This is a genomic window from Pseudomonas sp. TWR1-1-4 (assembly GCF_049897165.1).
GTDB classification, from domain to species: Bacteria; Pseudomonadota; Gammaproteobacteria; order Pseudomonadales; family Pseudomonadaceae; genus Aquipseudomonas; species Aquipseudomonas canadensis.
Window position 1 is genome coordinate 55,877 of record NZ_JAFCVS010000007.1, and the last position, 112,789, is coordinate 168,665.

Annotated in this window: 108 protein-coding genes, 6 tRNA genes and 1 pseudogene (2 of these 115 cut by a window edge); 51 read left to right on the plus strand and 64 right to left on the minus strand. The window is 60.3% G+C overall.

The window, feature by feature from the left end; all coding sequences use genetic code 11:
* The 17 genes from sctC to ACP7C6_RS22310 all read right to left on the minus strand — a co-directional run.
* Positions 1 to 553: the beginning of a type III secretion system outer membrane ring subunit SctC gene (gene sctC / locus ACP7C6_RS22230; protein ID WP_426109343.1), read on the minus strand. Its footprint begins 1,553 nt before the window's first position; the window shows 553 of its 2,106 coding nt (coding positions 1–553); it begins with the start codon at positions 551 to 553; its stop codon lies off the left edge, out of view.
* A 42-nt stretch (positions 554 to 595) separates the two neighbouring features.
* Positions 596 to 988, minus strand: a complete 393-nt coding sequence (locus ACP7C6_RS22235; protein WP_426109253.1) for a type III secretion protein — start codon at positions 986 to 988, stop codon at positions 596 to 598.
* A 1-nt stretch (position 989) separates the two neighbouring features.
* Positions 990 to 1,208 (minus strand): hypothetical protein, encoded by a 219-nt coding sequence (locus tag ACP7C6_RS22240; protein ID WP_028618740.1) that lies wholly within the window; start codon positions 1,206 to 1,208, stop codon positions 990 to 992.
* A 45-nt stretch (positions 1,209 to 1,253) separates the two neighbouring features.
* Positions 1,254 to 1,949, minus strand: coding sequence for a type III secretion system stator protein SctL (gene sctL / locus ACP7C6_RS22245; protein ID WP_426109254.1), 696 nt, complete (start codon positions 1,947 to 1,949; stop codon positions 1,254 to 1,256).
* A complete protein-coding gene (locus ACP7C6_RS22250; RefSeq protein WP_426109255.1) occupies positions 1,871 to 2,428 on the minus strand; it encodes a type III secretion protein in 558 nt (185 codons plus the stop codon). The genes sctL and ACP7C6_RS22250 overlap by 79 nt, the downstream gene beginning before the upstream one ends.
* Positions 2,425 to 3,222, minus strand: coding sequence for a type III secretion system inner membrane ring lipoprotein SctJ (gene sctJ, locus ACP7C6_RS22255; protein ID WP_426109256.1), 798 nt, complete (start codon positions 3,220 to 3,222; stop codon positions 2,425 to 2,427). Before sctJ ends, ACP7C6_RS22250 begins: the two co-directional genes overlap by 4 nt.
* A gap of 6 nt (positions 3,223 to 3,228) precedes the next feature.
* Positions 3,229 to 3,597: a hypothetical protein gene (locus tag ACP7C6_RS22260; RefSeq protein ID WP_231980874.1), complete on the minus strand. Its 369-nt coding sequence runs from the start codon at positions 3,595 to 3,597 to the stop codon at positions 3,229 to 3,231.
* A gap of 101 nt (positions 3,598 to 3,698) precedes the next feature.
* Positions 3,699 to 3,938: a hypothetical protein gene (locus ACP7C6_RS22265; protein WP_134743006.1), complete on the minus strand. Its 240-nt coding sequence runs from the start codon at positions 3,936 to 3,938 to the stop codon at positions 3,699 to 3,701.
* Between the two features lie 105 nt (positions 3,939 to 4,043).
* Positions 4,044 to 4,967 carry a sigma-54-dependent Fis family transcriptional regulator gene (locus ACP7C6_RS22270; protein ID WP_028618745.1) on the minus strand — a complete coding sequence of 308 codons (924 nt, stop codon included), beginning with the start codon at positions 4,965 to 4,967 and terminating at the stop codon, positions 4,044 to 4,046.
* 316 nt (positions 4,968 to 5,283) lie between these two features.
* Entirely contained in the window at positions 5,284 to 6,384 is a 1,101-nt protein-coding gene (ychF, locus tag ACP7C6_RS22275; protein WP_017529916.1) for a redox-regulated ATPase YchF, read from the minus strand.
* A gap of 21 nt (positions 6,385 to 6,405) precedes the next feature.
* Positions 6,406 to 6,990: an aminoacyl-tRNA hydrolase gene (pth, locus tag ACP7C6_RS22280; RefSeq protein WP_028618746.1), complete on the minus strand. Its 585-nt coding sequence runs from the start codon at positions 6,988 to 6,990 to the stop codon at positions 6,406 to 6,408.
* Between the two features lie 167 nt (positions 6,991 to 7,157).
* Positions 7,158 to 7,754 carry a 50S ribosomal protein L25/general stress protein Ctc gene (locus ACP7C6_RS22285; RefSeq protein ID WP_311894498.1) on the minus strand — a complete coding sequence of 199 codons (597 nt, stop codon included), beginning with the start codon at positions 7,752 to 7,754 and terminating at the stop codon, positions 7,158 to 7,160.
* A gap of 137 nt (positions 7,755 to 7,891) precedes the next feature.
* Entirely contained in the window at positions 7,892 to 8,833 is a 942-nt protein-coding gene (locus ACP7C6_RS22290) for a ribose-phosphate pyrophosphokinase (protein ID WP_003171603.1), read from the minus strand.
* A gap of 45 nt (positions 8,834 to 8,878) precedes the next feature.
* A tRNA-Gln gene (locus ACP7C6_RS22295) sits at positions 8,879 to 8,953 on the minus strand.
* Positions 8,954 to 8,989: 36 nt separating this feature from the next.
* Positions 8,990 to 9,793 carry a 4-(cytidine 5'-diphospho)-2-C-methyl-D-erythritol kinase gene (gene ispE, locus ACP7C6_RS22300; protein WP_218169695.1) on the minus strand — a complete coding sequence of 268 codons (804 nt, stop codon included), beginning with the start codon at positions 9,791 to 9,793 and terminating at the stop codon, positions 8,990 to 8,992.
* Between the two features lie 49 nt (positions 9,794 to 9,842).
* Positions 9,843 to 10,460, minus strand: a complete 618-nt coding sequence (lolB, locus tag ACP7C6_RS22305; RefSeq protein ID WP_028618749.1) for a lipoprotein insertase outer membrane protein LolB — start codon at positions 10,458 to 10,460, stop codon at positions 9,843 to 9,845.
* 4 nt (positions 10,461 to 10,464) lie between these two features.
* Positions 10,465 to 12,189, minus strand: a complete 1,725-nt coding sequence (locus ACP7C6_RS22310) for a tetratricopeptide repeat protein (RefSeq protein WP_028618750.1) — start codon at positions 12,187 to 12,189, stop codon at positions 10,465 to 10,467.
* A gap of 182 nt (positions 12,190 to 12,371) precedes the next feature.
* Between ACP7C6_RS22310 and hemA the strand changes: the two genes are divergently transcribed.
* The 6 genes from hemA to ACP7C6_RS22340 all read left to right on the plus strand — a co-directional run bounded on the left by hemA (position 12,372) and on the right by ACP7C6_RS22340 (position 17,738).
* A complete protein-coding gene (hemA, locus tag ACP7C6_RS22315; protein ID WP_016977075.1) occupies positions 12,372 to 13,661 on the plus strand; it encodes a glutamyl-tRNA reductase in 1,290 nt (429 codons plus the stop codon).
* Positions 13,658 to 14,740 carry a peptide chain release factor 1 gene (gene prfA, locus ACP7C6_RS22320; protein WP_028618751.1) on the plus strand — a complete coding sequence of 361 codons (1,083 nt, stop codon included), beginning with the start codon at positions 13,658 to 13,660 and terminating at the stop codon, positions 14,738 to 14,740. Before hemA ends, prfA begins: the two co-directional genes overlap by 4 nt.
* The gene (gene prmC, locus ACP7C6_RS22325) at positions 14,741 to 15,571 is read left to right on the plus strand and encodes a peptide chain release factor N(5)-glutamine methyltransferase (protein WP_426109257.1); all 831 of its coding nucleotides are present in this window, start codon (positions 14,741 to 14,743) and stop codon (positions 15,569 to 15,571) included.
* Positions 15,565 to 16,320 (plus strand): molybdopterin-synthase adenylyltransferase MoeB, encoded by a 756-nt coding sequence (locus tag ACP7C6_RS22330; RefSeq protein ID WP_028618753.1) that lies wholly within the window; start codon positions 15,565 to 15,567, stop codon positions 16,318 to 16,320. The genes prmC and ACP7C6_RS22330 overlap by 7 nt, the downstream gene beginning before the upstream one ends.
* A complete protein-coding gene (murI, locus tag ACP7C6_RS22335; RefSeq protein ID WP_308908328.1) occupies positions 16,313 to 17,107 on the plus strand; it encodes a glutamate racemase in 795 nt (264 codons plus the stop codon). Before ACP7C6_RS22330 ends, murI begins: the two co-directional genes overlap by 8 nt.
* 112 nt (positions 17,108 to 17,219) lie before the next feature.
* On the plus strand, positions 17,220 to 17,738 hold the full coding sequence (locus ACP7C6_RS22340; RefSeq protein ID WP_028618755.1) for an acyloxyacyl hydrolase: 519 nt from the start codon (positions 17,220 to 17,222) through the stop codon (positions 17,736 to 17,738).
* A 127-nt stretch (positions 17,739 to 17,865) separates the two neighbouring features.
* On the opposite strand, the gene ACP7C6_RS22345 is transcribed toward ACP7C6_RS22340, so the two are convergent.
* The 12 genes from ACP7C6_RS22345 to ACP7C6_RS22400 form a co-directional block, all read right to left on the minus strand.
* Positions 17,866 to 18,171, minus strand: coding sequence for a YkgJ family cysteine cluster protein (locus ACP7C6_RS22345; RefSeq protein ID WP_028618756.1), 306 nt, complete (start codon positions 18,169 to 18,171; stop codon positions 17,866 to 17,868).
* 54 nt (positions 18,172 to 18,225) lie between these two features.
* The gene (locus ACP7C6_RS22350) at positions 18,226 to 18,705 is read right to left on the minus strand and encodes a DUF2878 domain-containing protein (RefSeq protein WP_426109258.1); all 480 of its coding nucleotides are present in this window, start codon (positions 18,703 to 18,705) and stop codon (positions 18,226 to 18,228) included.
* Positions 18,698 to 19,969, minus strand: coding sequence for an SAM-dependent methyltransferase (locus ACP7C6_RS22355; RefSeq protein ID WP_028618758.1), 1,272 nt, complete (start codon positions 19,967 to 19,969; stop codon positions 18,698 to 18,700). The genes ACP7C6_RS22350 and ACP7C6_RS22355 overlap by 8 nt, the downstream gene beginning before the upstream one ends.
* Positions 19,956 to 20,765 (minus strand): DUF1365 domain-containing protein, encoded by an 810-nt coding sequence (locus ACP7C6_RS22360; protein WP_426109259.1) that lies wholly within the window; start codon positions 20,763 to 20,765, stop codon positions 19,956 to 19,958. Before ACP7C6_RS22360 ends, ACP7C6_RS22355 begins: the two co-directional genes overlap by 14 nt.
* Positions 20,762 to 22,009, minus strand: a complete 1,248-nt coding sequence (locus ACP7C6_RS22365) for an NAD(P)/FAD-dependent oxidoreductase (RefSeq protein ID WP_028618760.1) — start codon at positions 22,007 to 22,009, stop codon at positions 20,762 to 20,764. Before ACP7C6_RS22365 ends, ACP7C6_RS22360 begins: the two co-directional genes overlap by 4 nt.
* Positions 22,006 to 22,788: an SDR family NAD(P)-dependent oxidoreductase gene (locus ACP7C6_RS22370; protein ID WP_028618761.1), complete on the minus strand. Its 783-nt coding sequence runs from the start codon at positions 22,786 to 22,788 to the stop codon at positions 22,006 to 22,008. Before ACP7C6_RS22370 ends, ACP7C6_RS22365 begins: the two co-directional genes overlap by 4 nt.
* On the minus strand, positions 22,785 to 23,207 hold the full coding sequence (locus tag ACP7C6_RS22375; RefSeq protein WP_426109260.1) for a nuclear transport factor 2 family protein: 423 nt from the start codon (positions 23,205 to 23,207) through the stop codon (positions 22,785 to 22,787). The genes ACP7C6_RS22370 and ACP7C6_RS22375 overlap by 4 nt, the downstream gene beginning before the upstream one ends.
* Positions 23,200 to 24,645 (minus strand): deoxyribodipyrimidine photo-lyase, encoded by a 1,446-nt coding sequence (gene phrB / locus ACP7C6_RS22380; protein WP_028618763.1) that lies wholly within the window; start codon positions 24,643 to 24,645, stop codon positions 23,200 to 23,202. The genes ACP7C6_RS22375 and phrB overlap by 8 nt, the downstream gene beginning before the upstream one ends.
* Positions 24,646 to 25,575, minus strand: coding sequence for a MerR family transcriptional regulator (locus tag ACP7C6_RS22385; RefSeq protein WP_122554838.1), 930 nt, complete (start codon positions 25,573 to 25,575; stop codon positions 24,646 to 24,648).
* A gap of 3 nt (positions 25,576 to 25,578) precedes the next feature.
* Positions 25,579 to 26,538 carry a YbgA family protein gene (locus tag ACP7C6_RS22390; RefSeq protein ID WP_426109261.1) on the minus strand — a complete coding sequence of 320 codons (960 nt, stop codon included), beginning with the start codon at positions 26,536 to 26,538 and terminating at the stop codon, positions 25,579 to 25,581.
* Positions 26,539 to 26,650: 112 nt separating this feature from the next.
* Positions 26,651 to 26,866 (minus strand): TIGR02450 family Trp-rich protein, encoded by a 216-nt coding sequence (locus ACP7C6_RS22395; protein ID WP_028618766.1) that lies wholly within the window; start codon positions 26,864 to 26,866, stop codon positions 26,651 to 26,653.
* Complete coding sequence (locus ACP7C6_RS22400; protein WP_028618767.1) at positions 26,863 to 27,849, minus strand: NAD(P)/FAD-dependent oxidoreductase; 987 nt, start codon at positions 27,847 to 27,849, stop codon at positions 26,863 to 26,865. The genes ACP7C6_RS22395 and ACP7C6_RS22400 overlap by 4 nt, the downstream gene beginning before the upstream one ends.
* Positions 27,850 to 28,059: 210 nt before the next feature.
* On the opposite strand from ACP7C6_RS22400, the gene ACP7C6_RS22405 reads away from it, so the two are divergent.
* Both ACP7C6_RS22405 and hemH read left to right on the plus strand, forming a co-directional pair.
* On the plus strand, positions 28,060 to 28,959 hold the full coding sequence (locus ACP7C6_RS22405; protein ID WP_353631841.1) for a TIGR01777 family oxidoreductase: 900 nt from the start codon (positions 28,060 to 28,062) through the stop codon (positions 28,957 to 28,959).
* A 14-nt stretch (positions 28,960 to 28,973) separates the two neighbouring features.
* Positions 28,974 to 29,999 carry a ferrochelatase gene (gene hemH / locus ACP7C6_RS22410; RefSeq protein ID WP_426109262.1) on the plus strand — a complete coding sequence of 342 codons (1,026 nt, stop codon included), beginning with the start codon at positions 28,974 to 28,976 and terminating at the stop codon, positions 29,997 to 29,999.
* 104 nt (positions 30,000 to 30,103) lie between these two features.
* Here hemH and ACP7C6_RS22415 read toward each other — a convergent pair whose 3' ends face one another.
* On the minus strand, positions 30,104 to 32,200 hold the full coding sequence (locus ACP7C6_RS22415; protein WP_028618770.1) for a TonB-dependent siderophore receptor: 2,097 nt from the start codon (positions 32,198 to 32,200) through the stop codon (positions 30,104 to 30,106).
* 112 nt (positions 32,201 to 32,312) lie between these two features.
* Positions 32,313 to 33,467 (minus strand): Do family serine endopeptidase AlgW, encoded by a 1,155-nt coding sequence (gene algW, locus ACP7C6_RS22420; protein WP_028618771.1) that lies wholly within the window; start codon positions 33,465 to 33,467, stop codon positions 32,313 to 32,315.
* Between the two features lie 101 nt (positions 33,468 to 33,568).
* On the opposite strand from algW, the gene ACP7C6_RS22425 reads away from it, so the two are divergent.
* The 3 genes from ACP7C6_RS22425 (at position 33,569) to cysN (ending at position 37,289) form a co-directional block, all read left to right on the plus strand.
* Positions 33,569 to 34,327, plus strand: coding sequence for a Nif3-like dinuclear metal center hexameric protein (locus tag ACP7C6_RS22425; protein WP_016977054.1), 759 nt, complete (start codon positions 33,569 to 33,571; stop codon positions 34,325 to 34,327).
* A 136-nt stretch (positions 34,328 to 34,463) separates the two neighbouring features.
* Positions 34,464 to 35,381, plus strand: coding sequence for a sulfate adenylyltransferase subunit CysD (cysD, locus tag ACP7C6_RS22430; RefSeq protein ID WP_005784641.1), 918 nt, complete (start codon positions 34,464 to 34,466; stop codon positions 35,379 to 35,381).
* 9 nt (positions 35,382 to 35,390) lie between these two features.
* Entirely contained in the window at positions 35,391 to 37,289 is a 1,899-nt protein-coding gene (gene cysN / locus ACP7C6_RS22435; RefSeq protein ID WP_028618773.1) for a sulfate adenylyltransferase subunit CysN, read from the plus strand.
* Between the two features lie 147 nt (positions 37,290 to 37,436).
* Here cysN and ACP7C6_RS22440 read toward each other — a convergent pair whose 3' ends face one another.
* The 3 genes from ACP7C6_RS22440 to ACP7C6_RS22450 form a co-directional block, all read right to left on the minus strand.
* The gene (locus tag ACP7C6_RS22440; protein ID WP_426109263.1) at positions 37,437 to 38,336 is read right to left on the minus strand and encodes an acyltransferase; all 900 of its coding nucleotides are present in this window, start codon (positions 38,334 to 38,336) and stop codon (positions 37,437 to 37,439) included.
* Positions 38,337 to 40,436 (minus strand): phosphate acetyltransferase, encoded by a 2,100-nt coding sequence (pta, locus tag ACP7C6_RS22445; protein ID WP_033896986.1) that lies wholly within the window; start codon positions 40,434 to 40,436, stop codon positions 38,337 to 38,339.
* Positions 40,437 to 40,515: 79 nt separating this feature from the next.
* Entirely contained in the window at positions 40,516 to 40,806 is a 291-nt protein-coding gene (locus ACP7C6_RS22450; protein ID WP_426109344.1) for a DUF3565 domain-containing protein, read from the minus strand.
* Between ACP7C6_RS22450 and ACP7C6_RS22455 the strand changes: the two genes are divergently transcribed.
* A complete protein-coding gene (locus ACP7C6_RS22455; protein ID WP_353631836.1) occupies positions 40,805 to 41,290 on the plus strand; it encodes an FKBP-type peptidyl-prolyl cis-trans isomerase in 486 nt (161 codons plus the stop codon). The genes ACP7C6_RS22450 and ACP7C6_RS22455 overlap by 2 nt on opposite strands.
* 354 nt (positions 41,291 to 41,644) lie before the next feature.
* Here ACP7C6_RS22455 and rpsT read toward each other — a convergent pair whose 3' ends face one another.
* Positions 41,645 to 41,923, minus strand: a complete 279-nt coding sequence (gene rpsT / locus ACP7C6_RS22460; RefSeq protein ID WP_016976313.1) for a 30S ribosomal protein S20 — start codon at positions 41,921 to 41,923, stop codon at positions 41,645 to 41,647.
* 253 nt (positions 41,924 to 42,176) lie between these two features.
* On the opposite strand from rpsT, the gene murJ reads away from it, so the two are divergent.
* From murJ to ispH, 6 genes are all read left to right on the plus strand, one after another.
* Complete coding sequence (gene murJ / locus ACP7C6_RS22465; protein WP_038844672.1) at positions 42,177 to 43,715, plus strand: murein biosynthesis integral membrane protein MurJ; 1,539 nt, start codon at positions 42,177 to 42,179, stop codon at positions 43,713 to 43,715.
* Positions 43,716 to 43,834: 119 nt separating this feature from the next.
* On the plus strand, positions 43,835 to 44,773 hold the full coding sequence (ribF, locus tag ACP7C6_RS22470) for a bifunctional riboflavin kinase/FAD synthetase (RefSeq protein WP_010213269.1): 939 nt from the start codon (positions 43,835 to 43,837) through the stop codon (positions 44,771 to 44,773).
* Between the two features lie 14 nt (positions 44,774 to 44,787).
* Positions 44,788 to 47,619 carry an isoleucine--tRNA ligase gene (ileS, locus tag ACP7C6_RS22475; protein ID WP_122686010.1) on the plus strand — a complete coding sequence of 944 codons (2,832 nt, stop codon included), beginning with the start codon at positions 44,788 to 44,790 and terminating at the stop codon, positions 47,617 to 47,619.
* Positions 47,612 to 48,121 carry a signal peptidase II gene (gene lspA / locus ACP7C6_RS22480; RefSeq protein WP_028618779.1) on the plus strand — a complete coding sequence of 170 codons (510 nt, stop codon included), beginning with the start codon at positions 47,612 to 47,614 and terminating at the stop codon, positions 48,119 to 48,121. The genes ileS and lspA overlap by 8 nt, the downstream gene beginning before the upstream one ends.
* Positions 48,122 to 48,128: 7 nt before the next feature.
* Positions 48,129 to 48,566, plus strand: a complete 438-nt coding sequence (gene fkpB, locus ACP7C6_RS22485) for an FKBP-type peptidyl-prolyl cis-trans isomerase (protein ID WP_173390393.1) — start codon at positions 48,129 to 48,131, stop codon at positions 48,564 to 48,566.
* 185 nt (positions 48,567 to 48,751) lie between these two features.
* Entirely contained in the window at positions 48,752 to 49,699 is a 948-nt protein-coding gene (gene ispH, locus ACP7C6_RS22490; protein WP_095014650.1) for a 4-hydroxy-3-methylbut-2-enyl diphosphate reductase, read from the plus strand.
* Here ispH and ACP7C6_RS22495 read toward each other — a convergent pair.
* On the minus strand, positions 49,653 to 50,234 hold the full coding sequence (locus tag ACP7C6_RS22495; RefSeq protein WP_028618780.1) for a GspH/FimT family pseudopilin: 582 nt from the start codon (positions 50,232 to 50,234) through the stop codon (positions 49,653 to 49,655). The genes ispH and ACP7C6_RS22495 overlap by 47 nt on opposite strands.
* A gap of 192 nt (positions 50,235 to 50,426) precedes the next feature.
* On the opposite strand from ACP7C6_RS22495, the gene pilV reads away from it, so the two are divergent.
* From pilV to thiO, 5 genes are all read left to right on the plus strand, one after another.
* The gene (pilV, locus tag ACP7C6_RS22500; protein WP_068937519.1) at positions 50,427 to 50,912 is read left to right on the plus strand and encodes a type IV pilus modification protein PilV; all 486 of its coding nucleotides are present in this window, start codon (positions 50,427 to 50,429) and stop codon (positions 50,910 to 50,912) included.
* Entirely contained in the window at positions 50,909 to 51,616 is a 708-nt protein-coding gene (locus ACP7C6_RS22505) for a PilW family protein (RefSeq protein ID WP_028618782.1), read from the plus strand. The genes pilV and ACP7C6_RS22505 overlap by 4 nt, the downstream gene beginning before the upstream one ends.
* 7 nt (positions 51,617 to 51,623) lie before the next feature.
* The gene (locus ACP7C6_RS22510; protein WP_122686021.1) at positions 51,624 to 52,154 is read left to right on the plus strand and encodes a pilus assembly PilX family protein; all 531 of its coding nucleotides are present in this window, start codon (positions 51,624 to 51,626) and stop codon (positions 52,152 to 52,154) included.
* Between the two features lie 11 nt (positions 52,155 to 52,165).
* Positions 52,166 to 52,564: a type IV pilin protein gene (locus ACP7C6_RS22515; protein WP_305383517.1), complete on the plus strand. Its 399-nt coding sequence runs from the start codon at positions 52,166 to 52,168 to the stop codon at positions 52,562 to 52,564.
* 62 nt (positions 52,565 to 52,626) lie between these two features.
* Entirely contained in the window at positions 52,627 to 53,736 is a 1,110-nt protein-coding gene (thiO, locus tag ACP7C6_RS22520; RefSeq protein ID WP_426109265.1) for a glycine oxidase ThiO, read from the plus strand.
* Here the strand turns inward: thiO and ACP7C6_RS22525 are convergent.
* The gene (locus ACP7C6_RS22525; protein WP_028618786.1) at positions 53,723 to 53,956 is read right to left on the minus strand and encodes a PP0621 family protein; all 234 of its coding nucleotides are present in this window, start codon (positions 53,954 to 53,956) and stop codon (positions 53,723 to 53,725) included. The two genes, thiO and ACP7C6_RS22525, sit on opposite strands and share 14 nt — an antisense overlap.
* A gap of 125 nt (positions 53,957 to 54,081) precedes the next feature.
* On the minus strand, positions 54,082 to 55,107 hold the full coding sequence (locus ACP7C6_RS22530) for an outer membrane protein assembly factor BamD (protein ID WP_028618787.1): 1,026 nt from the start codon (positions 55,105 to 55,107) through the stop codon (positions 54,082 to 54,084).
* Positions 55,108 to 55,256: 149 nt separating this feature from the next.
* On the opposite strand from ACP7C6_RS22530, the gene rluD reads away from it, so the two are divergent.
* From rluD to ACP7C6_RS22565, 7 genes are all read left to right on the plus strand, one after another.
* Positions 55,257 to 56,219, plus strand: coding sequence for a 23S rRNA pseudouridine(1911/1915/1917) synthase RluD (gene rluD, locus ACP7C6_RS22535; RefSeq protein ID WP_016976299.1), 963 nt, complete (start codon positions 55,257 to 55,259; stop codon positions 56,217 to 56,219).
* Entirely contained in the window at positions 56,216 to 56,941 is a 726-nt protein-coding gene (gene pgeF / locus ACP7C6_RS22540) for a peptidoglycan editing factor PgeF (RefSeq protein ID WP_353631834.1), read from the plus strand. Before rluD ends, pgeF begins: the two co-directional genes overlap by 4 nt.
* 130 nt (positions 56,942 to 57,071) lie before the next feature.
* Positions 57,072 to 59,636 (plus strand): ATP-dependent chaperone ClpB, encoded by a 2,565-nt coding sequence (gene clpB / locus ACP7C6_RS22545; RefSeq protein WP_028618789.1) that lies wholly within the window; start codon positions 57,072 to 57,074, stop codon positions 59,634 to 59,636.
* A 301-nt stretch (positions 59,637 to 59,937) separates the two neighbouring features.
* Positions 59,938 to 60,013: transfer RNA gene (locus ACP7C6_RS22550), tRNA-Asn, on the plus strand.
* Positions 60,014 to 60,023: 10 nt separating this feature from the next.
* Positions 60,024 to 60,100, plus strand: a tRNA-Pro gene (locus ACP7C6_RS22555).
* Positions 60,101 to 60,105: 5 nt separating this feature from the next.
* Positions 60,106 to 60,181, plus strand: a tRNA-Lys gene (locus tag ACP7C6_RS22560).
* 94 nt (positions 60,182 to 60,275) lie between these two features.
* Positions 60,276 to 60,352 (plus strand) — tRNA-Pro (locus ACP7C6_RS22565).
* A gap of 191 nt (positions 60,353 to 60,543) precedes the next feature.
* Here the strand turns inward: ACP7C6_RS22565 and ACP7C6_RS22570 are convergent.
* Genes ACP7C6_RS22570 through ACP7C6_RS22580 form a run of 3 tightly spaced genes read right to left on the minus strand, consistent with a single transcriptional unit; the run spans position 60,544 to position 62,760 of the window.
* Positions 60,544 to 61,842, minus strand: coding sequence for an NAD(P)/FAD-dependent oxidoreductase (locus tag ACP7C6_RS22570; protein WP_028618790.1), 1,299 nt, complete (start codon positions 61,840 to 61,842; stop codon positions 60,544 to 60,546).
* Positions 61,843 to 61,902: 60 nt separating this feature from the next.
* The gene (locus ACP7C6_RS22575; protein WP_426109266.1) at positions 61,903 to 62,076 is read right to left on the minus strand and encodes a DUF3094 family protein; all 174 of its coding nucleotides are present in this window, start codon (positions 62,074 to 62,076) and stop codon (positions 61,903 to 61,905) included.
* 54 nt (positions 62,077 to 62,130) lie between these two features.
* Positions 62,131 to 62,760, minus strand: coding sequence for a DUF1780 domain-containing protein (locus ACP7C6_RS22580; protein WP_010213242.1), 630 nt, complete (start codon positions 62,758 to 62,760; stop codon positions 62,131 to 62,133).
* A 103-nt stretch (positions 62,761 to 62,863) separates the two neighbouring features.
* Between ACP7C6_RS22580 and ACP7C6_RS22585 the strand changes: the two genes are divergently transcribed.
* Positions 62,864 to 63,553: an energy-coupling factor ABC transporter permease gene (locus ACP7C6_RS22585; RefSeq protein ID WP_426109345.1), complete on the plus strand. Its 690-nt coding sequence runs from the start codon at positions 62,864 to 62,866 to the stop codon at positions 63,551 to 63,553.
* 65 nt (positions 63,554 to 63,618) lie between these two features.
* Positions 63,619 to 63,834 carry a hypothetical protein gene (locus ACP7C6_RS22590; RefSeq protein ID WP_003171680.1) on the plus strand — a complete coding sequence of 72 codons (216 nt, stop codon included), beginning with the start codon at positions 63,619 to 63,621 and terminating at the stop codon, positions 63,832 to 63,834.
* Here ACP7C6_RS22590 and yacG read toward each other — a convergent pair.
* The 4 genes from yacG to ACP7C6_RS22610 are packed head-to-tail and all read right to left on the minus strand — an operon-like array spanning position 63,831 to position 66,719.
* Entirely contained in the window at positions 63,831 to 64,031 is a 201-nt protein-coding gene (gene yacG / locus ACP7C6_RS22595) for a DNA gyrase inhibitor YacG (RefSeq protein WP_028618792.1), read from the minus strand. The two genes, ACP7C6_RS22590 and yacG, sit on opposite strands and share 4 nt — an antisense overlap.
* Positions 64,028 to 64,651, minus strand: coding sequence for a dephospho-CoA kinase (gene coaE, locus ACP7C6_RS22600; RefSeq protein ID WP_028618793.1), 624 nt, complete (start codon positions 64,649 to 64,651; stop codon positions 64,028 to 64,030). Before coaE ends, yacG begins: the two co-directional genes overlap by 4 nt.
* The gene (locus ACP7C6_RS22605) at positions 64,648 to 65,514 is read right to left on the minus strand and encodes a prepilin peptidase (protein WP_426109267.1); all 867 of its coding nucleotides are present in this window, start codon (positions 65,512 to 65,514) and stop codon (positions 64,648 to 64,650) included. Before ACP7C6_RS22605 ends, coaE begins: the two co-directional genes overlap by 4 nt.
* Positions 65,511 to 66,719, minus strand: coding sequence for a type II secretion system F family protein (locus ACP7C6_RS22610; RefSeq protein ID WP_353631831.1), 1,209 nt, complete (start codon positions 66,717 to 66,719; stop codon positions 65,511 to 65,513). Before ACP7C6_RS22610 ends, ACP7C6_RS22605 begins: the two co-directional genes overlap by 4 nt.
* Positions 66,720 to 66,921: 202 nt before the next feature.
* Here ACP7C6_RS22610 and ACP7C6_RS22615 point away from each other — a divergent pair, with 202 nt between their 5' ends.
* The 4 genes from ACP7C6_RS22615 to ACP7C6_RS22630 all read left to right on the plus strand — a co-directional run bounded on the left by ACP7C6_RS22615 (position 66,922) and on the right by ACP7C6_RS22630 (position 69,343).
* Positions 66,922 to 67,335, plus strand: a complete 414-nt coding sequence (locus ACP7C6_RS22615; protein ID WP_353632606.1) for a pilin — start codon at positions 66,922 to 66,924, stop codon at positions 67,333 to 67,335.
* A gap of 35 nt (positions 67,336 to 67,370) precedes the next feature.
* Positions 67,371 to 68,771 carry an O-antigen ligase family protein gene (locus tag ACP7C6_RS22620; protein ID WP_426109268.1) on the plus strand — a complete coding sequence of 467 codons (1,401 nt, stop codon included), beginning with the start codon at positions 67,371 to 67,373 and terminating at the stop codon, positions 68,769 to 68,771.
* A 48-nt stretch (positions 68,772 to 68,819) separates the two neighbouring features.
* A tRNA-Thr gene (locus tag ACP7C6_RS22625) sits at positions 68,820 to 68,892 on the plus strand.
* A 145-nt stretch (positions 68,893 to 69,037) separates the two neighbouring features.
* Positions 69,038 to 69,343, plus strand: coding sequence for a DUF6388 family protein (locus ACP7C6_RS22630; RefSeq protein WP_426109269.1), 306 nt, complete (start codon positions 69,038 to 69,040; stop codon positions 69,341 to 69,343).
* Positions 69,344 to 69,493: 150 nt separating this feature from the next.
* Here ACP7C6_RS22630 and nadC read toward each other — a convergent pair whose 3' ends face one another.
* Positions 69,494 to 70,342: a carboxylating nicotinate-nucleotide diphosphorylase gene (nadC, locus tag ACP7C6_RS22635; protein WP_028618799.1), complete on the minus strand. Its 849-nt coding sequence runs from the start codon at positions 70,340 to 70,342 to the stop codon at positions 69,494 to 69,496.
* 191 nt (positions 70,343 to 70,533) lie between these two features.
* On the opposite strand from nadC, the gene ACP7C6_RS22640 reads away from it, so the two are divergent.
* The 5 genes from ACP7C6_RS22640 to ACP7C6_RS22660 all read left to right on the plus strand — a co-directional run bounded on the left by ACP7C6_RS22640 (position 70,534) and on the right by ACP7C6_RS22660 (position 76,814).
* Entirely contained in the window at positions 70,534 to 72,657 is a 2,124-nt protein-coding gene (locus ACP7C6_RS22640) for a DUF1631 domain-containing protein (protein ID WP_426109270.1), read from the plus strand.
* 61 nt (positions 72,658 to 72,718) lie between these two features.
* Positions 72,719 to 73,282 (plus strand): 1,6-anhydro-N-acetylmuramyl-L-alanine amidase AmpD, encoded by a 564-nt coding sequence (gene ampD / locus ACP7C6_RS22645; protein ID WP_068936009.1) that lies wholly within the window; start codon positions 72,719 to 72,721, stop codon positions 73,280 to 73,282.
* Entirely contained in the window at positions 73,279 to 74,115 is an 837-nt protein-coding gene (gene ampE, locus ACP7C6_RS22650) for a regulatory signaling modulator protein AmpE (RefSeq protein WP_028618802.1), read from the plus strand. The genes ampD and ampE overlap by 4 nt, the downstream gene beginning before the upstream one ends.
* A 1,439-nt stretch (positions 74,116 to 75,554) precedes the next feature.
* A complete protein-coding gene (locus ACP7C6_RS22655) occupies positions 75,555 to 76,259 on the plus strand; it encodes a methyl-accepting chemotaxis protein (protein WP_426109346.1) in 705 nt (234 codons plus the stop codon).
* 126 nt (positions 76,260 to 76,385) lie between these two features.
* Positions 76,386 to 76,814, plus strand: coding sequence for a hypothetical protein (locus ACP7C6_RS22660; protein ID WP_028618804.1), 429 nt, complete (start codon positions 76,386 to 76,388; stop codon positions 76,812 to 76,814).
* Here the strand turns inward: ACP7C6_RS22660 and ACP7C6_RS22665 are convergent.
* Together ACP7C6_RS22665 and cra are read right to left on the minus strand one after the other, a co-directional pair.
* The gene (locus ACP7C6_RS22665; protein ID WP_426109271.1) at positions 76,764 to 77,540 is read right to left on the minus strand and encodes a TatD family hydrolase; all 777 of its coding nucleotides are present in this window, start codon (positions 77,538 to 77,540) and stop codon (positions 76,764 to 76,766) included. The two genes, ACP7C6_RS22660 and ACP7C6_RS22665, sit on opposite strands and share 51 nt — an antisense overlap.
* Before the next feature lie 2 nt (positions 77,541 to 77,542).
* On the minus strand, positions 77,543 to 78,538 hold the full coding sequence (cra, locus tag ACP7C6_RS22670) for a catabolite repressor/activator (protein ID WP_068936017.1): 996 nt from the start codon (positions 78,536 to 78,538) through the stop codon (positions 77,543 to 77,545).
* Positions 78,539 to 78,831: 293 nt separating this feature from the next.
* Between cra and ptsP the strand changes: the two genes are divergently transcribed.
* The 4 genes from ptsP to ACP7C6_RS22690 are packed head-to-tail and all read left to right on the plus strand — an operon-like array spanning position 78,832 to position 85,918.
* Positions 78,832 to 81,690 carry a phosphoenolpyruvate--protein phosphotransferase gene (gene ptsP, locus ACP7C6_RS22675; protein WP_426109272.1) on the plus strand — a complete coding sequence of 953 codons (2,859 nt, stop codon included), beginning with the start codon at positions 78,832 to 78,834 and terminating at the stop codon, positions 81,688 to 81,690.
* Positions 81,691 to 82,611: a 1-phosphofructokinase gene (pfkB, locus tag ACP7C6_RS22680; RefSeq protein ID WP_426109273.1), complete on the plus strand. Its 921-nt coding sequence runs from the start codon at positions 81,691 to 81,693 to the stop codon at positions 82,609 to 82,611. It abuts the gene before it with no gap.
* 11 nt (positions 82,612 to 82,622) lie between these two features.
* Positions 82,623 to 84,332 (plus strand): PTS fructose-like transporter subunit IIB, encoded by a 1,710-nt coding sequence (locus ACP7C6_RS22685; RefSeq protein WP_426109274.1) that lies wholly within the window; start codon positions 82,623 to 82,625, stop codon positions 84,330 to 84,332.
* A gap of 44 nt (positions 84,333 to 84,376) precedes the next feature.
* Entirely contained in the window at positions 84,377 to 85,918 is a 1,542-nt protein-coding gene (locus ACP7C6_RS22690; RefSeq protein WP_426109275.1) for an alkaline phosphatase D family protein, read from the plus strand.
* Between the two features lie 53 nt (positions 85,919 to 85,971).
* Here ACP7C6_RS22690 and ACP7C6_RS22695 read toward each other — a convergent pair whose 3' ends face one another.
* Positions 85,972 to 88,497 (minus strand): sulfite reductase flavoprotein subunit alpha, encoded by a 2,526-nt coding sequence (locus ACP7C6_RS22695; RefSeq protein ID WP_305383530.1) that lies wholly within the window; start codon positions 88,495 to 88,497, stop codon positions 85,972 to 85,974.
* 136 nt (positions 88,498 to 88,633) lie between these two features.
* The gene (locus ACP7C6_RS22700; RefSeq protein ID WP_068936028.1) at positions 88,634 to 90,919 is read right to left on the minus strand and encodes a TonB-dependent receptor; all 2,286 of its coding nucleotides are present in this window, start codon (positions 90,917 to 90,919) and stop codon (positions 88,634 to 88,636) included.
* Positions 90,920 to 91,124: 205 nt separating this feature from the next.
* Here ACP7C6_RS22700 and ACP7C6_RS22705 point away from each other — a divergent pair, with 205 nt between their 5' ends.
* Positions 91,125 to 91,805 (plus strand): Fe2+-dependent dioxygenase, encoded by a 681-nt coding sequence (locus tag ACP7C6_RS22705; RefSeq protein ID WP_426109276.1) that lies wholly within the window; start codon positions 91,125 to 91,127, stop codon positions 91,803 to 91,805.
* 1 nt (position 91,806) lies between these two features.
* Positions 91,807 to 92,559: a tetratricopeptide repeat protein gene (locus ACP7C6_RS22710; RefSeq protein ID WP_068936032.1), complete on the plus strand. Its 753-nt coding sequence runs from the start codon at positions 91,807 to 91,809 to the stop codon at positions 92,557 to 92,559.
* 88 nt (positions 92,560 to 92,647) lie between these two features.
* On the opposite strand, the gene ACP7C6_RS22715 is transcribed toward ACP7C6_RS22710, so the two are convergent.
* Both ACP7C6_RS22715 and ACP7C6_RS22720 read right to left on the minus strand, forming a co-directional pair.
* Entirely contained in the window at positions 92,648 to 93,811 is a 1,164-nt protein-coding gene (locus ACP7C6_RS22715; protein ID WP_010213203.1) for a type III PLP-dependent enzyme, read from the minus strand.
* Between the two features lie 385 nt (positions 93,812 to 94,196).
* Positions 94,197 to 94,376 (minus strand): annotated as a pseudogene (locus ACP7C6_RS22720) (glycine/betaine ABC transporter ATP-binding protein); the annotation flags it as partial.
* A 170-nt stretch (positions 94,377 to 94,546) separates the two neighbouring features.
* Between ACP7C6_RS22720 and ACP7C6_RS22725 the strand changes: the two are divergent.
* On the plus strand, positions 94,547 to 95,401 hold the full coding sequence (locus ACP7C6_RS22725; RefSeq protein ID WP_426109277.1) for a hypothetical protein: 855 nt from the start codon (positions 94,547 to 94,549) through the stop codon (positions 95,399 to 95,401).
* Between the two features lie 59 nt (positions 95,402 to 95,460).
* On the opposite strand, the gene ACP7C6_RS22730 is transcribed toward ACP7C6_RS22725, so the two are convergent.
* The 4 genes from ACP7C6_RS22730 to ACP7C6_RS22745 are packed head-to-tail and all read right to left on the minus strand — an operon-like array spanning position 95,461 to position 98,910.
* Positions 95,461 to 96,615, minus strand: a complete 1,155-nt coding sequence (locus ACP7C6_RS22730) for a betaine/proline/choline family ABC transporter ATP-binding protein (RefSeq protein ID WP_426109278.1) — start codon at positions 96,613 to 96,615, stop codon at positions 95,461 to 95,463.
* The gene (locus ACP7C6_RS22735; protein WP_010213201.1) at positions 96,612 to 97,265 is read right to left on the minus strand and encodes an ABC transporter permease; all 654 of its coding nucleotides are present in this window, start codon (positions 97,263 to 97,265) and stop codon (positions 96,612 to 96,614) included. The genes ACP7C6_RS22730 and ACP7C6_RS22735 overlap by 4 nt, the downstream gene beginning before the upstream one ends.
* A 14-nt stretch (positions 97,266 to 97,279) precedes the next feature.
* Positions 97,280 to 98,173, minus strand: a complete 894-nt coding sequence (locus ACP7C6_RS22740) for a glycine betaine ABC transporter substrate-binding protein (RefSeq protein ID WP_426109279.1) — start codon at positions 98,171 to 98,173, stop codon at positions 97,280 to 97,282.
* A gap of 20 nt (positions 98,174 to 98,193) precedes the next feature.
* Positions 98,194 to 98,910: an ABC transporter permease gene (locus ACP7C6_RS22745; protein ID WP_028618817.1), complete on the minus strand. Its 717-nt coding sequence runs from the start codon at positions 98,908 to 98,910 to the stop codon at positions 98,194 to 98,196.
* A 331-nt stretch (positions 98,911 to 99,241) separates the two neighbouring features.
* On the opposite strand from ACP7C6_RS22745, the gene ACP7C6_RS22750 reads away from it, so the two are divergent.
* The 3 genes from ACP7C6_RS22750 to ACP7C6_RS22760 all read left to right on the plus strand — a co-directional run bounded on the left by ACP7C6_RS22750 (position 99,242) and on the right by ACP7C6_RS22760 (position 101,545).
* A complete protein-coding gene (locus tag ACP7C6_RS22750) occupies positions 99,242 to 100,825 on the plus strand; it encodes a peptide chain release factor 3 (RefSeq protein WP_010213196.1) in 1,584 nt (527 codons plus the stop codon).
* Between the two features lie 123 nt (positions 100,826 to 100,948).
* Positions 100,949 to 101,194 carry a hypothetical protein gene (locus ACP7C6_RS22755; RefSeq protein WP_068936036.1) on the plus strand — a complete coding sequence of 82 codons (246 nt, stop codon included), beginning with the start codon at positions 100,949 to 100,951 and terminating at the stop codon, positions 101,192 to 101,194.
* Between the two features lie 96 nt (positions 101,195 to 101,290).
* Entirely contained in the window at positions 101,291 to 101,545 is a 255-nt protein-coding gene (locus ACP7C6_RS22760; protein WP_426109280.1) for a hypothetical protein, read from the plus strand.
* Between the two features lie 66 nt (positions 101,546 to 101,611).
* Here ACP7C6_RS22760 and ACP7C6_RS22765 read toward each other — a convergent pair whose 3' ends face one another.
* The 8 genes from ACP7C6_RS22765 to ACP7C6_RS22800 all read right to left on the minus strand — a co-directional run.
* A complete protein-coding gene (locus ACP7C6_RS22765) occupies positions 101,612 to 103,870 on the minus strand; it encodes a TonB-dependent siderophore receptor (protein WP_426109281.1) in 2,259 nt (752 codons plus the stop codon).
* A 358-nt stretch (positions 103,871 to 104,228) separates the two neighbouring features.
* Complete coding sequence (locus ACP7C6_RS22770) at positions 104,229 to 105,200, minus strand: peptide ABC transporter ATP-binding protein (RefSeq protein ID WP_017138288.1); 972 nt, start codon at positions 105,198 to 105,200, stop codon at positions 104,229 to 104,231.
* Complete coding sequence (locus tag ACP7C6_RS22775; protein ID WP_028618822.1) at positions 105,200 to 106,168, minus strand: ABC transporter ATP-binding protein; 969 nt, start codon at positions 106,166 to 106,168, stop codon at positions 105,200 to 105,202. Before ACP7C6_RS22775 ends, ACP7C6_RS22770 begins: the two co-directional genes overlap by 1 nt.
* 10 nt (positions 106,169 to 106,178) lie before the next feature.
* On the minus strand, positions 106,179 to 107,090 hold the full coding sequence (locus ACP7C6_RS22780; RefSeq protein WP_426109282.1) for an ABC transporter permease subunit: 912 nt from the start codon (positions 107,088 to 107,090) through the stop codon (positions 106,179 to 106,181).
* Between the two features lie 10 nt (positions 107,091 to 107,100).
* A complete protein-coding gene (locus ACP7C6_RS22785; RefSeq protein WP_017739471.1) occupies positions 107,101 to 108,111 on the minus strand; it encodes an ABC transporter permease subunit in 1,011 nt (336 codons plus the stop codon).
* Between the two features lie 76 nt (positions 108,112 to 108,187).
* A complete protein-coding gene (locus tag ACP7C6_RS22790) occupies positions 108,188 to 109,786 on the minus strand; it encodes an ABC transporter substrate-binding protein (protein ID WP_122686078.1) in 1,599 nt (532 codons plus the stop codon).
* A gap of 80 nt (positions 109,787 to 109,866) precedes the next feature.
* A complete protein-coding gene (locus ACP7C6_RS22795; RefSeq protein ID WP_126570437.1) occupies positions 109,867 to 111,261 on the minus strand; it encodes an OprD family outer membrane porin in 1,395 nt (464 codons plus the stop codon).
* A gap of 170 nt (positions 111,262 to 111,431) precedes the next feature.
* Positions 111,432 to 112,789: the 3' portion of an ABC transporter substrate-binding protein gene (locus ACP7C6_RS22800; RefSeq protein ID WP_028618825.1), read on the minus strand. It continues 247 nt past the right edge of the window; 1,358 of the gene's 1,605 nt are visible here — the last part of the coding sequence; its start codon lies off the right edge, out of view — the gene reads right to left on this strand; its stop codon occupies positions 111,432 to 111,434.

Below are 112,789 nucleotides of genomic sequence, written 5' to 3' on the forward strand. Positions count from 1 at the left end.
CGCTCTGTTTTTCATCCGGTGAGCGGCGCTGGCTGCTGAACTGCTTGATCTGTTCGATATAGCGCTTGGGGCCGGAGACCAGTACGACCCCGTCTTCGGGCAACTCTCCCCAACCGAAACGGCTATCGAGCAGTCCGATATCGGTCAACGCCTGCTTGAGGTCGGAAATCGTCTCTGATGAGACCTCCAGGCGTGCTGACTCCTGCTGATCCAGCGTGCTGATGTAAAGCGTGTTGTTGTAGAGGTACCACTGGAAACGGTGTTCGACACCTAGTCTGTCCAGTAGTGACTGTGGGGTGTTCGCGCGGATCTTGCCGTTGACGTCCCCCTCCAGCAGGCCCTCGATGTGCAATTGCGTGCCGAAGGTCTGGGCGAAGTCTTCGAGGACTTCCCGTAGTGGTTTGTGTTCGGCCTCATAGGCGTATGCGGTGTTTTTCCATTCCGGGGGAATGGCGGCCAGGACGCTTTGCGCAGGTATCAGCAACCAGGGGAGTGTGAGCAGGCAACGCCAGGTGGCAAGCCTTGACGATGTTCCGGGCAAGGCAATAGGCATGCGGTTATAGCTCTGGGTCTTGTTGTACATAGAGTTCTCTGGTTAATACGACAGCGAACGTAACGAAGTAGGTTTGGATTGATGAGCCGGCAGGGTAAGGCGCGCGACCGTCGAGCGCCACGTGTCGCGTTGGTTGAGCAGGGCTTCGAGGCTGTTGAGCAACGATGTCTCGTGCGGGTCGGTGCGCAGGCATTGGACCAACCAGAGCGCGCCACTGTCAGGCGCTTGGGCAAGCGAGCCTTGAAAGTGATTCAGGCTGACCGCACCCAGTCGCAGCCAACAGTGCAACGGTGCGTGATCCGGCCGATAGGACGTCAGTTGAACGCAGATCAACACGGCGTCGCCGTGACGTTTCAGGATGATTTCATCGTTGTTCTCGAGGACGAGCATCTGTTCTGAGTCGCCGCCCAACCAGTCAATAAGTTGATCTTCCAACTTATGGCACACCGTCCAGTGCGGTTTTGAACAGCATGTGGTTGACCCGGCTGTGCTCGTTGAACGCCCAATCGGAGTGATGCCTTTTAAACATGCTCTCGTAAAACATCAGCATGTCCTCTGAGGTCTCCGCAGGGGACTGCTCGATGGTTTTATAACGCAGGGTGTCAGCCTTAACTTGGCCCAGAAGCTCACGTTTGAAGCCGTTATAGAAGTCCATGATTCTCTCCTGATAGACCTCACCTCTGTGGTCAGTGCTGGCTATTCAGTTCCAAGTTGATTGCGCCAGGCCAGCCAGTGGAGCCCGATCACCTTCTTTGGAAAACGGGGCAAGCATGGAGGCCCAATTGATGTGAAAGTCGCCTTCGTCGGTTTTCAGAACGAGGGTTTGAGTGCTGATGGTGTCGTCTGGCTGAACTCTCCAACGCGCGGCGTCATGGCGGCTGAGGCAATGTTTGAGTGCCTCGATTTCCCGTGGATGACACAACAGGAGCGCATTCACCTCCGGTACCTGGCTTGCCAGCAATTGCTTGAGCAGCGCTGCCAGGCGTTGTGGCTGCGGCGTCTCGTCAAGTAGGTGCCTGATCGCCTGGTTGACGACCCCTGTGATGTACCGCTCCAGGTTGTCGCACAATGCTTTTTGCTCGTTTTCCCATCGATGCAGCTGTGCGTTGGCGCGTTGCCAGAACGCCTGGCCCGCCTGCTCCAAAAGCGCCTCGCGGCTGAGTTGTGCGCGGTTGAGCAACGCGTCAGCCTGAGCCTTGGCGCGGGTTAACAGGTGTTCGGCTTGGGTGCAGTCAGCGAGCACCTCTCTGGGAATCAGCCCGTGCGACAGGCTATGGGCGTCGGGCGGCAGTGTGATTTTGCGTCGGCAGAGCATCGTCAGTTGTCCATTGCGTGGGGCGCAGGCACCATGCGAGTGCTGGTGCGTGTTGTCATGCGCCACACCACGGCTTGCCACAGGGTATCCAGGCGACTCGCATCGCCGACGTATGGGCGGTGGCTTCTTTCCAGTTCGAGCACACGCGCAAAGCAAAAGCGCAATCGGAGGCGTTGCCAGACGGGAGGCTCAACCCATGCACGCAGCAGTTGCAAAGGATCGTCTGCAGGTAACAGTGTTTGCGGGGGCAAGGCCTTGGCAATTCGCTTGCACCATAGGTGATGATCCTCCTGCAAGGCGGTGGTGGTTTGCGGCCTACAAATGCTGTCAATCAGGTCGAGCACGAAATCGAGTTCCGAGGCCGACGCCAAGGCCAGCTTGAGCAGCGTGGGGTGAGGAGCAGGGGGCAGGCCTGGGGTAATCCCTTCGACGGTACAGTTCACTGGGGCGTCGATAAGGCGCAGCGCGTTGATTACTGGGTCGCCGAGGGTATGCCAGTCATCGTGCGCCGACCTCCAAGGACGCGCCCACCATTGCGCCCAGCTCAGGTGTTCACTCACGGGTGGGTCGCTTGCGAATTATTGGAGTAGCCGGCCGCAGCTTGGATTGCCCGCTGTCGCCGGTTGCGCAGGAAGAGTAACGCGGCCGTCGTCATCACGATGGCAACCAACGTAAGGGTCATGCTGGCGCGCCAAAAACCGAGGTCATCTGCGGGTATCAAGAACGGCCCGAAATACGTCAGCTGCCGTTGCTCTTGATAGGCGATTGAAGGCACGAAGACCACCGTGAGCTTTTGCGGGTTATCCACCGCCGTGGACATTCCCGGGATGCTGCTGGCAACCATTCGGCGAACCCGAGAACGGATATTATCGGGGTCTAGCCGTGGATCATGCTTGATGAAAACCGAAGCAGAGGCCGGTTGCACCGGTTCTCCCGGCGCGATGCGCTCTGGAAGCACCACATGCACCCGGGCGACGATAACACCGTCAATGTTCGACAAGGTCGCCTCAAGTTCCTGGGACAGGGCATAGATGTACCGAGCCCGCTCCTCCAGTGGTGTTGAAATGACGCCGTCCTTGCGAAACGTATCGCCCAATGTGGTACGTGCGACCTTGGGCAATCCGACCGCCTCCAACGTACGCACGGCACGACCGATGTCGATGGCATTGACGACCACGACAACACCGTCTTTAGCAGGCACTTTTTGTGCGCGGATATGTTTGTCAGCCAATTCGGCAATGACCTCGTTGGCTTCCTGTTCGGATAATTGGCGGTGGAGTTCGACGCGCTCACTGCAACCGTTCAGCATGAAGGCGAGCCATAAAAGCAGCAGAGCGGGGAGGAGGGACTTCATGCCCATCTACTGCAAATTGCTGATTTTATCGAGGCCTTGGGCGGTTTTCCCGACACTCTTGACCAGGATGTGAGTCAGCAGCAAGGTGTTGGAAAGGTGGCTAGGGTAGTCCCGCATTGCACGCTCGTTATTTTTTTTACTGAGGGCGCGCAAACTTTTGCCCATGCGTTCTGTTGAGTGGGCGAGCGCGTCTGACGCGTCTGCCAGCAGGCTGCTCCGTTCAGCCCGATGCGTGGTGGCAGCCAGGGGGGTTGGCTGTGCCAGGGCTGAGGTGAAGAGATGGATATCGGCAGGCGGTGCGGGTGAATATTCAACTGATCTGTGTGCGCTGCCAGTGTCGTCATGCTCTGCGGAAAAAACGGTTTTGATTTGCATGCCAGACCTTTTGCATCAAGGGCTCAGGAGGGCGAAGCTGGGTCAGCGTCGCCGGTGTAGAAAACTTCCCCGACGGATTGCCTCGGGGAAGCTGGCCATTCTTAACGGTAGGTATCAGCAACACTCTTCAAGCCGGTTTGCCACCTAGCTTCTCGAGCCAACTCTGCGATCTTTTTGTTGTCTTCTTTAGACCCTTCGGTGGTTTGTTCCAAACTCGGTGCGCCTGAGCCATAACCATTGCCAACCGGATAAGGGTTATAGCCAGTGTTGGAGGGTATCGTCATTGGGTGTTCTCCAGAGATGCCTGCAATAAAGATAGTGGGTTTACCAGTTTGATTCATAATATTTGAATCGCTGCTGGCACTAACTATGTGGCCGTTGATGTGGATGGCGTTCCTGAAGTTTTTCGTGCAAATGTTTCGAATTATTAGTTGATTGCCTGGGGGTTAATCCAACGAAATATGAAGTTGTTTCATTCGGTAGTAAAGCGTGCGTTTGGCCACGCCTAACTCGACTGCCACACGGTCCACATTGTGTTCGTGCCGCTGCAGGGACTCTTCAATCAGCGTCTTTTCAATCTGTTGAAGGCGGCCCTTGAGGCCTATCTCGACCCCTTCATCCGGCATGGCCGGCCCACACAGCGGTGGCAGTCCCAGTACGCAGCGCTTGGCGGCCGAGCGCAATTCACGCACGTTACCCAGCCAGGAATAGCCAAGCAGCTGCAGCAGCAGCGTGCAGGGTGGTGAAGGTGGTGGGCGTTTGAATCGCTCGGCCTCCTGCCTGAGCATGCTCAAGAATAAAGGGATAATGCGTTCACGGCGCTCACGCAGTGGCGCGAGCTGGATGGTGACCACATTCAGGCGGAAATAAAGATCGCGCCTGAACGCTCCTCGCTCGACCATTTTATGCAGCAGCTGCTGGGCAGACGCTATAACGCGCATATCCACCGGAATGAAGCGGGTTGAACCCAAGCGCTCAACGCCACGAGCCTCCAGTACTCGCAGCAGCTTGGCCTGGAGCGAGAGCGGCAAGCTGTCGATTTCATCCAGGTACAAGGTGCCCAGGTGCGCGGCTTCGATAAAGCCTGCCCGTGATTGCACGGCGCCGGTGTACGCGCCGCTGTTGACTCCAAACAGTTGACTCTCCGCCAGGGTCTCCGGAATGGCTGCGCAATTGACCGCGACCAGGTTGCCCCGTCGCCCTGATAGCCGATGAATGCGTTGTGCCAAGGTATCTTTGCCGGTGCCGGTTTCTCCCAGCAACAGGATGTCAACGTTGAGGGGGGCAGTGCTGCTCAAGACATGTTCAATGTCAGCGTCTTCAATGAGTGAAGTGCTTGTTTCGTTTTCCATGTGGTCAAGCGCCGACATCGGATGATTACTCCATACTCGCTCTTGCTTCACTGTCGAAAAGACAACGTGCAGGCTCTGCACAATAGGGCGAATTTTATAACAGTTATCACCGGTCCTTAGGGTGATTAGTTGCCGAAGTCATGTGGGATAAGTTTGATAGTTTTCGGGCGCTGAACGTATTAAGTAGAGCGGTGCAGGGGAGAGTAGGCAGAGTCTGAAAACTGTTGATATTTAGACTAATCTGTTGTGTCAGAGTATTCGTAAAGTCGTCGCCCACAAAAAAGCCGATGCAGTGCATCGGCTTTTTATATTCGGCGTAAACCGCGAGTAGCGATTACACGTTGAAACGGAAGTGCATCACATCGCCATCTTTAACGATGTATTCCTTACCTTCCAAACGCCACTTACCTGCTTCCTTGGCACCGGCTTCACCCTTGAACTGGATGAAGTCGTTGTAGGCGATCACTTCGGCGCGGATAAAGCCTTTTTCGAAGTCAGTGTGGATCACACCGGCGGCCTGTGGTGCGGTGGCACCGACCTTGACGGTCCAGGCGCGGACTTCTTCAACACCGGCGGTGAAGTAGGTCTGCAGGTTGAGCATCTCGTAGCCGGCGCGGATTACGCGGTTCAGGCCCGGTTCTTCCAGACCCAGGGCCTCAAGGAACATGTCCTTTTCTTCGCCGTCATCGAGCTCGGCGATTTCCGCTTCGATCTTGTTGCACACCGGAACAACGATGGCGCCTTCTTCGTCAGCGATGGCCTTGACCACGTCCAGCAGTGGGTTGTTCTCGAAGCCGTCTTCAGCGACGTTGGCGATGTACATCACAGGCTTGGTGGTCAGCAGGTGGAAGCCCTTGATCACAGCCTTCTCATCGACACCCATGTTCTTCATCAGGCTGCGTGCCGGCTTGCCTTCGGTGAAGTGAGCGATCAACTGCTCCAGCAGGCCTTTCTGGACCACGGCGTCCTTGTCGCCACCCTTGGCGTTGCGCGCGACTTTCTGAAGTTGCTTCTCGCAGCTGTCGAGGTCGGCGAAGATCAGTTCCAGGTCGATGATCTCGATGTCGCGTTTCGGGTCGACACTGTTGGAGACGTGAATCACGTTCTCGTCTTCAAAGCAGCGGACCACGTGGGCGATGGCATCGGTTTCACGGATGTTGGCCAGGAACTTGTTGCCCAGGCCTTCACCTTTCGACGCGCCGGCAACCAGGCCAGCGATGTCGACGAATTCCATGGTGGTCGGCAGGATGCGTTTTGGATTGACGATGGCCGCCAGGGCGTCCAGGCGTGGATCCGGCATCGGCACGATACCGCTGTTGGGCTCGATGGTGCAGAAGGGGAAGTTCTCCGCCGCAATACCGGACTTGGTCAGGGCGTTGAACAGGGTGGATTTGCCGACGTTGGGCAGGCCGACGATGCCGCAATTGAATCCCATGGTGTTTCCCCTCGGTAAGAGTCAGGCCTTCTGGCTGTGCAGGTTTTTCATCGCGCGGTTCCATTCACCGGCGAAGATATCCGGCAGCACGCCGAGGGCAAAGTCGATGCTGGCATCGAGTTTTTCCTGTTCGGCGCGTGGCGCACGACCCAGGACGAAATTTGAAACCATACTAGCAACGCCTGGGTGGCCAATGCCGAGCCGCAGGCGGTAGAAGTTATTCTGATTGCCCAACTGCGCAATGATGTCGCGCAGGCCGTTGTGCCCGCCATGCCCGCCGCCCAGCTTGAGCTTGGCAACACCGGGTGGCAGGTCCAGTTCGTCATGGGCCACCAGGATTTCCTCGGGTTTGATCCGGAAGAAGCCCGCAAGCGCCGCGACAGCCTGGCCGCTGCGGTTCATGTAGGTGGTGGGAATCAGTAGACGAACATCCTGACCCAGGTGCGAAAAGCGCCCGGTCAGGCCAAAATATTTGCGATCAGCCACTAGGTTCACACCTTGGGCGTGGGCGATGCGCTCAACAAAAAGGGCCCCCGCGTTATGCCGGGTCTGTTCGTATTCGGCGCCTGGATTTCCCAGGCCAACGATCAGTTTAATGGCAGTCACGACAGGGGCCCTTCCTTTGGAGTTGTGGATAACATCGCCGCAACCGGTGTGCGGCGAAAGTGGACGACAGAAGCTATTTACTCAAGAGTAAACGCCGCGTTATCGCCCGCTTTCTCGCTACGTTCCGGTCCGCGATGTTTCCTCAAGCTCCGGCAATACAGAGTGAATTACTCTGCAGCGCCTTCTTCAGCTTCTGGAGCAACGCGTGGAGCGTGAACGTTGGCAACAGCTTTGTCATCACCGTGAGCCAGTGCGACAAACTCAACGCCTTTAGGGGCTTTGAGGTCGGACAGGTGAACGATAGCGCCGATTTCCAGAGCCGACAGGTCGACTTCGATGAACTCAGGCAGGTCTTTCGGCAGGCAGGTCACTTCGATTTCGTTCAGGACGTGCGAGATCTCGCCGCCTTTCTTGACCGGAGCGTCTTCACCAACAAAGTGCACAGGCACGATGGCGGTCAGTTTCTGGCCAGCTACAACGCGAACGAAGTCAGCGTGCATGATGAACTGCTTGGACGGGTGACGCTGCATCGCTTTAACGATGACGTTCTGCTTGGTGCCGTCGACGTTCAGCTCGATAACGTGGCTGTAGGCAGCTTCGTTTTCGAACAGCTTGGCGATTTCCTTGGCCAGGATGGTCACGGATTCAGCAGCTTTGTTACCACCGTATACAACGGCTGGGATGTTGGCGGCGTGACGCAGGCGGCGGCTCGCACCTTTCCCCAGGTCAGTACGCGCTTGAGCGTTCAGAATAAAGTCAGTCATTTTGTATCTCCAAAATAGCCATCATCGAGGGGCGTTTGCGACCAGCGCCGTACTCGACATGGGCAAAAAAGCCCCGCCCCAACAGAATGTCGGGGCGGGGCGCTTTTCGTCAGTGAGATGTGCCGAAGGTTTGACCCTTAGCGGAACATCGCGCTGATCGATTCTTCATTGCTGATGCGGCGGACCGCCTCGGCAACGACCGGTGCGATATCCAGTTGACGGATACGCGCACAGGCTTGAGCGGCGGCGGACAACGGGATGGTGTTTGTCACCACCAGTTCGTCCAACACGGAATTCTCGATGTTCTCGATCGCTCGGCCCGACAGCACAGGGTGTGTGCAGTAGGCGAAGACTTTAGCCGCACCATGCTCTTTCAAGGCTTTCGCCGCGTGGCACAGGGTGCCGGCAGTGTCGACCATGTCATCAACCAGAATACAGGTACGCCCTTCGACATCACCGATGATATGCATCACTTCAGAGTGATTGGCTTTCTCACGGCGTTTGTCGATGATCCCGAGGTCCACGCCCAGGGATTTGGCAACAGCCCGTGCACGCACGACGCCACCAATGTCCGGGGACACGATCATCAGGTTTTCAAAGCGCTGGTCTTCGATGTCATCCACCAATACGGGGGAGCCGTAGATGTTATCTACCGGAATATCGAAGAACCCCTGGATTTGGTCAGCGTGCAGGTCAACCGTGAGAACACGGTCGATACCTACCACGGTCAGCATGTCAGCGACGACTTTCGCGCTGATAGCCACACGTGCGGAACGCGGACGGCGATCCTGACGGGCATAACCAAAGTAAGGGATTACAGCTGTGATTCGAGTCGCTGAGGAGCGGCGGAAGGCATCAGCCATCACGACGAGTTCCATCAGGTTATCGTTGGTCGGAGCGCAAGTCGGCTGAATAATGAAGACGTCTTTACCGCGAACGTTTTCATTGATCTCGGCTGTGATTTCGCCGTCGGAGAACTTACCGACAGAGATGTCACCGAGAGGGATATGCAGCTGACGTACAACACGCCGAGCCAGATCGGGGTTAGCATTCCCCGTAAAGACCATCATCTTGGACACGCGCAGTACCTAGAGGCTGAGGGTAACCTGGATGAGTATAGAAAATGGCAGGGGCGGCTGGATTCGAACCAACGCATGGCAGGATCAAAACCTGCTGCCTTACCGCTTGGCGACGCCCCTGTATCTGTTGCAACGAGTGCCTAGCACTCGGTTCCTTTAGAGCAGACTTTGCAGCTTGCGATGCAACATCGAAACGTTGCTTCCTTTTGCTACAAACCCTGTAAGGGTCTCTGTAAGAAGGGCCGAGACTTTATCAGCTTCAGCTTTGCTTGGGAAGCCCCCAAACACACAACTTCCAGTTCCGGTTAATTTTGCTTCGGTAAATTTACCTAACAAATTCAAAGCGTTACGTACCTCTGGATAACGCCTTGCTACAACCGGTAGGCAGTCATTTCGACTGTTTCCCTTGGGAACGGGGCGCACTTTAATGGGAGAAGAGTTACGTGTCAACAACGGATCTGAAAAAATTTCTGCTGTACTTACAGATACTTGCGGCACAAGCACGACATACCAAGGCTCTTCGGGGTATTCCGGGCTGAGTTTCTCCCCCACGCCCTCGGCGAAAGCTGCGTGCCCACGCACGAAAACCGGGACGTCGGCGCCCAGTGTCAGGCCCAGCGCGGCCAGGCGATCATCGTCCCAACCCAGTTGCCACAAGTGATTGAGACCCAGCAAGGTGGTCGCGGCATTCGAGCTGCCGCCGCCGATACCACCGCCCATGGGCAAAATTTTATCGATCCAGATATCGATGCCTAGCCCGCATCCGGATTGTTCCTGAAGTTTTTTCGCCGCCTTCACGATGAGGTTGCTGTCGTGAGGCACGCCTTCGAATTCGGTATGCAGCTTGATCACGCCATCGTCGCGCACGGCGAAGGTCAGTTCATCGCCGTAGTCGAGGAATTGAAACAGCGTCTGCAGCTCGTGGTAACCGTCTTCACGGCGACCGAGGATGTGCAGCATCAGATTGAGTTTTGCCGGGGAGGGCAGGGTCAGTGTTTGTACAGTCACGTTATTGCCCCAGTTTGCGCGGTTGCCAGTCCTTGATCACCAGCGTGACGTCAAGGTCGGGACCGTGCAGCTTGATGCGTTCAGGCAGCGAATAACCGCTTTGCTCTACGTAGCTCAAATACTCCACCTGCCAGCCGTCCTGTTCCAACGTGGCCAGGCGGCTGTCACCGTTGAGGCTCAGGCGACTCTTGCTGTCAGGCGCGGGCAGGCCGCGTACCCACCAGACCAGATGAGACACCGGCAGCTTCCAGCCAATCTGTTGTTCCAGCAACGTTTCCGGCGAAGTCGCTTCATAACGGCCCTGATTGGCCACTTCAAGACTGACTTGCCCCGGGCGACCGGTCAGGCGTGCCGCGCCACGGCCCAGCGGGCCGGACAGGCGAATATCGTAGTAGTCCTGGCGTTGCAGCCAGAACAAGGTGCCGCTGCCGGAATCCTTCGGCGCGCGAACCCCCACTTTGCCTTCGATTTGCCAGCCGTCGATGCTGCTGAGCTGATCCTTGTGCTGCTTCCATTGCGCCGGGTTGCCCTGGCCTTCAACGGATTCGCGGCTGCCTATGCCCGCGCAACCGGCGAGCAGGGCGATGAAGCTGAAAATAACTACGTGGCGCAAGAACATAAGCTTAAAGGGTCTCGGATCCGGTCAGGCGCTTGATGGTGCCGCGCAGGATGGGGCTTTCGGGTTGTTCCTTGAGGAATTTTTCCCAGACTTGTCGTGCTTCACGCTGTTTGCCGTTGGCCCATAGCACTTCGCCCAGGTGAGCAGCGACTTCCTGGTCGGGGAAGCGCTCCAGCGCCTGGCGCAGCAAGCGTTCGGCTTCGTCCAGGTTGCCCAGGCGGTAATTCACCCAGCCCAGGCTGTCGAGTACGGCCGGGTCTTCCGGGTTGAGCTTGTGGGCTTGTTCGATCAACACCTTGGCTTCGGCGTAACGCGTGGTGCGGTCGGACAGCGTGTAACCCAAGGCGTTGAGGGCCATGGCGTTGTCTGGGTCGCGCTTGATGATCAGGCGCAGGTCTTTTTCCATCTGGGCCAGGTCATTGCGTTTTTCCGCCTGCATAGCACGGGTATACAGCAGGTTCAAATCGTCGGGGAATTGCAACAAGGCTTGTTGCAGCAGTTTCCAGGCACGTTCCCCCTGATTGTTGGCCGACAAGGTCTCAGCCTGGATCAGGTACAGCTGGATCGCATAGTCCGGCTCGGCATCGCGCGCCGCAGCCAGGCGTTTTTCCGCCTCATCGGTGCGACCGTTGCTCATCAGGATATCGGCCTGGCGCAACTGGGCGGGCAGGTAGTCATTGCCTGGACCGACCTGGGCGTATTCGAGCAGGGCGGCCTGCGGGTCGTTGCGCTCCTCGGCGATACGGCCAAGGTTCAGGTGCGCCGAATCCACATGGCTTTCGCGCTGGATCAGCTCTTCCAGGTAACCCTTGGCCTCGTCCCAGGCCTTGGCTTCCAGGCACACCAGCGCCAGGGAGTAGCGCAATTCGTCATCGTCCGGGTATTGCTGCACCAGGCTGGCGAACTGCACTTTGGCGTCCTCCATGCGGTCCTGCTCCACCAACATGCGCGCGTAGGTCAGACGCAGGCGCTTGTCTTCCGGATACTTCTTGATGCTTTTTTCCAGCAGCGGAATCGCTTCCTTGCCGCGATTGAGATTCTGCAGCAGGCGCGCGCGCAGCAGGATAGGCGCGATTTCGCCTTCTTCCGGCGGATTCTGCTCGAGCAGCTTCAGCGCCGCGTCGGCTTCGTCATCCTGTTGCAGCAGCAAGGCCTTGCCAAAAATCAGCTGGCTGTTCTTCGGGTGTTTTTGCAGTAGGCGGTCGAAGCTCTTCATCAAACCGTTGCGCGTGTCTTGGTCAGTGTCGGCCGCCGACAACGCGAGAAAGTCGAAATGGGTGTCGCCCTTGCCCTGCAGGACCTTCTCCATGTAGACCATGGAGTCGTCATAGCGCCCGGCGCGTGCCAGTTGAACGGCCGCCGCGCGTTGTGCTTCCAGGTCGTCCGGTGCGTTCTTCGCCCAGATCAGCGAGGTGTCCAGCGCAGCCTGGTCGGCGCCCAGGTACTCGGCGATGCGGAACGCGCGCTCGGAAATCCCCGGATCCTGGGTGTTGATGGCCTGGGTCACGTAGTTGTCCAGCGCAATGTCGAAACGATTGCGCTGGCCGGCGAGTTCCGCGGTCAGCAGGCTGTACACCGTTTCTTCACTGAACGAGGAATAAACCTTGGGCTTTTCAGGGGCGGGGGTGCTGTCTTCCACCGGCGGCGTACCGTCCGGCGACACGGGTGCCATGGCCTGGCAGCCGCTGAGGAAGACAAAAGCAAGGAGCAACGCGGAAGATCTATTCATATAGGAAGAGGACGACTAACCTGCGGTCGGATCATCATGACACAAGCCTTCGGCCAAACATAACCGAGTCTCAACGGGTGCCTTTATAGACACAAGGCATTAGGACAATAGCTTACGGTGGTTGTTCTGAATCTTTCGAAGTAGGACAATTGTCGGCTTCCCGACATCATCAGCGATATTGAATGGCCTTCCTCGCACTCGGTATTAACCACAAGACTGCCTCCGTAGACGTGCGCGAGCGCGTGGCGTTTACGCCAGAGCAGTTGGTTGAGGCCCTGCAGCAGCTCTGCCGGCTCACCGACAGTCGCGAAGCTGCGATCCTTTCGACCTGCAATCGCAGCGAGCTTTATATAGAGCAGGAACATCTTTCAGCGGATGTGGTACTGCGCTGGCTGGCCGATTACCACCATTTAAGCCTCGACGACCTGCGCGCGAGCGCTTATGTGCACGAAGAGGATGCGGCAGTTCGTCACATGATGCGTGTGGCATCCGGTCTCGATTCGCTAGTGTTGGGCGAGCCGCAGATCCTCGGCCAGATGAAATCCGCCTACGCCGTGGCGCGTGAGGCTGGTACCGTCGGCCCGCTGCTGGGCCGGCTGTTCCAGGCGACGTTCAATTCCGCCAAGCAAGTGCGCACCGATACGGCCATCGGTGAAAACCCGGTGTCCGTGGCGTTTGCTGCCGTCAGCCTAGCCAAACAGATTTTCAGTGACTTGCAGCGCAGCCAGGCCCTGCTGATCGGCGCCGGTGAGACCATCACCCTGGTCGCCCGTCACCTGCACGATCTGGGCGTGAAGCGCATTGTTGTCGCCAACCGCACCCTGGAGCGTGCGAGCATCCTTGCCGAGCAGTTCGGCGCGCATGCCGTGTTGCTGGCGGATATCCCGGCCGAACTGGTGCGCAGCGATATCGTCATCAGCTCCACCGCCAGCCAGTTGCCGATTCTTGGCAAGGGCGCGGTCGAGAGCGCGTTGAAGCTGCGCAAGCACAAACCGATCTTTATGGTGGATATCGCCGTTCCTCGGGATATCGAACCCGAAGTCGGCGAGTTGGACGACGTTTACCTCTATAGCGTCGACGATCTGCACGAAGTGGTCGCCGAAAACCTCAAGAGCCGTCAAGGCGCCGCCCAGGCGGCTGAAGAGATGGTCAGCACGGGCGCCGAAGATTTCATGGTGCGCCTGCGTGAATTGGCGGCGGTGGATGTGCTCAAGGCGTATCGTCAGCAGGGCGAACGCCTGCGCGACGAGGAGTTGATCAAGGCCCAGCGTTTGCTGGCCAACGGCAGCAGCGCCGAAGAAGTGCTGATGCAACTGGCGCGCGGTCTCACCAACAAGCTGCTCCACGCGCCCAGCGTACAATTAAAAAAGCTTACCGCCGAAGGCCGCCTCGATGCGCTGGCCATGGCCCAGGAACTCTTTGCCCTCGGTGAGGGCGCGTCAGATAGCTCTTCGGATAAAAAACCGCAATGAAAGCGTCACTGCTCAATAAACTGGACGTGCTCCAGGACCGTTTCGAAGAACTGACCGCCTTGCTCGGCGATGGCGAAGTCATCTCTGATCAGACCAAATTCCGCACGTATTCCAAGGAGTACGCGGAAGTTGAGCCGATTGTGACCACCTATGGGCAGTGGCTTAAAACCCAGGCCGACCTCGAAGGCGCCCAGGCGCTGCTCAAGGATAGCGATCCGGACATGCGTGAAATGGCCGTGGAAGAAGTCCGCGAAGCCAAGGAAAAGCTGGCTGCGCTGGAAGGCGACCTGCAACGCATGCTGCTGCCGAAGGACCCGAACGACGGGCGCAACGTATTCCTCGAAATCCGTGCCGGCACTGGCGGCGACGAAGCAGCGATCTTCTCCGGCGACCTGTTCCGTATGTATTCGCGGTATGCCGAGCGCCGCGGCTGGCGGGTAGAAATCCTGTCCGAGAACGAAGGCGAGCACGGCGGCTATAAAGAAGTCATCGCGCGGGTTGAAGGCGATAACGTCTACGGCAAGCTCAAGTTCGAGTCCGGCGCACACCGCGTACAACGCGTGCCGGCGACCGAGTCCCAGGGCCGAATCCACACGTCCGCTTGCACCGTGGCCGTGCTGCCCGAGCCGGACGAGCAGGAAGCCATCGAGATCAACCCGGCCGACTTGCGCGTCGACACCTACCGCTCGTCGGGCGCTGGCGGTCAGCACGTCAACAAGACCGACTCCGCCATCCGCATCACTCACTTGCCGTCGGGCATCGTGGTGGAGTGCCAGGAAGAGCGTTCCCAGCACAAGAACCGTGCGCGGGCCATGTCCTGGCTGTCGGCCAAGCTCAACGACCAGCAGACCAGCGCCGCCGCCAACGCGATTGCCAGCGAGCGCAAGCTGTTGGTGGGCTCGGGCGACCGCTCCGAGCGCATCCGCACCTACAACTTTGCCCAGGGCCGGGTCACCGACCACCGGGTCAACCTCACGCTTTACTCTCTGGACGAGATTCTCGCCGGTGGCGTAGACGCCGTAATCGAGCCATTGCTCGCCGAATACCAGGCGGATCAACTCGCGGCGATAGGTGAATAAATGACCATCATCGCCAGCCTTCTGCGCGCCGCTGACCTTCCGGATTCGCCCACTGCGCGTCTGGATGCCGAATTGTTGTTGGCGGCGGCTCTGGGCAAGTCGCGCAGCTACTTGCACACTTGGCCCGAGAAAATCGTCACCAGTGAAGACGCGCTGACTTTTGCCAGCTACCTGCAACGTCGTCGTGGCGGTGAGCCGGTGGCGTATATCCTCGGCCAGCAAGGTTTCTGGAAGCTGGACCTAGAGGTCGCGCCCCACACGCTGATTCCGCGTCCGGACACTGAATTGCTGGTGGAAGCTGCCCTGGAATTGTTACCGGCCACCCCCGCCAAGGTCCTCGACCTGGGCACCGGCAGCGGTGCCATCGCCTTGGCCCTGGCCAGCGAGCGCCCTGCCTGGCAAGTCACCGCCGTCGACCGAGTGTTGGAAGCGGTGGCACTGTCCGAGCGCAATCGCCAGCGCCTGCACCTTAACAACGCAATGGTGCTGAACAGCCATTGGTTCAGCGCGCTGCAAGGTCATACCTATGATCTGATCATTAGCAACCCGCCTTACATTGCCGCCAATGATCCGCACCTGGCGGCGGGCGATGTGCGTTTTGAGCCGGCTAGCGCATTGGTGGCCGGTCATGATGGTTTGGACGACTTGCGCTTGATCATCAAACAAGCCCCCGCCCACCTTAATGCCGGTGGCCGGCTGTTGCTGGAGCATGGTTACGACCAGGCGCCGGCCGTGCGCGACCTGCTGTTGAGTGAAGGCTTTGAAGAGGTTCACAGCCGCATCGACCTCGGCGGCCACGAGCGCATCACCCTGGGGCGCCGGCCGTGCTGACCGATCAGGAGCTGTTGCGCTATAGCCGACAGATTCTGTTGCAACATGTCGACATTGACGGCCAATTGCGCCTGAAAAACGGCCGTGCCTTGATCGTCGGTCTCGGTGGCCTGGGCGCGCCCGTTGCGCTGTACCTGGCGGCGGCGGGCGTGGGCGAACTGCATCTGGCGGACTTCGACACCGTCGACCTGACCAACCTGCAACGCCAGATCATCCATGACACCGACAGCGTCGGGCAGACCAAAGTCGATTCGGCCCTGCGCCGCCTGACGGCCATCAACCCCGAAATCACGTTGATTGCCCACCGCACCGCGCTGGATGCCGATTCACTGGCGGCAGCGGTCGAAGCGGTGGACGTGGTGCTCGATTGCAGCGACAACTTCTCCACCCGCGAAGCGGTCAACGCGGCTTGCGTCGCGGCGGGCAAACCCTTGATCAGCGGTGCCGCCATTCGCCTTGAAGGGCAACTGTCGGTGTTCGACCCGCGCCGCGAAGAGAGCCCGTGTTACCACTGTTTATACGGGCACGGCAGCGATATCGAACTCACCTGCAGCGAAGCTGGCGTAATCGGCCCGTTGGTGGGGATGGTCGGTAGCCTGCAAGCTTTGGAAGCCTTGAAACTGCTGGCCGGTTTCGGCGAGCCGCTGGTGGGCCGCCTGTTGCTTATCGATGCCTTGACCACGCGCTTTCGCGAGTTGCGCGTCAAGCGTGATCCCGGTTGCAGCGTGTGCGGGACGCAACATGGGTAAGGGTGCGCCGATCGGTGTGTTCGACTCCGGTATCGGCGGATTGACCGTGCTGGAGGAAATCCATCAACTGCTGCCCCACGAATCACTGCTGTACGTGGCCGATTGCGGGCACATCCCCTACGGCGAGAAAAGCCCGGCGTTTATCCTCGAGCGTTCTCGGCGGGTGGCAGCGTTTTTCCGGGAGCAGGGCGCCAAGGCGTTCGTGATTGCCTGTAATACCGCCACCGTCGCCGCTGTCGCCGACCTGCGCCTGGATTTTCCTGACTGGCCACTGGTAGGCATGGAGCCGGCAGTAAAACCTGCAGCAGCGGCCACTCGCAGTGGCGTCGTCGGGGTGCTTGCCACCACCGGCACGCTGCAAAGCGCCAAGTTCGCTGCGTTGCTCGACCGATTCGCCACCGATGTGAAGGTCATCACCCAGCCGTGCCCGGGCTTGGTCGAGCTGATTGAAAGCGGTGACCTGACCAGCCCAGCCCTGCGCCAGATGTTGCAGGGTTACGTCGAACCACTGCTCAGCGCCGGCTGCGACACCATCATCCTCGGTTGCACCCACTATCCCTTCCTCAAGCCACTCCTGGCGCAGATGCTGCCCCCCAGCATCATTCTCATCGACACCGGTGCCGCCGTGGCCCGCCAGCTCAAGCGCTTGCTGAGCGAGCGCGAGTTGCTGGCCGACGGCAATCCAGAACCTGCGCAGTTCTGGACCAGCGGCGATGTGTATCACTTAAGAAATATCCTACCGACACTATGGAAATATCCGGGCGATGTGCGAAGCTTCGCTTCGTGAAAAATTCGTGAAATATCGGCGTTATAAGCTGGAACTTCTGACTACACGCCAGCTTCTATAGCCAGATTGCCTGTAAAAAATTCTATAACTTCGTTTGGAAAGGATGTTTCTTATGAAGCGCTTGTTCTGTTTGGCCGCGATTGCGGCCGCTGTAGTGGGGCACTCTGTTTCGGCACAGGCTGCTGGCCTGGAATTTGGTGTGGGGGGCACCAGCGATTCGACCATGACCTATCGGCTGGGACTGACATCGGACTGGGACAAAAGCTGGTGGCAGAGCGATACCGGTCGACTGACCGGTTACTGGAGCGGTGCCTACACCTATTGGGATGGCGACAAGCGCGCCAGCGCCAGCAGCCTGTCGTTCTCGCCAGTTTTTGTGTATGAGTTTGCCGGCGAATCGGTGAAGCCTTACATCGAGGCTGGGATCGGGGTGGCGGTGTTCTCGCGCACCAAGCTGGAAGACAACAACATCGGCCAGGCCTTCCAGTTCGAAGACCGCCTGGGCTTTGGCCTGCGCTTCGCGGGTGGGCATGAGGTGGGCATTCGTGCCACGCATTATTCCAATGCGGGCATCAGCAGCAATAACGATGGGGTAGAGAGCTACTCGTTGCACTACACCTTGCCGCTGTAACACCGGAGAACCCTTGTGGGAGCGGGCTTGCTCGCGAAAGCGGTGTAACAGTCGCTACATGTTTGACTGACACACCGCTTTCGCGAGCAAGCCCGCTCCCACATTTAGAGCTCCACTCACCAGACGATCAGCGGTAGGCCGTTGCGATCCCTTCGCGCTCGGTCAGGCACTCCGGTGCCCCCATCTCGAACTCCCGGCAGATCAGCGGGCGTCGCTCGTAGATCGTGCACATCATCGTGTCCCGATCCAGCGCCGCGCACCAGCCGTCGTCCAGGCGCAGCATCACTTCGCCGCCCCAGTCATCAGTGTCGATATAGCGCTCCGGCACGCCGGTGTCGGTGATCAGCATGACTTCCAGCTGGCAGCAGCAAGCCGCGCAGGTCGAGCAGGTGACCGCGGATTCGGTGATTTGGGTGTGAGGGATGTTGGTCATAGGCGCGCAGTGTAAGGCAAGCGGATGACGCAGGTGTGAAACGACTGACAGACGTCAGCGCGCCAACCGATGCAACCCCACAAATACCAAGGCCCACAGCAGCGCCAGCGTCGCCATCGTGGGGGCGAGGCCATAACCAAACTGCACCCCCGCCAATTGGCTGCCGGCGTAGTAGGAAAGCGGGCCGCCGAATGCCCCTAGTACCGCCGCACGCCACCAGGGGCGGGCGCTCCAGGCCAGGCAATGGCGCAACGTCGTCGCCAGCAACGCCCACAACAGGATCAACCAGAAGGGAATCAGCGGGCCCGGCTCGGTGAACTGAAACACGCCCAACGTGCGCAACGCAGTGTCCAATAGCGTACCCACGACGGTAACAATGAGGATCAGCCTGGCGTCTGCGGCCCACGAACTTATCCACAACAGATGAACGGCCAGCACCGCCAGCCCAACGAATAACCATGCACTGTCACCGCCGAGTACGCAGGCAAACCAGCCGCACTGAAAGAGCGCGGCGTTGGCCAGGGTCTTAAGCACTGAAGCGACCGAGCAGCGGCGGGTTGATCGCCGAAGGTTTGGCCAGCAGCAATTGCGCCGTGCCGATGGTGCGCTCCATGAAGCCACCCTCGCAGTAACACAGGTAAAACTCCCACAGGCGCAGGAAATACTCGTCGTAGCCCAGTTCGGCGAGGCGACCGTGGGCGCGGCGAAAATTCTCATGCCACAGGCGCAGGGTTCGCGCGTAATGCAGGCCAAAATCCTCCATGTGCAGCAGGTTCATATCGGTATCGCGGCTGACGATGTGCAGCATGTTCTGCACGCAGGGCAGGGCGCCGCCGGGGAAGATGTAGCGCTGGATAAAATCCACGCTGCGCTTGGCCTGTTCAAAGCGTTGCTCACGAATGGTGATGGCTTGCAGCAACATCAGGCCGTCGCTCTTGAGCAAGTGCGCGCACTGTTTGAAGTAGGTCGGCAGAAAGCGATGGCCCACCGCCTCGATCATCTCAATCGACACCAACTTGTCGTACTGGCCAGTAAGGTCGCGGTAATCCTGCAACAGCAGCGTGACCTGCTCTTGCAAGCCCAGGGCTGCGATGCGTTTTTCGGTGTAGGCGAACTGTTCCTTGGACAACGTCGTGGTGGTGACCTTGCAGCCATAATGCTGCGCCGCGTACAGCGCCATGCTGCCCCAGCCGGTGCCGATCTCCAGCAGGTGGTCGCCGGGCTTGAGGGCGAGTTTCTGACAGATGCGCTCCAGCTTGTTCAATTGCGCCTGTTCCAGAGTGTCGTCGGCGGTCAGGAATTGAGCCGCCGAGTACATCATGGTCGGGTCGAGGAATTCCTCGAACAGGTCATTGCCCAGGTCGTAGTGGGCGGCGATGTTCTTCTGCGAGCCCTTGCGCGTATTGCGGTTGAGCCAGTGCAGGCCCTGAGTGAAGGGACGTGCCAGGCGTGCCAGGCCGCCTTCCATCGCGTCGAGTACGTCGAGGTTGCTGACCATCACGCGAACCACTGCGGTGAGGTCCGGGCTGCTCCAGTAACCGTGGATAAATGCCTCGCCGGCACCGATGGAACCGTTGGCCGCCACCAGGCCCCACACGGCCGAATCAAGGATCTGGATTTCGCCCAGCAGGTGCGCTTCGCGTGCGCCGAAGACTTGCCGCTCGCCGTCTTCGATCACCACCAACTGACCATGGCGCAATTGGCTGAGTTGACGCAGCACGGCTTTGCGCAGCAGCGCGGCAGTCATGCCGTTGACGTTCAGGCGATGGGTCTTGACCGATAAACTAGGGGATTTCATGGCGGCGATCCTTGGTGTACCCGACTGCAGTGCGAGAGGCGCCATCGGCGGCCCGGTGGGAAAAAATCGGTGTGCGTTTGAGCAACAGGCGCAGGGCCTGCCAATAGATCGCGAGACACGTCTTGGCGGTCATCCACGGAAAGCGCCATAGGTAGCGGTGCAGGCTGGCACGGTTGAGCGTCTCTTTTTGCAGGCTCAAGGTGGCGTCGAAGACTTTCAATTCGCCTTGCCAGTCAGCCATGTGCACGCCGAGTTTGGCGGCGGGCGGGCTGAAGCTCATGCGGTATTCCAAGTCGCGCGGCAAGAACGGCGACACATGGAAGGCCTTGGCCACGGCGAAATGCTGGTGCTCATCCGTGCCCAGGGCCAGGGCCGGCAGCACGTAGTGATATCGCTCACGCCACGGGGTGTTGGTCACTTCACACAGGATCGCGGCCAGACGTCCGTCGGCCTCGAAGCAGTAGAAGAAACTCACGGGGTTAAAAGCCAGGCCCCAACTGCGGGCCTGGGTCAGTAGGCAGATAACGCCCTGGGGTGTACGCCCCAGTGCCTTGCCGACTTCCTGGCGCACGGCATCGCTCAAGCTGATGCCGGTGCGCGTCAATTCACGCAGATAGTCCTGCTGGCGAAAACCGAAGGGCGCCAGGTGGCTACGCCCGGCCAGGGGCGAAAGGCCAAGCACTTCGTGTTCTTCGCTCAAATCCAGGTACAGCAAGCCGATGCGGTAGCGAAAGGCATGGGCCTTGGGCGCAAACCGGCGATGGGCAATCCAGCCGCTGTACAGGGCGCTGTTCACAGGGTTTCCCCAAAGGCTTGGGCCACGTGCAGCGCGCTGACCACGCCGTCTTCGTGAAAACCGTTGGCCCAGTAGGCGCCGCAATAAAAGGTATTGCGCACGCCGGATATTTCTTCCCGACGCCCTTGAGCGGCCACCGCCGCCAGGCTGTATTGCGGGTGGGCGTAGGTGTAGCGGGCAAGCACTTTCAGCGGGTTGATCATCGTCGTCTGGTTGAGGCTGACGCAAAAGGTGGTGGCGCTGTCGATGCCTTGCAGGATGTTCATGTCATAGGTCACTGCCGCCTGCTTCTGCGCAGTGCCGCTGAGCCGGTAGTTCCAGCTGGCCCAGGCCAGTTTGCGATCGGGCAGCAGGCGAGTGTCGGTGTGCAGCACCACGTCGTTGTCGGCGTAGGGCAGGGCACCCAGGATGTCTTGTTCGGCCTGGCTCGGGTCGGCCAATAACGCCAGGGCCTGGTCGCTGTGGCAGGCGAAGACCACGCGATCAAATGCCTCGCTGCCGGCCGGGCTGTGGATAACCACGCCATCGTCGGTGCGCTCGACGTTATGCACAGGGCAATTGAGGCGGATCTGTTCACGAAAGCTGCGGGTCAGCGGTTCGATGTAGCGGCTGGACCCCCCCTCGATCACGCACCATTGTGGGCGGTTGCTCACCGACAGCAAACCGTGGTTCTTGAAGAAACGCACGAAGAACTGCAGGGGGAAACCTAGCATGTCGGCCAGCGACATCGACCAGATCGCCGCGCCCATCGGTACGATGTAATGGCGGATAAACCGCTCGCCGTAACCGTTGGCGTCGAGGTAGTCGCCCAGGGTCATCTCGGCGCTGATGCGCTGTTCCTGCAGGTCGAGCGGCGCCTGGCGATTGAAGCGCAAGATGTCACGCAGCATGCCCCAGAACCTCGGCGACAAAATATTGCGGCGCTGGGCAAACAAGCTGTTGAGGTTATTACCGTTGTATTCGAACCGAGTGTGCTCGTCGCACACCGAAAAGCTCATCTCGGTAGGCTTGTACGTTACCCCGATCTGCCCCAACAGGCGGATGAAGTTGGGGTACGTCCAGTCGTTGAATACGATGAAGCCCGTGTCCACCGCATAGCTTTGGCCCTCGACGGTCACGTTGACCGTGTGGGTATGCCCGCCGATGCGGTCGCCCGCTTCGAACAGCGTGATCTCATGCCGGCGGCTGAGCAGGTAGGCGCTGGTCAGCCCTGCAATGCCGCTGCCGATGATGGCGATCTTCACAGGTCGTCCTTCTTCGGCGGCTGGCTGCGCAACATGCGCTTGCCAATGACCAATTGTGCGCGGTTGGGCAGTTTCGACAGTGGCCAGAGAGCGGCGATGAACAACGCGGGGAAGGCAATTTCCAGCGGACGCTTTTCCAATTTATTGAAGATGTGTTTGGCGGCTTTGTCCGCCGGCCAACTGAGTGGCATCGGGAAATCATTGCGTTCGGTCAACGGCGTGTCGACGAAACCCGGACTGATCACCGTGACGTCGATGTTTTCCGGCGACAGGCTGATGCGCAATGATTCGAACAGGTAGCGCAGGCCGGCCTTCGACGCGCCGTAGGCTTCGGCGCGTGGCATCGGCAGGTAGGTCACGGCGCTGGCGACACCCACCAAGTGCGGCGTTTGCCCGGCGCGTAACAGCGCAAGGGCGGCTTCGATGCAATAACTGCTGGCCAGCAGGTTGGTGCGCACGACGTGCTCGATGATGGACGAATCAAACTGCCGCGCGTCCACGTACTCACAGGTGCCGGCATTGAGGATCACGGTGTCCAGCGAACCCCAGGCCCCCCCGATATGTTCGCCGATCTCACGCACGGTCTGGCTGTTGGTCAGATCGCCCGCCACCACCAGCACCTGGCCGGGATAACGTTGCGCGAGCGCTTCCAAAGGCCCTTTGGTGCGCGAGCTGAGCGCCACGTGGGCGCCGCTGTTGAGCAACTCCACGGCCAATGCGGCCCCGATGCCACTGCTGGCGCCGGTCAGCCAATAACGGCGGGGCGATGTACTGCTCATCCCATTCTCCTTTTCAGCCAACTGATGACGCGGCCCAGTACGGGCAAGTGTTCGTACAGCAGGGCACCGGCATCGAAGTAATCGCGATGGCGGTACACCTTGTCACGCCACATCAGGTGCGAGCAGCCTTCCACGCGGATGACGTAGCCGTCCGCCAGGCGCGGGTGGCAGAAACTCATTTCCCAGCGCAGGTAACCTTCGCCTTCGGCCACCTGGTCGAAGCCGTGGAAGTGGAAGCGCAGTTGGCTGACGTTGCTGTACAGCTCTGCGAAGTAACGGTGCATGGCGGGCAGACCGTGTACTTCGTGCAGCGGGTCGGCAAAGGCGATGTCCTGGCTGTACAGGTTGTCGAGCAAATGCAGATTGTGCTTGTCCAGCGTGGCGAAGGCCTGGGCGAAGCGGCGCAGGAAGTCACTCATGTTCGCCTCCGACAGCTTGGCGCGAAGGCAGGCTGCGGAAGGCGGCCAGGGCGCGTTCGCGGGACTTTTTCAAGTCGACAATCGAACGCGGGTAGTCGGCCACGCCGAACAAGCCGCCGACGGCTTCGGGGTTGTGCACTTCTTTTTTATTCAGTGCGGCCAATTCCGGCAGCCAGTGCTTGATGAAAATGCCCTCGCTATCGAATTTCTCCGACTGGCTCAATGGGCTGAAAATCCGGAAGTACGGTGCCGAGTCGGTGCCGGTGGATGAGCTCCACTGCCAGCCGCCGTTATTGGCGGCGAGGTCGCCATCGATCAGGTGGCGCATGAAGAAACGCTCACCTTCGCGCCAGTCGATCAGCAGGTTCTTGGTCAGAAACATCGCCACCACCATGCGCAGGCGGTTGTGCATCCAGCCGGTTTCCAGCAGTTGGCGCATGGCCGCGTCGATGATTGGCAAGCCGGTGCGCGCTTCCTGCCAGGCGGCGAGGTCCTTGGGCGCATTGCGCCAGGCCACGGCTTCGGTTTCGGGGCGGAAAGCGCGGTGACGAGAAACCCGTGGGTAACCCACCAGGATGTGCTTGTAGAACTCACGCCAGAGCAACTCGTTGATCCAGGTGATGGCGCCCATGTCGCCACTTTCAAACTCGCCGCCATTAGTTTGCAGTGCGGCATGCAGGCACTGACGCGGCGAAACCACACCCGCCGCAAGGTAGGCGGACAACTGGCTGGTGCCGGGCTTGGCAGGGAAGTCGCGCTCGTCTTTGTAGTAGCTGATTTGTTGATCGGCAAAGGCGTCGAGGCGGCGCCGGGCTTCGTCTTCACCGGCCGGCCAGAGGGCGCGCAGGCTATCGCTGGGTGGTTCGAAACCTTCGACCGTCTTTGGGATCGGGTCGTTGTTCAGCTTGATCGGTGCCTGGGCCTTTGGCGCTGCGACGATACGCGGCAGGGCGCTGTGCAGACGGGTGTAGCAGACCTTGCGGAATTGGCTGAACACCTGGAAATACGTGCCGGTCTTGGTCAACACGCTGCCGGGCTGGAAGAACAGTTGGTCGAGGTAGCTGTGGAAGGTCACGCCATCAGCTTCCAAGGCCTTGGACACGGCCGCGTCTCGGCGACTTTCGTGGATGCCGTATTCCTCGTTGACGTGGACTGACTCCACCGATAGCTCGCGGCACAACCTGCTCAATACGTCGGGTGCCTGATCCCAAGTGGCCGCAGTGCGAATCAACAGGGGGATGTTCAGTGCGCCCAGCGTCTTGCTCAGGTCTTGCAAGTTGCGCAGCCAAAAGTCCACTTTGCACGGCGCATCGTCATGGTCCAGCCATTGCTGCGGCGTGATCAGGTACACGGCCGCCAGCGGGCCCCGCTGGCTCGCGGCGGCCAGGGCGGTGTTGTCGTGTAGGCGCAGGTCGGTGCGCAGCCAGATCAAATGCATTTAAACAAGTCCACGCTGGATCAGTAGCTGGTGGGCCGACAACAGGTCTTCGGCGACGAACAAATCAGGAATGTCTTGGGTTAATACGGTCAACTCGGCTTGGTGGATGCATACCGTTGGTCCGACCATCAATTTTGGGCAACTGACGCCACCCAAAAGTTTTGCGAAAGCCGACAGATGGAGCGCCTTGCTCGAATACAGCAGCACCGCGCGCGGTTGCAGGTGTTCTACCGCCAGGGCCAGCTCACCGGCAGGCAGCGGCCAGTCGAATACTTCTACCGGGCAGTCGGCACTGCTGGCGAGCCAGGCGCTGAGCCACAGGTGCGGCTCCAGGGGAACGTCGGACTGGTTCACCAACAGCAACGGCGCGCCATGCAACTGACGATTGTTGTGATAAATACGCGCGCCGAACTTGCTGCGCAGCCAGGACAAGAAAAACACCCGCTCCATCTGCGCGCCGAACTGGCCTTGCCAGCGTTTTTCCAGCTCCTGCAACAGTGGCAATAACAGCTGCTCGCACAGGGTGCGCGGCGGGTATAGCGCCATGGCTTGGTTGAAAGCGTCATCCACACGGCGTTCGGCCAATTCGCTGATGGCTTGCACAAGGCTCTGGCGCAGGGTGTGCCATTCGTTTTCAACGATATCGGGAACAGTGAACGCTGAGTCGATCAGGCCTTTGACTTGACTCACCGGCACGCCGCGATTGAGCCAGGTGAGGATGGTGTGGATGCGTTGGACATGTTCGGCGCTGAACAACCGATGACCTTTAGGCGTGCGCTGGGGCACGATCAGGCCATAGCGGCGCTCCCACGCGCGCAGGGTCACGGCGTTGACGCCGGTCTGGCGCGCCACTTCGCGGATCGGCAGCCAGCCGTCTTCGAGGGCTTGGGTGATGTCTTCGCCGGGGTCGTCTTGCAGGACAGCTTTCATGGTCTAAATCGCATTTCGCAGGCTGAGGTTTTCCGGGTGCGGCTGCAGGTAGGCCTGTTGCGCGATGTAGCGGTCCGGGTGTTGGCGAAAGTGGTGCTTGAGCAGGGTCAGTGGCACCACCAGCGGCACGATGCCTTGGCGGTACTGGCCGATGAGGGTTTGCATTTCCTGCTTGTCGTCGGTACTGATGACTTGTTTGAGGTAACCACTGATGTGTTGCAGCACGTTGGTATGGGTGCCACGGGTGGCGCATTGGCTCAGGCCGGTCATCAAGTCGCTGAAGTAACAGGTGGCCAGTTCATCGAGGTGGGTCTCTTTGGTCATGCTGCCCAGCAGGTGCCCGAGGCTTTTGTAGTGCGCCGGGCTATGGGCCATCAACAGGTATTTGTAGCGTGAATGAAAGGCCAGCAGCCGGTGGCGGGTCAGGCCTTCGGCCAGCAGCTGTTGCCAATCGGCGTAGACGAAAACGCGGGTCAGGAAGTTTTCTCGCAGCACCGGGTCATTCAATCGACCGTCTTCTTCCACTGGCAGATTGGGGTGACGCGCACAAAATGCTTGGGCGTAGATACCACGCCCGCCGCCGTCGACCGGGGTGCCGTTGTCGCGGTACACCTTGACCCGCTCCAGTCCGCACGACGGCGACTTCTGCATGAAGATGTAGCCGCACAGGTCGGTGTGCTCCGACGCCATCTGCCGGCCGTAATCGTCCAGTGGCTGAGTGACGTTCAGTTCGCGGTGTACCGTGCCGACGGCTTGCGGGTGGGCCGGGTCGCCCACCAGGCGGATCGGTTCGCGTGGAATGCCCAGGCCGATGGCGACCTCCGGGCACAGCGGCACGAAGTCGAAATAGTCGGCGAGAGTCTGGCTGCATAGCAGGGATTGTTTATGGCCGCCGTTGAAGCGCACGTTCTGGCCCAATAGGCAGGCACTGATGCCGATCTTCGGTTTGGTGGTGCTGGACATAAGCGAACCCCTGCAAGATTCCTGTACAAAATTAAAGTCTTGTACAACTAAATCTCATCATAGGTTCGATGCTGTACAAGTCAAATTATTTGTACAAGTTTTTGCAGGTCAGCTATTTCCAGCCGATTTTCCAGGCGTCATCGTTTTGCAGGGTTTGCCAGGCGCAGCGTTCGGTGCGACGGGTCATGACGGCTTGCAGTTCGATTTCCAGCACGACGCCTTCTTCATCCCGAAACAGTTCGGTGACCAAGAAGTGTTTTTCTTTGTTGCGAGGCTGAGCTGCTGTCCATTTCGACAGCAGCAGTTTTGCAGGATTGATGCGGTTCATTGCAGGTGTTCGATCAAGCGTCTCGCGGCTTCCTGGCCACTGAGCCAAGCCCCTTCGACCCGGCCCGAAAGGCACCAGTCGCCACATACATAAAGGCCCAGGTCGGCATCGGCCAGCACGCCGAATTCATGGCTATTGGACGGTCGAGCATAGAGCCAGCGGTGCGCCAAGCTGAAAGAGGGCGCGGGCATGGCGCTGTGCAGCAGTTCGGCGAAGGCGCCATGCAGATGCTCGATCACCGCTTCCTTGGGCAGGTCCAGGTGGGCCTTGCTCCATGTGCTGGTGGCGTGCAGTACCCACGTGTCGAGGTGGGTGTCACGCCCCGGTTTGCTGCGGTTGCGCGCCAGCCAATCGAGGGGGCTGTCTTGCACGAAACAGCCTTCCATCGGCGTATCCAGAGGCTTTTCGAAGGCCAGGGCGATGGCCCACGTTGGGTCCATCTTCACGCCGGCGGCGGCACTGGCCAACTTGGGCGCTGCAGCCAGCAGGGCGGTTGCCTGGGGCGCTGGGGTGGCGATGATCACGTGGCTGAACGGGCCGTGGTTTTCGCCGTCGGCGTCCAGCAGGTTCCAGTGTTGTTTGCCTTGAAACACCTCGGTGATGCGGCACCCGAACTCCACCGGCAGGTCGTCGAGCAGGGCGCGGGTGATGGCGCTCATGCGCGGCGTGCCGACCCAGCGGATCTGTTCATCGGGGGAGGGGGTGAGTTGGCCGGACTTGAAGTTGTACAGCTGGGGTTTCCATTGCTCGGCCCAGCCATTGCTTTGCCAGCGTTGCACTTCGTTGACGAAGCGCCGGTCGCGGGCGGTGAAATATTGTGCGCCCATGTCCAGGGAGCCGGCATCGCTACGCTTGCTGGACATGCGGCCACCGCTGCCACGGCTTTTATCGAAGAGTTGTACAACGTGCCCCGCGTCTCGTAACGCTCGGGCGGCGGAAAGACCGGCGATGCCGGTGCCGATGATCGCGATGGGAACAGTCATAGGGGGCCTCGTTTTACCGTTGGGTACAGACTACGCCGACACCAATAGCTGTACAATATTGTTTTTTGGTATAAGTTTTGGCTTACCTGTTCTTACGGCGTGACCTATGGTTAAAGCAGAGGCTTAATCCAATGTTACGCCCGTTCAAATTGATCCCTGCTTATAAAATAGACTAGCGATGGGCGGCGAACGTTACATGAGGAACATCCCATGCACATTTTGCTGACCGGCGGTACTGGCCTGATCGGCCGCCAACTCTGCCAGCACTGGCTCGCGCAGGGTCATAGGCTGACGGTGTGGAGCCGTCATCCGGAACAGGTTGCCATGCGATGCGGTGCTCAAGTCGCGGGCGTCGAACACCTGCAACAGGTTGTCGGTCCGGTGGATGCGGTCATTAACCTGGCGGGTGCGCCGATCGCTGACCGCCCGTGGACTCACAAGCGCAAGGCGCTGTTGTGGAGCAGCCGCATCAGCCTTACAGAAACTTTGCTGGCGTGGCTTGAAGGCCTGGAACAAAAACCAGCGGTGTTGATTTCCGGTTCGGCGGTGGGCTGGTACGGCGACGGCGGCGAACGCGAATTGACCGAAGCCAGCGGCCCGGTGCAGGACGATTTCCCCAGCCAGTTGTGCATCGCCTGGGAAGAAACCGCCCTACGCGCTGAAGCGTTAGGGATTCGCGTGGTGTTGGTGCGGACCGGTTTGGTGTTGTCAGCCGAGGGCGGCTTTTTGTCGCGGCTGTTGCTGCCTTTCAAACTGGCGCTGGGCGGGCCTATCGGCAATGGTCGGCAGTGGATGCCGTGGGTGCATATCAAGGATCAAATCGCCCTGATTGATTTTCTTCTGCACAAGCCTGATGCCAGTGGTCCTTATAATGCTTGCGCGCCACACCCGGTGCGCAATCGCGAGTTTGCGAAAACCCTCGGCCAGGTGTTGCACCGCCCGGCGTTCATGCCGATGCCGGCCTTTGCATTGAAGGTGGGCCTGGGCGAGCTGTCCGGCCTGCTGTTGGGCGGTCAGAAGGCGGTGCCCGAGCGCTTGTTGGCCGCCGGTTACACTTTCCAGTTCACTGAGTTGCGCGCGGCTCTGGATGACTTGTCCAGCCGCCTCTAGAGATAGGATGTTGCATGACGGATCACGCGTTGTTACTGGTCAACCTGGGCTCGCCAAAGTCCACTTCGGTGGCCGATGTGCGCAGCTACCTCAATCAGTTCCTGATGGACCCTTATGTGATCGACCTGCCGTGGCCGGTGCGGCGCTTGCTGGTGTCGCTGATCCTGATCAAGCGCCCCGAGCAGTCGGCCCACGCCTACGCCTCCATCTGGTGGGATGAGGGTTCGCCGTTGGTGGTGCTCAGTCGCCGCCTGCAACAGCAGATGACTGCGCAGTGGACCCAAGGCCCGGTGGAATTGGCGATGCGCTACGGCGAACCGTCCATTGAAAGCGTGCTGACGCGCCTCGCCGCCCAGGGCATCCGCAAAGTCACCCTGGCGCCGCTGTACCCGCAGTTCGCCGACAGCACTGTGACCACGGTGATTGAAGAGGCCAAGCGGGTTGTACGTGATAAGAAGCTGAGCGTGCAGTTCTCGATCTTGCCGCCGTTCTACGACCAGCCGGAATACCTCGACGCGCTCGCGGCGAGTGTCCGCTCCTATGTGGAGCAGGATTACGATCACCTGCTGCTGAGTTTCCACGGCCTGCCAGAGCGTCATCTGACCAAACTTGACCCGACAGGCCAGCATTGCTTCAAGGATGCCGACTGCTGCAAGAACGCCTCGCCTGAGGTGTTGAAAACCTGCTACCGCGCGCAATGTTTCAGCGTCGCCCGCGATTTTGCTGAACGATTGGGCTTGCCGGAAGATAAATGGTCGGTGGCGTTCCAGTCACGCCTGGGCCGCGCCAAATGGATCGAACCCTACACCGAAGCGCGCCTGGAAGCCCTGGCTCAGCAAGGCGTGAAAAAGCTGCTGGTGATGTGCCCGGCGTTTGTCGCCGACTGCATCGAGACTCTGGAGGAAATCGGCGATCGTGGGCTCGAGCAGTTCCGCGAGGCTGGGGGGGAAGAGTTGGTATTGGTGCCGTGCCTGAATGATGACCCGCAGTGGGCGAAGGCACTGACCACCCTTTGCGAACGGGCACCGCAATCATTGTAGGAGCGAGCTTGCTCGCGAAGGACGTCAACGATAACGCAGCGCTTCTGAGTTAACGTCGCGCTCTCAGGGTCTTCGCGAGCAAGCTCGCCCCTACAGGGAGGCGTTTAGAGCTTTAGGGTCAAGCTGAGGGTGAGATTGCGCGGCTCTCCGGGATTGATCCAATAACTGCTGTACGACCGCTCGTAGTACTTCTCATCAAACAGGTTGTTGAGGTTCAGTCCGACAGTGACGTTGTCAGTGGCCTTGTAATGGGCCAGCAGATCAACGGTGTGATAGGCCGGCAACTCAAAGTTCGTGCCGGCCTCCCCTGAACGATCGCCCACATACGTGAACGCCGCGCCCAGGTCCGAGCCGCGCAACGCGCCATCCTGGAACTCATACACCCCCAACAGACTGCCGCTGCGCTTGGCCACGCCAAGGATGCGGCTGCCGGCCGGAATGGCTTTATCGCCTTTGGTCACTTCAGCGTCGATGTAGGCAAATGCACCAATCACCCGTACGGCATCGGTCACTTGCCCGGTCAGTTGCAGGTCAAAACCCTGGCTGCGCGCCTTGCCCACGGCACGGTTGAGATTGGTGGCCGGGTCCAGGGTCAGTACGTTTTCCTTTTCGATATGGAAGGCGGCGAGGGTGGCGCTGAGGCGGTCGTCGAACAGCTCGCTCTTGATTCCCACTTCATAGCCCACGCCTTCTTCGGGCTTGAAGGATTTGTTGTTGGCGTCCAGGCCGCTGTTGGGCTTGAACGACGTTGAGGCATTGGCGAACACCCCGACTTGCGGTGTGAGCTGATAGAGCAGGCCGGCGCGTTGGGTAAAGGCGTCGTGGGTCTGCTTGCTCTTGGCGTGGTTGCGCGTGAAGTCGTCGATGCTCTGCTCGAAATGTTCGAAGCGCGCACCGGCCATACCGCGCAGGCGGTCGGTGAAGATGATTTGGTCTTGCAGGTTCAGCGCGTGGCTTTTGGTCTGTTCGAAGAAGTCAGTACCGGAGCGCGCGCCGTTGGGTTTGGGCTTGCCGTAGACCGGATTGTAGATGTCGATGGGGTAGCGGCTACCGCCAATCGCAGTGACGCGTTCTTTCTTGCGGTAGTCCTCGTATTCGGTGCCGATCAGCAACTCGTGCTGCCAACTGCCGATATCGAACATTCCCCGCAGTTCAAGCTGGGTGATGCTGTCGTGCCAACCCGTGGAGCGTTCGCGGTAGCGGCGGTCGATGGTGTGGCCGTCGGCATTCAGCGCGCGGTTTTCCGAGGCGTCGCCCCACAGGCTGCCTTGCTTGTAGTGGCTGGCCAGACGCAGTTTCCAGGCGTCATTGAGGTGGTGTTCGAGGGTCGCCTGAATGCGGTTGTTGTGGTTGTCGATATCGCCATCGTTGGGTTCGCCGAGGAAGGTGGAGCGGGATACGCCGGGGGCGTCGACAATGCCACGGTCGAAGGTGGAGCTGTGGCGTACGAATTCGCTTTCCACCAGCAGGCTGGTGTCCGGGTCCAGTTGCCAACTGAACGAAGGCGCGACGAATACCCGCTTGCTTTGCACGTGGTCGCGGAAGCTGTGGTTGTCTTCTACCGCCAGGTTGACCCGAGTCAGCACCTTGCCTTCGCTGTCCAGCGGGGTGTTGACGTCAATGGCCGTGCGATAACGGTCCCAACTGCCGGCGCTGGTTTGCAGGGTGGTGAAGGCTTCAGGCTGGGGCTTCTTGGTGACGATATTCACCGTGCCGCCAGGATCGCCACGGCCATACAGGCTGGCGGCGGGTCCTTTGAGCACTTCGATGCGCTCGATGTTCGCCGCGTCCGGTGTGCTCGGGTAGCCACGGTTAGCGCTGAAGCCGTCCTGATAGAACTCCGACGTGGTAAAGCCGCGCACGCTGTATTCGTAGAGTGTCAGGCCACCGAAGTTGTTCTGCTTGGACACGCCGCCGGCAAACTCCAGGGCGCGCTCCACGTTGCTGCTGCCGAGGTCTTTGAGCACCGTGGCGGGAATTACGCTGATGGACTGTGGGATGTCGCGAATGGCGGTGTCGGTCTTTGTCGCGCTGGCCGAACGGGTGGCGCGGTAGCCTTTGACGGGCCCGGTGGTGGACTCATAGGCCTCGGTGGTGACGCTGATGGCGTCGAGTTCCAGGGTGTTTTCTTCGGCGTAGGCGGGGTCGAGCAGCAAACCCAGGGCCAGGCCAGCCAAGGGGGCAATTCTTCGAGACGGCATGATAGAGCGTTCCAATAGCGATATTGAAACAATATAACATGACCGATGAGAATGAATTGCTTTGAAATATAAGCTTACAGGTGCCCGCGTACGAGCACCTGTGAGTGACGGGTTATTCCTCTTCCTTGACCGGCGCAGGCGGCGGACGCAGCCCGATTTCCGCCAGCAACTTGATCTCTTTGCCGTTGCGCATCACCTGGATCGCCACCTTGTCGGTCGGCTTGATCCGCGCCACCTGGTTCATCGACTTACGGCCATCGCCGGCCGGTTCGCCATTGATGCTGAGGATCACATCGCCCAGTTGCAGGCCGGCTTTCTGCGCCGGGCCGTCGCGGAAGATCCCAGCGACCACGATGCCTGGGCGTCCGGTCAAGCCAAACGACTCGGCCAGCTCCTTGGTCAACGGTTGCACTTCAATCCCCAGCCAGCCGCGGATTACCTGGCCGTGCTCGATGATCGACTTCATCACTTCCATCGCCAGCTTCACCGGGATCGCGAAACCGATGCCCTGTGAGCCGCCGGACTTGGAGAAAATCGCCGTGTTGATACCGGTCAGGTTGCCATTGGCATCCACCAGCGCACCGCCGGAATTACCTGGGTTGATCGCCGCGTCGGTCTGAATGAAGTCTTCGTAGCTGTTGAGGCCCAACTGATTACGCCCGGTGGCGCTGATGATGCCCATGGTCACGGTCTGGCCCACGCCGAACGGGTTGCCGATGGCCAGTGCCACATCACCGACGCGCAAACCATCGGAACGACCGAGGGTGATGGACGGCAGGCTTTTCAGGTCGATCTTCAGTACCGCGAGGTCGGTTTCCGGGTCGCTGCCCACCACGCGGGCCAGGGTTTCGCGGCCGTCACGCAGGGCCACCACAATCTGGTCGGCGCCGGTGGTCACGTGGTTGTTGGTGAGGATGTAGCCTTCGGGGCTCATGATCACGCCCGAACCCAAGCTGGATTCCATGCGCCGCTGCTTGGGCCCGTTGTCGCCGAAGTAGCGGCGGAACTGCGGGTCTTCAAACAGCGGGTGCGCCGGTTTGTTGATGACCTTGGTCGTGTACAGGTTGACCACCGCCGGGGCGGCGATGGTGACCGCGTCGGCATAAGTCACTGGGCCTTGCACCACCGCGCTGGTCTGCGGTGCCTGTTGCAGGTTCACATCCAGGCTGGGCAGGCCCACCAGCTCGGGGTAACGCTGAATAATCAGCATCGCGATCAGCACGCCAGCCAACAATGGCCATCCAAAAAAACGCAGCGCCTTGAGCATCAAGTAAGTCCTGACAGGTTGCAGGGGGCGAGAGAGCGCCCATAATGTCGCGCATTATACGAGGCTGCGACGCCTGCGAACGGGATATTTAGGAGTCTTTTATGGCCGTCCCCCTTACCACCCTCGTCGAGGAAGCGGACCGCTACCTTGGCAGCGCTAAAATTGCCGACTATTGCCCCAATGGCCTGCAGGTCGAGGGCCGCCCTCAAGTGATGCGCATCGTCAGCGGCGTGACCGCAAGCCAGGCCTTGCTGGATGCTGCCGTCGAAGCCCAGGCCGATTTGATCCTGGTGCACCACGGCTATTTCTGGAAAGGCGAAAACCCCTGCATCACAGGGATGAAGCAGCGTCGCCTCAAGACGCTGCTCAAGCACGACATCAGCCTGTTGGCCTACCATCTGCCGTTGGACTTGCATCCCGACGTCGGTAATAACGTGCAACTTGCCCGTCAGTTGGATATCACGGTCGAAGGCCCGCTGGACCCGAGCAACCCCAAGATCGTCGGACTGGTTGGCTCCCTCGCCGAGCCCCTGTCGCCCCGTGATTTCGCCCGCCGTGTGCAGGAGGTCATGGGCCGTGAACCGCTGCTGATCGAAGGCAGCGAAATGATCCGCCGTGTCGGCTGGTGCACCGGCGGTGGTCAGGGCTATATCGACGACGCGATTGCGGCCGGTGTCGACCTGTACCTGAGCGGTGAAGCCTCCGAGCAAACTTTTCACAGCGCCCGCGAAAACGACATCAGCTTCATCGCCGCCGGCCACCACGCCACCGAGCGCTACGGCGTACAGGCCCTGGGCGATTACCTGGCGCGGCGCTTTGCCCTGGAGCATCTGTTCATCGATTGCCCCAACCCGATTTGAGGGCCAAACCTGGAGGTATATTCATATACCGTTTCGATCTAGATGGCTCCCTGAATAGAAGCAGGTGCTGTGCTAGCATGCCCCGCTCGAACACGGCCCGCTGGCCGTCCATAAGATCGTTTTTCCGTGAGTAACCATGGTCGACAAACTGACGCATCTGAAACAGCTGGAGGCGGAAAGCATCCACATCATCCGCGAGGTCGCCGCCGAGTTCGACAACCCGGTGATGCTCTACTCGATCGGTAAAGACTCCGCCGTGATGCTGCACCTGGCACGCAAGGCCTTCTTCCCGGGCAAACTGCCGTTCCCGGTGATGCACGTCGACACCCGCTGGAAATTCCAGGAGATGTACAAGTTCCGCGACAAGATGGTCGAGGAGCTGGGCCTGGACTTGATCACCCACGTGAACCCGGACGGCGTGGCGCAGGGCATCAACCCCTTCACCCACGGCAGCGCCAAGCACACCGACATCATGAAGACCGAAGGCCTCAAGCAGGCCCTGGACAAGCATGGTTTCGACGCGGCCTTTGGCGGCGCCCGTCGCGATGAAGAGAAATCCCGCGCCAAAGAGCGCGTGTACTCATTCCGCGACAGCAAACACCGCTGGGACCCGAAAAACCAGCGCCCCGAGCTGTGGAACGTCTACAACGGCAACGTCAACAAGGGTGAGTCCATCCGTGTGTTCCCGCTGTCCAACTGGACCGAGCTGGACATCTGGCAGTACATCTACCTCGAAGGCATCCCGATCGTGCCGCTGTACTTCGCCGCCGAGCGTGAAGTGATCGAGAAGAACGGCACGTTGATCATGATCGACGACGACCGCATCCTCGAGCACCTGTCCGACGAAGACAAAGCCCGAATCGTCAAAAAGAAAGTACGTTTCCGTACCCTTGGCTGCTACCCGTTGACGGGCGCGGTGGAGTCCGAAGCCGAGACGCTGACGGACATCATTCAGGAAATGCTCCTGACGCGAACTTCCGAGCGCCAGGGCCGTGTCATCGACCACGATGGTGCAGGCTCGATGGAAGATAAAAAACGTCAAGGCTATTTCTAAGGGGCTGTCATGTCGCATCAATCTGATTTGATCAGCGAGGACATCCTCGCCTACCTGGGCCAGCACGAGCGCAAGGAAATGTTGCGCTTCCTGACCTGCGGCAACGTCGACGACGGCAAGAGCACCCTGATCGGGCGCCTGCTGCACGACTCCAAGATGATCTACGAAGATCACCTGGAAGCCATCACCCGCGATTCGAAGAAGTCCGGCACCACCGGCGATGATATCGACCTGGCACTGCTGGTCGACGGCCTGCAGGCCGAGCGTGAGCAAGGCATCACCATCGACGTTGCCTACCGCTACTTCTCCACCGCCAAACGCAAATTCATCATCGCCGACACCCCCGGCCATGAGCAGTACACCCGCAACATGGCCACCGGTGCCTCCACCTGTGACCTGGCGATCATCCTGATTGACGCGCGTTATGGCGTGCAGACCCAGACCCGTCGCCACAGCTTTATCGCCTCGTTGCTGGGCATCAAGCATATCGTGGTGGCCGTCAACAAGATGGACATCAATGGCTTCGACCAGAGCGTATTCGAGCAGATCAAGGCCGATTACCTGAAGTTCGCCGACGGTATCGCGTTCAAGCCGAGCACGCTGGCGTTCGTGCCGATGTCGGCGCTCAAGGGCGACAACGTGGTGAACAAGAGTGAGCGTTCGCCTTGGTACACCGGGCAGTCGCTGATGGAGATCCTCGAAACCGTCGAGATCGCCAACGACCGCAACTACACCGACCTGCGTTTCCCGGTGCAGTACGTCAACCGTCCGAACCTGAACTTCCGTGGTTTTGCCGGCACCTTGGCCAGCGGCATCGTGCACAAGGGCGACGAAGTCGTGGTGCTGCCGTCGGGCAAGAGCAGCCGCGTCAAATCCATCGTCACCTTTGAAGGTGAGCTGGAACACGCTGGCCCAGGCCAGGCCGTGACCCTGACCATGGAAGACGAGATCGACATCTCCCGTGGCGACCTGCTGGTACACGCCGACAACGTGCCGCAAGTGACCGATGCCTTCGACGCCATGCTGGTGTGGATGGCGGAAGAGCCGATGCTGCCGGGCAAAAAATACGACATCAAGCGCGCCACCAGCTACGTGCCGGGTTCCATCACCAGCATCGTGCACCGCGTGGATGTGAACACCCTGGCCGAAGGCCCGGCGAGTTCGCTGCAGTTGAACGAGATCGGCCGGGTCAAGGTCAGTCTCGACGCCGCCATCGCCCTGGACGGTTACGACAGCAACCGCACCACTGGCGCGTTCATTGTCATCGACCGTTTGACCAACGGCACCGTGGCGGCGGGCATGATCATCGCGCCGCCGGTCACCCACGGCAGCTCGGCGCATCATGGCAAGCTGGCTCACGTCGCCACCGAAGAGCGCGCACTGCGCTTTGGTCAGCAACCGGCTACCGTGCTATTCAGCGGCCTGTCGGGCGCTGGTAAGAGCACCTTGGCCTACGCGGTTGAGCGCAAGCTCTTCGACATGGGCCGTGCAGTGTTCGTGCTGGATGGCCAGAACCTGCGTCACGACCTGAACAAGGGCTTGCCGCAGGACCGGGCCGGTCGTACCGAGAACTGGCGTCGTGCCGCCCATGTGGCGCGTCAGTTCAACGAAGCGGGCCTGCTGACCCTGGCCGCGTTCGTGGCCCCGGATGCCGAAGGCCGTGAACAGGCCAAAGCACTGATCGGCGCCGACCGCCTGCTGACGGTGTACGTGCAGGCGTCTCCGCTGGTGTGCGCCGAGCGTGATCCGCAGGGGCTGTACGCTGCTGGTGGGGATAACATCCCTGGCGAGTCCTTCCCGTATGACGTGCCGTTGAATGCCGATCTGGTCATCGACACCCAGGCCTTGTCGTTGGAAGAAAGCGTCAAGCAAGTGCTGGAGCTGTTGCGTCAGCGCGGCGCGATCTAACCCTCGCGGCCACAAAAAGCCCGCCACCGAGTGATCGGTGGCGGGCTTTTGCATTGTGGGTGTTGCGTCGGACGCTATCGCCGGCAAGCCGGCTCCTACATTGGAGTGCGAGCAATTGTAGGAGCCGGCTTGCCGGCGATGGGGCCCTCAAGGCTTGCGCGGATATTCCTGATGCAGCGTGTCCAGCAGCGCATCTTTCTCTTCCCACAACCGGTTGATCCAGCCCTGGAACGCCGTCCGATACTCCCCATCCTGCTCATAATTCTTGCCAATGAACGCGGCCGGGATCTGCACTTCTTCGAACTGCACCACCACGTCCTTCACATTCCCACACAGCAAATCCCAATACCCAGGACGCCCGGCCGGGTAGTGAATGGTCACGTTTACCAGTGACTTCAACTGCTCGCCCATGGCATCCAGCACAAACGCAATGCCGCCAGCCTTGGGCTTGAGCAAGTAGCGAAACGGCGAGTTCTGCTGGGCATGTTTGCCCGGCGTAAAGCGTGTGCCCTCGGCAAAGTTGAAAATACCCACCGGGTTGTCGCGAAACTTCGCACAGGTCTTGCGGGTGGTTTCCAGGTCCTTGCCTTTCTTTTCCGGGTGTTTTGCCAGGTAGGCCTTGGTGTAGCGCTTCATGAACGGAAAGCCGAGCGCCCACCACGCCAGGCCAATCACCGGCACCCAGATCAGCTCCTGCTTGAGGAAGAATTTCAGCGGGCGAATCCGGCGGTTCAGCACGTATTGCAACACCATGATGTCGACCCAGCTCTGGTGGTTGCTGGTCACCAGGTACGAGTGCTGGTAATCAAGGCCTTCAAGTCCGGTCAGGTGCCAGCGGGTGCGGCCTACCAGGTTCATCCAGCCCTTGTTGTTGGTCACCCACGCCTCATGGGTGTGGTTCATCAGCCATTCGCTGAAACGCTTGGCAAATGGCAGCGCCTTGAACAGCGCCACGATAAACAGGAACGAACACAGTAGGATCGTGTTCAGCGCCAGCAACAGCGAAGCGATCACCCCGCGCACGGCGGCAGGTAGAAAATCCAGCATTTAGATATCCATAGGTCGGTTGGCGGCTTGGATCGCGGTGAGCGCGATGGTGTACACGATGTCGTCTACCTGGGCGCCGCGCGGCAGGTCGTTGACCGGTTTGCGCAGGCCTTGCAGCATCGGCCCCAGGCTCACGCAATCAGCGCTGCGCTGCACGGCCTTGTGGGTGGTGTTGCCGGTGTTGAGGTCGGGAAACACAAATACCGTGGCCTTGCCGGCGACCTGGCTGTTGGGCGCCAACTGCCGGGCCACGTTTTCGTTGGCAGCGGCGTCGTATTGCAACGGGCCGTCGATCAGTAGCGAACTTTGCTGCTCGTGGGCAAGCAGGGTGGCTTCGCGGACTTTTTCCACTTCTTCGCCGCTGGCCGAATCGCCACTGGAATAGCTGATCATCGCCACGCGCGGGGTGATGCCGAACGCTGCGGCCGAGTCGGCGCTTTGCAGCGCAATCTCCGCCAACTCCGCCGCGCTCGGGTGCGGGTTCATCACGCAGTCGCCGTACACCAGCACCTGCTCAGGGAACAGCATGAAGAACACCGACGACACCAGCGTGCAGCCCGGCGCCGTTTTAATCAGCTGCAGGGCAGGGCGGATGGTGTTGGCGGTGGAGTGAATCACCCCTGAAACCAGGCCGTCCACTTCGTCCAGCGCGAGCATCATGGTGGCGATCACCACCGTGTCTTCCAGTTGCTGCTCGGCCATCGGCGCGTTGAGGCTTTTGCTCTTGCGCAGTGCCACCATTGGCTCGACATAGCGTTGGCGAATCAGGTCCGGGTCGAGGATCTCCAGGCCTTCGGGCAGTTCGATGCCCTGTGCGCGGGCGACCGCTTCCACGTCCGCCGGTTTGGCCAGCAACACGCACCGGGCAATGCCTCGCGCCTGGCAGATGGCGGCGGCTTGCACGGTCAGTGGCTCGCTACCTTCGGGCAATACGATGCGTTTGTTGGCGGCCTGGGCACGCTGGATCAACTGATAGCGGAACACCGCCGGCGACAGGCGCATTTCCCGTGGTGTACCGCAACGTTGGTGCAGCCAGCGCGCATCCAGATGGCTGGCGACGAAATCGGTGATGATCTCCGCGCGTTCGCGGTCATCAATCGGGATTTCCTTGTTGAGGCTGTTGAGCTGGTTCGCCGTGTCGTAGGAACCGGTGCTCACCGACAACACCGGCAGCCCTGCCTGGAATGCGCCACGGCACAATTCCATGATGCGCGGGTCGGGCAGGGTATCGCTGGTCAGCAACAGGCCGGCCAGGGGGACGCCGTTGATCGCGGCGAGGCTGACGGCGAGGATGATGTCGTCGCGGTCGCCGGGTGTCACCACCAGTACGCCGGGCTTGAGCAGCTCCACGGTGTTGCGCATGGTACGGGCGCAGATGATGATTTTGGTCATGCGCCGGGTTTCGTAGTCGCCGGCGTTGAGGATCTGTGCGCCCATCAGGTCGGCCACGTCGCGGGTGCGCGGGGCGTTGAGTTCCGGTTGATAGGGAATGCAGCCGAGCAGGCGGAAATCGCCGCTGCGCAACAGGGGCGAATGCTCTTTGAGGCGCGCCGCAAAGGCTTCCATGCTTTCGTCGGTGCGCACCTTGTTGAGGATCACGCCGAGTACTTTCGGGTCTTTGGGGCCGCCGAACAGTTGGGCCTGCAATTCCACACGTCCGGAGAGTTCGGTGAGCACTTCGTTTTCCGGGGCCGAGACCAGGATCACTTCCGCATCCAGGCTCTTGGCCAGGTGCAGGTTGACCCGCGCCGCATAGCTGGCGCTGCGGGTTGGCACCATGCCTTCGACGATCAGCACGTCCTTGCCCACGGCGGCTTGCTGGTACAGCGTGATGATTTCTTCGAGCAGTTCGTCGAGCTGGCCGTCGCCGAGCATGCGTTCTACGTGGGCCAGGCCCAGGGGCTGTGGCGGCTTGAGGCCGTGGGTGCGCGCTACCAGCTCGGTGGAGCGCTCGGGGCCGGTATCGCCGGGGTGCGGCTGGGCAATCGGCTTGAAGAAGCCGACTTTCAGTCCGGCCCGCTCAAGGGTTCGCACCAGCCCAAGGCTGATGGAGGTCAGACCCACACCAAAATCGGTGGGCGCGATAAAAAAAGTCTGCATGCGAATTCTCTGAAGGTGCATGGCTTCGGTGAGGTTCTATGGTTGAACGTCTACCGGGAATCAGGCGCCAAGGTTATCGTTATTCGTGTGCTTGCGCACACCAGCCGCAGGCAAAGGGCTGGCCTATTTTTTCAAGGCGTTGCGCGGGGTCGAGTACCCAGGCGCGGGATTGCCAGGGTGGCTGGTGGCGCAGGTGCTGGGTGTGGCCGCAAGAGAGCTCGGCGACCCAGTGTTGATCGTCGTCCTGGCGGAACCCGATGATGAAGGATGCCGTTGATCGGTCCCGTCTGTCCGGGTTCTGTTCGCTTTCGAGCAAATCCTTGTTTAGACTTGTCCGTTCTTCATTCTTATGCAAAAGGTCTCGCCCCATGACGATCGCCGCTAACAAGGCTGTCTCCATCGACTATACCCTGACCAACGACGCTGGTGAGGTCATCGACAGCTCCGCCGGCGGCGCGCCGCTGGTCTACCTGCAAGGCGCAGGTAACATCATCCCAGGCCTGGAAAAGGCCCTGGAAGGCAAGAACGTCGGTGATGAGCTGAACGTTGCCGTAGAACCTGAAGATGCCTACGGCGAGTACTCGGCCGAACTGGTCAGCACTCTGAGCCGCAGCATGTTCGAAGGCGTTGACGAGCTGGAAGTGGGCATGCAGTTCCACGCATCCGCGCCGGACGGCCAAATGCAGATCGTCACCATCCGTGATCTGGACGGCGACGACGTGACCGTCGACGGTAACCACCCTCTGGCTGGCCAGCGCCTGAACTTCCAAGTGAAGATCGTTGCCATCCGCGACGCCTCCCAGGAAGAAGTGGCTCATGGCCACGTCCACGGTGAAGGCGGTCATCACCATTGATCGTGGTTTGATCAATAGGTAGCAAAACGCCCCGACTGGTTCGGGGCGTTTTTTTGCCTGCATTTTTTGGTTGACCGGTTTCCAGTGGTGAGCGGGCTTTTTGTGGTGAGCGGGCTTGCCCCGCGCCGGGGCGCGAAGCGGCCCTAAAACCTGAGATTGGGTTCTGTCTGGAGGAACGCGTTGAATGTATTGGGGCTGCTGCGCAGCCCAGCGCGGGGCAAGCCCGCTCACCACAAAAAAGCCGCACATCCCGCAGGGGGGATTTTCAGGCCCCAACAAAAATGCCCCGGACCTTTCGGTACGGGGCATTTCTTAACTGTTACGCAACCTGGGTTGCGATGCAGTTGTTACCACTTAGGCTGCAGCAGCGACGCTCAGAGCCTTGATGTGGCCATTCAGACGGCTCTTATGACGAGCGGCCTTGTTCTTGTGGATGATGCCTTTATCGGCCATGCGGTCGATAACTGGCACAGCCAGAACGTAAGCTGCTTGAGCTTTTTCAGCGTCTTTGGTGTCGATGGCTTTAACTACATTCTTGATGTAGGTACGAACCATGGAACGCAGGCTGGCGTTGTGGCTGCGACGCTTCTCAGCCTGTTTTGCACGTTTTTTGGCGGAAGGTGTGTTGGCCACCGTCGAGCTCCTCGAAAGACTTTTTAGGAAATAGCAAACAAAATAGGCCGCGAATCATGCCGATGACTTGATGTGTTGTCAAGGGCGGCTGATGCGAACTGCTGAGTGGTCGATCTGAAGAGGCGGGTGATTTATTTCCGGCGCTTGACCTGTAAACTCGCGAGCTTTGGCTCTGTGCTGTTGCAGGCGCGCAGTATCGCATAAGTAGGCGCTTTGTTCGCCTGCTCTTTATCTAAAGGCGCAAACTCTTTCAATGAATCTGCTCAAATCGTTGGCCGCCGTCAGCTCTATCACAATGATCTCCCGGGTTCTGGGGTTTGTACGCGACACGCTGCTGGCGCGCATTTTCGGCGCCAGCATGGCCACGGATGCCTTCTTTATCGCCTTTAAACTGCCCAACCTGCTGCGGCGGATCTTTGCCGAAGGTGCGTTTTCCCAGGCCTTCGTGCCGATCCTGGCCGAATACAAGACCCAGCAGGGCGAGGAAGCCACCCGCACCTTTATTGCCTATGTTTCGGGCCTGTTGACCCTGGTGTTGATGTTGGTGACCGTGCTCGGCATGCTCGCCGCCCCCTGGGTGATCTGGGCCACGGCGCCCGGTTTTGCCAATACCCCGGAAAAATTCGCGCTGACCACCGACCTGTTGCGCGTGACCTTTCCTTATATATTGCTGATCTCCCTCTCATCCCTGGCCGGGGCGATCCTCAATACCTGGAACCGTTTCTCGGTGCCGGCCTTCGTGCCGACCCTGCTGAACGTCAGCATGATTATTTTCGCGCTGTTCCTTACGCCATACTTTGATCCACCGGTGATGGCTCTGGGCTGGGCGGTACTGGCCGGCGGCCTGGCGCAATTGCTCTATCAACTACCGCACCTGAAAAAGATTGGCATGCTTGTCTTGCCGCGCCTGAACCTCAAGGACACCGGCGTATGGCGCGTGATGCGCAATATGCTGCCAGCGATCCTCGGTGTGTCGGTCAGTCAGATTTCCCTGATCATCAATACCGCGTTCGCCTCGCTGCTGGTCTCAGGCTCGGTGTCGTGGATGTACTACGCCGACCGCCTGATGGAATTGCCGTCCGGCGTGCTGGGCGTGGCGCTGGGCACGATTCTGCTGCCAACCCTGGCGCGCACTTACGCCAGCAAGGATCGCCAGGAGTATTCGCGCATCCTCGATTGGGGGTTGCGCCTGTGCTTTGTGCTGGTGCTGCCATGTGCGCTGGCGCTGGGGATCCTGGCCGAACCGTTGACCGTGTCGCTGTTTCAATACGGTCAGTTCGATGCCCATGACGCCTTGATGACCCAGCACGCGCTGGTCGCCTATTCTGTCGGGCTGCTCGGCATCATCGTGATCAAAGTGCTGGCTCCCGGCTTCTATGCCCAGCAAAACATCCGTACGCCGGTGAAAATCGCGATATTCACGCTAATCGTCACGCAACTGCTCAACCTGGTGTTTATCGGCCCGCTGGCCCACGCCGGCCTTGCCCTGGCGATCAGTGCCGGTGCTTGCATCAACGCCGGGCTGTTGTTTTACCAATTGCGTAAGCAGCAGATGTTCCAGCCGCAGCCAGGCTGGGGCCTGTTTGCCCTCAAGTTGCTGGTGGCGGTGGCCATGATGTCGGCCGTGCTGTTGGGCCTGATGCACTTCATGCCGGCGTGGGATGAAGGTCATATGCTGGAGCGCTTCATGCGTCTTGGCGTGTTGGTCGTCGCGGGTGTGGTGGTGTACTTCGGGATGTTGCTGCTGCAAGGCTTCCGCCTGAGGGATTTCAATCGCAAGTCCCTGGGTTAGAGAGTTTGCCGCGATAAAACGGTTGTTTTATCGATTCGATCCATTTGGCCTGTGCTGTTGCCTGTCGTCCGGGGCCGGGTGTGGTTATAATCGACCACTTTATGAGCAAGAAGCGCGTTATGCAGCTGGTTCGAGGTCTCCACAACCTGCGCCCCGAGCATCGGGGCTGCGTCGCCACTATTGGCAACTTTGACGGTGTTCACCGTGGCCACCAGGCTATCCTGGCTCGGCTGCGCGAACGCGCGGTCGAGTTGGGCGTGCCCAGCTGCGTGGTGATTTTCGAGCCACAGCCGCGGGAATACTTTACCCCCGAGACCGCGCCGGCCCGCCTGGCCCGCCTGCGGGACAAGCTGCAATTGCTGGCAGAAGAGGGCGTGGACCGTGTCCTTTGCCTGGCCTTCAACCAGCGTTTGCAAAGCCTGAGCGCCGCCGAGTTCGTCGACCGCATCCTGGTTGATGGCCTGGGCGTGCAGCATTTGGAGGTCGGTGACGACTTCCGCTTTGGTTGCGACCGCGTCGGGGATTTCGATTTCCTGCAGCATGCGGGCGTCAACCAGGGGTTTACCGTCGAAGCCGCACAAACCGTCGAACTGGACGGCCTGCGCGTGAGCAGTACCCAGGTGCGTAATGCCCTGGCCGCTGCCGACTTCGCCTTGGCCGAGCGTTTGCTCGGTCGCCCGTTCCGCATTGCCGGAAGGGTCCTGCACGGCCAGAAGCTGGCGCGCCAATTGGGCACGCCAACCGCCAACGTGCAACTCAAGCGCCGTCGTGTGCCGTTGACCGGGGTTTACCTCGTCAGCGTCGACATCGACGGCCAATCGTGGCCCGGAGTCGCCAATATAGGCGTCAGGCCCACGGTTGCAGGTGATGGCAAGGCCCACCTGGAAGTACATCTGCTGGATTTTGCCGGTGATCTGTATGACCGGCGTTTGACGGTGGTTTTCCACCAGAAGCTGCGTGAAGAGCAGCGTTTCGCCTCCCTTGAGGCGTTGAAAACGGCGATCAATGCGGATGTCGCCGCCGCCCGTGCACTAGCCGCACCTAGCGCCCATCGCTAACCGAAGAGCCTTAAATGACCGACTATAAAGCCACGCTAAACCTTCCGGACACCGCCTTCCCAATGAAGGCCGGCCTGCCACAGCGCGAACCGCAGATCCTGCAGCGCTGGGACAGTATTGGCCTGTACGGAAAGTTGCGCGAGATTGGCAAGGATCGTCCGAAATTCGTCCTGCACGACGGCCCTCCTTATGCCAATGGCACGATTCACATCGGTCATGCGCTGAACAAGATTCTCAAGGACATGATCCTGCGCTCGAAAACCCTATCGGGCTTCGACGCGCCGTATGTTCCGGGTTGGGACTGCCACGGCCTGCCGATCGAACACAAAGTCGAAGTGACCTACGGCAAGAACCTGGGCGCGGATAAAACCCGCGAACTGTGCCGTGCCTACGCCACGGAGCAAATCGAAGGGCAGAAGTCCGAATTCATCCGCCTGGGCGTGCTCGGCGAGTGGGACAACCCGTACAAGACCATGAACTTCAAGAACGAGGCCGGGGAAATCCGTGCCTTGGCCGAAATCGTCAAGGGCGGTTTCGTGTTCAAGGGCCTCAAGCCCGTGAACTGGTGCTTCGACTGTGGTTCGGCCCTGGCCGAAGCGGAAGTCGAGTACGAAGACAAGAAGTCCTCGACCATCGACGTGGCCTTCCCGATCGCCGACGAGGCCAAGCTGGCCGAGGCCTTTGGCCTGGCTTCGCTGGCCAAGCCAGCCGCCATCGTGATCTGGACCACCACCCCGTGGACCATCCCGGCCAACCAGGCGCTGAACGTGCACCCGGAATTCACCTACGCCCTGGTGGACGTCGGTGACCGCCTATTGGTGCTGGCCGAGGAAATGGTCGAGGCCTGCCTGGCCCGCTACGAGCTGCAAGGTTCGGTCATCGCCACCACCACCGGCTCCGCGCTGGAACTGATCAACTTCCGCCACCCGTTCTATGACCGTCTGTCGCCGGTGTACCTGGCTGACTACGTTGAACTGGGCTCGGGCACCGGTATCGTTCACTGCTCGCCTGCCTATGGCGTAGACGACTTTGTGATCTGCAAGAAGTACGGCCTGGTCAACGACGACATCATCAACCCGGTGCAAAGCAACGGTGTTTACGTGCCGTCGCTGGAGTTCTTCGGCGGCCAGTTCATCTTCAAGGCCGATCAGCCGATCATCGAAAAACTGCGCGAAGTCGGTGCGCTGATGCAAACCGCCACCATCCAGCACAGCTACATGCACTGCTGGCGCCACAAGACCCCGCTGATCTATCGCGCCACCGCGCAGTGGTTCATCGGCATGGACAAAGAGCCAGCCAGCGGCGACACGCTGCGTGTCCGCTCGCTCAAAGCCATCGAAGACACCCAGTTCGTCCCGGCCTGGGGCCAGGCGCGCCTGCACTCGATGATCGCCAACCGTCCGGACTGGTGCATCTCCCGCCAGCGTAACTGGGGCGTGCCGATCCCGTTCTTCCTGAACAAGGAAAGCGGCGAGCTGCACCCACGTACCGTCGAACTGATGGAGCAGGTGGCCCAACGCGTTGAACAGGAAGGCATCGAGGCCTGGTTCAAGCTGGACGCCGCCGAACTGCTGGGCGACGAAGCGCCGCAGTACGACAAGATCAGCGACACCCTGGACGTGTGGTTCGACTCCGGCACCACTCACTGGCACGTGCTGCGCGGCTCGCACCCGATGGGTCACGAAACCGGTCCGCGTGCCGACCTGTACCTGGAAGGCTCGGACCAACACCGTGGCTGGTTCCACTCGTCGTTGCTGACCGGTTGCGCCATCGACAACCACGCGCCGTACCGCGAACTGCTGACTCACGGTTTTACCGTCGACGAGACGGGCCGCAAAATGTCCAAGTCGCTGAAGAACGTGATCGAGCCGAAGAAGATCAACGACACCCTGGGCGCCGACATCATGCGTCTGTGGGTTGCGTCGACCGACTATTCGGGCGAAATCGCCGTGTCGGACCAGATCCTGGCCCGCAGCGCCGATGCCTACCGCCGTATCCGCAATACCGCACGTTTCCTGCTGTCGAACCTGACCGGTTTCAACCCGGCCACCGACATCCTGGCGGCTGAGGACATGCTCGCCCTCGACCGTTGGGCCGTGGACCGTACCCTGTTGCTGCAACGCGAGTTGCAGGAAAACTACGGCGAGTATCGCTTCTGGAACGTGTACTCGAAGATCCACAACTTCTGCGTGCAGGAACTGGGTGGTTTCTACCTCGACATCATCAAGGACCGCCAGTACACCACCGGCGCCAACAGCAAGGCGCGCCGCTCGGCGCAGACCGCGCTGTTCCACATCTCCGAAGCGCTGGTGCGCTGGATCGCGCCGATCCTGGCCTTCACCGCCGACGAACTGTGGGAATACCTGCCGGGCGAGCGCAACGAGTCCGTGATGCTCAACACCTGGTACGAAGGCCTGACCGAACTGCCGGCCGACTTCGAACTGGGCCGCGAGTACTGGGAAGGCGTGATGGCCGTGAAGGTTGCGGTGAACAAGGAGCTGGAAGTGCAACGTGCGGCCAAGGCCGTCGGTGGCAACCTGCAAGCCGAAGTCACCCTGTTTGCCGAGGAAGGCCTGACCGCCGACCTGGCCAAGCTGAGCAACGAACTGCGCTTCGTGCTGATCACCTCTACCGCGAGCCTGGCGCCATTCGCCCAGGCCCCGGCGGACGCGGTCGCCACCGAAGTGCCGGGCCTCAAGCTCAAAGTGGTCAAGTCGGCCTTCCCTAAATGCGCCCGTTGCTGGCACTGCCGTGAAGATGTTGGCGTGAACCCTGAGCATCCGGAAATCTGTGGTCGTTGCGTCGACAATATCTCGGGTGCTGGTGAGGTTCGCCACTATGCCTGATACCAGTCGTTTCGGACGTCTGGGCTGGCTCGTACTGAGTCTGCTGGTCCTGGTCATCGACCAGGTCAGCAAGGCTCATTTCGAAGGCTCCCTGCAGATGTTCCAGCAGATCGTGGTGATCCCGGATTACTTCAGCTGGACCCTGGCCTACAACACTGGCGCCGCGTTCAGCTTTTTGGCGGATAGCGGCGGCTGGCAGCGCTGGCTGTTCGCCTTGATCGCCGTGGTCGTCAGTGCGGTGCTGGTGGTGTGGCTCAAGCGTCTTGGCCGTGATGACACCTGGCTGGCGATCGCCTTGGCGCTGGTATTGGGCGGTGCGCTGGGCAATCTTTACGACCGCATTGCCCTCGGCCATGTGATCGATTTTATCCTGGTGCATTGGCAGAACCGCTGGTACTTCCCGGCGTTCAACTTTGCCGACAGCGCCATCACCGTCGGTGCAATCATGCTGGCGTTGGACATGTTCAAAAGTAAGAAAACCGGAGAGACCGTCAATGACTGATCAGGTATTGGCTGAGCAACGCATCGGCCAGAACACGGAAGTCACCTTGCATTTCGCACTGCGCCTGGAGAATGGCGATACGGTCGACAGCACGTTCGACAAAGCCCCGGCCACCTTCAAGGTCGGCGATGGCAACCTGCTGCCGGGTTTCGAAGCGGCCCTGTTCGGCTTCAAGGCTGGCGACAAGCGCACCCTGCAGATCCTGCCGGAAAACGCCTTTGGCCAGCCCAACCCGCAAAACGTGCAGATCATCCCGCGTTCGCAGTTCCAGGACATGGACCTGTCGGAAGGCTTGTTGGTGATCTTCAACGATGCGGCGAATACCGAACTGCCTGGTGTGGTAAAAACCTTCGATGACGCGCAAGTGACCATCGACTTCAACCACCCGTTGGCCGGTAAAACCTTGACCTTTGATGTTGAAATCATCGACGTTAAAGCGATCTAACAGATGAAACCGGCGCCTGCGAGCGCTGGCCTGTGTAGGAGCCGGCTTGCCGGCGATGCAGACGCCTCGGTGTATCGTCGACACCGCGGTGATGTTATCGCCGGCAAGCCGGCTCCTACAGGACTCGGCGCTCGCAAGGGCCCGAGTTGATCCATTTTCTTGCCCTGCAAGACACGAGGCACAGCATGCAAATCAAACTCGCCAACCCCCGTGGCTTCTGCGCCGGCGTGGACCGGGCGATCGAAATCGTCAACCGCGCCCTGGAAGTCTTCGGGCCGCCGATTTACGTGCGTCATGAAGTCGTCCACAACAAATTCGTGGTCGAAGACCTACGCGCGCGCGGCGCCATCTTTGTCGAAGAGTTGGACCAGGTGCCGGACGACGTCATTGTCATCTTCAGCGCCCACGGTGTTTCCCAGGCCGTGCGTACCGAAGCGGCAGGCCGTGGCCTCAAAGTCTTCGATGCGACCTGCCCGCTGGTCACCAAGGTGCATATCGAAGTGGCGCGCTACAGCCGTGACGGTCGAGAGTGCATCCTGATTGGCCATGCCGGCCACCCGGAAGTCGAAGGCACCATGGGCCAATATGACGCCAGCAATGGCGGGGCGATTTACCTGGTGGAAGACGAAAAAGATGTCGCCAGCCTGCAGGTGCAAAACCCCGAGCGCCTGGCATTCGTGACCCAGACTACCTTGTCCATGGATGACACCAGCCGCGTGATCGACGCGCTGCGCAGCCGCTTCCCGGCGATTGGCGGCCCACGCAAGGACGACATCTGCTACGCCACTCAAAACCGGCAGGACGCGGTCAAGCAACTGGCCGATGAATGCGATGTGGTTTTGGTTGTCGGCAGCCCTAACAGCTCAAACTCCAACCGCCTGCGTGAGTTGGCTGAACGCATGGCAACGCCGGCGTACCTGATCGATGGCGCCGAAGATATGCAACGCAGCTGGTTCGATGGCGTCGAGCGTATCGGTATCACGGCGGGCGCTTCGGCCCCGGAAGTGCTGGTGCGCGGCGTTATCCAGCAGTTGCATGCCTGGGGCGCCACTGGTGCCGATGAGCTGGCTGGCCGTGAAGAGAACATCACCTTCTCCATGCCCAAGGAGCTGCGGGTTCGCTCGCTGCTCTGAGTACCTGTGTGCCTGAGTAGCTCCGGCACAACGCCTGCTCGGCACGCTCGCTGCGCAGGCTGATGCGCCCGCTGGGCGCCAGTACGACCTGATACAGGCTCTGCGCCTGATCTGTGGCGCATACGTGCACGGTGCCAGCGCGAAAACCTCCTCCTGAAAACACCGGTTCGCCTAGTCCGCTGAAGCGCACCTGATTCTTGACAGGCCCATTGCCAACGATCGCCACGCCGCCATTGTCCTGGTGCTCCAGCAGTACTGGGTTGTCGTCATCCAGATAGCCGCGTCCGCTCACATCCACAATGACCCGCCAGCCCTGGCTCCAGTCGTCTTTCCGCGCATGAATCACCACCGGTTGGTTACGGGCGATGGCTTCAGTCCGGGCGTAGCGCAGGCCTGTGGCCAAGGATTGCGCGACGCCCTGTCGCTGCTGTGATTCCAGCAAACCCTTGAAGCTGGGGGTGGCCAGGCTGGCCAGGATGCCGCTCACGATCAGCCCGAGCAGCAGTTCGATCAGGGTGAAGCCTTGTTGGCGCATGTCTCGTCCGTCCTTGGATTCAGGTGAAGCACTAGGTATAGCGCCCAGTACGTTGCGCCGAATGATGGCCTTCATGTCCAAAGTATTTCCCTTTGTTCCGGGAGCAGCGCGAGCGAAAAACCGACGCTAGTCTTGGGTCGTACAGCAGATTTCTCCTGCTTTTTTCGGACCTCGACACGGATGACGACGGTAATGCTTGCTTGCCCCAACAGCGGTTTCCCCGAGGATTTTTCTAGGCGCCAAATCGGCATGACGCTGATCGAGGTGCTGGTTGCAGTGTTGATTCTCGCCATTGGCCTGCTGGGTGCGGCGGTGATCCAGCTCAATGCGCTCAAGTACACCGACAGTTCCAGGATGACCAGCCAGGCGAGTTTCATTGCCTACGACATGCTCGACCGAATCCGTGCCAATTCCGCTGTCGACTACTCATGGGGGCGGGCCGAGCGTGCTCCTGCCAGCAGTGCGTCAGCCAGCGTGCGCGACCTGGATTTGCATGATTTCGAGGCCAATATCCTCGGTTTTGCCGGGGCGAGCGCCAAAGGCTCGGTGTCGGTCAGTGCAGGCGAGGTGACGGTCAGCATCAGTTGGGACGATAGCCGGGGCGCAAACAGACCGGGTGCCCGGGAAACATTCACCCTGACCAGCCGCATCGATGATGAGTCGAGGGGCGCGCAATGAGGTGGAGCGTTAGGGGATTCAGCTTGGTGGAATTGCTACTGGCGTTGGCCATGGGCTTGGTAGTGGTGCTTGGGGTCACCCAAGTGCTGATCAGTTCCAGAGCCACTCACGCCAGCCAGCAGGCCGCCATGTTGCTGCAGGACGATGCACGGTTCTCACTGGGCAAGATGACCCAGGATATTCGCCAGGCGGGCATGTTTGGCTGTTTGGCCACGGCGTCTATCGACAATGCCCCATCCGCTTTTGATCAGCCGGTCAGTTGGAAGGCCGAGGCGGGGGTGAAGTCGCTGTCGCTGGTGACAACTGATGTCGGTCTGGAAAGTGGCAAGCCTGACTGGACCGTATTGTCCGACTGCACGGGGACCGCCCAGGCGTATGTTGGCAGTGCGCCAGCGCCTGCCCCCGGACAGATCCGCTTTGCGCTGCGCCAGATCACCTACACCTTCGAAGCCGGCCAATTGAAAGTCAGTACGCCTGCGGCGCCTGCCAAGGCCGTGCTGGTGGATAACGTGCAGGCTTTCGATATCAGCTTTGGCGTGGCTGCCAAACCTTCGTCGACGGAGGTAGCGCGTTACGACGCGAGTCCGGCGGACCTTGCCTTGATACGCAGTGTGCGCATCCTGATGACGCTGCAAGACCCAGCCGGGCGCGTGAAGGATCAAACCTACAGCGTCGTGGCGGCGCTGCGAAACCGGCTGGGGTAGGGCGGCCATGATGCTTAAAGAGCCTATTCGTCTGCGGCAGGCGGGCATGGTGCTGCTGATCAGCCTGGTGTTGTTGTTGCTGTTGTCGCTGATCGGGCTGTCATCCCAGCAAGGGGCGGTGAGCCAGCAAAAGGTCACCGCTAGCCTCTGGCACCGCAATCAGTCGCTGCAAAGCGCCGAGAGTGGCTTGCGGCGTGGGGAGTCAGTCGTAAAGCGATCATTTGCGATGCTGCCGCCTTGCCGGTCGGTTGTCACCTGCGCACCGCCGGCCGCCGCCTATTCGGTGGTTGGGGCGGGGCTGGACCCTGTTTCGGGGATCACTTGGACTGCACTGGACGGCGGTCTATACGGCATTCAATCCCTGGGACCCTCGGTGGGGCTGGCGCATTTGCCACCACGCACCGTGGCCGACGCGTATCGAGTGACGGCTGTCGGGTTAAGCGGCCAATTGCGCACGGTGCTGGAGAGCGTCTATGCGCATGTAGAAGAGGAGGGCGGCTCGCGTTTCCGGCGGGTGGCCTGGCGGCAACTTCAATAAGGAGCGTTGAAATGGGCATGGACAGCCAGGGCTTTACCCTGATTGAGTTACTGATCGCCGTGGCGATCATTGCGGTGCTGGCCGGGATTGCTTACCCCGGCTACACCAGCCATATGAAAAAAGTCTATCGCGTGGAAATCGTCGCGTTATTAACCGATCAGGCTCAGCATCTGGAGCGTTTTTATACAAGGAACGGTACTTTTATTGATGCAAGCGTCAGCGAGGGCAATGATCGCTATAGAATCACCGCAGCATTGAACCCTCAGGATTTCCAGCTGGTGGCTACGCCTGGCGTCCGCTCGGTGATGACCGGCGATCCTTGCGGCGACTTCAGCCTGGCCAGTACCGGTGCGCGGACCAATCCGGGCGCGGCACCTGAAATGTCGCGCAAGCTGTGCTGGGGGCAATGATGAGGGTGCTGGATGACTGGGCGCCAAGTGCGCGTGTTCCTATTTATCGGCTGGATCAAATGATGGCAGAGCAACAGCAGGTAGTGATTGTCGGTGGCGGGGTCATCGGCTTGTTGACAGCGTTCAACCTGGCGACCCAAGGGCAAGCCGTAGTGCTGCTGGAGCGCGCGGGGTTGGGGCGGGAGTCCTCCTGGGCGGGCGGCGGTATTGTCTCGCCGCTGTATCCCTGGCGCTACAGCCCGGCCGTCACCGCACTGGCCCATTGGTCCCAAGACTTTTATCCTCAGTTGGCACAGCGCCTGTTTGCCCAGACCGGTGTCGACCCGGAGGTGCATACCACGGGCCTGTACTGGCTAGACCTGGACGACGAAGCCGAAGCCCTGGCCTGGGCTGCGCGAGAAGGCCGCCCCTTGAGCAAAGTGGATGTCTCGGCTGCCCATGATGCCGTTCCGGTGCTGGGCGGCGGGTACTCCAGCGCGGTCTACATGGCTGACGTCGCCAATGTGCGCAACCCGCGCCTGGTCAAATCCCTCAAGGCGGCACTGCTCGCGTTGCCCGGCGTGACCCTCCACGAGCAGTGTGAAGTGACCGGATTTGTTCTGGATGCGGGCAATGTCGTGGGTGTGAACACAGCTGGTGGGCCGATCTTCGGTGATCAGGTTGTACTGGCGGCCGGGGCGTGGAGTGGTGAACTGCTGGGTACTTTGGGCCTGTCGCTGCCGGTCGAGCCGGTCAAAGGCCAGATGATCCTGTACAAATGCGCCTCGGACTTCCTGTCGAGCATGGTCCTGGCCAAGGGGCGTTATGCGATCCCGCGGCGTGACGGGCACATCTTGATCGGCAGTACCCTGGAGCATGAAGGCTTCGACAAGACCCCTACCGACACGGCGCTGCAAAGCCTCAAGGCATCAGCGGTGGAGTTGATTCCCGCCTTGGCGGACGCCGAGGTGGTTGGGCACTGGGCCGGATTGCGCCCTGGTTCGCCGGAAGGCATCCCCTATATTGGCCAAGTGCCGGGCTTCAAAGGCTTGTGGCTCAACTGCGGCCATTACCGCAATGGCCTGGTGCTTGCGCCGGCATCCTGCCAGTTGTTTACCGACTTGCTGCTGGCGCGTACGCCGATCATCGACCCCGCGCCTTATGCGCCCAAAGGTCGGATCAACGCTGGATAGACTTCGGTCCTTGTTCCAGATGCGCCTGGGTGCAATACCACTCCTGGCGCGAGCTCAGGGCGCGATCCTGTGGCAGGTGTACGCCGCAGTGGGCGCAGCGCACCATCAGGGCAGCGTCAGGCTCGCTGGTACGTTGCTGCTTGGCGGCCGGGCTTTTGAATTTGCGCCAGAACCATACTGCGGCGGCAATGACGGCAATCCAGAACAATAGACGAAGCATGATGGGCAGTTTCTCGACAAGGAATGCGCCAGTTTAGCCAAGGACGTGCCAGGCGCACAGCGCAATAAATATCACCCACAAAAAAGGAGCCTCGAAAGGCTCCTTCTTGATGACGCCGGGTGCAATCAGTCGAACACACCGAAGGTCATGTAGCTGAACCACGAACGGTCCTGGTTGTTGCCCAGGGCCTGCGGCTCTTCTTCTTCGATCACGTCGCCGTTCTCGTCATGCGGCTTGAGCTCCGAAGGAATGGCGTCCTTGGCGTCCTGGTACTGCTTGATCACGTCCTGGTTGGCGCGGGTTTCGCCCGGCGGCAGCGGTGGACGGGATTCGATCAGGCCCAGGGTGTACTTGCTCAGCCACGAACGGTTGTCCGCTTCAGCAACCTGAGGCACGAACTGGCCGTCTTTCAGGCTTGGGTGATCCGGGTAGTTGAGCTTCAGGGTTTCCAGGCTGGTGCTGGCCAGCTCGTCCAGGTGCAGACGCTGGTAAGCCTCGGTCATCACCGCCAGGCCGTCACCCACAGAAGGGGTTTCCTGGAAGTTTTCTACCACATAACGACCACGGTTGGCGGCGGCTACGTAGGCCTGACGGGTCAGGTAGTAATGCGCCACGTGGATCTCGTAGGACGCCAGCAGGTTGCGCAGGTAGATCATGCGCTGCTTGGCATCCGGTGCGTAGCGGCTATTGGGGTAGCGGCTGGTCAACTGGGCGAACTCGTTGTAGGAGTCGCGGGCAGCACCCGGGTCACGCTTGGTCATGTCCAGCGGCAGGAAGCGCGCCAGCAGGCCGACGTCCTGGTCGAACGAGGTCAGGCCCTTCATGTAGTAGGCGTAGTCGACGTTCGGGTGCTGCGGATGCAGGCGGATGAAACGCTCGGCGGCGGACTTGGCAGCTTCCGGCTCGGCGTTCTTGTAGTTGGCGTAGATCAACTCGAGCTGGGCCTGGTCGGCATAGCGCCCGAACGGATAACGCGACTCCAGTGCCTTCAGCTTCGCTGTGGCGCTGGTGAAGCTATTATTGTCCAAGTCTTTCTGAGCCAGTTGGTACAACTCGACTTCGCTCAGGTTTTCGTCGACGACTTCCTTTGTTGACGAGCAAGCAGCAGTCATGGCGAGGATGGCGATCAGCAGCAGGTGTTTCACTTGCATGGCGGCTTGCGTCCCTATGACGGCCGCTGTCTTGGGCGGGGCCGTCCTGTTATGATGAGCGCCCCGTTGAAAGCCTCGGGGCAAAAGACGCCGTATTTAACCACAAGCGCGCAGCCGAAACCAAAGGCTACGCCACGCCTAGTCTGAGCATGTCCGATAAAATTGAACTTCGCGCAGAGGTGCCGTCCGAATTGGGCGGCCAACGCCTCGATCAAGTCGCCGCACAATTATTCGCTGAGCACTCGCGCTCGCGCCTTTCCGCCTGGATCAAAGACGGCCGCCTGACTGTGGATGGAGCGGTTATCCGCCCGCGAGACATAGTCCATGGCGGTGCGATTCTTGAGCTGACTGCCGAGCAGGAAGCCCAGGGAGAATGGGTCGCCCAGGACATCGAGCTGGATATCGTCTATGAAGACGACGACATCCTGGTCATCAACAAACCCGCAGGCCTGGTGGTTCACCCGGCGGCCGGGCACGCTGATGGCACCTTGCTCAATGCCCTGCTGCACCACGTGCCGGACATCATCAATGTCCCGCGCTGCGGCATCGTGCACCGTCTGGACAAGGACACCACCGGTTTGATGGTGGTGGCCAAGACCATTCAGGCGCAGACGCAGTTGGTCACACAATTGCAAAGCCGCAGCGTCAGCCGGATCTACGAGTGCATCGTGATCGGCGTGGTGGTAGCGGGTGGCAAGATCAACGCCCCAATCGGTCGCCACGGCCAGCAGCGCCAGCGTATGGCGGTGATGGAAGGCGGCAAGCAGGCCGTTAGCCACTATCGTGTGCTGGAGCGTTTCCGTTCCCACACTCACGTGCGGGTCAAGCTGGAAACCGGCCGTACCCACCAGATTCGCGTGCACATGGCGCACATCAACTTCCCGTTGGTCGGAGATCCGGCCTACGGCGGTCGCTTCCGTATTCCGCCTGCGGCCAGCCAGACCATGGTTGAATCGTTGAAAACCTTCCCGCGCCAGGCCTTGCACGCACGTTTCCTGGAGCTGGACCATCCGACGAGCGGTAAACGGATGAGCTGGGAATCGCCGCTGCCGGACGATCTGGTCTGGCTGCTGTCGCTGCTCAAGCAGGATCGCGAGGCGTTTATCGGATGAGTGACTGGCTGATTCCTGACTGGCCTGCGCCGGCTCAGGTGAAAGCCTGCGTCACCACCCGTGCGGGCGGCGTCAGCCTGACGCCGTTCGACAGCCTCAACCTGGGCGATCACGTCGAGGACAGCCTGGAGGCCGTCCTTGAGAATCGCCGTCGTCTTAGCGATGCCTTCAATATTCAGCCGGCTTGGCTGCGTCAGGTTCATGGTGTGACTGTGGTCGAAGCCGACCCAAATCGCACCGCCGAAGCGGATGGCAGTTGGACCAGCACCCCTGGCATTGCCTGCACCTCCATGACCGCCGATTGCCTGCCTGCGTTGTTCTGCAACCGCGCCGGCACCCATGTGGCGGCGGCCCATGCCGGTTGGCGTGGACTGGCGGCGGGCGTGCTGGAAGCTGCCTTTGAAAGCCTGGATACCGATCCGTGTGAAGTGCTGGTCTGGCTTGGCCCGGCGATTGGTCCGCAAGCCTTTGAAGTCGGCCCGGAAGTGCGTGAAGCCTTCATGCAGCAATTGCCGATCACCGCTGAAGCCTTCGTGCCCAGCCGTAATCCTGGCAAGTTCATGGCCGACATCTATAAGCTGGCCCGTTTGCGCCTGGCCGCACGTGGCGTCACTGCTGTTTATGGTGGGGGGGTCTGCACCGTGACCGACCCGCGCTTCTTTTCTTACCGCCGTAGCCCACGCACCGGTCGGTTTGCCTCCCTTATCTGGCTGGAACGCTAGACTCATCTGATCTGCGTCAACTGTCCGTAGCTTGAATCTCCCAGAATCCACCCCATCTATAAGGGTATCTGGCAGGTTTCTTCATTCAGGATGTTTTATAGCTCCGGCCTGCTCAAAAGGAAGGTGACTAATGCGTATAGATCGTTTAACCAGCAAATTGCAGTTGGCGTTATCTGATTCTCAATCCCTGGCGGTGGGCCTCGACCACCCAGCCATCGAGCCTGCACACTTGATGCAGGCGCTCCTGGAACAGCAAGGTGGTTCTATCAAGCCCTTGCTGATGCAGGTGGGCTTCGACGTCAACAGCCTGCGCAAGGAGTTGAGCAAGGAGCTCGACCAACTGCCGAAAATCCAAAACCCTACCGGCGACGTGAATATGTCCCAGGACTTGGCGCGCCTGCTTAACCAAGCGGACCGCCTGGCCCAGCAAAAGGGCGACCAGTTCATCTCCAGCGAACTGGTGTTGCTCGCTGCCATGGACGAAAACAGCAAGCTCGGCAAGTTGTTGCTGGGCCAGGGCGTGAGCAAGAAAGCCCTGGAAAACGCCATCAACAACCTGCGTGGCGGCGACGCGGTGAACGACCCCAACCATGAGGAGTCGCGCCAAGCCCTTGATAAATACACCGTCGACCTGACCAAGCGCGCTGAAGAAGGCAAGCTTGACCCGGTGATCGGCCGTGACGATGAAATCCGTCGCACCATCCAGGTCCTGCAACGTCGCACCAAGAACAACCCGGTGCTGATCGGTGAGCCTGGCGTGGGTAAAACCGCGATTGCCGAGGGCCTGGCCCAGCGCATCATCAATGGTGAAGTGCCGGACGGCCTCAAAGGCAAACGCCTGCTGTCCCTGGACATGGGGTCGCTGATTGCCGGCGCCAAGTTCCGTGGCGAGTTCGAAGAACGCCTGAAATCCCTGCTTAATGAACTGTCGAAGCAGGAAGGGCAGATCATTCTGTTTATAGACGAACTGCACACCATGGTCGGCGCCGGTAAAGGCGAAGGCTCCATGGATGCGGGCAACATGCTCAAGCCAGCCTTGGCGCGGGGCGAGTTGCATTGCGTCGGTGCCACGACGCTTAACGAATATCGCCAGTACATTGAAAAGGACGCGGCCCTTGAGCGTCGCTTCCAGAAAGTGCTGGTGGAAGAGCCGAGCGAAGAGGACACCATTGCGATCCTGCGTGGCCTGAAAGAGCGTTATGAGGTCCACCATAAGGTGGCGATCACTGACGGTGCGATCATTGCGGCGGCGAAATTGAGCCACCGCTATATCACTGATCGTCAGTTGCCTGACAAGGCCATCGACTTGATCGACGAAGCGGCCAGCCGCATCCGCATGGAGATCGACTCCAAGCCGGAAGTGCTCGACCGTCTGGATCGGCGCCTGATTCAACTGAAAGTTGAGTCCCAGGCCCTGAAGAAAGAAGAAGACGACGCGGCGAAAAAACGCCTGGAAAAACTCCAGGAAGAAATCGTCCGTCTGGAACGTGAGTATTCGGACCTGGAAGAAATCTGGACCTCGGAAAAAGCCGAAGTGCAGGGCTCTGCGCAGATCCAGCAAAAGATCGAGCAGTCCCGCCAGGAGCTGGAAGCCGCGCGCCGTAAAGGCGACCTGAACCGCATGGCCGAGTTGCAGTACGGGGTGATCCCCGACCTGGAGCGCAGCCTGCAGATGGTCGACCAGCACGGCAAGCCTGAAAACCAGTTGCTGCGCAGCAAGGTGACCGAGGAAGAAATCGCCGAAGTCGTCTCGAAGTGGACCGGCATTCCGGTGTCGAAAATGCTCGAAGGCGAGCGCGACAAGCTGCTGAAGATGGAAAGCCTGTTGCACCAACGTGTGATTGGCCAGGAAGAGGCCGTGGTCGCGGTGTCCAACGCGGTACGGCGTTCGCGGGCCGGTTTGTCCGACCCGAATCGTCCGAGCGGCTCGTTCATGTTCCTCGGCCCGACCGGTGTGGGTAAGACCGAACTGTGCAAGGCCTTGGCCGAGTTCCTCTTTGATACCGAAGAGGCCATGGTGCGGATCGATATGTCCGAATTCATGGAGAAACACTCGGTGGCTCGCTTGATCGGTGCACCACCAGGCTATGTGGGCTACGAAGAGGGCGGTTACCTGACCGAAGCCGTGCGGCGCAAGCCTTACTCGGTGATCCTGCTGGATGAGGTCGAGAAGGCGCACCCGGATGTGTTCAACATCCTGCTGCAAGTGCTGGAAGATGGACGCCTGACGGACAGCCACGGGCGTACCGTGGACTTCCGCAACACGGTGATCGTGATGACCTCCAACCTGGGCTCGGCACAGATCCAGGAGTTGGTGGGTGATCGTGAAGGCCAGCGCGCTGCCGTGATGGATGCGCTGACCAGCCACTTCCGTCCGGAGTTCATCAACCGGGTCGACGAAGTGGTGATCTTCGAGCCTCTGGCACGGGATCAGATCGCCGGCATCACTGAGATCCAGTTGGGCCGCCTACGTGGGCGCCTGGCAGAGCGCGAGCTGGACCTGGTGTTGAGCGGCGAGGCGTTAGACAAGCTGATCGCGGTTGGTTACGACCCGGTGTATGGCGCACGGCCTCTGAAACGTGCGATCCAGCGCTGGATCGAGAACCCGCTGGCCCAGCTGATCCTGTCCGGCAGCTTCATGCCGGGCACCAGCGTCGAGGCGACGGTGGAAAACGACGAAATTGTCTTCCACTGATCCCCGTCTGTTGGGTATTAAGAGAAGGCCCCGCATTGCGGGGCCTTTTTTTTTCGATAGGGCGTTGAACTGTAAGGCAAAGGCTTGTAAAGTGCGCCCCGCAGCAACGTCAGCCCACGGGTTTCTTCTCCCCAAGAAGAAATCAGAAACAAGCGCAAATCATTGTCTTAAAAGCAATTTAAAGGGTTGACAGGGGTTTTTAAGATTGTAGAATAGCGCGCCTCAGAGACATGAACGTAGCGATACGGACAAGTCGAAGAGAAGGTAGTAAGCAACAACGTAGTGCTTTGAAATATGTAGTTCCGTGATAGCTCAGTCGGTAGAGCAAATGACTGTTAATCATTGGGTCCCAGGTTCGAGTCCTGGTCACGGAGCCAATTTCAATATCGGGGTATAGCGCAGTCCGGTAGCGCGCCTGCTTTGGGAGCAGGATGTCGGGAGTTCGAATCCCCCTACCCCGACCATATTTGGGTCGTTAGCTCAGTTGGTAGAGCAGTTGGCTTTTAACCAATTGGTCGTAGGTTCGAATCCCACACGACCCACCATTTTTGAGACCAGTTAACGCTGGAATCGAATCTTAAGATCAGAGGCCAAAAGCGCTGATCGAAGAAGGCGACTGAAAGGTCGCCTTTTTTTTACCGGGGTATAGCGCAGTCCGGTAGCGCGCCTGCTTTGGGAGCAGGATGTCAGGAGTTCGAATCCCCTTACCCCGACCATATTAAAAATCCCCGTATCGAAAGATACGGGGATTTTTTTTGTGCACGCAAATCTGACTCACCGCAAAACGAATGTGGGAGCGGGCTTGCTCGCGAAAGCGGTGGTTCAGTGCCAGATGTACTGACTGATACACCGCTTTCGCGAGCAAGCCCGCTCCCACATTGACCAAGTCCCCTCCGGGACCGTGTTGTTAGTGCAGTTTCAGGCGCGGCTCGGTTCCACGCCCAATCTTGCTCCCCAGCATCAACATCGCCGTGCGGAAGACCCCATACAGCGCCATCTGGTGCATGCGGTACAGCGACACATAGAACATCCGCGCCAGCCAGCCTTCGAGCATCACACTGCCGGTGAGGTTGCCCATCAAGTTACCCACCGCCGAGAAGCGCGACAGCGAGATCAGCGAGCCATAGTCGGTGTACTTGTAGCTCGGCAGGTCCTTGCCCTCGATACGCAGCTTCAGCGACTTGGCCAGCAGCGATGCTTGCTGGTGAGCGGCCTGGGCCCGTGGCGGTACATTGCGGTCGGTGCCCGGTTGCGGGCAGGCGGCGCAGTCGCCAAAGGCGAAGATGTTTTCGTCGCGGGTGGTTTGCAGTGTCGGCAGTACTTGCAGTTGATTGATGCGGTTGGTTTCCAGGCCGTCGATGTCCTTGAGGAAACCTGGTGCGCGAATCCCCGCGGCCCAGACCTTGAGGCTGGCGGGAATCACCTGGCCACTGCTGGTGATCAGCGCATCGGCCGTCACTTCGCTGACCGCCGAATTGGTCAGCACGGTCACCCCAAGTTTCTCCAGGGTTTTATGCACAGGCCCGCCGATACGCTCCGGCAGGGCTGGCAGCACCCGTGGGCCGGCTTCGATCAGGGTGATGTGCATGTTTTCCGGCTTGATGCGGTCCAGGCCGTAGGCGGCCAGCTCGTGGGCGGCGTTGTGCAGTTCGGCGGCCAGCTCGACCCCGGTTGCCCCCGCGCCGACGATGGCGACGCTGATCTTTTCCACCACATCCGTCTGCCCGGCATGGGCGCGCAGGTAGTGGTTGAGCAGTTGCTGGTGGAAGCGCTCGGCCTGCTTGCGGGTGTCGAGGAACAGGCAGTGTTGCGCCGCGCCTTCGGTGCCGAAGTCATTGGTGGTGCTGCCAACAGCAATCACCAGGCTGTCGTAGCCCAGCACGCGCGCGGGCACCAGCTCACGACCTTCTTCGTCGAGGGTGGCGGCCAGCTGGATCTTCTTCTGTTCACGGTCGAGCCCGCTCATGCGCCCCAGTTGGAACTCGAAGTGGTTCCATTTGGCTTGGGCGACATAATTGAGTTCGTCTTCCGAAGAGTTCAGCGAACCGGCGGCCACTTCGTGCAGCAAGGGCTTCCAGATGTGGGTCAGGTTGGCGTCTACCAGCGTGATGCTGGCGGTGCCGCGCTTGCCCAGAGTCTTACCCAGGCGGGTAGCCAACTCCAGGCCGCCGGCGCCGCCGCCGACGATAATAATACGATGGGTCATGGGGATATCTCGCAAGGCTAAAAGAAATCGGAGCAGTTACCCCCGCGAGCGCCAGGCAGCTCATAGCGTCAGGTAACTCAAAAGTCGGCTCAGCAAGCCCAGGCCGATCACCACAACAAGCACCACACCCAGGAGCAGCCACGGCCGGAAAGGCTTGCGCTCGATTCGGTTTTGGGAGAGTTGCAGGTACTCTTCGACATGCTGTTGGTCATCGGGGTTCAGGCGGCTGGTCATAAAGGCCTCGTCAGGTAGACGTTGCAAAAGGGCGCCACGTTACAGTCCGGGGGATCAGAGGCTGATGCCCACATCGAACACTATGCTGCGGCCCAGGTTGTTGCGCAAGAAATCCGGTGCGTCGGGGTGAGCGAACAAAACCCGTGCAAAGGTCGGCCCCACCAGCGACAACGAGCGCCAGCCCTGGCGCAGGTATTCGGTCGGCGGCGGAAAATGACTGTTGAGGTCGAGTACTTCGCGCTTGAGGCTGGTGAAGGCGACGATATCCAGCTCCCCCAGGTCCATCCCGCGTTCTTTATAGTTATGCGCCTTCTTGCGCAGTGTAGGTGCCAGGCGCAATAAAAATTCGTGGGCCGGAATGCGCCGCGGCTTGGCTTCGCGCCGCACCAATTGGCTCAGGGAGAAGGCGCTGCGCCGACGCAGCAACTCGTCGCGCCATTCGTCGTTCAGGCGGCGGCCCTCATCCAGTACGAAAAACACCTCGAAGCTGGCATCGCGAAACAGTACGTCCGGCGGCTCTTGCCCGGCGGCATGAAACTCTTCGGCTCGGTAGGGCACGTTCAAGCCTTGCAGCAGGCGCTGGCAGACCCAACGCTCACGCTCCCATTTGCGGGCATTGGACAGGAACGCGTTGGCTTGTTCGGCTGCTACGGTGAGCAGGCGCAAGTAATCTGAGTCATCCATAGCTAGCAGCTTAGCGCTCAAATGATGACCGCAGGAAGTCCCGCTATAAAACGTCGGTGTAGACTGACAATCCGACTGATTTTCCAACATGGAGCGTGCTGCCGTGATCAGTGCCGCGATGCTGGCGCCGACAACCCTGGGCGTCGGCTGGCTGTTGTATGCCCCCGTTGTGCTATGGGCGGTCATACGGTCACCTTGGGTCGAATTGTTTGCCGACCGTCGACGCCAACATTTGCTGTTCGGCACCGTGTTCGCGTTGTTCATACTGTGGCTGGTGCGGCGGGATTTTGATACCGGCGTGTCCTACCACTTCATCGGCATGACCGCCGTGACCCTGCTGCTGGATTGGCCCCTCGCAATCGTCGGCGGCTTTGCCGCCCAGGTGGGCTTGATGGTGTTGGGTCGCCAGGACTTGGCCGCCCTTGGCATCAACGGCCTGTTGCTGATCGGGCTGCCGGTGCTGGTCACCGAGGCCTGCGCGTTGCTGGTGGAGCGAGCGCAACCGCGCAATCCCTTTGTGTATATCTTCTGTTCCGGTTTTTTTGCTGCTGCTCTGTCGGCGCTGCTTTGCCTGCTGTTCGGGCTCGGGCTGCTCTGGTTCGACGGTCGTTTCGCCATGCCGGAATGGCTGGAAGATTTCATCGGCTACCTGTGGCTGATCATTTTCCCCGAAGCCTTTATCAACGGCATGGTCATCAGCGCCCTGGTGGTGTTTTGCCCTGAATGGCTGGAGACCTTCAACCGCACGCGCTACCTCTCGACACCTTGGAAGGATGAAGATTCGCAGCGTTGACCCAGATCAAATCCAGCGCACGCAGCCAGGCCCATGCTCTGCAGAATTTTTCAGGAGCATGAAACATGAGTGTGTACGAGTGGGCACGGCAGGAGTTGCGCAGAAGCCAGGATGCGGCACAGGAAATCGGTTTTGACCCAGGCCTGACCCTGCGCGCCATGCTCAGCGCAGTGGTGCAGCAGAGCAAGGGTGTGCGCAGTTTCGAAGACCTGGCCGACGAGCTGCAATACCTTGCAGAGAACCTCGACGACCAGCAGGAATACGCCTTTATGCGCCCTTAGTGGCGTGGCGGCAGGTCTTCGGAAAACAGCTCGTCTTCGGCCTCCGGGGCCACGGGGATCTTGTGTTCCTCAGCGGCCCAGGCGCCCAGGTCAATGAGTTTGCAGCGGTCCGAGCAGAACGGCCGGTTGAGGTTGGTCGCTTTCCATTCCACGGGTGCGCCGCAGGTTGGGCAGTCGACGGTCAAGGGTTGGCTCATGATCGGCCTCCACGCAAAGTAAGGTAAAAGTGGTGCAGTCGCTCGACCTCGCTGTGCAGCCAGGCGAGGTCCTGGTCATTGACCAGTACGTCATCGGCATGTTTCAGGCGGTCTTCACGGCTGGACTGCGCCTTGAGAATCGCCTGCACCTGCTGTTCGTTGATGCCGTCGCGTTGCAGGGTACGCTGAATCTGCAGCGATTGCGGCACGTCGATCACCAGGATGCGCTGGGTCATGCTGTACTGGCCCGACTCGATCAGCAGTGGCGACACCAGGATCGCGTAAGGTGACGTCGCGCGCGCCAGGTGGCTGCGGATCTCTTCGCCAATCAACGGGTGCAGCAGGGCTTCGAGCCAGCGGCGCTCTTCGGGGACTTCAAAGATCAGCGTGCGCAATGCGGCGCGGTCCAACTGGCCGTCAGGTTGCAACACGCCGGCACCAAAGTGCTCAGCGATGCGTACCAATGCCGGGCGGCCAGGCTCGACCACCCAGCGGGCGGCGTGATCGGCGTCCACCAGGTCGATACCCAGGTCGATAAAGTGCTGCGCCGCCGCGCTTTTGCCGCTGCCGATACCGCCGGTGAGGCCGAGAATCCAGGGTGTTGCAACAGAAGTGGTCATCTGAAACCGACAGACTGCAAATAGAAGTCGGTTATTTGATCACTCCAGAGCAATGCAATCCAGCCGGCAATTGCCAGATACGGACCAAACGGCATCGGTGCCGACGCCTGGGCCTTGCGCAGGCGCATCAGGATCAAGCCGACGAACACGCCGACCAACGACGACATCAACAGCGTCATCGGCAGGATCTGCCAGCCGCCCCAGGCACCGAGCAGTGCGAGTAACTTGAAGTCGCCGTGGCCCATACCGTCCTTGCCGGTAGCCAGCTTGAACAGCCAGAACACGCTCCACAGGCTCATGTACCCGAACACCGCGCCCCACAGGGCGTCGGGCAATGTCGTCAACAGGCCGAACCCGTTGACGATCAGCCCCAGCCACAGCAGTGGCATCACCAGCACATCCGGCAACAGTTGATGGTCGGCATCGATGAGGCTCATCGCCAACAAACCCCAGCTCAGCACCAGCACTGCGCCCGCTTGCCAGCCAAAGCCGAAATGCCAGGCGACCCAGGCCGAGATCAGTCCACACGCCAGTTCAGTAAGCGGATAGCGGGCGCTGATGGCACCTTGGCAATGGGCACAGCGACCTCGCAGGAACAGGTAGCTGAGCAGTGGGATATTTTCCCACGGCCGTATCGGATGGTTGCAGTGCGGGCAGCAGGAATTGGGGTGCATCAGGTTGTAGGTCGGCCCAGCGGGATCGGCGGGTAGACCGAGCACTTCATGGGCCTGGGCGCGCCATTCCCGTTCGAGCATTTTTGGCAGGCGCCATGCCAGCACGTTAAGGAAACTGCCGACGATCAGCCCCAGTACACCCGCCATCACGACAAAAGCCCACGGATGCGCAACCAGTAACAGGCTCAAAACGCGCTCCCCAGCTGGAAGACCGGCAAGTACATGGCGATTACCAGCGCACCGACAATGCTCCCCAGGATCACCATGATCAGCGGCTCCATCAGGCTGGTGAGGTTGTCGACCAGGTTGTCCACGTCGGCCTCGTAATGGTTGGCGACCTTTTCCAGCATGCGGTCCAGTGTGCCTGACTCCTCGCCGATGGCAGTCATCTGGATTGCCATACGAGGAAACAGACCGCTGGCGACCATGGATTGATTCAATGCCATGCCGGTGGATACGTCGTGTCGCATATGCTCGATTGCCTGTTTGAACGGCCCTGAACCAACGGCGCCGGCCACTGAATCCAATGCCTGAGCCAATGGAACACCCGCTGCGAAGGTCGTGGACAGTGTGCGTGCGTAGCGGGCCACGGCCGATTTTGTCAGCAGTTTGCCTGCGAGTGGGGTTTTCAACAAACCGGCGTCCAGCCAGCGTCGAAAAGCAGGGACGGCGCGATAGAAGTGGCGCAATCCCATGCCTCCCGCGAGAACGCCAAGCGCTACGATCCACCAGGCCTTCTGCATGAACTCGGACAGGGCGATCACCTGCAAGGTAAAGCCGGGCAGCGTGCCGTCGACGCCGGCAAACAGATTCTGGAATTGCGGCACGACGTGGATCAACAAGACGCCAGTGACAAGACAGGCCACCGCCAGCACCGCGATCGGATAGGTCATGGCTTTTTTGATCCTGGCCCTTAACTGCTCACTCTTTTCCCGATGAATCGCCACGCGCTCCAGCAGGGTTTCCAGTGCTCCGGCCTGTTCGCCAGCGGCCACCAGGTTGCAAAACAGCTCATCGAAGCAGCGAGGCTTTTTGCGCAAGGCGTCGGACAGGCTGGAACCTGCGGCAATTGCTTGTTTCAGTCCTTGCACCAGCTCACGCACAGCGCGGTTTTCGAAGCCTTCGCCGATGATGTCGAAGGCTTGCAGCAGGGGGATTCCGGCCTTCAGCAGCGTCGCAAGTTGGCGAGTGAGCAGGGTGATATCCGTCGATTTGATCGGCGGTGTGAGTCCCCGTAGAGCGGAGGATTTCTTGCGCACATGGCCTGGGCTGATGCCCTGTTGGCGCAACTGGGCCCTGACCCAGGCAAGATTGTGCCCCGTGGTTTGCCCGCACACCCTGCGTCCTTTGCGATTGATGCCTTCCCAGGCGTACAGCGTTAAAGCGTCGTCCATGTCAGCGTTCCGCACAGAGGTCGTCGAAGATTTATAGCTTAGTCAGGTGACGGATTCGGGCTGGCGGGTGCAGCAGGATAAAATGTCAGAATGTGCGACTTGTACGCGATTGAGCGGCTGCGCATGAGTACACTGGCGCCGCTGCACAACACGGGGCGCAGGACGCGCCTTGTCATGAGTTCTATCCTGGAGAGTGAATGTGATACGTCAAAAAGGTTTTACCCTGATCGAGTTGTTGATCGTCGTGGCAATCATCGGCATTTTGGCCACCATCGGCCTGCCCATGTACACCACCCACCAGGCCAAGGCCAAATTCACCGCCGGCCTGGCTGAAATCACCGCGTTGAAGCCAGGGTATGAAGACACCCTCAACCAGGGCACGGTTCCTACGCTGGCATTGATCGGCGGCACCAGCCCGACAGCCAACTGCAAGATTGGCGTGGCTGGGGACGTTGCCACAGGCGCAGGCTCGATCAGTTGCGAAATAATTGATGCGCCGGCACCGGTGCTGGGCAAGACCATCAACCTGACGCGCGATGCCACCACCGGTTGGAAATGCACCACCACCGCTGACGCAAAATATGTCGCCAAAGGCTGCGGCGCCGACGGCGCTTGACTGCTAAACCCTCCACAGGGAAGTTGAGGTGGCCGATGGTGTTATCCCTAGAGCAGCGTGGCAGTATTTTCCTGGTGGCGGTGGTGTGCCTGCTGGTTGTCGGGATCTGTGCTCCCTTCAGTGGGCATGATCTGCAGCGGGTGATGCAGATTGCCATCGGTGCTTGCGCGGTGCTGTATGGGCTGTCGGTCACCCGCGTTGAACGGCTGGTTGACCGGCCCACAGCCTTGGGCCTGATGCTCATCATCGGGTTGGGGCTGGTGTCTTCAATGCGGGCTCACCAACCGCTGTGGGCACTTGTCGAAGTGGTATTATTCATCAGCTGCGGCGCGATTGCCGTAGCATTTGCCTTGGCGCGGCGTCAGGGCGGTCAGTCTTTGGATCGCGCCTTGATTGTGTTCGTGGTGCTGCTGTGCCTGATCAAGTCGATTCAATACACCTACGCCGGTGCTCTGGCGTTCATCAGCGCGGAGGGGAGGCTGGATCCCGACTTGTTGCTGTCTGGCTTTTCCAACAAGCGTTTCTACGGCCAGTTCCAGACACTTACCTTGCCGCTGCTGGCGCTTCCTTTGTTGATCCCCACGCTTTCTCGCCCACTCAAGGCCGCGGTGTTTGCGCTGCTGTGCGTATGGTGGCTGATTGCAGTGGGTGGCGGCACGCGTGGCACCTGGCTTGGCATGGGCGCGACGGGCGTGGTGCTGGCGGTGCTAGGACCATGGGGCCGGCGCTGGCTGGGTTGGCAATTGGCCGCAATGCTGGGGGGACTGTTGTTGTATTGGCTGGTGTTCAAGGTGTTGGCGGATTACCTGGGGATCGAAATCGCCAATGCCGCCAGCGATCGCCTCACAACCACATTGTCGGGACGTGGTCCGATTTGGTGGCAGGCCTGGCATATGCTCGTCGAACGGCCTTTGCTGGGGTTCGGGCCAATGCAGTTCGCCGATATCGCCAACAGTATTGCCGCTCACCCTCATCAGGCCATTTTGCAATGGGCCAGTGAGTGGGGTGTGCCATCGGCGTTGTGCGTCGCCGTGTTGGCATGGCGCGCAGGTTGGGCCACGCTCGGTGTATTGCGTGAGCGTGCACAGAGCACGGAGTGGGCAGACCTGCTGCGGCTCTGTCTGTTTGCGGCGTTGGTCGGTGCATTAGTGCAGTCCATGGTCGACGGCGTGATCGTGATGCCTAACTCCCAGGTCTGGCTGGCGTTGGTGGTGGGCTGGCTGATGGCGTTGCATGTCTGGCGAACCCCGCAAACCGGCCAACTGCCATTGGCCTGGGGCGCTTGGAAAACCCTGGGGCTGCTGGCCGTTGGTCTGTTGATCGTTATCGCCGTGCGTGACGTGCCTCACATCGCGCGAGCCCAGCAGCAGTACCTGAGCAGCCATGACAACATGCTGCAACCACGCTTTTGGGCTCAAGGCGTGATTGCCCGCTGACGGTGGCAAGTTGCCGGACTCCCGATGCGGTGCTAGCTTTAGCCCACCGCCCGTGTAGCTCAGCCGGTAGAGCAGCGCACTCGTAACGCGAAGGTCGCAGGTTCGATTCCTGTCTCGGGCAAAAAGGCAACATCGGCAGCACTGTTTTCCGTTGATCCCAGAATGGTTCTGAAGGCCAGACGAGCTGGCATTTGCGCCCGCTCTTTTGTATCTGCGCAACCTTGATGACCCAGATGCATCCCCATTCCTCGATCTAAGAGAACGACATGACCACGACTGAAATGACCCAGGAAGTTCGGCATCAAGCAGCCCTCGAGAAATACCTCGCGGAGTCGCCGCAGCTCAAAGAAGAGATCAAGGACCTGAGCGCCGATGATCAGCGCGACCAGATCCAGTGGGCATTTGAGGACGAGGCCGAGAGCCAGGGCTACCAGCCTTGGGAGCTGACCCTCAAGTACACCTCGACCCCGGAAGAGTTCGAAGCGGCGCGGCTGGCCTTGCACAAAGAGGCGGCCGAGGTGCTGGGTGTCGAATGGGAAGAGTACTGCGAGATGAACGACCTGGTCGTCTGAAGTTTGTAGTGAGCGGGCTTGCCCCGCGCTGGGTGGCGTAGCCGCCCAAAAATCTACCGCCGCGTTCTAATTGATATAACGCTGTGGTTTTATTGGGGCGGCTACGCCACCCAGCGCGGGGCAAGCCCGCTCACTACTGCTTGCAACGGTTTAGATGCTCAGGCGCATCGACAGATCCACCGCCTTCACATCCTTGGTCATCGCACCAATCGAGATGTAATCCACCCCGGTCTCAGCGATGGGCAGCAGGGTGCTTTCATTGATCCCGCCGCTGGCCTCCAGCTTCGCCTTGCCGCCGTTCAGGCGCACGGCTTCACGCATATCGTCCAGGCTCAGCTCATCGAGCATGATGATGTCCGCGCCCGCCGCCAAGGCTTCGCGCAGTTCATCCAGGCTTTCCACTTCGATTTCCACCGGCTTGCCGGGCGCGATCTTGTGGGCGGCGGTGATCGCCTGAGCAATGCCGCCACAGGCAGCGATATGGTTTTCCTTGATCAGGAACGCGTCATACAAACCGATACGGTGGTTGTGGCATCCGCCGCAGGTCACGGCGTACTTCTGCGCCAGGCGCAGCCCCGGCAAGGTTTTGCGGGTGTCCAGCAGCTTGACTTGGGTACTGGCGACAAAATCCGCCAGGAATTGCGCGCGCGTAGCGACCCCGGACAGCAGTTGCAGGAAATTCAACGCACAGCGTTCGCCGCTCAGCAGCGAGCGTGCCGGGCCTTCAAGGTGGAACAGCACCTGGTTGGGGCTGACGCGTTCACCGTCGGCCACCTGCCAATGCACCGCGACCCGTGGGTCCAACTGGCGGAACACCGCATCCACCCATGCCGTACCGGCGATAACAGCCGTGTCACGGGTAATGATGGTGGCCGTGGCCAGCCGTTCGGCCGGTATCAATTGCGCAGTAATGTCGCCGCTGCCGATGTCTTCCAGCAGTGCGCGGCGCACGTTGGCTTCGATTTCGGCGGTGAGGTCGGCAAGACGGAGATTCGGCATAACAGGCTCCACAGACAAAGTGCCCCGATTATAGGGGCAGCGAGCGTTCGAACCCAGGCTCACCACTCATTTACCGCGCAAAGTCAGAGTTTGCTGGCGCAACCCCCCTCATTTGCAAGATAATCTCGCGCCTTGCAATTGGCGTCATAGCTTTGACGTTCAGACCAATACCGCCGTTTCAGGAGGCCAGGATGCACAATGACGGAAAGGTGGTGCCCTTCAACAAGGCGCCCGCCACGCCATCGCCGCTCGCCCGACTGCCGGTGGTGTTACTGCAGGTCCGCGACAAGGCGGCGCAACAGTTGCAGCAAGGGCTGCAGGACTTGTTCGATAACGCCGACGACACCTTGTTCGAAATGGCCGACAAGGCGCGTAACAACCTGGATCACCATATTTTCTTCGAGGCCATGCGCGACCTGCGCCTCAAGCGCAAGAATTTCGAGCGTGTGTTCATGGAACGCCTGTTTGAAGCCTTCGCCAGCCTGGGTCAGGCAGGGCGCGGGGAATTGCAGTTGGTGCCGGTGGTTTCCTACGACGCAGCACCAGGTTCATCCAAGGATGACCTGGAAAAAGCCGTGGCGCTTGAAGCCATGCTGGGTCGGGTGCGGCACCGTGATGGCTTGGCCTTGGCGCAACTCACGGCGCGCTTGAGCGCGTTGCTCGGCAATCGCCTGGATGATCGTGAAAACCCACTGGGGCCTGCACTGTTGTGTGAGTTCTTCCTGCGGGCGGGGCGCAGCCTGGGCGTGGAAATTCGCGTCAAACTGATCATGCTCAAGTTGTTTGAAAAGTACGTGCTCAGTGACGCCGACCAACTGTACGGCGAAGCCAATCAATTGCTGGTCGCGACGGGTGTTTTGCCTGAGCTGAAGGCCGTACCGTCCCGTCGGATCGAGGCGCGTGAGTCCCGTGAACTTGCGCGCGAGGAAACCTTGCCGCCTGTCGACGAAAATGGCCAGGAAGCCTTCGCCGCGCTCCAGCCGTTGCTCACCGCAGTCCGCGGTAGCGTGGCGCCGACCCTTGAAGCCAGCGCCGAAACCTTGCCCATTGCTACCCGTGACCTGCTGCGCTTGCTCTCCCATTTGCAGCAGTACGTGCCGGAGCCTGAGGTCGAGGATGATTTTGACCTGCGCAACCAGCTTGAGCAGTTGCTCACTCGCGTCAGCGTCAAGAGTGGTAAATCGCGTGTGGTGGAGGAGGCGGACGAAGATGTGATCAACCTGATCGCGCTGCTGTTTGAGTTCATCCTCAACGACCGCGCTGTGCCCGATGCCTTCAAGGCCTTGATCGGTCGCCTGCAGATTCCGATGCTGAAAGTGGCGGTGCTGGACAAGAGCCTCTTCAGTCGCACCAGCCACCCGGCGCGGTGCCTGCTCAATGAAATTGCGGCGGCTGGCATGGGCGGCGGCCAGCGCGACCATCTGTACCTGCGCATTGAACAGGTGGTGCAGCGCTTGCTTAACGAGTTTGTCGAAGACCCGACGATTTTTTCCCAGTTACTTGCTGAGTTCAGTGCGTTTACCGCGGATGAGCGGCGGCGCAGCGACTTGCTTGAACAACACACCCGCGATGCCGAGGCCGGGCGCGTGCGCACTGAAGCGGCCCGCCAGCGCGTGGCCGATGTGCTGAACAAGCGGTTGTTGGGCAAGACCCTGCCGCGTCCGGTCGTGCAGTTCCTGCAGCAGGCCTGGAGCCAGGTACTGTTGCTGGCCAGTCTCAAGCATGGCGAGCAGTCGGTGCAGTGGCAGGCGGGGCTGCGCACCATGGACGAACTGATCTGGAGCGTCGGCCTACAGCAAGACACCGAAGCTGGGCGTCATTTGCTGGAGCAACTGCCGGGCTTGCTCAAGGCCTTGCGTGACGGGTTGACCAGTGCCGCGTTCGACCCCTTCAGCACCCGCGAATTCTTCGTGCGTTTGCAGGCCCTGCATGTCCAGGCCGCTGAGGGTGTCGACGAGTGGATCGAAGTGCTTGAACCCTTTGTGTTGACCTCGGCCTCACTCGATCCGGTCCACGACCTCCCGGACAACGACCCCGACCTGCTGAAAGCCCGACAACTCAAGGTGGGTGGCTGGGTGGTATTCGAGGAAGACGAAGCCACTACGCTGCGCTGCCGGCTGACGGCGATCATGGCGCCGGCCGACACCTATATCTTCACCAGTCGCACAGGGCTCAAGGTGTTGGAGAAAAGCGCGGGCCAACTGGCGTTGGCGTTCAAGGGGGGGGCGCTGCATACCCTGGAGGACGGCCCATTGTTCGAGCGAGCGTTGACCGCCGTGGTGGGCAAGCTGCGTCAACTCAATCGCGGCAAGTGATCGCAACCGGAGGGTCGAACGCGGCATACTGGTCAAACGTTGTCTCGTTCAAGGAACCGGTATGCAGTTGGACCCCATCAGCGGTTGGTGCAAGGGCATTCGTCATTGCCCTTCGCCCAACTTCAACGAGCGCCCCGCCGGCGAGATCTCACTGTTGGTGGTGCATAACATCAGCTTGCCACCGGCGCAGTTCGCCACCGGCAAAGTGCAGGAATTCTTCCAGAACCGCCTGGATGTCACGGAACATCCCTACTTTGCAGGGATCGCTGACCTACGGGTGTCTGCGCATTTTCTGATTGAGCGCGATGGTGCGGTGACGCAGTTTGTGTCCTGTCTCGACCGGGCCTGGCATGCCGGGATCTCGCAATTCGAGGGTCGGGAAACCTGCAATGACTTTTCCCTGGGGGTGGAGCTTGAAGGTACGGATGACCAGCCGTTCACTGACGCTCAATATGTGTCATTGATCGATCTGACCCGTCAGTTGCTGGCGGCTTACCCCGGCATTACGCCCCAGCGTATTTGTGGTCACAGCGATATCGCTCCGGGTCGCAAGACCGATCCCGGCCCGGCTTTTGATTGGACGCGCTTTCGCAGCGCCCTGCAGGATGGAGGACACGCACGATGAGTTTCCTGGTGTTGGTGTTGGCCGTATGGATCGAGAAGTTCTCGGCCCTGCGCCAGCGGTTGCAGCGTGATGGCGGTTGGCTGCGTGAACTGGCCAAGCTGGAATCGAGCCCGCGCATGGGCAAGCAACCCTGGCTGATCCTGGCATTGCTGGTGTTGTTGCCGGTGGCATTGCTGGCGTTGCTGCTGCTGGTGTTGGAGCCGGTGGCTTACGGGCTGTTGGCACTGCCGGTGCACCTGCTGGTGGTGATCTACAGCCTGGGCCGTGGTGATCTGCTCGCCGGACTCGGCCCCTTCCGCGATGCCTGGCGACGTGGCGATCTGCAAGCCGCCGAGCATGTGGCCGAGCGTGACCTGAACCTGAGCGCCGACAGTGGCGAACAACTGCTCGAACGCGTCCAGGGCCATCTGTTGTGGCAGGCCTACCAGAGCTTTTTCGCGGTGATTTTCTGGTACTTCCTGTTGGGCCCGGTTGCCGCGCTGGCTTATCGCCTGCTCGCACTGGCCAGTGAACATAGCAAGAACCCTTTGGTGGCTGAGCGGGCCGGGCAACTGCGCCACGCATTTGACTGGCTTCCGGTGCGTCTGCTGGCGGCCAGTTTTGCCCTGGTGGGCAACTTCGTCGCCGTTGGCCGTGTGATGCTGCACGAACTGCTGAGTTGGGACATCAGCGCTGCCCAACTGGTGGAGAAAGTCGGCCTGGTTGCCGCGGAAATCCCGCCACCGGCGGTCGGTCCCGATGGTATCAACAGCCTGGACCGGCTGTGGGAACTGCTGCTGCGCGCAGCGGTGCTGTGGTATGCCGGGTTTGCGATCTGGACGGTGCTGCCCTAACGCCTCAACTCATTAACCTTAAGTTACAAAACTCCCTTTCAAATTGAGCTATACAGATGCTGGCTAACTGCCGCCCTGCGCCTCAATAAAAATAAAAGAAAGGGAGTTCACCTGTGAAGAGCTTGCTCTATCCCGCCGTCGCGCTGATGAATCGCCTGAGCTTCGGCATGAAGTTCAGCTTGATCAGCGTGTTGTTCCTGCTGCCGATGCTGGCGACCAACTATTACCTGGTGCGTGATTCGTGGCGTGAATTCCATGGCACACGCGTGGAGCTGCAAAGCCTCGACTTGCTTGGGAGCAGCCTGGCCCTGCGCCGCGATCTGGAAACCCTCAACAACCAGGTGCAGATCAACGCCACGCTAGGCCAGTCCGGTAAGGCGGGCGACCTTGAGGGCAAGATCAGCGCCTTGGAACAAAGCGTGTTGAGTCGCCTGCAAAGCCTCAACGCCATGACGACCGAGCCCGAGCAAATGGCCGCGTTTGACGCCAAGCGCGACGAGTTGATCGCTGCCTTCAAGGCCCAGCAGCAGGAAACGTCGCTGCTGAGCAAAAGTGCGCTGATCGGCAAATTGCTCAACAAGGCTCAGATGCTCAGCCAGATCATCGCCAGCCAATCCGGCTTAAGCCGCGATTCGCAAAGCGATCTGCGCCAACTTAGTGAGCTGATCACCAGCGTGACCCCGCAGGTCACCCAGACATTGGGCGAAGGCCGGGCAATGGGCGCTTATTCTCTGGGCCAAGGCTTTCTCAATTCGTCGTCCAGCACACGCTTTGACGAACTGTTGCAGCAATTGGAAAAACTCCAGGCCGAATATGGCCTGAAGTTGCAGGATGCCTTGGGCGCCAGCAAAGCCGCGCATGCGGCCCTCGACAGCCTGGCCAGTACCAGCAACACCAGCCTCAAGCAAGGCAGCGAGTTATTCGAAGAACAGGTGGTGATGGCCGAAACCCTCGACGCGCCCTGGCAGGATTTCTACGACGGGGTCAGCCGGTTGATGGCCCAGACCTATCAGTTGGATGACGCCACGCTGACCTTTCTCGGACAGCAGTTGGAACAACGCCTGGCACAGAACCGCACGCACATGGTGGTGTTGGTCGTGGCCCTGAGCGCGGTGTTCCTGTTGATTTTCTACTTGTATGCAGGCTTCTACGCCTCAACGCGTACCACGTTAAGCCGTCTGGGCGCGATGATGGATAAGGTCGCGGCCGGTGACATGACCGTCACCTTTGTTGCGCATAGCCGCGATGAGCTGGGTGACCTGGGCCAGGTGTTCAACGGTACCGTGGCGAAGATCCATGATTTGATCGAGCGCGTCGGGCACACCGTCAGCCAGGTCGAGTTGCAGGCCGGGCAGGTGGAGACGGTCTCGGCCCAGAGCAATCAGGCGGTTTCCGGGCAGCGTACGCAGATCGAGCAGGTCGCGACCGCGATGAACCAGATGTCGTCCACCGCCCAAGAGGTCGCGCGAAGCGCGGCAGCGGCGGTCAGCAGTGCCCACAGCGTAAACGCCGAAACCGTCAGCGGCCGTGGCCTGGTGCAGTCTCAGCAGGGCAGCATTGCGCGGCTCGCCACGGAAATCGATCAGTCGGTGCGGGTGATCAACCAACTGGCCACCGACAGCCAGTCCATCAGCAGCGTGCTGGAGGTGATCAAAAGCATTGCCGAGCAAACCAACCTGCTGGCCCTTAACGCCGCCATCGAAGCCGCGCGCGCCGGCGAGCAAGGGCGTGGGTTTGCGGTGGTGGCCGATGAGGTGCGCACCCTGGCGCGACGCACCCAGCATTCCACCGAAGAAATCGAACAGATGATCAGCGGCTTGCACAGCGGCGTAGCGGCGGCCGTGAAGGCCATGGGCAGCAGCCATGAAATGGCCAGTGGCACCGTGGAACAGTCGGAAAAAGTCCAGCAAGCCCTGGAAAATATACTCGGTGCCGTCGGGATGATCGTCGATCAGAACCAGCAGATTGCCGCCGCGGTGGAGCAACAAACCGCCGTCGCCCACGATATCGACCAGAACATCGTTGCAATCAATCGAGCTGGTGAACATGCCGCCGAAGGCGCGCATCAGACCGAAGCGGCGAGTCGCCAGTTGTCGCTGCAGGTGATTGAGCTGAAACAATTGATCGGCGCGTTTCGTGTGTGAGTTCGGAATGTAGGATTTGTCGTTTGCTGGCGTGGTGCTTGTCCTGATATCGCTGCGTCTCTTTTCAGGAGTTTTGAATGAGTGAAAATTGTTTCATTCGATTTAATGTCCTAAGGAGGCGCAGCGATGAACGCTGTAATCGGCATCAAGGGGCACTGCGCTCACTGTGATATCACTTTTAATCTCAAGCCTTGGCAACTGAATGCCATCGCCATCGAAGAACCGTTCGATTGTCCTTACTGTCAGTGGATCTTGCAGTTGAACTGCCCTCGACAGTTGCGTCAATTCAGGTCTCTGGATCATTGGGCACTGGTGCGTCCGAGCATGGTGATGTTGACCTGCACGGTAATGATCGTTGCGCTGGTGGCAGAGTGGGTGGGTCTGATGAGTGTGATCGGCCAATTCAACATCTCGCTGGTGGTGTTGCTCGTGCATTTCCTGGTGTTGCGATACGCCCGTTACCGCCAGCGCATGACGTTGAATCTGCAGTTGGTCACGCCCGCGCTACCAATCGAACAGCTCGCACGCATTGCGTGTGCTCGCCTCAGCCAGTAATAGAGGGCTGGTATCCATCAGCTCGGCAAGCGCTGTGCAGATAGCCGGCAGGTGTTCGGGGCTGTTGCGTTGGCCGGGATACATGGCGGGCGCCATATCCGGTGAGTCGGTTTCGAGTACCACCGTGTCCAACGGCAGGTGGGCCAGCACCTTGTGCATGCGCAGGGCCTGAGGCCAGGTGGCGGCGCCGCCCAAGCCCAGTTTGAAGCCGAGCTTGATGTATTCACGGGCTTCTTCGCGGCTACCGGCAAACGCGTGGATGATGCCGCCACGGGGCAGGCGAATGCGCTTGAGGGTCGCGATGACGGCGGCGTGGCTGCGACGCACGTGCAGCAGTGCTGGCAATTGGAAGTCCACCGCCAGTTTCAGCTGCGCTTCAAACAGGCTCTGCTGGCGTTCGCGGTCCAGTTGTTCGAGGAAGTAATCCAAGCCGATTTCGCCCACGGCGCACAGTTGCCGGTGGCCGTGCAGGCGAGTCAGCCAGTCGCCCAGTTCCGTCAGGTCGGCGGGGCGATGGTCATCGAGGTACACCGGGTGCAGGCCAAAGGCAGCGAACAAGCCTTCATCCGCTTGCACCAGGTCCCATAACCGCTGCCAATTCTGCTGATACACCCCCAACACCACCATGCGTTGCACGCCCAAGGCTCGGCTGTGGGCGAGGACTTCCCGGCGATCGCTGTCGAAATCCGGGAAGTCCAAATGGGTGTGGGTGTCGATCAGCTCCACGCTCAAGCCTCGCGAATGCGTTGCTTGAACGTCCGGCCGATGGCATGCACGCCGGGTTGGTACTGTTCGTCTTCTACCGCGGCCAGGGCCAGGCGCAGCGCGGTCTCGGCGATCAGTTGATGTTGCTGGGCCATGGCGTTGACCGGCAGCGGCAGGAAATCCAGCAACTGGGTATCACCAAAGGTGCCCAGGCGCAGCGGCCGTGATTTGAGCGGGAAATCATGCAGTGCGTCGAACACGCCTTGCAGCAGCACGTAGGACGTGGTCACCAGTGCGTCAGGCAAATGCCCCAGTTGCTGCAGAAGTTGCTCCATCAACTGTCGGCCACAGTCGCGACTGAAGGCTTCGCCGTGTTCGACGATCACTTCGCCGGTGAACCCGCGCAGCGCCTCGCGGAAACCGGCGGCACGTTCCTGGCTGATGCTTAGCTCGGGCCGAGCGCCGATCAGCACGATCTGCTTGGGCAGGGGTTGCAACAGGCTGCTGGTCAATTGCTGGCACGCCTGGCGGTCGTCGCTGACTACCGAGCAGAAATGATCTGCGCCCATCACCCGGTCGATAGCGATCACTGGCAGCCCCTTGGCCTGCAACTCGCGGTAACTGTCATCGCTGGCCGGCAAGCAGCTGGCGACAAACAGCGCATCACAACGACGGGCGCGGAACAGTTGCAGCAGTTGGCGTTCGCTGTCGGCGTCATCGTCGGAGCTGGCGATCAGCAGTTGATAACCGCGTGCCCGTGCGCCTTGCTCCAAGAGCTTGGCGATGCGCGCATAGCTGGGGTTTTCCAGGTCGGGCAGGATAAAGCCCAAGGTGCGCGTGTGCCGACTGCGCAGCCCGGCGGCCTGGGGGTTGGGCGTAAAGCCATGGGCTTCGACCACGGCACGCACCCGTTCGACGGTGGCACTGCTGATGCGTTGCTGTTCAGCCTTGCCATTGATGACGTAGCTGGCGGTGGTCACGGACACACCGGCAAGACGCGCGATATCACTGAGTTTCAAACCGGGATTTCCTTGTTTTCTGGAGCTTGCCCCGACATTTTCTCCAATCGTAACCGATTCCTGTACACGACCAATGTCCTGGCTCAAGCGCCGAGTGGTTCTTCAAGGATGCGCAATTAACGCGTAGTCTTCCATAAGATCTAGATTAAACGTTTCAGCCAGCGTATTTTTACGACGTTCGCGACGGAGTGGCTACTGCCAATTGACTGCTCAGTCAGTAATTCTTGAACACCATTTACACTGTTTGTTTAAAACAATACCTAGTGCGCCACCGCACTAACTAGGAGAACGGCATGCTTGAGCTCACTGTAGAGCAGATTTCCATGGGCCAGGTGGCCGTGGACAAATCTGCTGCCTTGCACCTGCTCGCTGAAAAACTGGTGGCCGACGGCCTGGTCGCCGAGGGTTACCTCAGTGGTTTGCAAGCCCGTGAAGCCCAAGGCTCGACCTTCCTTGGCCAAGGTATCGCCATCCCCCACGGCACCCCCGAAACCCGTGACCAGGTGTTCTCCACCGGTGTGCGCCTGCTGCAGTTCCCCGAAGGGGTGGACTGGGGCGATGGCCAGATCGTGTACCTGGCCATCGGCATCGCCGCCAAATCCGACGAACATCTGCGCCTGTTGCAACTGCTCACCCGCGCCCTTGGCGAAACCGACCTGGGCCAGGCCCTGCGCCGTGCCGGCAGCGCCGAAGCGCTGTTGAAACTGCTGCAAGGTGCGCCACAGGAACTGGCGCTGGATGCGCAGATGATCAGCCTGGGCGTGTCCGCCGACGATTTCGAAGAGCTGGTATGGCGCGGCGCACGCCTGTTACGTCAGGCCGATTGTGTGAGCAATGGTTTCGCCGCGGTGTTGCAGCAGGTGGATGCGCTGCCCCTGGGCGATGGCCTGTGGTGGTTGCACAGCGAGCAGACCGTCAAGCGCCCAGGACTGGCGTTTGTCACCCCGGACAAACCCATGCGTTACCTCGGTCAGCCGCTCAACGGCCTGTTCTGCCTGGCCAGCCTGGGCGAAGCCCATCAGACGTTGCTCGAACGCCTATGTGCCTTGCTGATCGAAGGTCGCGGCCAGGAACTCGGCCGCGCCACCAGCAGCCGCGCCGTGCTTGAAGTGCTCGGCGGTGAATTGCCTCCAGATTGGCCCACTGCGCGCATCACCCTGGCCAACGCCCACGGCCTGCATGCGCGCCCGGCGAAGATCCTTGCGCAGTTGGCGAAAAGTTTTGAGGGCGACCTCCGAGTGCGCATCGTCGATGGCCCGGTCGGCGCCGTGTCGGTGAAAAGCCTGAGCAAACTGCTGAGCCTCGGTGCGCGTCGCGGCCAGGTGCTGGAGTTTGTCGCCGAGCCGACCATTGCCGGCGACGCGCTGCCCGCGCTGTTGGCGGCGGTGGAAGAAGGCCTGGGTGAAGAGGTCGAGCCGCTGCCGACTGTGAATATCCAGCCTGAAGTCGTCGATGTCGAGCCAGTGCTCAGCGCACCCTTGGCCGGCAGCCAGATCCAGGCCATCGCCGCCGCGCCGGGCATTGCCATCGGCCCAGCGCATATCCAGGTTCAGCAGGTCTTCGATTACCCACTGCGTGGCGAATCCTCGGCGATCGAGCGCCAGCGCCTGCACAGCGCCTTGGGTGATGTGCGTCGTGATATCCAAGGCCTGATCGAACGCAACCCGTCCAAGGCGATCCGCGAGATTTTCATCACCCATCAGGAAATGCTCGACGACCCGGAACTCACCGACGAAGTCGACACCCGCCTCAAGCAAGGCGAAAGCGCTGAAGCGGCGTGGATGAGTGTGATCGAGGCGGCCGCCAAGCAGCAGGAGTCGTTGCAGGATGCTTTGCTCGCCGAGCGTGCCGCCGACCTGCGTGACATTGGTCGCCGCGTGCTGGCGCAACTGTGTGGCGTCGAAACCGCCCAGGAGCCGAGCGAACCTTACATTCTGGTGATGGATGAAGTCGGTCCGTCCGATGTGGCGCGCCTGGACCCGGCGCGCGTCGCCGGCATCCTCACTGCCCGTGGCGGCGCGACGGCCCACAGCGCCATTGTCGCTCGTGCGCTGGGTATTCCGGCGTTGGTTGGTGCCGGTCCGACGGTGTTGCTGCTGGCCGCCGGTACGCCGTTATTGCTGGATGGCCAGCGCGGCCGCCTGCATGTGGACGCCGACGCCGCTACCCTGCAGCGCGCAACGGTCGAGCGCGACACCCGCGAACAACGCTTGCAAGCCGCCTCGGCGCAGCGCCATGAACCGGCCCTGACCCGCGACGGGCATGCCGTGGAGGTGTTTGCCAATATCGGCGAAAGCGCCGGGGTTGCCAGCGCGGTGGAGCAGGGCGCCGAAGGCATTGGCTTGCTGCGCACCGAACTGATTTTCATGGCCCACCCGCAAGCGCCGGACGAGGCCACCCAGGAAGCCGAATACCGTCGCGTCCTCGACGGCCTCGCCGGTCGCCCGTTGGTGGTGCGCACCCTCGATGTCGGCGGCGACAAACCGCTGCCGTATTGGCCAATCGCCGAGGAAGAAAACCCCTTCCTCGGCGTGCGCGGTATCCGTCTGACCCTGCAGCGCCCGCAGATCATGGAAGCGCAGTTACGTGCGCTGCTGCGCTCTGCGGATAACCGCCCGCTGCGCATCATGTTTCCCATGGTCGGCAGCGTCGATGAATGGCGCGCAGCCCGCGACATGACCGAGCGCCTGCGCCTGGAGATCCCGGTGTCGGACTTGCAACTGGGCATCATGATCGAAGTGCCGTCGGCGGCACTGCTCGCGCCGGTGCTGGCCAAGGAGGTGGACTTCTTCAGTGTCGGCACCAACGACCTGACCCAGTACACCCTGGCCATCGACCGTGGCCACCCGACCCTGTCGGCCCAGGCCGATGGCCTGCACCCGGCGGTGTTGCAACTGATCGACATCACCGTGCGCGCCGCCCATGCCCATGGCAAATGGGTCGGCGTGTGCGGCGAGCTGGCTGCGGACCCGTTGGCCGTGCCGGTGCTGATCGGCCTGGGCGTTGATGAGCTGAGCGTGTCGGCTCGCAGCATTCCCGAAGTGAAGGCGCGTGTACGCGAATTCAGTCTGAGCGAGGCCCAGGGCCTGGCGCAACAAGCACTGGCGGTGGGCTCGCCCGCCGAAGTGCGAGCCCTAGTGGAGGCCGTGTAGATGGCAAGGATTCTGACCCTGACGCTGAACCCGGCGTTGGACCTGACGGTACGCCTGGCGCGCCTGGAACCGGGTGAAGTCAATCGCAGCGAAACCCTGCTGACCCATGCCGCCGGCAAGGGTGTGAATGTGGCGCAGGTGCTGGCCGATCTTGGCCATGAACTGACTGTGGGCGGCTTCCTCGGCGACGGCAACCCGCAGGCCTTCGAAGCGCTGATTGCACAGCGTGGTTTTACTGATGCGTTTATCCGCGTGCCCGGTGAAACCCGCAGCAATATCAAGATTGCCGAGCAGGATGGCCGGGTCACCGACATCAATGCACCGGGGCCGCAGGTGACGGAGCAGGCGCAGAGCGCGTTGCTGGAAAAACTGGCGCAGATTGCCCCCGACTTTGATGCCGTGGTGGTGGCCGGCAGCTTGCCGCGCGGTGTTAGCCCGCAGTGGTTTCAAGCGCTGTTGGAACAGTTGAAACGCTGTGGCTTGAAAGTCGCCCTGGACACCAGCGGCGAAGCGCTGCGCGCCGGTTTGAAAGCCGGCCCGTGGCTGGTCAAACCCAATACCGAAGAACTGGCCGATGCACTGGGTAATGCCCCGGATGCCATCAGCCAATTGCATCAACAAGGTGTGGAACACGTGGTGGTTTCCGACGGCGCCGCCGGCGTGAGCTGGTACAGCCCAGGCGCATCGCTGCACGCCACACCGCCCAAGGTCGTGGTCGCCAGCACCGTCGGCGCCGGCGACTCGCTACTGGCCGGGATGCTCCACGGTCTGCTCACGGGTGATACGCCGGAGCAAACCTTGCGCCGCGCCACGGCGATTGCCGCGCTGGCGGTGACGCAGATCGGTTTCGGCATCAGCGATCACGCGCAGTTGGCGCGCCTCGAAAGCGGCGTCCACGTGCGCGCGCTGACAGAACAATAAGAGGGTTTGTGATGAAGTTAGCCATTGTTACCGCCTGCCCGAACGGCATGGTCACCAGTGTGCTGTGCGCCCGCTTGTTGGACGCCGCCGCACAGCGCCAGGGCTGGAGCACCAGCGTTGAAGTGGTGGATGTGCAGCGCCCGGAACGCCAGTTGTCCCAAGCCACGATCGACGACGCCGAATGGGTGTTGCTGGTCAGCAGCACCCCGGTGGCTATGCAGCGGTTTGTCGGCAAGCGCGTGTTCCAGAGCACGCCGGCCCAGGCGCTGGCGGATGTCGACGCGGTGTTGCGCCGCGGTGCCGAAGAAGCCCAGGTGTACGTTGCTACGCAGCAGGCGGCCAAGAATGCACCGCGTATTGTTGCCATCACCGCTTGCCCAACCGGCGTGGCACACACCTTTATGGCCGCCGAAGCCTTGCAGCAGACGGCCAAGCGGCTGGGCTACGACTTGCAGGTCGAGACCCAAGGCTCGGTCGGTGCGCGCACGCCCTTGAGCCCGCAGGCTATCGCCGACGCCGACGTGGTGTTGTTGGCGGCGGATATCGAAGTCGCCACCGAGCGCTTTGCCGGCAAAAAGATTTACCGCTGTGGCACCGGCATTGCCCTCAAGCAACCCGAAGCCACCCTCAACAAGGCCCTTGTGGACGGTGCGGTGGAAAGCGCGGCCAGCGGTGCCGTGGCCAAGCAAGAAAAGACCGGCGTGTACAAACACCTGTTGACCGGTGTGTCGTTCATGTTGCCGATGGTGGTGGCGGGCGGGTTGTTGATTGCCTTGTCCTATATGTTCGGCATCACGGCGTTTGAAGAGCAAGGCACCCTGGCCGCCGCGTTGAAAACGGTGGGTAACCAGGCCTTCATGTTGATGGTGCCGCTGCTGGCAGGCTACATCGCCTACTCCATTGCCGATCGTCCCGCCCTGGCCCCCGGTATGATCGGTGGGTTGCTGGCGACGACCCTGGGTGCAGGCTTCATTGGCGGGATATTCGCCGGTTTCCTGGCCGGTTATTGCGTCAAGCTGATCACCCGCGCGGTCAAATTGCCGCAAAGCCTGGATGCGCTCAAACCGATCCTGATCATTCCATTGCTGGCGAGCCTGTTCACCGGCCTGGCGATGATCTATCTGGTCGGGCCGCCGGTGGCGCGCATGCTGGTGAGCCTGACGGGATTCCTCAACACTATGGGCACTACCAACGCCGTGCTGCTGGGTGTGCTGTTGGGCGGCATGATGTGCGTCGACCTCGGTGGGCCGATCAACAAGGCGGCCTATGCGTTTTCCGTCGGCATGCTTGCCGAGCACAGTGGCGCGCCGATAGCCGCGGTGATGGCGGCGGGCATGGTGCCGCCCATCGGCATGGGCATCGCCACCTTCCTGGCACGCCGCAAGTTCGCCCAGACGGAGCGTGAGGCCGGCAAGGCGGCGATCATTCTCGGCATGGTGTTTATCTCCGAGGGCGCCATTCCCTTCGCGGCCAAAGACCCGCTGCGCGTGATCCCGGCCAGTATCGCCGGTGGCGCATTGGCTGGCGCACTGTCGATGTACTTTGGTTGCAAACTCGCTGCGCCCCATGGTGGACTGGCGGTGCTGGTCATTCCGAATGCGATGAACCATGCGCTGCTGTACCTGCTGGCGATTGTTGCCGGTAGCTTGCTGACCGGCCTGGTGTATGCGCTGATCAAACGTCCGGAAGCTGTCGAGTTGACTGTCGCACCGGTGTCATAACCCCATGCTTAAGTGGCCCTTTTGATAATCAAGAGGGCACCAGCATGAGCCACTTCGATCTTGGCCGCCGCCGCGTTATGCAAGCCGTCGGCGCCGGCCTGTTGTTGCCGGGCCTGGCCCCGGCGGTGATTGCCTCGGTCAAGGGCCGGCCGCAACTCACCGACGGCGTGCAGTCCGGCGACCTGCTCGGTGATCGCGCCATGATCTGGAGCCGCAGCGACCGCCCGGCCCGCATGGTGGTGGAGTGGGACACCCGCAGCGTATTCAGCAACCCGCGTCGATTTGTTTCGCCCCTGGCCGATAACCGCACCGACTTTACCGCCCGCGTCGAACTCACCGGGCTGCCCGCCGACCAGGCGATTTTCTACCGTGTGCACTTCGAAGATGCCCAGACCGGCATCGCCAGCGAACCCTGGTTTGGCCACCTGCGCAGCGTGCCGCAACAGCGCCGCGATATCCGTTTTGTGTGGAGCGGCGACACCGTCGGCCAGGGCTTCGGCATCAACCCGGACATTGGCGGCATGCGTATCTATGAAGCCATGCGCCTGCGCCTGCCGGATTTCTTTATCCACAGCGGCGACACCATCTACGCCGACGGTCCGGTGCCGGCACAGCTTACGGTCGAAAACGGGCGCATCTGGCGCAACATCACCACCGAAGCCAAGAGCAAGGTTGCCGAAACCCTGGATGAGTATCGCGGCAATTACCGCTACAACCTGATGGATGAAAACGTCCGTCGCTTCAACGCCGAAGTGCCGCAGATCTGGCAGTGGGACGACCATGAAGTGGTGAACAACTGGTCTCCAAGCAAGCAGTTGGATGAGCGTTACCAGGTCAAGGACATCAACACCTTGGTCGGCCGTGCGCGCCAGGCCTGGCTGGAATATTCACCGATGCGCCGGCAGAGCGCCGACGGCGGCGGACGGATTTATCGCAAGCTCAGTTATGGCCCGCTGCTGGATGTGTTCGTGCTGGACATGCGTAGCTATCGCGGACCGAACGATGACAACCTGGGCGGGGAAAAACCCTTCCTCGGCCGCGAGCAATTGGACTGGCTCAAGCGTGAGCTCAAAGGTTCGCAGGCGCAGTGGAAAGTCATCGCGGCTGACATGCCGATTGGCCTGGGTGTACCCGATGGTGAAGTGAGCCCTGGCGTACCGCGTTGGGAAGCGATTGCCAATAGTGACCCAGGCGCACCGCAAGGACGTGAGTTGGAAATTGCCGAACTGCTGGGCTTTTTAAGGGCGCACAAGGTGCGCAATCACGTGTGGCTGACGGCAGATGTGCACTACTGCGCCGCGCACCACTATCACCCGGATCGCGCGGCGTTCCAGGATTTCGAGCCGTTCTGGGAGTTTGTCGCCGGGCCGTTGAATGCGGGGAGTTTCGGGCCCAACCCACTGGACAAAACCTTTGGCCCCGAAGTGGTGTTCGAGAAGGCTCCGCCGGCACAGAACACCTCGCCGTTCGCGGGTTTTCAGTTTTTTGGTGAGGTGCAGATTGATGGGCAGACGGCGGAGTTGACCGTAATCCTGCGCGACCTGGATGGCGTCTCAGTGTTCGAACAAAAGCTACAACCCGCCTAAATCCCGCTCCCTGCAGGAGCCGGCAAGCCGGCTCCTGCAGTAAAGGGGGAAGGTCAGTAGACATCGCGCCGGTAGCGGCCTTGCTCGATCAAGCGCTCCACGGCCTCACTGCCGAGGATGTCCACCAGCGCCTGGTCCACTCCAGCCGCCATTCCCTGCAAACTCCCGCACACATAAATCGCCGCGCCGTCGCTTAGCCATCTACGCAGCACCTCGGCGGACTCGCGCAGACGATCCTGCACGTAGATTTTTTCCTCCTGGTCGCGGGAAAAAGCCAGGTCCAGCAACGCCAGGTCACCACTGGCCAGCCAGCCTTGCAGCTCGTCCTGACAGAGGAAGTCATGCTTGATATTGCGTTCACCGAACAGCAGCCAGTTGCGCTGCTGACCATCGGCAATGCGCGCCTTGAGCAAGCTGCGCAGGCCGGCCAGGCCGGTGCCGTTGCCCAGCAGGATCAGTGGCACGGGTACATCTGGTAGATGGAAGCCACTGTTGCGGCGCAGGCGCAGGCTGATGCTTGAGCCGAGGGCGGCATGTTCGGTGAGCCAGCCTGAACCGAGACCCAGGCTACCGTCGGGGTGGCGTTCCTGGCGCACGATCAATTCGAGTACGCCATCGCTGGCAATCGAGGCGATGGAGTATTCGCGCATGCCCAGCGGTACCAGCGCGTCCACCAGCGCCTGGGCATGCAGGCCGACCAGGTGGGCGCGATGCGTCGGCAATTGGCGAGTGGCCAGGGCTTGATCGAGGGTGTGCACCATGCCGTCGATCAGCACGCCGTCACTGCCGGCCAGGCCCAGGCCTTCGAGGAAGTGCTCGATGGCCCAGGGGCAGTTGCGCGGCAATACTTCCACCAGGTCGCCGGCCTGCCAGCTTTGCGGTGAAGGCGAGGTGAGGCCCAGCAAATAAACATCCGAGCCCGCGCTGTCGCGGTTAAGCAGGGAGCGTTGGCTCAGCGTCCAGTTTTCGTACTGGGCGGTCGGCCAAGCGGCCGCCGGGGCGTGGCCTGTCAGCTGGCCCAGTTGTTGTTGCCAGTGCAGCAGGGCGGTGGTGTCGCCGCTGTCGACTTCCACCGGGGCAAACAGTGCGTTGCCGCCCTGGTTGGTCAGCCAGAAGTGCAGGCGGCGTGCAAAGCCGCAGAAGTGTTCGTATTGACGGTCGCCCAGGGCCAGGACCGAGTAGTTCAAACCCTTCAGGGACAGGTCTTGGCCGAGCACACTGCGCTCGAAACCGCGGGCACTGTCGGGCGCTTCACCGTCGCCGAAGGTGCTGACCACGAACAGCGCATTTTCCGACTGGCGCAGATCATCCTGGCTGACGCTGCCCAGGGACTGCACCTTCACCGGCAAACCAGCCGCCTGCAATTGGCCTGCTGTTTGCCACGCAAGCTGCTCGGCAAAACCGCTCTGGCTGGCGAAGCCGATCAGCCAGGCTGGCGCATCGCTGGCGTTGGCCGAGAGGCCTTTACGCGCGTCACGCACCTGGCGTTTCTTGCGACGACGGTCCAGGTAAAGCAGCCAACCGGTGATGAAGAACAGCGGCATCAGCACCGAGCTGAGCGTGAGGATGATCCGCCCCGCCAGGCCGAAGTAACTGCCGGTGTGCAGCGCGTAGACGCTGGTCAGCAGTTGTGAGCCGAAGGTCTTGCTGGCGTAGCGGTCATGGGATTTCACCTCGCCGGTCGCCGGGTCCAGGTTGATCTGGTTCAGCGCGCGGTCATGGGGCGAATCGTCCAGCAGGTAGTAGACGGTGGCCGGTTGCCCGGCGACGGCCGGCATGCGGATGTTGTAAGCACTCAAGCCTGGGCCGGCGTTGCTGTAGATGCTGCTCCAGATCGCATCGTAATTGGCTACGGGCGCCGGGCCTTCGGGGGCCGGGCCGCGTTTGCGCACCCGTTCATTCTGTGGGGCGTCGGACAGCAGCTTGGTCAGGCCCTGGCTGTACCAGTCGTAGGACCAATACAGTCCGGTCAGCGCCGACAGCAGATAGGCCAGCAAGCACCAGGTGCCGAATACCGAGTGCAGGTCCCAGTTGAAGGCCCGGCCCTTTTTGCGCCAGTCCAGGGTCAGCCAGGCACGCCAGCTCGCCACTTGGCGCGGCCAGCGCAGGTACATACCGGACAGGCAGAAGAACACCAGGATCAGTGTGCAGGCGCCGGTGATATTGCGCCCGGTATCGCCCATCACCAGGAAACGGTGAAATTGCAGCAGGAAGCCGAAAACCTCCTGGCCGACCACGTCGCCCATGTAGTCGCCGGTGTAGGGGTCGAAATAGCGCAATTGCCCACGGCGTTCACCGGGTGGCGGGGTGAAGAACACGCGGGCGGCGTTGCCGCTCTCGCTCTCCACGAACAGCATGGCCACGGTCTGGCCTTCGGTGGCTTCCAGCTTGCGCACCAGCTCGGCGGGCGGCAGGACGCCGGCTTCGCGTTTTCCCACGGTCAGTACGCTGGGGTTGAGCGCCCGCAGTATTTCATCCTGAAACGAGACCGCAGCCCCGGTGATCCCCATCAAGGCCAGCACCAGCCCGGCGGTAATGCCGAAGAACCAGTGCAACTGGAATAGGGTTTTCTTCAACACGTCTGACCGCCTCGTTTATCCGGATATGTAGGGCACGGCGCGCATTATGCCGTGGCTTGTCGAGAAACATTCTGTTTGACACGCAAAAGCCCCACGCATCCGATGCGTGGGGCTTTTTACTGCGTGGTGTTGCTGCTTAGAAGTGGAAGCTGGTGGTCAACAGCGCCGTGCGACCGGCCGCCTGGTTGGCGAAGTGTGTCGAGAAGGCTTTGTCGTAATACAACTTGTCCGTCAGGTTTTGCACGTTCAATTGCAAGTCGACGTTCTTGGTCAGCTTGTAACTGGCCATGGCGTCGTAACGGGTATAGGACGGTACATAAACGGTGTTGCCCGCATCGCCATAAACCTGGTCGACGTAGAACGCGCCGCCACCGATGGTGAGCTTGGAGGTGACGTCGTAGGTGGTCCACAGGCTGAAGGTGTTCTTCGGCGTGTTGGGCATTTGATTGCCTTTGTTCGAACCCGAGCTGACCACGCCGTTGCGACCGTTCAGGCCGGATTTGACCAACTCGCTGTCGAGGTAGCTGTAGCCGGCGAATACCTGCCATTGGTCGGTGATCTTGCCGCTGGCCGACAATTCCACGCCGTCGACTTGGGACTCACCGGCGTTCTGATAGGTCAGGGCATCGACCAGGATGCGCGTGTTTTTCTTCTCGGTACGGAACACCGCAGCGGTCAGGGATAGGCGATCGTGGAACAGATCCCACTTGGTGCCCAGCTCGTAGTTGACGGTTTCTTCCGGCTGCAGGTCGCTGGTGGCGGCACCGGCTGACAGAGGGTTGCCGTCCGAACCTTCACCGACCAGGCCGCCGGCAGGCGTTGCCGACGTGGCATAGGACGCATAGACGCTGGCGTTTTCTACCGGCTTCCAGACCAGGCCGGCCTGCCAGTTGAAGAATTGGCTGTCTTCTTTGATTTTGCTGCGGCCGGTCGCGGAATCGGTGTTGGCAACGGTGTCAAAGGTGTCGTAGCGCAGGCCGACGTTCAGCAACCATTTCGGGTCCAGCTCAATGGTGTCGAACACATAGGCGCCACGGCTGGTGGCCTTGGTGGTGGTGCCGTAATAGTTGCGCGCGATGCTGCCGGTCCAGGCGTCATCCGGGTTCGGGTTGCTCAGGGAGGTGCACTGGCCGCCCAGGCTGCCTTTGGCCACGGTGCAGATCGGGTTGGCGTTGGGGCTGATGGTGTAGCTGCTGACGCGGGTTTCTTCACCGGTGAATTCCAGGCCGGTGGAGTAGCTGTGCTTGAAGCCCAAGGCCTGGAAGCTGCCGAACAGGTCGGTCTGGTTGGTGGTAGTGGTTGTGGTCGAGACCCGGCTGTTGGCGCGACGCCATACGGTGCCGAACCGGTTGACGTTGAATTTGCTGTCGTCCGGCTGCGTCAGGATGTAATCCTGCCCGGTGCTGCCGTGACGCAGGGTGTTTTTCAGCGTCATGGTGTCGTTCAGGTCGTGCTCGATGGAGAACGTGCTGATGTCGGCGCGGGTCTTGCGGAAGTCGCGATCCTTGAGGCCGTAGAAGTTGTTGCTGTCGCCGCCGTCGTTGGGCTTGTCATGTACATGGGCCGTCGCGGTCGACGAGCCGTAACCGTAGGGAATCCCCGAGTCCGGCAGGTCATTGCTTTCCAGGTGGTAGTAGCTGAGGTTGACGCGGGTCGGGGTACCCAGGCCAAAGGTCAGCGACGGGGCGACACCCCAGCGGTCGTAATTCACCGCATCGCGACCGGCCACGTTCTGTTCGTGGCTCATCAGGTTCAGGCGGAACGCGGCGCTGTCGTCGAGGAACTGACGGTTCACGTCGAGTACATAGCGGCGAGTCTGATCGGAACCGTAGGTGAAGCCGCCGTTGGTGAAGTCCCGCGCTTGTGGGGTCTTGCTCACCAGGTTGAGGCTGCCACCGGCCGAACCACGACCGCCGAACGCAGAGTTCGGGCCTTTGCTGACTTCGATCGACTCGATGTCAAAGATCTCGCGGCTCTGGCCGCCCGTGTCGCGCACACCGTCCAGGTAGGTGTCGCCTTGGGCGTCAAAACCACGGATGAACGGACGGTCGCCCTGGGGGTTGCCGCCCTCGCCGGCACCAAACGTGATGCCCGGTACGGTGCGCAAGGCGTCCTGCAGCGAGGTGGCGGCGGTGTCCTTGAGCACTTGTTGCGGCACCACGGTGACCGAGCGCGGCGTGTCGACCAGCGGCGCGGTGTATTTCTGCGACGAGGCTTTTTCGACCTGGTAGGAGGTGTTGTCCTGTTCTTCGCCAGTAATGCTGGTGGCGCCGAGGGAGATGCTGTTGCGCTGGCCTTTTTGTTCAGTGTCTTCGGCAGCCTGCGCCAGATGGGCGACAGAGCTGGCGCTGAGGGCAACGCCGATGGCCGAAGCCAGCATGCGTGGTGAACTGGCAGGTATTTTTGTAGTGGTGCGCGACATGACGTGTCCTTTCCCCAAGGATGTGAGGCCGCGGAATATAGTGTTAACAAGTATTTCTATCAATTGCGATACATTGCTAATTGCACTGAATTTACATTCTTTACACTTTTTGCTTACGGTTTTTACGAACTCATACGTCTGCTGCGTTTTACAGGGCGGATAAGAATCAATACCATTGGCATCTCTCCGAATTCAGGTATTGCCCATGCTGCTGCACATCCCCGGCCTGTTCTCTCGTGAGGAAGTGCAGCGCATCCGCCAAGCCCTGGAAACTGCCGATTGGGCCGACGGTAAAATCACCGCCGGGCACCAGTCCGCCAAGGCCAAACACAACCTGCAATTGCCCGAAGGCCACCCGCTGGCCAAGGAAATCGGCGCGGCGATGCTCGAGCGTTTGTGGCAGAACCCGCTGTTTATGTCGGCGGCGTTACCGCACAAGGTCTTCCCGCCGTTGCTCAACTGCTACACCGCTGGCGGCAGTTTCGATTTTCACATCGACAACGCCGTACGCCAGCCCAAAGGCAGTCACGAGCGCGTGCGCACTGATTTGTCATCCACCGTGTTTTTCAGCGACCCCGATGAGTACGACGGCGGCGAACTGGAAATCCAGGACACCTTCGGCCTGCAGCGCGTGAAGTTACCGGCCGGCGACATGGTGCTGTACCCCGGTTCCAGCTTGCACAAAGTCAACGCGGTGACTCGCGGCGCGCGCTACGCCTCTTTCTTCTGGACCCAAAGCCTGGTGCGCGAAGACAGCCAGCGCACCCTGCTGTACGAAATGGACGGCGCGATCCAGCAACTGAGCGCCGACGTGCCCGACCACCCCGCGCTGATCCAGCTCACCGGCACTTACCACAACCTGTTGCGCCGCTGGGTCGAGGTCTGACGTGGGTTTTTTGTTACGTCGTGAAGAAGTACTCAACGTCGAACAACTCCAATCCATGCTCGACGACTCCCCGGTGCGTGCAGCCCAGGCCATCCTGATCGCGGCCAAGGCAGGCGTGGTGGATGCCCAGGCGCTGCTCGGCCAAATCCTGCTGGAAGGGCGTGGCATTGAGCGCGATGAAGCCTTGGCGCTGCGCTGGTTCCAGATTGCGGCGCAGGGCGGGCACTTGATGGCGCGCAATATGGCCGGTCGCTGTTTGGAGCATGGTTGGGGTTGTGCGGCGGATGAAGCGGCAGCGGCGCGAGAATACCGTTTGGCCGCCGAGGCCGGTTTGGATTGGGCGCAATACAACTACGCCAATCTGCTGGCGACCGGGCGCGGTGTTACCGAGGACCAACCGCAAGCCCTGAGCCTATATCGCCAGGCTGCGGAACAAGGCCATGCCAAGTCGATGAACCTGTTGGGGCGTTATCTGGAAGACGGACAATGCTGCCCAAGAGATTTGGATGCCGCCGTGGAATGGTATCGACGCTCCGCCGAAGCCGGGGATTTTCGCGGGCAGTTCAGCTATGCGGCGGTGTTGGCTGACAGAGGTCAAATCGAAGCGGCGCTGGAGTGGTTGCGAGAGGCGTTGGCGGGCGGGAATTTGAAGTTTCTGCGCACGGCGCAGAAGGCGTTGGAGGCGGCTGACAATGCGCAAATCCGCGCGATGGCCGAAATATACAAAGGTCGCGCTATGCACCTAAACCCGTAGGAGCCGGCTTGCCGGCGATAGCGATCTTAAGGACGCCATCGCCGGCAAGCCGGCTCCTACAAAGGTTGATCGTTCCCGGGCGGGATGATCAGACGTAGAACGATTTCAGCGGCGGGAAGCCATTGAACTCAACCGCGCTGTAGCTGGTGGTGTAGGCACCGGTCGACAACCAGTACAGACGATCACCAATCGCCAGGTTCAGCGGCAGGCCGTACTTGTAGTTCTCGTACATGATATCGGCGCTGTCGCAGGTCGGGCCGGCGATGACCACTTCTTCCATCTCGCCTTTCTTCTCGGTCCAGATCGGGAACTTGATGGCTTCGTCCATGGTTTCGATCAGGCCGGAGAACTTGCCCACATCCGTGTACACCCAACGCTCGACGGCGGTACGGGATTTACGCGCCACCAGCACCACTTCGCTGACCAGGATACCGGCGTTGGCAATCAACGAACGGCCCGGCTCCAGGATGATTTCCGGCAGGTCGTCGCCGAAATCTTCCTTGAGGAAGCGGATGATTTCTTCAGCGTAGGTTTCCAGGCTGTTGGTGCGGGTGATGTAGTTGGCCGGGAAGCCGCCACCCATGTTGATCAGCTTGAGGTGGATGCCGTCTTCTTCCTTCAGGCGCTCGAAGATCACTTTGACCTTGGCGATCGCTGCGTCCCACACGCTGATGTCACGCTGTTGCGAACCTACGTGGAACGAGATGCCGTACGGCACCAGGCCCAGGTCACGGGCGAGGATCAGCAGGTCCATGGCCATGTCGGTCTGGCAGCCGAATTTGCGCGACAAAGGCCAGTCAGCCGTGGTCGAGCCCTCGGTGAGAATACGTACATACACTTTCGAGCCCGGCGCGGCCTTGGCGATGTTGCGCAGGTCGGCTTCGGAGTCGGTGGAGAACAGGCGCACGCCCTTCTCGTAGAAGTAGCGGATGTCCTTGGATTTCTTGATGGTGTTGCCGTAGCTGATACGGTCGGCGCTGACGCCACGGTCCATCACTTTGTCCAGCTCGTAGATCGAGGCGATGTCGAAGCTCGAACCCTTTTCTTTGAGCAGGTCAATGATCTCGACAGCCGGGTTGGCCTTGACCGCGTAATAGACTTTGGCGAATTCGAAACCGGCGCGCAGGTCATCGTAGGCCTGGCTGATCATCGCGGTGTCGATCACCACGAACGGGGTTTCTTGCTTGTCGGCGAACGCCTTCATTTTGTCAAAAGTGGCGCGCGCGAAATAATCTTCGACGTTGATCGACATGCTGGGAACTCCTAAGGGCAAACTGTATTGATCAATGGGTGCAAATGAACGTCCTCCGTATCCCCACTTTGGTTCGCCTACTTCCCAAGGCATGTCGCCGAAAGCAAAAAGGCCATGGGAATAACCGCTTCCCTTGGCCTTGCTGTCTCGTCGTCAGTACTTGAGCCGGATGGATCGTTTCCAGCATGGACGTTCGGCGCGAACTTTAGGGCGTGAGGGGCTTGAGATCAACTAAAAATGTCGCGTTTTTGCACGCGTTCGTCGCGCGAACCCGTGCAGCTACTTATGTAACCGACAGGTGTGACGGAATGATGTTCCCCGGAGGGGGCAATTTGAGGTGTTTCAGGCACTGTGAAGATCCAATGTGGGAGCGCGGCGCGTCAGGTCATGCGAGCGCCGTCTCGGCAGGGGAGACAATACTGGTCTTGCCCCCACGCGACTTACCAGAGCTCAGGTACTCGGCAATCGACTCCTGGGTCACTTCCCCGAGGAACACCCGCTCCGCATCCATCACCGGCAACCACGAGCGGTTGAACTCGTACATGCGCGACAGAATTAACCGTATCGGTGGAATCTGTAGATTTAAATTATAACGCGGTTGTTTTTAATGCTGTTTAAGTGTCGGTTACTGTCATTTCTAACAGGTGTGTGTTGCGCGGGTATCGCTTAGAGTTATGTGGCAGGGAGGATTGAAAAAAATGTTTATAGATTTTAATCGCTAAGGGAGTAAGGCGCATGAAGGAAGTACTGACAGTGTTCCTGGTAATGTTTCTTTCAGGATGTGTTGATTCTGGTGTAACGAAAACAAAAATTTCTGGATTGTTAACCGCGCAACGATTGAATGAACGTTATAACAGCGTGACAGAAGAGTGCCCGCCTTTTTATCCAGGAACGGCGTACTTGTGTTCAGGAGTATTGCTCAGAACCACAGATACGTCGAAACCTTGGAATCCTGTCCCCGCCGAAAAGGGAGTGGCGTTCTCGTTCTTGAGACGAGACTCGAAGTATGGGACATTGTACTCCGGAAATAATGGCATTATTTTTTACTCTAGACAGGACGCGCCCCGCGATAAGATCCATATTTCTATTTCTTGCTTTTTCCCTCGAGATGCCGCTAGCAGCGTCAGAGAAAATGACGGCTGTGGTCAAAGCGCCGGCATCCCAACTAGTGCAGAGTGCAGGTCGCTAGGTGTTATCACGGCCGATCAGTGGATTGCTCACTATAATAAGTACGGATCATATAGTGATATGTGTGGGTTCGATGTACGAGATGTTTTAGGTGAGCACGCCCGCACGGATTTTATGACAGTGCTCAAAGCGCAAGCGTTGATTAAACAACCGTGGGAATACAACGAAATTTTAATGCCTCAATGGTCTCAGGATATTGGGGGCGTACTACCTCTCCAAGCATTTTTCTATCTCAAGGATAACGATGCAGGTAAGAAAAAGGCGCGGGAAAACCAAATAACATTCGAGACAGAAACCGGAATCGCGCTGCCCATTGTTTCCCTTAGCTTGCCATCAACACCTCAGGAAGACGCGAGTTTTAGTTTTGATCGGAATGATCAGGCAATCAAATTCGACGACTAACAGGATCAGTCATTTTTCGCGAACAGAGGCAGAGGAGGCTTCTGTCCGCGAAGCAGTCCTCAGGCCAGGGCGGCGGCAGGCGAAACGATGCTGGTCTTGCCCCCACGAGACTTACCGGAACTCAAGTATTCGGCAATCGATTCCTGAGTCACCTCCCCGAGGAACACCCGCTCGGCATCCATCACCGGCAGCCACGAGCGGTTGAACTCGTACATGCGCGACAGCAGGATGCGCAAATGCTCGTCATACGCCGCCGTGGCGTTGAACTCGCGCAGGTACTGGCCGCAAGTCCCGGTCTGACGGTGCAGGTCGCGACGTCGTACATAACCCAGCGCTTTATTCTCGGCACAGGTGACCACCACGTAGCGGCGGTCATGCTCGTCCATCAATTCCAGTGCATCGGCCACCGGCGTTTCAGGGCTCACCGACGGCGCATTGTCCGCCGCGTCTTCGGCCTTCACCAGCAACAGGCGCTTGAGGGTGCTGTCCTGGCCCACGAAGTTGCTGATGAATTCGTCGGCCGGGTGCGCCAGCAGCGTGTCCGGATGGTCGATCTGCAACAGCTTGCCAGCGCGGAAAATCGCGATCTTGTCGCCCAGCTTGATCGCCTCGTCGATGTCATGGCTGACCATGATCACGGTCTTGTTCAGCGCGCGCTGCATCTCGAAGAATTCGTTCTGGATCATCTCGCGGTTGATCGGGTCGACTGCGCCGAACGGTTCGTCCATCAGCAGCAACGGCGCGTCGGCCGCCAGGGCTCGGATCACGCCGATTCGCTGTTGCTGGCCACCCGACAATTCACGCGGGTAGCGATGCAAGTACTGCTTGGGCTCCAGCTTGATCATGCTCATCAACTCGCGGGCGCGGTCATGGCATTTCTGTTTGTCCCAGCCAAGCAGCTTGGGCACCACCACGATGTTTTCCTCGATGGTCATGTTGGGGAACAGGCCGATCTGCTGGATCACGTAGCCGATGTTGCGACGCAGGGTCACTTCGTCGAGGTCGGTGGTGTCTTCGCCATTGATCAGGATCTTGCCCGAAGTGGGCTTGATCAGGCGGTTGATCATCTTCAGCGTGGTGCTTTTGCCGCAACCGGATGGGCCGAGGAACACGCAAATCTCGCCTTCATTGACGGTCAGGCTTACATCGTTCACGGCGGTGACAGTCTTGCCGTTGCTTTGGAAGGTCTTGGACAGGTTTTGAAGTTCGATCATTTGAGCAATCCTTTTGGAGTCAGCGAGCGTTGCAGCCATTGCAAGAGCAGGTCGGCGAAGATGGCCAGGAGACTGACCAGCACGGCGCCAACGATCAGCATCGACATGTCGCTGCGGCTGATGGAAGCCAGAATAAGTACACCCAGGCCACCGGCACCGATGGTGGCGGCGATGGTCATGACACCGATATTCATCACCACTGCGGTGCGCACACCGGCGAGGATCACCGGCACGGCGATGGGTAACTCGACCATGCGCAGGCGCTGGCCGAAGGTCATGCCGATGCCGCGTGCGGCTTCGCGAATACCCGGTTCCACGCCGGTGAGGGCAAGGTAGGTGTTACGCATGATCGGCAGCAGGGAGTAGAGGAACACGGCGGTGATCGCCGGCATTGGCCCCAGGCCCTGGCCGAACTTGGAGTAGAACGGCAACAGCAGGCCGAACAGGGCGATGGACGGCACGGTCAGCAGCACCGTGGCGCTCGCTTGCAGCGGACCGGCAAGCGTCGGGAAGCGCGTCATCAGGATGCCCAGGGGCACACCGATCAGGATCGCGAGGATCACGGCGATACCGACCAGGGTGATGTGCTGCCCGGTCAGTTGTAGGACTTGGGCCCAATCAAGATGGGAAAAGGCGTTCAGGAATTCCATGTCTTCTCCTCTTATTAATTGATCGGATGTTGGCGCAGGAAGTCGGCGGCAACCGCGGAGGGGCTTTCATGGTCGACGTCGACCCGCGCGTTCAACTGGCGCATGGTTTCGTCGTCGAACAGATCGGCCAATGGCTTGAGGTCAGCGGCCAGTTCCGGGTGAGCGTCGAGATACACCTGACGCACCACAGGGGCGGCGGTGTAGTCCGGGAAGTAATGCTTGTCGTCTTCCAGCAGCTTCAGTTTGAAGGCGTTCAGGCGACCGTCGGTGGTGTAGACCAGACCGGCAAACACCTGGCCATTACGCAGAGCGGTGTAGACCAGGCCGGCGTCCATCTGCCGGGTGTTTTTGCGCGTGAGGTTCATGTCATACAGCTTGACCATGCCGCCCATGCCGTCGGAACGGTTGGCGAACTCGGTGTCCAGAGCCACCAGGCGCGTGCCTTTGGTTTTCTCTGCCAGGGCTAGGGTAAGGTCGCTGATGCTGTTGATCTGCGGGAACTCCTTGGCCACATTCTCGGGCAGCGCCAGGGCGTAGGTGTTGCTGAAACGCGAGGGCGAGAGCCAGACCAGGCCTTTTTTCGCGTCGAGTTCTTTTACCCGTGCGTAGGACTGTTCGCTGTCGAGCTTTTCGTCGACATGGTTGTAGGCCACCAGCGACACACCGGTGTATTCCCAGATCAGGTCCAGTTGCCCGCTTTCCTGGGCACTGCGCGCCAGGTTGCTGCCCAGGCCGCCGGTCACACGGGCATCATAGCCCTTGGTGCGCAGGTACTGGGACGTGATTTCGGCCAGCAGGGTCTGTTCGGTGAACACCCGGGCGCCGATGCGGATCACCGGTTTTTCGGCAGCTTGCGCAATACCTGCAAACAGCAGGACGCAGCTCAATATCAGGGTCAGTCTTTTCATGTGATTTCCTTTGCCAAGCCTTAAGACGGACGCAACCCGCGTTCCAGCCAGAGGCGGCTGGCCATGGTCACCAGACCGTCGAGCAGCAATGCCAGCAACGCGGTGCACGCGGCGCCAAGCAGCAATTGCGGCTGATTGTTCAGGGCGATGCCGGGGAAGATCAGGCTGCCCAGGCTGTTGGCGCCGATCAGGAAGGCCAGCGGGGCGGTGCCGACGTTGATCGCCAGGGCCACGCGCACACCGCCGATGATGATCGGCACGGCGTTGGGTAATTCCACGCGAAACAGCACCTGGCGCGGCGTCATACCGATGCCGGTGGCGGCTTCTTTCAGCGAGCCTTGAACGTTTTTGAGGCCTTCGTAGGTGTTGCGCACAATGGGCAGCAACGAGGCGAGGAACAGCGCGAAGATCGCCGGGCCGCTGCCAATGCCGAGGACGCCGAGGGCGATGGCCAGTACGGCCAGGGGAGGGACGGTGTTGCCGATGTTGAAGATTTGCATGAAGCGTTCTGCGCGCCCGACCATGTGCGGTCGGCTGAGCAGGATACCGGCGGGGATGCCCACAATGAGGGCGGCCAGCATGGAGACAAGAACGAGGATCAGATGAGCTTGCAGGTAAAACAACAAATCGTCGCGGTACAGTTCGATCGTGTTGATGCCGATCCAGTGGACCAGCAGGGCCAAGAGGGCGACGACAACCGCTCCTCCTATCAGCCCTTTGCCATAGCGAATAGCCACAGGCGGACTCCTTTTTTCTTTTGTCGGCGAACACATTTCCGAGCGGCAATGCCATTCCTGGCTGTCGGCGAATGAGTTCGCGAAAAGCAGCTCGCCGATACCGGCAACGCGGTATGCGATCGAGCCATGAGCGCAGCCTCGTCAGGCTAACTTGCTGATTTATCAGCCCCTGTTCCGAGTGCGGCAGCAGGGGAGTGGACGTCTCTACCTTTTAAAAGGTTCCACACTTGGCAGCAATTAGCCACCCCCAATCGGGTGAACGGTGGTCCGGCCCCTGGGGTTTGCGCTATACTCGCCGCCCTTTTTTGACTCACCTGCCAGGCGATTTCCCATGACCCACCAGGCCGCCGAAGTCGCGAAACGCCGCACTTTCGCCATTATTTCCCACCCCGATGCCGGTAAAACCACTATCACCGAGAAGCTCTTGCTGATGGGCAAGGCAATCGCGGTGGCCGGCACGGTGAAATCCCGCAAATCCGACCGCCATGCCACCTCCGACTGGATGGAAATGGAAAAACAACGGGGTATCTCCATTACCACGTCGGTCATGCAGTTCCCGTATCGCGACCACATGGTCAACCTGCTCGATACCCCGGGCCACGAAGACTTCTCCGAAGACACCTACCGCACCCTGACCGCGGTGGACTCGGCGTTGATGGTCCTCGACGGCGGTAAAGGCGTCGAGCCACGTACCATTGCGCTGATGGACGTGTGCCGTCTGCGTGACACGCCCATCGTCAGCTTCATCAACAAACTCGACCGCGACATCCGCGACCCGATCGAACTGTTGGACGAAATCGAAGCCGTCCTGAAGATCAAGGCTGCGCCTATCACCTGGCCGATCGGTTGCTATCGCGACTTCAAGGGCGTGTACCACCTGGCCGACGACTACATCATTGTCTACACCGCCGGCCACGGTCATGAGCGCACCGAAACCAAGATCATCGAGAAACTCGACTCCGACGAAGCCCGCGCCCACCTGGGTGACGAGTACGACCGCTTTGTTGATCAGCTGGAACTGGTGCAGGGCGCCTGTCATGAGTTCAACCAGCAGGAATTCCTCGACGGCCAGTTGACCCCGGTGTTCTTTGGTACGGCCCTGGGCAACTTCGGTGTCGACCATGTGCTGGACGCCGTGGTGGATTGGGCTCCACGCCCATTGGCCCGTGTCGCCAACGAGCGCACCGTAGAACCGGTCGAAGAGAAATTCACCGGCTTCGTGTTCAAGATCCAAGCGAACATGGACCCAAAACACCGCGACCGTATCGCCTTCATGCGCATCTGCTCCGGCAAATACGAAAAAGGCATGAAGATGCGCCACGTGCGTACCGGCAAGGACGTACGCATCGGCGACGCCTTGACGTTCTTCTCCTCCGAGCGTGAACAGCTCGAAGAAGCCTACGCCGGCGACATCATCGGCCTGCACAACCATGGCACCATCCAGATCGGCGACACCTTCACCGAAGGCGAAGCCCTGGGCTTCACCGGTATCCCGCACTTCGCCCCGGAACTGTTCCGTCGCGTTCGCCTGCGCGACCCCCTGAAATCCAAGCAACTGCGCCAGGGCCTGCAGCAATTGGCGGAAGAGGGGGCCACCCAAGTGTTCTTCCCGGAGCGCAGCAACGACATCATCCTCGGCGCCGTCGGCGTGCTGCAGTTCGATGTGGTCGCCAGCCGCTTGAAAGAGGAATACAAGGTGGAGTGCTCGTATGAGCCGATCACCGTGTACTCCGCACGCTGGATCGATTGCAGCGATAAGAAGAAGTTGGAAGAGTTCTCCAACAAGGCTGTGGAAAACCTCGCGGTCGACGGCGGTGGTCATCTGACTTACCTGGCGCCGACGCGGGTGAACCTGGCGTTGATGGAAGAGCGCTGGCCGGATGTGAAATTCCGTGCGACCCGTGAGCACCATTAAGGTCTGAGCGGTAAAGAAAAGGGCGAAGCTGTTATGGCTTCGCCCTTTTTTGTGGCGAGAGTGGCGTATCGGGTCTAGTTTTTTGGGTGCAGGATTTATCCACTGACTGAAAAGGAAAGCGCTGTGCCTAGTGTCAAACGCGTCATCTGCTGGATGCTGTTAGCCGGTCTGGGGCTGTCCACGATCCCGGCACTGGCGGGCGCTGGAACTGCGCAATGGAAAGACACCGGCCCGGTCACCAAGAAAAAGCAACAAGAGGTCAACTCCGGCAGTTGGAAACCCCAAGCCCAGCCCGCGCCGAAGGAAGACCAGGAAAACCCCTACAACGAGGGTGAGGACAGTGAAACCTACGACGACGGCGAAACCTGACGCCTGGCGCAAACCCGGCATTGGGACTAGCGTCAAGGCTGGCAGCGGTAAACGGCTGTCGCGTGGGATCTACCTACTGACTGGACGGAATCAACCATGAGTATTTTTCAACGTGTAGTGCTGTTGATAAAGGTGCTGGTGCTGTTGTCGTTGGGGATGTCGTCGGCCTGGGCGCATAACCCGGTGAAGAGCGGTGTTGTGTCGTCGGGGCATAGCCAGGATTTGCAACTGGCCAAGTCCGAGGCGGAGCCTGGCGACAAGGGTCAGGGTGGCAGCGAGGACGACGATGACTCCAGCACCGACGAACCGGACAGCGATGATCCGGACGCTGAAGGCGACAGCCAGACGTAGTCACAGCCAGAAACGAAACCGCCCGGTTAGCCGGGCGGAGTCAGCTATGTGCTCGCTGTGTTTCGATCAGAACGATGTAGTGACCGAGGCGAAGTAAGCGCGGCCGGGTTCGTTGTAGGTCTGGGCACCTGCGTCCTCGGCATTGCCTTTGCGATACAGGCGCTTGTCCAGCAGGTTGTTGATACCGATGCGTACGCTGAGGTTTTTGTTGAACTCATAACCGCTGCTCAAGCCCATCAACCCGTACGGGTCGACATCCTGTTGGGCGCTGCGATCGTAGCTACTGGCGTTGCGTGAGTTGAGCGTCGGCGATTCCTGCTTGCCGTAATAGGTACCGCTGACCTGGAACGAAAGTTTGTCGGTGGCTTGCCAGTCCAGCGTGGTGTTGACGGTGTACTTGGGAATGATGCTCAGCGGCTCGCCGGTGTCTTTGTCCTTGGAATCAATCATGTAGGTCAGGTTGGTGTTCCAGTCCAGATCGTTGCGCAGGCTCACGAACAGGTTGCCCTCGACCCCCTGCACCAGAGCCGGCCCGCTGTTTTCCCATTGCAGGACGCGACGGCCATTGGCCAGGCGGAACGCCGCCTCGTTGCTGGCATTGATCTTGTTCTTGTAGTCATTGCGGAAGTAGGTCGCGCTGGTGCGCCAGGTGCCCTTGTCGTAGGCCAGGCCGATTTCCTTGTTGACGCTGATTTCCGGCTTCAGGTCCCGATTACCCACCAGGTAGCAGCCCCCCAGGTTGGCTTCGCTGGCGTTGCATCCGTTGCCACGGCTGTACAGCAAGTAGTTCGGGTTCGACTGGTACAGGTTGGGCGTCTTGTACGCCCGGGCGATACCGCCCTTGAGGCTCAACTCGTCGGTCAACTGGTGCGAGGCGTTGAGGCTGGGGCTCCAGTTGCCGCCAAACTCTTCGTGATCGTCGAAGCGCAGGCCGGGGGTGACGATGGTCTTGCTGCCCAACTCGATGTTGTCCTCGGCAAACAGTGCGTAGCTCGACGCGGTGGTCTTGGTGCTGTTGCGACTGACACCGGGGATGCCAGGCACGCCGCCGGTGCCCGGGTCATAGGTTTGCGGGCGCAACGAGCCCGGATCGTTCATCGACTCATAGAGGTATTCACTGCCCAGCGTCAGCACCTGCTCGGCGCCAAAGCTCAGTGGCAGGTTGACCTCTGCCGTAGCCCGGGTGTTGCGCAGGCGCGATTCGAAACGGCCTGCCGTGGCGGAAGGCGCGCCTTCGCCGGAGCCGGCCAAGCCTTCATTGAGACGCTCGTTGCGGGTCAGGTCGTGAGTCAACGAGGCGAGGGTGGAACCCCAGTCAAATTCGCCGCGGTGAGTGGCGGAAAAGCTGCTGCGTTGGATCACACTGGTTTCCTTGCCCACCAGGCTGTCCACGAAGGTGCCACCGCCGTTGAGCATGGTGTCGCCGGCGAAGATGTTGCCCTGGCGGCTGTAGCTGGCTTCCAGGTCGAGGGTTTGCTCCGGGGTGAATTGCCAACTCAACAAGCCGTTGACGTCTTTGTTGCGCACGCCTTCGCGGCCGGCCACCAGCGAGTCGGCCGTCGCTTGCTCGGTGCGGTTGATGTCGGAATCGTCGGCGTCGGTCTTGCTCAGGCCGCCGTAGACGCGAAACGCCAGGGAGTCGGTCAACGGGCCGCTGAGGTTGAAGTTGGTGCGCTTACTCGCGCCTTCGGCGTCGTCTTCGGGAAATGAGGTGTAGGCGGTCAGCGAGCCGTGCAATTGGTCGGTCGGTCGCTTGGTGATGATGTTGACCACCCCGCCCATGGCGCCCGAGCCGTAACGGGCGGCGGCCGGACCGCGCAGGATTTCGATGCGTTCGACTTCTTCGGCCGGCACCCAGTTGGTTTCGCCACGGGTGTCGCGGTCACCGCTCCAGCCGTAACGCACGGCGTTGCGTGAGGTCGACGGCTTGCCATCGATCAGGATCAGGGTGTTTTCCGGGCCCATGCCGCGCAGGTCGATCTGACGGTTGTTGCCACGGCTGCCGCTGGAACTGTTGCCGGTCAGGTTGACGCCCGGCTCGCGACGGATGATGTCCGACAGGTCATTGGTGGGCGGGCGCTTCTTGATGTCCTCGGCAGTGATGATCGACACGCCGGGGGCTTGTTTGAGTTCTTCTGCCGCCGTCCCGAGTACGCGGGTGACTTCCAGCTCCAAGGCCTGTGGCGTGCCGTCTACGGGGAGGTCTGTCGCTTCGATCGGTACTTTGTCGCGTTCTGTTTCCACGGTATCCGCCAGCAGGGCAGGCGAGGAGAAGGCAGCGATAAACGCCAGGGAGAAATGGCTGAGCCTGAATCGAGACGACATGTCCACAAAGTCCTTTAGGGAGGGGCAGTTGAACGAGATGCGCCTGAGTCGCCGTCTTGCAGCGAACGTGTCTTCAGGCGCTCTCCATGCGCCGGAATGGTATTGATTCTCAAATAAAAGTAAATTGCATTTACAATCTATACACTTTCAAAATAGTGTTTTTCTCATGTTTTCAAGGCGCAAGCCCCCTAGAACCAAGGGATTTGAATGTGTGTTTTTTGTTACAAATTGATCGTTGAGCCGCTGCGACCTCCCCTGCCTGACGCTCTGTTTGCGCCCCACAAAAACGAAAAAGCCCCTCCGGCCAGACTGATGCGCAATCTGGCGGGAAGGGCTGTGGAACGCTGTGAAACTGAGCTTAAGCCACGAACTGCTCCGCATAGTGGCAAGCCACCTGACGGTTATCCAACGCACGCAGCTGCGGCTCTTCGCTGCTGCACCGCGCGGTCGCATACGGGCAGCGCTTATGGAAGGCGCAGCCAGGCGGCGGGTTCAGCGGGTTGGGCAGTTCGCCGACAATCTTGATCTTCGGCTTGTTCGGGTCCGGGTGGATGGTCGGGGTGGCCGACAGCAGCGCCTGGGTATAGGGGTGCAGCGGGCGTGCGTAGATGTCTTCCTTGGGGCCCACTTCCACCGGGCGGCCGAGGTACATCACCATCACGTCATCGGCGACGTGCTGCACCACCGCCAGGTTGTGGGAGATGAACACGTAGGCCGTGTTGAACTCCTGCTGCAGGTCCATGAACAGGTTGAGCACCTGGGCCTGGATCGACACGTCCAGTGCGGAGGTGGGTTCATCCGCCACCAGCACTTTGGGTTGCAGCATCATGGCGCGGGCCAGGGCGATTCGCTGGCGCTGGCCACCGGAGAACATGTGCGGGTAGCGCTGATAGTGCTCGGGGCGCAGGCCCACTTGCTTCATCATCGCCTGCACTTTCTCGCGGCGTTCGGCGGCGGACAGGTTGGTGTTGATCAGCAGCGGCTCGCCGAGTTGATCACCGACTTTCTGGCGTGGGTTCAGCGAGGCGTACGGGCTCTGGAACACCATCTGCACGTCTTTGCGCAGTTGCTTGCGCTGGGCCTTGTCGGCGCCGGCCACTTCCTGGCCGGCGATTTTCAAGGAGCCGGAAGACGGCTCTTCAATCAATGTGAGCGCACGGGCCAAGGTGGATTTGCCGCAACCCGACTCGCCTACCACTGCGAGGGTCTTGCCGGCTTCCAGCTCAAAGGACACGCCATTGAGTGCACGCACCAACGCGTGTCCCTTGAACAGGCCACGGGACACTTCGTAGTGACGGGTCAGGTCGCGGGCGGTAAGAACGACGGCCATTACGCCACCTCCTGGTTCAAGGGGTAGAAGCAGCGCGCAAGGCTGTTGGTTTTTGGATCAAGCCCCGGACGCTGGGCACGGCAGGAATCCTGCACATACGGGCAGCGCGGTGACAGCAGGCAACCCTGCGGGCGGTCATAACGACCTGGAACGATACCTGGCAGCGTCGCCAAACGCGTGGCGCCGAGGCTGTGCTCGGGGATCGCCTTGAGCAGCGCTTCGCTGTACGGGTGCGCCGGAATGTCGAACAGTTGCGGCACCTGGCCGACCTCAACCGCCTGGCCTGCGTACATCACGCACACACGCTGGGCGGTTTCCGCCACGACTGCAAGGTCGTGAGTGATCAGCACCAGGCCCATGTTCTGTTCTTTCTGCAAGGCCAGCAGCAGTTCCATGATCTGCGCCTGGATGGTGACGTCCAGCGCCGTGGTCGGTTCGTCCGCGATCAGCAGTTTCGGCTCGCCGGCAATCGCCATGGCGATTGCCACACGCTGGCTCATGCCGCCGGACAGTTGGTGCGGGTAGGCATCCATACGGCTGGCAGCGCCTGGGATCTCCACTTTTTCCAACAGTTCGATGGCACGCTTGCGCGCTTGTTTGCCGGACATTTTCAGGTGCAGGCGCAGCACTTCTTCAATCTGGAAACCCACGGTGTAGCTGGGGTTCAGCGCGGTCATCGGGTCCTGGAACACCATCGCCAGGTCTTTGCCGACGATCTGGCGGCGCTGGCGGTTGCTCAGCTTGAGCATGTCCTTGCCGTCGAAGTTCAGCGCGTCGGCGGTGACGATGCCGGGATGCTCGATCAGGCCCATCAGCGCCATCATGGTCACGGATTTACCCGAACCCGACTCGCCAACGATCGCCAGTACTTCGCCTTTGTCGACCGAAATGTCGAGGCCATCGACCACCGGAACGGCGGTCTTGTCGCCGAAGCGCACGTTGAGATTCTTGATTTCTAACAGTGACATGGGAATCTCCTCAGGCGGCGTTCTTGAGTTTCGGGTCCAGCGCATCGCGCAGGCCGTCGCCCATCAAGTTGATTGCCAGCACGCTGAGCAAAATGGTCAAACCAGGCAGGCTCACCACCCACCAAGCGCGTTCGATGTAGTCACGGGCCGAGGCCAGCATGGTGCCCCACTCCGGGGTTGGCGGTTGTACGCCAAGGCCGAGGAAGCCCAGGGCCGCGGCATCGAGGATCGCCGAGGAGAAGCTCAAGGTGGCCTGGACGATCAGCGGCGCCATGCAGTTGGGCAGCACGGTGATGAACATCAGGCGTGGCAGGCCGGCGCCGGCGAGGCGGGCGGCGGTCACGTAGTCACGGCTCAGTTCGCCCATCACCGCAGCGCGGGTCAGACGGACGTAGGACGGCAGCGATACGATGGCGATGGCGATCACGGTGTTGATCAGGCCAGGGCCGAGGATCGCGACGATGGCAACGGCCAGCAGCAGCGAGGGCAAGGCCAGCATGATGTCCATCAGACGCATGATGGTCGGGCCGAGCAGGCGCGGGAAGAACCCGGCGAACAGGCCCAGCAGGATCCCCGGAATCAGCGACATCACCACCGACGACAAACCGATCAGCAAGGACAGGCGCGAGCCCTGGATCAGGCGCGAGAGCAGGTCACGGCCCAGTTCATCGGTGCCGAGCAGGAATTGCATCTGCCCACCTTCCAGCCAGGCCGGCGGGGTCAGCAGGAAGTCGCGGTATTGCTCGCTTGGGTTATGCGGTGCAACCCACGGGGCAAAGATCGCGCAGAACACGATCAGCAACATGAACAGTAGGCCGGCAACCGCGCCTTTGTTCTTGGAGAAGGCTTGCCAGAATTCTTTGTACGGGGACGGGTACAGCAGGCTTTGATCGACTGCTGACACTTGAGTAGGTGTGGTCATGGTCATGATCTCAGCGCTGGTGACGGATGCGTGGGTTGGCGAAGCCGTAGAGGATATCCACCACGAAGTTCACCAGGATCACCAGGCAGGCGATCAGCAGGATGCCGTTCTGCACCACCGGGTAGTCCCGCGCGCCAATGGCTTCGATCAGCCATTTGCCGATGCCGGGCCAGGAGAAGATGGTTTCGGTCAAAACCGCGCCGGCCAGCAGGGTGCCGACTTGCAGGCCGACCACGGTCAATACCGGAATCAGCGCGTTACGCAGGCCGTGCACGAACACCACACGCGCCGGCGACAGGCCCTTGGCCTTGGCGGTGCGGATGTAGTCTTCGCGCAGTACTTCGAGCATCGACGAACGGGTCATTCGCGCGATCACCGCCAGCGGGATGGTGCCCAGCACGATGGCCGGCAGGATCAGGTGGTGCAGGGCGTCGAAGAAGGCGTCCGGCTCGTCAGCCAGCAGGGTGTCGATCAGCATGAAGCCGGTGCGTGGCTCGATGTCGTAGAGCAGGTCGATCCGCCCGGAAACCGGGGTCCAACCCAGGCTGACCGAGAAGAACATGATCAGGATCAGGCCCCACCAGAAGATCGGCATCGAATATCCCGCCAGGGAGATGCCCATCACCCCATGGTCGAACAGGGATCCTCGCTTGAGTGCCGCGATCACCCCGGCCAACAGGCCCAGGATACCGGCGAACAACAGGGCGGCCATGGACAGTTCCAGGGTCGCGGGGAAGAGGGCGGTGAATTCAGTCCACACGCTGGTGCGGGTACGCAGTGATTCGCCAAGGTCGCCCTGGGCAAGTTTGCCGACGTAATCCAGGTATTGCGCATACAGCGGCTTGTTAAGGCCAAGGCGTTCCATTGCCTGTGCGTGCATCTCGGGGTCGACGCGCCGCTCGCCCATCATGACTTCGACGGGGTCGCCAGGGATCATGCGAATCAACGCAAACGTGAGCAACGTTATGCCGAAAAACGTGGGGATCAGTAACCCCAGTCGGCGGGCAATAAAGCTAAACATCTTGTCGTGTACCTCAATCAGCCGGTTAGGCAGGTTCGGCACCGTCAGTGTCGACGGTGCCGAGCGTTTTTCTTATTTACTTCACCTGGGTGGTGGCGAAGTTATTTGTAGTCAGAGGGCTTTGGGTATAACCCTCGACGTTTTTACGCATGGCGGTGAACATTTTCGGGTAAGCCATGGGAATCCACGGTTGGTCCTTGTCGAAAACGTCCATTGCTTGTTCATAGAGTGCAGCGCGCTGGGTGGGTTCAGCGATGGCGCGCGCCTTGTCGATCAAGTCTTGAAACTCCTTGTTACACCAGCGGGCGTAGTTTTCGCCGTTTTTCGCCGCATCGCAACTCAAGTTAGGGGTGAGGAAGTTATCCGGGTCCCCGTTATCCCCCGCCCAGCCGGCGGAGACCATGTCATGTTCGCCATTCTTGGCGCGCTTGAGCATTTCGCCCCATTCCATGACTTTGATGTTCACTTTCAGGCCGATTTGCGCCAGGTCCGCCTGCATTCTCTGGGCGCCGAGCATCGGGTTGGGGTTGGTCGGGCCGCCGCCGTTGCGGGTGAACAGGGTGAACTCGGTGCCTTCCGGTACGCCGGCTTCCTTGAGCAGGGCACGGGCCTTGTCCAGGTCACGGGGCGGGTTCTTCAGCTTGTCACTGAAGCCCAGCAGGGTTGGCGGGTAAGGCCCGGTGGCGTCGATCGCGTTGCCTTTGCCGTACAGGGATTCGTTGTAGCCTTTCTTGTCGAACGCGATGTTGATCGCGTGACGCACCCGCGCGTCGCTCATGTACTTGTGGGTGGTGTTCAGGGCGGTATAGGCGGTGGTCATGGCTGCCAGTTCCGCCACCTTCAGGTTCGGGTCGGCCTTCATGCTCGGCACGTCATCCGGTTTCGGATACAGCGCGATCTGGCATTCGTTGGCCTTGAGCTTTTGCAGGCGCACGTTGTTGTCGGTGGTGATGGCCAGAATCAGCGGGTCTGCCGGCGGCTTGCCACGGAAGTAGTCCGGGTTGGCCTTGAAGCGCACCTGGGCGTCTTTCTGGTAGCGGGTGAAGATGAACGGGCCGGTGCCGATGGGCTTGGCGTTCAGGTCATCGGTCTTGCCGGACTTGAGCAACTGGTCGGCGTATTCGGCGGAGTGAATCGAGGAAAACGCCATGGCCAGGTCGGCCAGGAACGGTGCTTCAGGGCGGGTCAGGGTGAAGACCACGGTGTGGTCATCGGTCTTCTCTACGCTCTTGAGCAGTTCCTTGAAACCCATGCTTTCAAAGTACGGGTAGCCCACGTTGGACTTGTTGTGCCACGGGTGGTTCGGGTCCAGCTGGCGCTGGAAGCTCCAAAGCACGTCGTCGGCATTCAGGTTGCGCGTGGGTTTGAAGTAATCGGTGGTGTGGAACTTGATGTCGTCACGCAGGTGGAAGGTGTAGGTCAGGCCATCGGCGCTGATCTCGGGCAGGTCTTTGGCCAGCGCGGGGATCACTTCGGTGGTGCCGGGCTTGAAGTCCACCAGGCGGTTGAACATGGTTTCAGCAGCGGCGTCAGCGGTCACGGCCGTGGTGTACAGGACCGGGTCAAAACCTTCCGGGCTGGCTTCGGTGCAGACCACCAGTGGTTTGGCCGAAACGCCGATCGCCACGCTCAACAGCGCGGCAGCCATGGCGGCTTGTAGTGGGAGCAATTTCATTCGGAGCCCTCTGCAATCGATGGGACCAGACAAGCGTAAACGGCGAGCTCGTCCTGAGCCCGCCGTCTACCTGGCGCTAATTAAAGGATGTTGAACGGAACAGTGGTCACCAGACGGAACTCTTTGATGCTGCCGTCCGATTGGAACTCGCTGCCACGGTGCTCAACATACGTTGCGCGCACGGTAGTAGCCTTGAGTGGGCCGCTCTGGATGGCGTAAGAACCACCGATACCGTATTCCTGGTGTTTTTCGCCGTCTTGGCTCTGGATGCCGTCGTAGGCGAACTTGGCCCGACCGTTGTTGCCGGTGTAGTGAGTGCCGTCGATGCCCCAGCCACGCGCCGAGTAGATATTGAACTTCAAGCCTGGCACGCCGTATTCGGCCATGTTGATGCCGTAGGCAACCTGGAAGGATTTCTCGTTCGGACCGTTGAAGTCAGAGGTCAGGGAGTTGGCCAGGTAGATGCCGTTGGTTTCGTGCAGGTAGTCGAAGTACTCGTTACCGTTCACTTGCTGGTAGGAGAAGGTCAGGCTGTGAGCCTGGTGGGCCAGGCCCAGGGACAGGGAGAAGGTATCGTTGTCGATTTCCCCCATCTCTTTTTTGCCTTCATCGACCGTCTTGTAGTAGTTGAAGCCGGTGGTCAGCGCCAGTTGCTGTGCATCACCCAGCTCGTGTGTTGCGCCGAAGTAGTACTGGTTCCAGAAGTCCTTCACGTTGGCGCCGAAGACGCTGACTTTCAGGCTTTTCAGCGGCTGGTAGTTCAGGCCCAGGGTGGACACCTTGTCGGTTTCCGCGCCATTGCCGTATTCGCTACGGAATTTCGACAGGCTCTGTTCGCTACGTGGCGAAACGCGGTCAAACACGCCGCCCTGGAACGACAGGTTGCTGAACTCTTCGCTGTTGAAGCTCACACCTTCAAAGCTCGAAGGCAGCGCACGGTTGCCGATGGTGTCGACGATGCCGCTGCTGAAGTTCTGACGACCGGCGGTCAACGTGGTGTTCGACACACGGAACTGCACGTTGGCCAGGCCCAGTTTGCTCCATTGGCCGACTGCATCACCATCGGAGTCAGCCAGGGTACGGTTGGAGCCGCCTTTGATATCACGCTTGCTACGGTCCAGGACCACGGCGTTGTACACCGCCAATTCAGTCTTGACGCCTACGGTGCCCTGGGTGAAACCCGAGCTGGCGTTGATGATGGTGCCTTGTACCCAGTTGGTACGGTTACGGTCGGTCAGGGTCTGGCCGTGCTTTTTGTATGCGAAGGTGCCGCCACGGTATTTGCTTTCGTGGGAGTACCAGTTGCGGGTAGTGCCGCCCAGGCTGAAGTCTTCGATAAAGCCCTTGGCCTCGCTTTGAGCGCTGGTGCCGGCCAGTGTGGTCGGCACGAAGTCCTGGCTGACGGATTCAGCGTAGGCGGTGGCCGTGATGCTGCTGATGGCCAGGGCCAGAAGCGCTTTGCTGCTCAGTTTCATGGATGAAGCTCCTTTGGTTCTCTTTTTAATGCCGGTCTTTTTTGGTGATCCGGCTATTGGGTGTGTAACTCGTTCAAGCTCATGCAAACGTTTGGCGTAGGAAAAATCCCAACAAAAGGCCGCGCGTTTGCAGCAAGGCGGGGGTCGCCCTGCGCAATCCGGTTATTTTCTTATGGGGTGATACTGACGCCCGAGAACACGTTGCGGCCGAAGGGGCTGACCTTGAAACCTTCGACTTTGGCGCTTAACGGCTGGTTGACCGTCGAGTGGGCGACTGGCGTGATCGGCACCTGCTGCTTGAGCAGTTGCTGCGCCTGTTTGTAGAGAACAGTCCTTTGTTCGCGGTCGGTCACGACCTTGGCTTGCTTGATCAGCTTGTCGTACGCCGGGTCACACCACATGGAGTAGTTGTTCCCGCCAATGGCGTCACAGCTGTAGAGGGTGCCCAGCCAGTTGTCCGGGTCACCGTTGTCACCGGTCCAGCCGATCAGGCTTACATCGTGCTCACCGTTCTTGGTGCGCTTGATGTACTCGCCCCACTCGTAGCTGACGATCTTGACCTTGAGGCCGATCTTGGCCCAGTCGCTTTGCAGCATCTCGGCCATCAGCTTGGCGTTGGGGTTGTACGGGCGTTGTACCGGCATCGCCCACAGGGTGATTTCGGTGCCTTCTTTCACGCCGGCGGCCTTGAGCAATTCCTTGGCTTTTTCCGGGTTGTAGGCGGCGTCCTTGATGCTGTCGTCGTAGGACCACTGCGTCGGTGGCATGGCGTTGACCGCCAATTGCCCCGCGCCCTGGTACACGGCGTTCAGGATGCTCTGCTTGTTCACCGCCATGTCCAGCGCCTGGCGCACTTCGAGCTGGTCGAACGGCTTGTGGCGCACGTTGTAGGCGATGTAGCCCAAGTTGAAGCCGGGCTTGGTCAGCAGTTGCAGGTTCGGGTCGGCCTTGAGGGCATCGACGTCAGCCGGGCGCGGATGCAGGGTCACCTGGCATTCGCCGGCCTTGAGCTTTTGCACTCGCACCGAAGCGTCGGTGTTGATGGCGAAGATCAGTTGGTCCAGTTTGACCTTGCTCGGGTCCCAGTACTGTTTGTTGGCTACATAGCGGATCTGTGAATCTTTCTGATAGCGCTGGAACACGAAGGGGCCAGTGCCGATCGGCTTCTGGTTGATATCACTCGGTTTGCCATCCTTGAGCAACTGCTCGGCGTATTCGGCCGAGAGGATCGCGGCGAAGCTCATGGCGATGTTCTGGATAAACGCGGCGTCGACCGTGTTCAGGGTCATCACCACGGTGTGCGGGTCGGTTTTCTCGACCTTGGCAATGTTCTTGTTCAGGCTCATCCCGTTGAAGTACGGAAACTCGGTGGGGTAGGCCTTGCGAAACGGATGGTCGGCGTCAAGCATGCGGTTGAAGGTGAACAGCACGTCGTCGGCGTTGAAATCCCGCGTTGGCTTGAATTCCTTGTTGCTGTGGAATTTCACCCCTTCGCGCAGGTGAAAGGTGTAGGTCAGGCCATCTGGCG

Coding starts and splice junctions, on each gene's coding strand:
- ileS (WP_122686010.1), top strand. CDS start 44,788: ATGACCGACTATAAAGCCACGCTAAACCTTCCGGACACCGCCTTCCCA.
- ACP7C6_RS22705 (WP_426109276.1), top strand. CDS start 91,125: ATGCTGCTGCACATCCCCGGCCTGTTCTCTCGTGAGGAAGTGCAGCGC.
- cysN (WP_028618773.1), top strand. CDS start 35,391: ATGTCGCATCAATCTGATTTGATCAGCGAGGACATCCTCGCCTACCTG.
- ampD (WP_068936009.1), top strand. CDS start 72,719: ATGCAGTTGGACCCCATCAGCGGTTGGTGCAAGGGCATTCGTCATTGC.
- pfkB (WP_426109273.1), top strand. CDS start 81,691: ATGGCAAGGATTCTGACCCTGACGCTGAACCCGGCGTTGGACCTGACG.
- ACP7C6_RS22610 (WP_353631831.1), bottom strand. CDS start 66,719: ATGGACGACGCTTTAACGCTGTACGCCTGGGAAGGCATCAATCGCAAA.
- ACP7C6_RS22690 (WP_426109275.1), top strand. CDS start 84,377: ATGAGCCACTTCGATCTTGGCCGCCGCCGCGTTATGCAAGCCGTCGGC.
- ACP7C6_RS22455 (WP_353631836.1), top strand. CDS start 40,805: ATGACGATCGCCGCTAACAAGGCTGTCTCCATCGACTATACCCTGACC.
- ACP7C6_RS22580 (WP_010213242.1), bottom strand. CDS start 62,760: ATGGATGACTCAGATTACTTGCGCCTGCTCACCGTAGCAGCCGAACAA.
- ACP7C6_RS22405 (WP_353631841.1), top strand. CDS start 28,060: ATGCACATTTTGCTGACCGGCGGTACTGGCCTGATCGGCCGCCAACTC.
- ACP7C6_RS22730 (WP_426109278.1), bottom strand. CDS start 96,615: ATGATCGAACTTCAAAACCTGTCCAAGACCTTCCAAAGCAACGGCAAG.
- ACP7C6_RS22425 (WP_016977054.1), top strand. CDS start 33,569: ATGGCCGTCCCCCTTACCACCCTCGTCGAGGAAGCGGACCGCTACCTT.
- ACP7C6_RS22715 (WP_010213203.1), bottom strand. CDS start 93,811: ATGTCGATCAACGTCGAAGATTATTTCGCGCGCGCCACTTTTGACAAA.
- ACP7C6_RS22495 (WP_028618780.1), bottom strand. CDS start 50,234: ATGCGCCAACAAGGCTTCACCCTGATCGAACTGCTGCTCGGGCTGATC.
- coaE (WP_028618793.1), bottom strand. CDS start 64,651: ATGACCACTTCTGTTGCAACACCCTGGATTCTCGGCCTCACCGGCGGT.
- ACP7C6_RS22510 (WP_122686021.1), top strand. CDS start 51,624: ATGATGCTTAAAGAGCCTATTCGTCTGCGGCAGGCGGGCATGGTGCTG.
- murI (WP_308908328.1), top strand. CDS start 16,313: ATGGGTAAGGGTGCGCCGATCGGTGTGTTCGACTCCGGTATCGGCGGA.
- ACP7C6_RS22795 (WP_126570437.1), bottom strand. CDS start 111,261: ATGAAACTGAGCAGCAAAGCGCTTCTGGCCCTGGCCATCAGCAGCATC.
- ACP7C6_RS22620 (WP_426109268.1), top strand. CDS start 67,371: ATGGTGTTATCCCTAGAGCAGCGTGGCAGTATTTTCCTGGTGGCGGTG.
- ychF (WP_017529916.1), bottom strand. CDS start 6,384: ATGGGATTCAATTGCGGCATCGTCGGCCTGCCCAACGTCGGCAAATCC.
- pilV (WP_068937519.1), top strand. CDS start 50,427: ATGCTTGCTTGCCCCAACAGCGGTTTCCCCGAGGATTTTTCTAGGCGC.
- ACP7C6_RS22375 (WP_426109260.1), bottom strand. CDS start 23,207: ATGAGTGACTTCCTGCGCCGCTTCGCCCAGGCCTTCGCCACGCTGGAC.
- ACP7C6_RS22785 (WP_017739471.1), bottom strand. CDS start 108,111: ATGTTTAGCTTTATTGCCCGCCGACTGGGGTTACTGATCCCCACGTTT.
- ACP7C6_RS22765 (WP_426109281.1), bottom strand. CDS start 103,870: ATGTCGTCTCGATTCAGGCTCAGCCATTTCTCCCTGGCGTTTATCGCT.
- hemH (WP_426109262.1), top strand. CDS start 28,974: ATGACGGATCACGCGTTGTTACTGGTCAACCTGGGCTCGCCAAAGTCC.
- ACP7C6_RS22775 (WP_028618822.1), bottom strand. CDS start 106,168: ATGTCACTGTTAGAAATCAAGAATCTCAACGTGCGCTTCGGCGACAAG.
- ACP7C6_RS22515 (WP_305383517.1), top strand. CDS start 52,166: ATGGGCATGGACAGCCAGGGCTTTACCCTGATTGAGTTACTGATCGCC.
- ptsP (WP_426109272.1), top strand. CDS start 78,832: ATGCTTGAGCTCACTGTAGAGCAGATTTCCATGGGCCAGGTGGCCGTG.
- ACP7C6_RS22385 (WP_122554838.1), bottom strand. CDS start 25,575: ATGAAAGCTGTCCTGCAAGACGACCCCGGCGAAGACATCACCCAAGCC.
- lolB (WP_028618749.1), bottom strand. CDS start 10,460: ATGTTCTTGCGCCACGTAGTTATTTTCAGCTTCATCGCCCTGCTCGCC.
- ACP7C6_RS22640 (WP_426109270.1), top strand. CDS start 70,534: ATGCACAATGACGGAAAGGTGGTGCCCTTCAACAAGGCGCCCGCCACG.
- ACP7C6_RS22345 (WP_028618756.1), bottom strand. CDS start 18,171: ATGACCAACATCCCTCACACCCAAATCACCGAATCCGCGGTCACCTGC.
- ACP7C6_RS22750 (WP_010213196.1), top strand. CDS start 99,242: ATGACCCACCAGGCCGCCGAAGTCGCGAAACGCCGCACTTTCGCCATT.
- rluD (WP_016976299.1), top strand. CDS start 55,257: ATGTCCGATAAAATTGAACTTCGCGCAGAGGTGCCGTCCGAATTGGGC.
- ACP7C6_RS22525 (WP_028618786.1), bottom strand. CDS start 53,956: ATGCTTCGTCTATTGTTCTGGATTGCCGTCATTGCCGCCGCAGTATGG.
- pta (WP_033896986.1), bottom strand. CDS start 40,436: ATGCAGACTTTTTTTATCGCGCCCACCGATTTTGGTGTGGGTCTGACC.
- cysD (WP_005784641.1), top strand. CDS start 34,464: ATGGTCGACAAACTGACGCATCTGAAACAGCTGGAGGCGGAAAGCATC.
- ACP7C6_RS22685 (WP_426109274.1), top strand. CDS start 82,623: ATGAAGTTAGCCATTGTTACCGCCTGCCCGAACGGCATGGTCACCAGT.
- phrB (WP_028618763.1), bottom strand. CDS start 24,645: ATGCATTTGATCTGGCTGCGCACCGACCTGCGCCTACACGACAACACC.
- ACP7C6_RS22450 (WP_426109344.1), bottom strand. CDS start 40,806: ATGGGGCGAGACCTTTTGCATAAGAATGAAGAACGGACAAGTCTAAAC.
- ACP7C6_RS22395 (WP_028618766.1), bottom strand. CDS start 26,866: ATGAACCGCATCAATCCTGCAAAACTGCTGCTGTCGAAATGGACAGCA.
- ACP7C6_RS22570 (WP_028618790.1), bottom strand. CDS start 61,842: ATGACCCATCGTATTATTATCGTCGGCGGCGGCGCCGGCGGCCTGGAG.
- ACP7C6_RS22265 (WP_134743006.1), bottom strand. CDS start 3,938: ATGAATCAAACTGGTAAACCCACTATCTTTATTGCAGGCATCTCTGGA.
- ACP7C6_RS22370 (WP_028618761.1), bottom strand. CDS start 22,788: ATGAGCAGTACATCGCCCCGCCGTTATTGGCTGACCGGCGCCAGCAGT.
- murJ (WP_038844672.1), top strand. CDS start 42,177: ATGAATCTGCTCAAATCGTTGGCCGCCGTCAGCTCTATCACAATGATC.
- ACP7C6_RS22390 (WP_426109261.1), bottom strand. CDS start 26,538: ATGTCCAGCACCACCAAACCGAAGATCGGCATCAGTGCCTGCCTATTG.
- ispH (WP_095014650.1), top strand. CDS start 48,752: ATGCAAATCAAACTCGCCAACCCCCGTGGCTTCTGCGCCGGCGTGGAC.
- ACP7C6_RS22340 (WP_028618755.1), top strand. CDS start 17,220: ATGAAGCGCTTGTTCTGTTTGGCCGCGATTGCGGCCGCTGTAGTGGGG.
- ribF (WP_010213269.1), top strand. CDS start 43,835: ATGCAGCTGGTTCGAGGTCTCCACAACCTGCGCCCCGAGCATCGGGGC.
- sctJ (WP_426109256.1), bottom strand. CDS start 3,222: ATGAAGTCCCTCCTCCCCGCTCTGCTGCTTTTATGGCTCGCCTTCATG.
- ACP7C6_RS22660 (WP_028618804.1), top strand. CDS start 76,386: ATGAACGCTGTAATCGGCATCAAGGGGCACTGCGCTCACTGTGATATC.
- clpB (WP_028618789.1), top strand. CDS start 57,072: ATGCGTATAGATCGTTTAACCAGCAAATTGCAGTTGGCGTTATCTGAT.
- thiO (WP_426109265.1), top strand. CDS start 52,627: ATGGCAGAGCAACAGCAGGTAGTGATTGTCGGTGGCGGGGTCATCGGC.
- ACP7C6_RS22530 (WP_028618787.1), bottom strand. CDS start 55,107: ATGCAAGTGAAACACCTGCTGCTGATCGCCATCCTCGCCATGACTGCT.
- ACP7C6_RS22400 (WP_028618767.1), bottom strand. CDS start 27,849: ATGACTGTTCCCATCGCGATCATCGGCACCGGCATCGCCGGTCTTTCC.
- yacG (WP_028618792.1), bottom strand. CDS start 64,031: ATGAGCCAACCCTTGACCGTCGACTGCCCAACCTGCGGCGCACCCGTG.
- ispE (WP_218169695.1), bottom strand. CDS start 9,793: ATGCTGCACATCCTCGGTCGCCGTGAAGACGGTTACCACGAGCTGCAG.
- ACP7C6_RS22655 (WP_426109346.1), top strand. CDS start 75,555: ATGTCGTCCACCGCCCAAGAGGTCGCGCGAAGCGCGGCAGCGGCGGTC.
- ACP7C6_RS22735 (WP_010213201.1), bottom strand. CDS start 97,265: ATGGAATTCCTGAACGCCTTTTCCCATCTTGATTGGGCCCAAGTCCTA.
- prmC (WP_426109257.1), top strand. CDS start 14,741: ATGACCATCATCGCCAGCCTTCTGCGCGCCGCTGACCTTCCGGATTCG.
- ACP7C6_RS22760 (WP_426109280.1), top strand. CDS start 101,291: ATGAGTATTTTTCAACGTGTAGTGCTGTTGATAAAGGTGCTGGTGCTG.
- ACP7C6_RS22700 (WP_068936028.1), bottom strand. CDS start 90,919: ATGTCGCGCACCACTACAAAAATACCTGCCAGTTCACCACGCATGCTG.
- hemA (WP_016977075.1), top strand. CDS start 12,372: ATGGCCTTCCTCGCACTCGGTATTAACCACAAGACTGCCTCCGTAGAC.
- ampE (WP_028618802.1), top strand. CDS start 73,279: ATGAGTTTCCTGGTGTTGGTGTTGGCCGTATGGATCGAGAAGTTCTCG.
- ACP7C6_RS22240 (WP_028618740.1), bottom strand. CDS start 1,208: ATGGACTTCTATAACGGCTTCAAACGTGAGCTTCTGGGCCAAGTTAAG.
- nadC (WP_028618799.1), bottom strand. CDS start 70,342: ATGCCGAATCTCCGTCTTGCCGACCTCACCGCCGAAATCGAAGCCAAC.
- algW (WP_028618771.1), bottom strand. CDS start 33,467: ATGCTCAAGGCGCTGCGTTTTTTTGGATGGCCATTGTTGGCTGGCGTG.
- ACP7C6_RS22270 (WP_028618745.1), bottom strand. CDS start 4,967: ATGTCGGCGCTTGACCACATGGAAAACGAAACAAGCACTTCACTCATT.
- ACP7C6_RS22630 (WP_426109269.1), top strand. CDS start 69,038: ATGACCACGACTGAAATGACCCAGGAAGTTCGGCATCAAGCAGCCCTC.
- ACP7C6_RS22740 (WP_426109279.1), bottom strand. CDS start 98,173: ATGAAAAGACTGACCCTGATATTGAGCTGCGTCCTGCTGTTTGCAGGT.
- ACP7C6_RS22590 (WP_003171680.1), top strand. CDS start 63,619: ATGAGTGTGTACGAGTGGGCACGGCAGGAGTTGCGCAGAAGCCAGGAT.
- ACP7C6_RS22780 (WP_426109282.1), bottom strand. CDS start 107,090: ATGACCACACCTACTCAAGTGTCAGCAGTCGATCAAAGCCTGCTGTAC.
- ACP7C6_RS22725 (WP_426109277.1), top strand. CDS start 94,547: ATGAAGGAAGTACTGACAGTGTTCCTGGTAATGTTTCTTTCAGGATGT.
- ACP7C6_RS22415 (WP_028618770.1), bottom strand. CDS start 32,200: ATGCCGTCTCGAAGAATTGCCCCCTTGGCTGGCCTGGCCCTGGGTTTG.
- lspA (WP_028618779.1), top strand. CDS start 47,612: ATGCCTGATACCAGTCGTTTCGGACGTCTGGGCTGGCTCGTACTGAGT.
- ACP7C6_RS22285 (WP_311894498.1), bottom strand. CDS start 7,754: ATGACTGACTTTATTCTGAACGCTCAAGCGCGTACTGACCTGGGGAAA.
- ACP7C6_RS22440 (WP_426109263.1), bottom strand. CDS start 38,336: ATGCTGGATTTTCTACCTGCCGCCGTGCGCGGGGTGATCGCTTCGCTG.
- ACP7C6_RS22505 (WP_028618782.1), top strand. CDS start 50,909: ATGAGGTGGAGCGTTAGGGGATTCAGCTTGGTGGAATTGCTACTGGCG.
- ACP7C6_RS22790 (WP_122686078.1), bottom strand. CDS start 109,786: ATGAAATTGCTCCCACTACAAGCCGCCATGGCTGCCGCGCTGTTGAGC.
- ACP7C6_RS22770 (WP_017138288.1), bottom strand. CDS start 105,200: ATGGCCGTCGTTCTTACCGCCCGCGACCTGACCCGTCACTACGAAGTG.
- ACP7C6_RS22355 (WP_028618758.1), bottom strand. CDS start 19,969: ATGAAATCCCCTAGTTTATCGGTCAAGACCCATCGCCTGAACGTCAAC.
- ACP7C6_RS22575 (WP_426109266.1), bottom strand. CDS start 62,076: ATGACCAGCCGCCTGAACCCCGATGACCAACAGCATGTCGAAGAGTAC.
- ACP7C6_RS22310 (WP_028618750.1), bottom strand. CDS start 12,189: ATGAATAGATCTTCCGCGTTGCTCCTTGCTTTTGTCTTCCTCAGCGGC.
- ACP7C6_RS22260 (WP_231980874.1), bottom strand. CDS start 3,597: ATGCAAATCAAAACCGTTTTTTCCGCAGAGCATGACGACACTGGCAGC.
- prfA (WP_028618751.1), top strand. CDS start 13,658: ATGAAAGCGTCACTGCTCAATAAACTGGACGTGCTCCAGGACCGTTTC.
- pgeF (WP_353631834.1), top strand. CDS start 56,216: ATGAGTGACTGGCTGATTCCTGACTGGCCTGCGCCGGCTCAGGTGAAA.